Raw genomic sequence first — 115343 nt, 5'->3', positions numbered from 1 at the left:
GGATGATTTTGATTTGATGACTGAATTAGACCTTACGACCAAAGGCGGAGTATTGGACTTTAAAGTGGCAACTTCAAGTGATGTATATCATGTGGCATTTAAATTAAAGGATGAGACCACAAAGAAATTCATTTATGAATCAAAGATGGCAATTGAAGGTGGAAAAGGGGTACTTCATACAACAATCGAAAATATAAAACCTTGGACAGCTGAAACACCAAATGTCTATACTGCTTTTATCACAATGATCGATAAAGATGGTAATGAGGTAGAGCATACTTATCAGAAAGTAGGCTTTAGAACTGTAGATATTAAAGATGCTCAGTTAAGAGTAAATGGACAGCCTGTATATGTAAAAGGGGTGAATTTACATGAGCACCATCCAGTAACAGGTCATTTTGTAGATGAAGCTACAATGTTGAAGGATTTGAGGGTAATGAAAGAGCATAATATTAATGCCATTCGTTTTTCTCACTACCCTCAGCCAGAACGACTTTATGAGTTAGCTTTAGAAAATGGATTTTACATCTGCGATGAAGCAAACATTGAAGTACATGGTTTTGGAGCTGCATTACAAGGAAAGTTCAATAAAGAATACCATCCAGCTTATCAAGAATTATGGGCTCCTGCATTTTTAGACCGAATTAAGAGAATGTATAAAAGGGATCGCAATCAGTCGGCGGTTATTGTGTGGTCTATGGGTAACGAATGTGGTAATGGAGATGTATTTTATGAAGGATATAAGATGTTGAAAGGGTGGGATAAAAGCCGACCTATTGCTTTTGAACAAGCAGGAGAAAACCCGAACACTGATATTGTAGCTCCAATGTACCGTTCTCCAAAAGGGGTAGAAAAATATGCTCTTAAAAATCCTGAACGTCCAATGATTTTATGTGAGTACTCACACGCAATGGGCAATTCAAACGGAGACATTAAAGACTACTGGGAAATTTTTGAAAAATACCCTCAACTGCAAGGTGGTTATGTTTGGGATTGGGTAGACCAAGGTATTCAAACTACAGATAGCAACGGTACGGCATACATGGCTTACGGTGGTGATTTCGGTCCGGAAGATGTACCAAGTGATGGAGCATTTTGTATCAATGGATTGGTTTCAGCAGAACGTGAACCGCATCCGGCGTTATCGTCAGAGGTGAAAAAAGTGTATCAGAATGTTGGTATCGCTTGGGATAAAAATCAAAAATCAATTAAGGTAACGAATAAATATGCTTTTATTGATTTGTCTGATTTTGAATTATATTATGAATTAAAAGGAGCCGGAAAGCTTGTCTCAAAAGGAAAGGTTGAGTTGAGTGGAGTAAAACCTTACGAAACAAAGTCATTTGAACTCCCAATCATTAATACAAAATTAGAGAATACAGTAGACTATTACTTGAATTTCAAGGTTTTAAAGAAGTCTCCGTTCAAGCTCTTAAAGAAAGACCATATTTATGCTACAGAGCAGTTAGTCTATCAAAAGGCAAGTAAGCAATTGTATGTGAAGACAGATGGAAAACAATTGACAAATGAGGAGTCCGAAACAAACCTTATAGTGAACGGTGATGGTTTCTCAGTCAACTTTGACCTTGAAAAAGGAGAGATGATTTCTTGGAAACAAAAGGATATCGAGTTACTTGAAAAAGGTTTTAACCTCGATATGTACAGAGGTTGGACAGACAATGATTTCGGTATGAAATTCGACAAACGCTCAAAAGTTTGGAAGTTCAATCCTCAAGATATTTTCACCACTTCATTTGTGAAAATTACGCCTCAGTACACTGAAGTATCGATGAATTATGAGTTGAAAGAGGAGGATAAAGCTGTAGCGGAAATGAAAATAAAGTATACCGTTTTCCCTTCTGGTGACATCGCTGTATCTACAACTTTAAATCCATTGGATAAGGAGTTGCCAATGATTCCACGTTTTGGAGTACAAGCACAATTCCCTGTAGCATATAATCAGGTGAGTTACTTGGGTAGAGGTCCGGAAGAGAATTATATAGACCGTAATTATGGTACTCATATCGATTGGTATACTTCAAAGGCAAAAGATCTATACTATCCTTATGTCCGCCCACAAGAGAACGGTAACCATACAGATACAAAATATTTTACATTGACGAATAATACAGGGGACGGGATTTTGTTTGTATCGGAAAATGATGCTTTCAACTTTACGGCATTAAGAAATAGTCACGAAGATTTTACTTCAGAAGAACGTACTGATGGTCGCCAAATTGATGGTAGAAAAGTGATCAACAGACATACCAATGATGTGAAACTAAGAAACGAAATATACCTAAATATCGATCATGGATCAACGGGTGTTGGAGGTGTCAACTCTTGGGGAGCTTGGCCTCTAGAACAGTACCGTTTACAACCCGCTAAAATGTCTTATACTTTTAGAATGAAAGCAATAACGAAAAGTGATAATCTGCACGAACAAGGTAACAAGAAGTTACCACCATCGAAGTTACTGTTATAGACAAAGCAGTGTGTAATATTGGATCACCTAAGTCCTTTCAGGATTTAGGTGATTTATCAATCTATTGAAGCAGTTACACATAAAAACAATTCATGAAGACCAAAACAACTTTAATTTTCTAAAAAGTTTACGGAATAAGAATAATAAACCATTAAGTATGAAAAAAATAATATATACTTTATCCATCTTGTGTTGGGCGCTGTTCAACGTAAATGCACAAGATGCCCGACCTAATATTGTCTTGATTGTAGCAGATGATTTAGGTTTTGCAGACATCAGTCTTCACGGAAGTAAGCAAATAAATACTCCAAATATCGATCAATTAGCGCATGATGGCGTGTTGTGTACAGAAGGTTATACCTCAGCACCCGTATGTAGTCCTTCAAGGGCTGGATTTATTACCGGGAGACATCAAGTGAAATTTGGTTATGATAATAATTTAGGTGGAAATCAACCTGGCTTTGATCCTGAGTATTTAGGGTTGCCGTTATCTGAAAAGACAATAGCCACAAGATTAAAAGATTTAGGCTATAAAACGGCATTAATTGGTAAATGGCATTTGGGAAGTTTACCGAAGTATCATCCTACTAAAAGAGGATTTGAAGAGTTTTGGGGATATACAAGCGGAGGACACGATTACTTTATTGCGAAAGAAAATGGAAGAGGTTATAAAGCTCCCATCGAGTGTAATTATAAAACACCTCAAAAACTTTCTTACATCACAGATGATAAAGGAGATGAATGTGTAGATTTTATTCGAAGACATAAAAACGAACCTTTCTTTTTGTATGCATCCTTTAATGCACCCCATACCCCGCTTCAAGCCACAAAAGAAGATCTCCAGTTATTTTCTCATATAGAAGATACAAAAAGAAGAACTTACCTCGCCATGGTTCACCGTTTGGATATTAATATTGGAAGAATAACGAATACACTAAAAAAGGAGGGTTTATATGACAATACTATCATTATGTTTATCAGTGATAATGGCGGTCCTGTTAATCACAATGCATCGGTCAATGCTCCTTACAATGGCCAAAAAGGAATTTTATTTGAGGGTGGTATCCACGTGCCTTATATCGTTTCATGGCCAAAAGTATTGCCCAAAGGAGAAAAATATACGGAGACAGTTTCAGCTCTTGATTTCGCTCCTACAATGTTAGTGGCAGCAGGTGGTGAAATTACGGAAGAGTGTAAGTTTGATGGAATAGATTTGGTTCCATACTTTACAGGAGTCAATAAAAAATTACCACACGAAGAGTTGATGTGGAAGTTTACCATTAGTGCAGCCTATAGAAAAGGCAAGTGGAAATTAGTTCGTCTGCCAGACAGAATGCCTGAGCTTTATGATTTATCAAAAGATGTTTCTGAGCAGCATAATGTGTCTTTGAAATACCAGAAAAAAACAGAGGAGATGTTGAAGGAGTTAGGACAATGGGACGTTACATTACCACATCCGGTGTTTTTGGAAGGTGCTGTTTGGAAAAAAAGACAATTGGACTTGTATGATGCAGACTATCAATTAGAGCAACCTAAAAATCCCAAAGTAAAATAATAGTGTGTGATGATGAAAAAAGTATTAATACAAAGTTGGTTGATGTTATTCTTTTTTTCTTTTGCATTCGGTCAAGGAAAAGGAGAATTTAAAATTTACCCCAATGAGAAGAAACAAGAGGTTTGGGGTATTGGGTTTGAAATTCAAAGTGATGCCATCGGTTCGGGAAATACGGGATTACCAGAAGATAGTGTAGTCTCAGTGCCTTATGGGTTGACCGTGAAAGAGAGAGAACGATTTGCGGAGGAGATGTTAAAAGGCTTTCGTTTTTGTCGTATTGCCGGTGGATTATATTGGAGAGGAACGGATCAGGAACAAAAGCAATTACAACCCCGTTGGTCCACGCAATTGGAAGAAATAAAAGAGATGTTGGACTTAGCTGGAGTAGAAGGGGTATCAATGGAATACTGGTCTCCTACACCTTATTGGAAAGCCAATTCAAGTTATTTGGGAACAAGTAATAAAGATGATTACAATACGCTAAGATGTTTCGGGCCAGATTTCAAAAATGATCCAATTTATAAAGGAGATACCACACGTTTTTTACAAGAATTCGCAGAGGCTTGTGTCAATGATATTATTACTTTGCAACAAGCTGGAATTAGAACAGTACAATGGGGGTTGCAAAATGAACCTTGGGTATCGAATAAACAAAGATACTCTACTTGTAGATATGTAAAGGCTGAAGATTATGTAACAGCTTATACAGCGGTTGCGTCAAAAGTCAGAGCTTACGATCCCGATATTTTACTTTTAAGTGATACGGAAACAGCTTTCCCAAGAAAAATAGCTGTTGGAATGCACAGGCCTGAAGTAGCGAATCTGGTAGATGCTTATGCAGTGCATACCATAGGTTGGGATTCTGAATCAGTTCGTAAAGTAGGGAAAAAGATTGAAGACGAACTTCCTAAGAGACCATGGTTTCAAAATGAATACGAATACCTTAGTGGTGAAGCAACCCCAGAAAGGTGTCTGAACAATGTGCAACATATCATGAATTCATTTCAATTAGTGGGTAATCCCACATGGTATTGGATCCATGCACTGAAACCTTTTAAAAACTCTGAGGCAAGCGGTTATTCTTTAGGTTTCTGGAAAGCATTGAACTCAGAAAAGAAAGAAATGAATGATGCTTACCAACGTTGGCAGGGTGGTCCTCAAATTCAAGAAATGCCCGAAGAATTTAAGGCCATGGAATTTGTCAATGTGACAAGGAAAACAGATAAAAAACCAGGAAGGGATTTCAATTTTATCTTAGGACAAGAAACGAAAGTTTATTTAGTGGTAGATCAACATGGTGGTTATGTGCCTGAAGGTAATTGGGAAAGAACAACCAAAGTAATCAAAAGGGAAGAAGGAACGGACGTTGTTTATACTACAGTTTTGAAAAAAGGAAAACATCAGATTCCATCGCATACCGGTCAAGAAGGAGAGACTTACGGTGCTCCCCATGCTTTATTTTTAGATCGAAGTGATCATAAAGCTTTTGCTATTGAAGTAGGTGTTAATAGCCCTATGAAAATAAGATCAAGTGCCATGAAATTAGAAAAGGCGGCGGTTGAAATGAAACCTGGACATTGGATTTATAACGATTACAATTGGAATGCTGTAGGAAGTTTTATTCATCATATGCCTTGGAATTCAACAGTACTAAAGTTAGAAGAAGCTGAGTATAATAGGGATGCTCGTATTTTGGTATTTGAAAAACCAAATGGTAAAAGGACGGTGGTGATTTCAAATAGAACAGGAGGAGACTATAATTTTACGATTGACACACAGTGTTCTTCAAAATCAAAATGGGATGTCTATCGTTATACACCTTATGAGAGAGGAAAGGATTCAAAGGGTGTAAAAATGGGTGTATTTAAAGGAAAAGAAATCAATGCCACTCTACCTCATTTGAGTTGGGAATTCTGGGAAGAGAGGTAGTTGATTATTCGATAAAAATATCACTTATAGTTTAATGGACTGTAAACTAAGTTTTCGCCAACTTTCAAATTACATTTCTACAATCTTTTAAGATAGTACTTCCAATCTGCCTTCTTCTTCATTTTTTCCATTGCTGAAAAAACGAAGCAAAAAAAGCTAGGCTTAGAAGTCAAAAGCTAAATTTCATTCCATTCGCCTAAATGATTTTAAACTCGCTGCGCTCAAACAGCAAAATCATTTTTAACGGCTCATTCTATGAAATTCTTAACGCTTTTCCCTTCAAGGCCGGAGGAAATACTACTAAACTGAAAGAATAGAAATTCCACTGGCGCGAATGTTAAGCGATAGCGTCATTCGTGCCCAACAGATCATAAGAAATCTCCTGATTTCTAAACACCATATATAATCGAAAACTTTTGTTTACAATGCATTTAAACACCGAATCATCTATCTAAGATAATATAAAATGTATTTGTTACATTAATTTTTTTGATTTCAAAAACAAGTTGCTATATTAGCAATATAAATACTTTTTAATACAGATGAAGAGCAATCATTTTCTCTATATATTAGCCATCTTATTTTTTCAAATGACCAGTTGTCAAAAGCAATCAGGCATTGATTATTCATTGTATGAATTGAAGTTTGAGGATAACTTTGATGGCAACCAACTTGATCTTACAAAATGGGCTTATCGAACAGATAACAAACATAGGAGTGTTCAACTAAAAGAAAATGTTGAAATTGGTAACGGGTACTTGACACTTCACTTAAAGCAATTGAGTCAACCTTTAGACGGAAAATTGGCTACAGGTGCAGGTATTGTTTCAAGAGAACGTTTTAGATATGGTTATTATGAGGTAAGAGCAAAGTTGGGTAACGGTATAGACAGCGATCAGGATGGAGAAATAGATGAAGGTTGGCATCACTCTTTCTGGGCAATGGCTGCCGAAATTGATGGAGATGAAGTAGCAACAACCTACCCTGGAATTAGAAGAACGGAAATTGACTGTTTTGAAAATTCTAGTGAACACGGTGAAGATCCTGGCCAAAAAGGTTTAAATCGTTTCACACAGCATGTTATCATTTGGAACGAAAAAGGGAAAGAAGTAGGGCGTTTACCAAAGCCACCTGCGGATTTGACAAGGATCAAAGATTTTCAAGCTATTGATTGGCATACTTATGCTTTTGAATGGACAGACGAAACACTTCGCTTCTTCGTAGATGGTAAAGAAACACATAGTACATCGTATTCCGCTTCTGAATACGAGCATGATTATATCAATGTTTGGCTAACTGCAATTTCCGCAAATTGGAATAAAGAAGGAGCGGAAGATAGCCAAGCCATCTATGATTACTTTAGGTATTATAGTTTTAAAAAATAACACAATTCTTAATTTAAATGAATTTCTAATTATTAAACAATAAACTAAATATATACGTATATATAAATTAGTTATATACAATTCAGTTATATATTATTAGTACTTACAATAAACTAAGTTTTCGCTATTTATAGTAGTTAGAAATCAAGAGATTTCCGATAATCTGTAGGACACGAATGACGCTAACGCTTAACATTCGTGCCAGTGGACTTTCTACCTAATTTCGTATGGTAGTACTTCCCTTTGGCCTTGACTTTAAAGCTTCTAACTTTTTGTTTCAAGACAAAAATGAAGAAGAAGGAAGTTTGAAAGTAGATCCTATAATTACTTGTAGGAAGGTCGATTGAAATTTGACGATAATTTAGTTTACAATTAACACAACACAAACATAATTTTTTAATATAAAACTCTTCAAGTATGAAATTAGGAAATAAACTACTCTTTTTCTGCGTAGTGATGATCTTCCCTGTCTTGTCATGGGCACAAGCTGGAAAGGGAGGTACTCTAATCACAGAACGCGCAGGTATGAACCTCAATAATAATTATGGGGACGACAACACGAAAACGGATTGGCAAGGATTTCGAATTATCCAGGAAAAATCCATCACAGAAAGTTTAACACTTTTAGACGAGCAACTTCAACAACCGATTACCAATTATCGAGTAGGTTTCTCAAGACCTATGATTGACGGTACAGCTGATCCAAATGATATGACGGATTGGTTAGATGGAATTGGGGAAATTATCAATATGGAAGGTCCTCAAAAATATGTTTTAGTATGTTTTTGGGCAAGTCCAAAAGTAGGCTATGCAGATGATCCAGGTCCAGAATATGATACACGTTACTGGCAAGCTGCTATTGATTCTCTAAATAACAGAGGTTACTTGGATTATATAAGTGGATGGGAGATTCAAAATGAACCAGCAAATGGTAATACTTCTACTCAAAATACTGCATGGAGAGATTACGTGCGTAAGATTTGGAAAAATATTGGTGGGCACTCCAACACATCTTGGTCAACGATTGAAAAAGAGGCAGCAATTAGAGCAGAGATCAGCGAGAAATGGTATAATAAACCTATTTTGGTAAGTGGTACTGTTTATGGACAACGATTCCCTTCAGTTTTAGTAGATGGTTTAAAAGTAATCGATAATATTGTCTGGGTAGTGCACACGTACCCTCGTTATGTATCAAATGATTTTTCATCTTATCCTGAAAGAGAAGCATGGGGAGTAGAAGAATGGGAAGCAAAATTCAAAGAAGTTTGGGATAGTAACTTTGAAGCACTTGATCATAATTATGTTATTACTGAGATTGGAAATTCAAAATATGACTGTGATCTTGTAAATAATGGTGGAAAACCAGATGGCATAGAATCTGAAATGATCCGTTCAGCTGGATATCTGAAAGCAGCCAACGAGTATTTTGGAAAAGAAACTAACACAACTGTTTTCTGGTACACGGGCTTTCACTGGGGAGATATTGGTGTAGGTAGCCCTAATGGTTCTTTTAGAATACCAACACTAAATAGTGCAAAAGCAGTTCTTCATGCCGAATTCTGTGGTTTACCTGCTTTACCAACGGGCTTAACGAACGTAGCAAAGGGTAAATCAGTCTCAGTTGACTCAGAATTAAAAGCAAGCTATGGAGGAGTAAATGCTGTAGATGGAGATAAGATATCGAATTCAAGTAGATGGTTATCAGCTACAAATGATGAAGAACATTGGCTTGAAGTAGATTTAGAAGGAGAGTTTGATATCGAAGCTTTTGCATTCTGGACAGGCTATGCAGGTTATAAAAACCCAATTCAACAATTTTCTTTCCAGTATGAAAAAGAAGGTGCTTGGGTAGATATTGTAACAGAAGAAAACAATGATCATGCAGCATACAGAAATGTTTTTGAGGCTATCACCGCAAGTAAAGTGAGGTTATACGTTCCTGCATATGAAGGTAATGATGTAAAACTTTTTGAATTAGAAGTTTATGTGTCAGATGGAACACCTCAAGCTCCAGAAACTTTTTCTTACATAGTTGATGAAAATACACATGTAACACTTTCATGGAGTATCAATGATCCTAAGGCAGAAGGTGTTGTAATTGAACGATCATATGCAGGTGAAGATGCCTTTGAAGTATTATATGATGGAGATTTGACAGTGACATCTTATAAAGATGAAACTTCGGTATTAGGAAAAGAATACGACTATAGAATTCATTCAACAAATACAGTAGGTGTCTCTCCTTTTAAAACGCTCACAATAGATTTGACGCCACGTTTAGTAACTCCAATGGAGTTTAAAGCAGAGATGAAAAATAGCACAGAAGCGACTTTGACTTGGAGAAAAATTGAAGAAGAAAAGGAAAATGTAGGTCTTCGTTTAGAAAGAAGAATGCAAGGGGAAGCAGAATACACTTTAGTAGCTGAATTATCAAATACTGATTCGGTTTATATAGATACTGATTTAGTAGCTGAAAATATCTATGAATATATTATTTACGGTTATGCAGGAGAGTTCAGTTCTGAAGGTGCAGAAGCGTCTGTTTTAGTTACAAAATGGATCAATGTAGCTTTAAATAAAACAGCTGAAACTTCTACTCAGGATGGCTCAAAAGATGGTTCCCGTGCAGTTGATGGAGATATTATTGATAATGGAAGCCGTTGGGTTTCATCAAATAGTGGAGAAGAACAATGGTTGACAGTAGATTTAGGTGCAGAATATGATATTCAAGCCGTAGGTTTATGGACAGGTGGATCAGGCATTTATAACAAACCGAATACACAATTCAGTTTCCAGTATTATAAAGAGGATCAATGGATGGATATCATCACTGAGAAGGACAATGCAGCTGCTGTTTATTTTAAAGAGTTTGAAAAAGTTCAAGCAAGTAAAGTAAGGTATTATGTACCAGCATATACGGATAATAGAGTAAGACTTTATGAAATGAAGGTCTACGTTGAAGAACGCGTTCCTCACTCACCTACGGCATTAGATGCTTCAGTGAATGAGGCAATGAAAGTAGAACTATCATGGGATAATGTTGAAGATGTATTCGATTATGAATTTGTAATTAAAAGGTCCCTAAGAGGAGAAGACAACTTTGTACAAGTAGGGTCAGTTAAGGAAGCTTTATCGTTTATAGATCTTAGTGTTAGTACAAATACTTCATATGATTATCGTCTTTATACTAAGAACAAGGTGGGTGAGTCAGAAGCATTTGTAACAACATCAGTAGATATTGATCCAGTAGTTTCTCCTCCAACTGATGTAAGAGTGACTGTTCTTGGTCCAACTACTATCAATTTAAACTGGACTTTACCATTGTTAAGTGATCATAATGAAATTATTGTAAGTAGAAAGTTAGCAACTGAAGAAGTTTATACAGAGTTAGTTACACTAGGAAGCGAGGTGACGACTTATGAAGATACAAACTTAGCCGTAGGAACAGAGTATACATATGCAATTCATACAGTATTGAATGAACTCAAATCAGATGCCGTAGAGGTAACAGTAACTACTGAAGCTCGTGTTCCAAATGCCCCTACCACTTTAGAAGCTATAGTAAACGAAGCAAAACAAGTAGCATTATCTTGGGCTGATGTTGAGGATGTATTGGATTATGAATTTGTAATTGAGAGATCTTTACAAGGAGAGAATAACTTCGTTGAGGTTATAGTATTGGATAAAGGAACATTGACTTTCAATGATGTAAATGTAAAAACGAACACTTCTTATGATTATCGCCTGTATACCATGAACAATATAGGTAAATCAGAGACTTATGCATCATCAGCTGTAAAAGTTCCAGCATTGATTGAGGCCGTTTCTGATTTAGAAGTAGTAGAAAAAGGACAAACTACAGTCAGCTTATCATGGATGCTTTCTGAAGTTAGTGATCATGATCAAGTAATGATCAGTAGAAAACGTATGGGAGATGAAACATACACTGAGGTTGCTACTTTAGAAATGAATGTAACAACATTTACAGATACTTTTGTAGAAGCCGCTAAAACGTATACTTATGCAGTTTATACAGCATTGAATGGGATTTCATCTGATACAGTGAATATTGATGTTACTACAGATTTACGTGTTCCAAATTCACCAACAAATATATCAGCTATGGTAAATGCATCTATGCAAGTAGAATTGGCTTGGACGAATGTTGTAGATGAACTGGATTATGAATTTGTACTTGAAAGATCTTTGAAGGACGAAGATAATTTTGTTCAAATCCAATTACCTGATGGAGCACTAACATTTACGGATACTGATGTAAATACCAATACTTCTTACGATTATCGTTTGTATACGATGAATGAAGCCGGAAAGTCAAACGCTTTTGCATCAACGACTGTAGAAGTTCCAGCATTGATTGAGGCCGTTTCTGATGTAGAAGTAGTTGAAAAAGGGCAAACTACGGTGAGCTTATCATGGACTTTACCAACAGTAAGTGATCACAACAATGTGATAGTAAGCAGAAAGTTATCGACAGAAGATGATTTCACATTTATTACTTCTTTAGATAAAAATGCCACTTCTTATGAAGATAGCGAGTTGGCATTAGGAACTGAATACGTTTATGCAATCTATACAGCACTGAATGACCACTCATCAGATACCGTAGAGGTGACAGTCGTTACTGACTCACGTATTCCAAATTCCCCAACTACCCTAGAGGCAGTCGTAAATGAATCCTTGCAAGTGGAATTAACATGGGATAATGTAGTAGATGTGGTAGACTTTACGTTTGTTCTCGAAAGATCGATCAAAGATGAAGATGATTTTGTTCAAGTTGAATTATTGGAGGGTGCGTTGACATTGACAGATACGGATGTGGAAACAAATACATCTTACGATTACCGCCTTTATACAATGAACGACTTAGGAAAGTCAGAATCATTTGCTACCACATCAGTAGATATTCCGGCATTGATTGCATCAGTAACTGAATTAGAAGTGGTAGAAAAAGGTCAGACTGTGGTAAATTTATCTTGGATCTTACCAGAGGTGAGCGATCATGATCACATTGTAGTGAGCAGAAAAGTATCGACAGACGAGGAGTATACTGTAGTGGGTACGTTAGAACATGATGCAACTTCATTTGAAGATACCAACCTAGAAGCATCAACCGCATACATGTACCTTGTTCAAACAGGACTTGACGATCAGTATTCTGTTGCTGCTGAAGTCACTGTATCAACTGACGCTGTACTTTCAATCGGCGACTTTGAAAAAGCGAAGTTTGTAGTTTATCCAAATCCTTCAACAGGACATTTCTTCATAGAATATACAAAACAAATCAATGAAGAGATCACGATTACAGTACTTGATGTAATTGGAAAAACACAAATGAAAGTATTTAGTGGAAACTCAAATCAACTTTATCAACCATTAGAAGTACAACATCAATTGAGAAGTGGTATTTACTTTATCAGAGTTGATAATCATAAAGAATCTGAAATCTTCAGAATTTTAATCCAATAGAGTAAGACAAATAAGGACCGACCGCTTTGTTTGAGTTCTCTTAAACAAAATATACCCGAGATCTGTATGGACCTCGGGTATATTGTTTTATTACAATTTTTTCTCTAATGTAGAAAGCTCTATTATCAAGGAATTATCGTCAACTTTCAATAGACCTTTCTACAAGCATTTATAGGGTCTACTTTCAAGCTTCCTTCTTCTTCATTTTTGTCTTGAAACAAAAACGAAGCAAAAAATTCAAGGCTTAGAAGTCAAAAGCTAAATTTCATTCCTCTCGCCTCAATGATTTTAAACTCGCTTTGCTCAAACATTTTTAACGGCTCATTTCATGTTAAAGCCTAAAGAACAAGTAGATGATCATAAAAAAGTCATTCAACCTTCTGATAAGACTGAATGACTCTTCAATAATAACCTTTTTTGTACTCTTCTTACTTTACAAATTGATGGTATTCAACAATCTTAGTACCATGAGTAATATATAAGTATTTCAAGTTGTGGTGTCGATCAAAACCAGTTGAATACTTATAATCTTTATTGTAAGTAACCGTATACAACACTTCTGTTTTATTTTCAATTAGAATATCTCCGTTTTTGTATACACAATGTAAATGACGTTGGTGATTGTCTCTTAGCCGCTGATTAATCTTCTGAACGACTTCTTCAGGAGTATTATTTTCAATACTAATGATGTTCTCCATTTCTGTACCGGCTACAAGCGGCGACAGATGAAATCCCATGGCAAAGATTGAAAGCGTGATGAAGATGGTTAAAGGGGTAATGGTTTTCATGCACTGAGGGGTAACTGATGAAAGTAATTATAATTCAAGTATATTTCAATGTAAATCAAATAATTATAAATTCAAAAGGTATGTGAGAAGAAATTGGAAAAAAAACCTAATTGTAGGATTTATTCAATGTTTGTATATAAATAAAAGAATATTATTAAAGTGTTTTATATTTTTTCAAGTCTTTATTTTGTTTTTGGAATAGCAGATTTTTACCTAATTGTAAAACTATCGTGAAACCTTACATTTGTCTCATTTTCAATAAAATTGAAAAAGTTTCCCCTCACAAAAACGAAGAGAAACTTTTTTATTTACGGCTTACCAATATTTATACTAGAAGCTTATTTTCAGTCCAATAGAGTAAGTTCTACCTATACCTCTGTAATAACCTCTTAGCGTTGGGCGTCCCATTTCGTTTAGTCCCCCTTGCTGTCCTTGAACAGCGTATTGTGTATCAAAGACATTGTTTACCTTAAGATTTATCATTCCAGTAAAGTGACCTATTTTAAAAGCATAAGAAGCCCCTAGGTCAACAAGGTCGTAATCAGGAAGTCTGTACATACTTGTATTTTTATAAGCTGGGTTATTGAGTTTGGTCACATCATAATCAGCATATAAATTGCCATAAAAATTCCAATCACCCATTACTCTTAACCTCGGTAATACTTCGTAAGTCACGCCAATAGCGGCAGTAGTTTGGGCAGAATTTCCAACATGTTTGTTCTTCATAAATACATTTACTTCGTCGATCTCATTTTGTTGATCATCAAAAATCTTTACATTTTCAAGATTGTTTAGCCATTTCCAATCACCTACCGAGGCCATTGCTGTTACTGTTAGTTTTCGGGTGGGTTGCCATACCGCATCGAGCTCAATTCCTTTATGTAAAGCATCTACTCCTAATAAATTGGCAGTGTAGGATTGCCCGTTGGTATCGTATACGGTTTTGGTAAACGCTTTATCTTTCCATAAAGTGTAGTAGGCATTGACATTCACTCTGAAGCCTTTTGTTCGATAGCCATATCCTATCTCCCCCGAAAGTATTTTTTCATTGGTTGCTTTCTTGTTGATATCGTTTTTATAATTAAGGAATACAGCGTTCATAAAAGGTTGGCGAGAAATAAAACCAGCATTGATAAACACATTATGATGTTCATCGATATTATAATTTGCTCCAGTTTTGATTGACCCTCCAAAAAAGCTCTGCCAGTCTGTTTCTTTTGTACCTTCTTTGTATTTGAAATAGTCGATTCTTTTGTAGGCTTGGTGCGACGCTGCGGCAGACATAAACCAGGTTAACTGATCTTTGGAATATTCCACTTGCCCAAAAAGACCTTGCCATTGAACGATACCATCATTATTATAGCCCATTTTATCACCCACTCTCACTTTCCTTGGTCCCGTTGATTGATTGGAGCGATCTATATAATAGTCATTTCCCATTAAATCCTCTACGGTTTGATAGTGTTGACCTTTATAATTACGTAAATCAATACCGCCAGTAATGGTCCAATAATCATTTGCCTTATGTGTTAGGGTAGATACCGCACCAGCCCATAAATGATTGTTATGAGATTTTCTGAAAACACTAGAATATTGTCCGTTGGAATTTTTGAATTGCTCTTGATTGGCTCTTACGAAGGCATCAAAATCAATAATTCCATTTTCATTTCTAAAATCATTGACATTTAACTGCTGTCCATAAGGAGCGTTGGAAGTCAACCCGGTACCACCTCCTCGGCCTACCGAAACATAAGCCGTCGTAGCTAAATCCGTTTTATCATTGATGGTCCAATACCAGTTTAACGACATCTGTGGTTTGTGATAAGAGTTGACGTTGGTGTTGAACGCTTTGCCATCTTTGTATCCCCAATCTGCATTATATCTATTCCCATATTTGTTGTATTCCTCATCAGTGAGGTATGTTCTTCTTTGGCCATGACTTTGAGGAGCACCAAATGTGGTGAAGGATAAAGTATGTTTTTTATTGATTTGTTTGGCGACATTCAGAAAGTAGGAATAACCCTCAAAAGGAGTACCGTCAACGTAGCCATTCCCTAATGTTCTTGATAAGGAGGTGGTCACTGCAAAACCATTTTTCATTAAACCAGTGGACAAAGTAAGCCCCGTTTTAAAATACCCATCGTTGCCCACACCCATGTATACACTTCCTCCTTTTTGAGCATCGGTGGCCTTGGTGATGATATTGATCGTACCTCCAACAGATGGCACGGCCAGTTTTGAAGCTCCTAATCCTCTTTGTACCTGCATGGTCTTCGTGACATCATTTAAGCCCGCCCAATTGGACCAATACACTTTCCCATTTTCCATATCATTGACAGGAACCCCGTTGATCATTACAGCAACATTTTCAGAATCAAAACCCCGAAGTGAAATTCTCGAATCTCCAAAGCCACCTCCTGCCCCCGATACATAGACGCCTGGAGTGGATTTTAAGACTTGAGGGAACTCCTGATTTCCAACTTTGGTCTCAATATCTTCAGCCGAAATGGATGCCGCAGCAACGGGTGTTTTACGATCGACCGCAATAGAGGCCATGACTTCCACTTCTTCTAGCCCTATTGCATCGGCTTCCATTTTTAAAGTACCTAAATCCAAAAGGCCTCCCTTGAGTGAGACATTGCGATAGATAGGTTGCATTCCTACAAATGAAATTGAAAGCTTTTGTTCTCCTGTTTTCTTTGCTTCAAAGCTAAAATGACCATTATAGTCAGAGATAGCACCCGTAGTGGTTCCCACAATAGTCACATTTGCACCAATGATAGGTTCCCCGTTAGAAGTATCTACCAAACTACCCTTTAGGATAGTCTGTGAAAAAGCAATGCTAGAGAATAGCATGAATAAAGCTACAATTAAAGTTTTTCTTGTTTTGAACATTGTAATTGTAATTGCGTTTAGAATTTTTCTTGGATTATTAAATCCGTCGGCAAAACAATACTCACAATGTGAACTCTATGTTTACCTTTAAACTCATTGACTTTATTTAATCATAATTCACGCTCTTTTAAATAACAATTGATAGAACGTTTGAATAGTATTTAAAGTGATGAAAAATTAACTTCTATTCTTTAAATTCAATTGAATTGCACAGCATTGGTAAATGCACTTGATAATAAGGTAGGGGGAACAAATCAGTTTTTAGAGCTAAAAAACGAAGCTTCTGAAGTTAGTCTTAATGTTATTTTGCTACTGGAAATAATGGATGAAATTTGATCTAGTAACACCTTTAATAACACTAAAAACAACGATTTATACATTTTGTAATCAAATACATCGCAATAAAAGTGATGTATTATTTAAAGGTTGTTTGCTACGTTAAAAAAGAGTTTTAGTAAATATTATACGCTTATTCATATTTACATAACATTGGCATTAACACTCCATTTTTAATCAATCATTTGATTGTTTTTTTAAGCCTGAAAAAGTAAAATTATCAATTTTTATGATTTTGAACGCTGTTTTTCTAGCACAATTGGAAGTGGAAGGGAGTTTGAAAGTAGTCCATATAAATGCTTGTAGAAAGGCTAATTATAAGATGATGAAAATTTAGTGTACACTATGGTCGTAGACACTATAATAAGTTCTTCGATAATCTTTGTTTGTAAATAAAAGACAATGAATTGATAAATAATAATCAACACAATTCTGTTGCATATAATATGTTTGTGCAGAAATGAATAGGTATTAACAACTACTTTTGCTGGAAATACCCTAATAATTAATTATTGCCAAAAATGAAATTATTGAATAATATGATGAAAAATTTCATTACTTTTTTGATTTTATCTCTCTCATACACCAACTTATTTGCACAACTTCCACTACAGCTTTGGGATTTTGCATCCACCAATACACATATGTATTTTCCTGAAAAATTAGGAGATGCAACAGAATTTCATATTCACACTGATTTCCATTTCTTACGTTTCAATCCACATGATCTCAAATTTACACAGTTCAGAAGTGTGGCCCCTTTTGAGAAAAAATACGGCGTGAAACAGCTAGTAGAAGAGGTGGATTTAAACCTAATGACAATGTATTTGGAGTACAATGGCGAAAAGTTTAAAGTGATCAGAGGAGAAGGTACGGAAGACTATATGGGGGAGTGGGTTGAAGGAGGAAAGTTTTATCAAAGGAGATTTATTGATGGTTTACGCTTAGAAGATGGGCCGCTTTTCGAGTTCGGTTTAGAGATTGCTTCTTGGACGGATGCTTTTTCATTTAAATTGACTTATGAAGAAAGTTTCCTGCCAGAAGATGAAATGAAACTTCATATAGAATTTAATTTCCCCGAAGAGGTGTATCAAATCACTCGTTCTAACAGAGGTATTGTGATGGTACAAGGTAAACATGAAATGCTCTGGGAGTTATATTCAGACAATAGTGAAAACTTCGTTAGGAGTAATGCCAATAGTGTAAAGATAGAAGGGAAATTATCCAATAAATCGCTTTCAGCATTATTTAAAGTACGTCATACATTTCAAAAAAATGATGAGGTAACAGTAGTGGTGGCTTCAGATAAGAATAGACCTTTTGAACGATTACAAGCTTACAGAGATACACAACGACAAGCGACGATAGTAAAGTTAAATGGTAATATGGAGCCAAAGTTTGGAATGGAAAGAACGAAACTGATTCTCCATAATCCTTCAGATACTGAACAGTTGGAACGTTTTATTTTTGAAAAAACGGATAAAGTAAAAGCGATTACAGGCTGTTCAATGATTCTAAGAGATAAAGACGGACATCCCACCGGAATACCTATCCAAATTTCGAAAAATTGGCATACAGATTATTACAGTAGGTTTGTAGGACCTTGGGTCAGAGGCTACACAATGATGGTGATTCCCCCTCATCAAACGATAGAATTGGAATTGACAAGAGTTTCAGGTTTTTGGGGAAGTTTGCCCGCAGTATCACATAGTCAGTTATCATTATCATCTTGGGGTAAGAAAAACCCAACAAGTCATCAATTATGGGAAGAAACAGCGGTTGGGGCTTTTGGAGAAAGTATCTGCTATGAACCATACGGAGGTTCAACACAGTCAATGATTACAGACGTACGTCCACTGTTTGTACAAAGTACAAAGAAGATGATACCCGAACCAAGAAAGTACGATTGGACACCCAATGTGGGAGGTGGAGACTTTTTAAGGTTTTATGGACTAAGGGGAGAACTAAAGCAAATCAAGGAGATTCGTGTGGACTACAAACGTAATTGCCCGAACTTATCTGAGTTTGTTTACAGAGGTAAGACGGAAAAGGATGAAGCAGATTATAAGTTGACGACTTTCTTGATTCGCTCCAATGATTATTTAAGAGCTTACTATCATGTTGAATTAGAAGTCAACGAAACAATGGAATTTAATCGTTTAGCGATTGCTCAATTTGGTTCGGAGACGTATGCTTTTAGCCATGAGCATAATTTTGCTTATGGTAATGAAAATGGCGTATTATTGGATATAGAAAATGAAAGGGAAAGAGAAGGCTATTCGCATCAAAATATAGATGCACCAGGGGCTGCTCCTTGGGCAAGTATGCATAATGCAGAAAATCAACTCCCTGGTAAATACGGAACATGGGCCAACAGGGGCTTGGTATTGAGAGAATGGAAATCTATCGTTGATGGCAAATTAATTGAGCCAAAATTTTCAACCTATGTTCATTTCAGTAAAAAAATCAATAAATATGTGACGTTGATTGAATTGAATTTACCAGCTTCGGTACGATCATTACATAAAGGCGATAAGATTGATGCGGTGATCGAATTGTGTGTATTGCCCAATGAACCCGACAGTTATTATGGCGATAATGAAGTCTTTAAGGAATTTATAAAAAAAGAAGCCAATACATGGAAACCTATGTTTAGGGAAGCTCATCAAAATACATTGCAGGTCAATATTAAAAAAGGAAAATTGGTACGGAGAACGCCGCTAATGATTGCCGCAGAAAATGATGAAGTGGTGGTTGATCTTTCCAATGGTTTAGGATATGTTCCTTTTACAATTTCAAATATTTCTAACTATAAAAACTTTAAGGCCATCATTACTAGAAATGGTGATTTTATCAATTTGAAAGAACAAGAGAAATTTGGTAATGACTATTGGCAAACTGATTTTGATACAGAAACAAGAACATGGCAGGTTACTTATTCTATTCCAATGGATGATAAATTAGAGCCATAGGTCAATAGAGAAAATGGGGATAATAGGAGAGATTTGAGCAAAAAGTAATGAAAAGTGTTCATTTGAGCTGTTCTGAGGTGTTTTTTACATCTCAAATTATCACCATAAAGATCACTATCAACAATTGTAAGCTAAGAGCAAAGAATGATAGGAAAGAACAATTAAAATTGCAATGTGACAACTAAGTAAAATACAAGGCAATATAAAGGTGCCTTCGTATTTCAAATCATTTTTTAAAATTTTGAGTGAAATGAAAAAGATAAAGTTAGGACTAATTTTAGTGTTAAGTTTAGCACCAATATTTTCGTCATTCGCACAACAAGAAATTCAGAAGCTTTTCAGGTCTTCTACGTGTGTGTTTGATGTTGATGGTGGTAGCAGAAGAATTGGAATGGCACATACTCCTCAGGCGGGAACTACTGAGGTGACTATTGTAGATACTCCTTTTGGTAAGGCGGAGCAAACAAAGTCTTATTATGAGAAAGATAACTTTGGTTATGAGCTTCATGTTAGAAAATTACAAGATTTAGATGCTTATACTATTCAGGCTTTTTTCCACAATAAAAGTAATAAAGATACAAAATTAAGAGCCTTTGATTTATTCAGTATGGATGAAAGTTTTGGTGGTCAGGTAGATTTATCAAAACCTGAGGATTGGTTAGTGACTCCTTTGATGGAACACCATCATGCTGAAACTGTAGCCAAAATGGATAAGCGTTTCAAAGAGGTAGGTTTGTTCTATAATACGACTACTGATAAATCATTCTTATTAGGTCCTACAGGCCCTGGTGATGCACACTGTAATATACATGTGACACGCCAAAAGATTCGTGCTATCGTTCGCATGGACGAGGTATTAGTAGAGCCAGGCGAAGTAAGAAGAAGTGAGGAGATGATCTTCATCAAAGAAGATAAGGATAAAAACATTGATGTTTGGACAAAGTGGGTAGCAATTACACACAATGCTAAATTAGACAGAGATCCAGTATATGGATGGTGTAGCTGGTATGACAGAACGACTAAGATTGACGAAGAACACGTAATGAATGTGTTGAAAACAATCGAAGAGAACCCTAATACTTTTGGTAAAGGTATCGTACAAATCGACGATGGTTACCAAAAAATGGATGGTGATTGGTCTGCTAATGAAAAATTCCCATCGGGTATGGCTGAAGTAGCGAAAAAAGTGAGAGCAGCTGGCGGAACTCCAGGTGTTTGGTTTGCACCATTAATGATCAATCCTGAGCACCCATGGGCAAAAGCGAACCCAGATGCACTTCAGAAAAATGCGAAAGGTATCGAGTCATTTATGAACCCTAATCCTTTCCACCCAGCTGGAGCAAAGTGGTTAAACCCTACCAACGAAAAAGCAAAAGACTTCTTATTCAACATTATCAAAGATGCTAGAGATAGAGGATACGGTTATATCAAGATTGACTTTAATGGTATTGGTGCTGTATATGACAACCCTAAGTTGACAAGATTACAAACTTTCAGAGAGTTATATACACTTTACAGAAAGGCAGCAGGTGATGATATGTACATTCTTTCTTGTTTAGGGCAGCCAACAAGAGGTGTAATTGGTTTCATCGATGCGGCAAGAGTAGGTCCTGACTCTCACCCTGCACACTTTAGTCACTGTTTAGAGTCTGTATTGAGATTCCAGATTTTCCACAAAGTATGGTGGAACAATGACGCGGATGTATCTTACTTAGATTACAAATTACCATCTCGTAAAGTAGGTCATACTCCACAACAAGGAATGTGGCACACATGGCACAACACTGTAGCATTGACAGGTGGTACAGCGATGATTTCTGAGCCTATTGACAAAGATGATGTAAAAGCAGTTTGGAGAAACTACGAAATCATGCGTCCAGGTGTGATCGAAGAGACAAAATTAGTGACATTAGGTGAATCAGCTGACAACACAGTATTTGGTTTCAATGCCCAAAGAGAATTTGGAAACTTTGGGGTGTACAACCTTTATAATGTAGACAAAGAAAAATCAAATGATGTAACGATTGACTTTGCGAAAGCAGGTCTTCCTACAGATACAAAATGTGCTGTATATGACTTCTGGAAAAACGAAGTAGTGGGTTATGCAACCAATACATACACAGCAAAAGATTTATATTCAAACTCATCGCAGTTTGTAAGATTTACGCCTATCACTGATGACAAGCCAAAAGTATTAGGTTCAAACCTTCACTTGTCAATGGGTGCTAACGAAATCAAAAACTTAGTAGTAAAAGGCAACAACATCAAAGTTGAAATGACTGATGCTGGTGCTCAAGAAGGTGATATTATCTTCTACTCTAAGAAAGGAATTCAAGCAGGGAATGCCAAAAATTGTGCAATTAAGAATGTAGAAAGTCTTGGTGACAATTTATGGAAGGTAACCCTTTCTGAAAGAAAGTGGGATACTAAACAATCATTCTCGCTGAAATTAGTAGTAATGTAATTATCATTTCAGTAACACAGGAAAGCATAGGTTCAATTGAGTCTATGCTTTTTTTATTTCTGATGACTTAGTATCATCTACTCTAAAGGTATTCCTTAAGCAATGCAATTATCAAAATTTAGCGTTGCAGTTGTTGGATTATAAAAAAGCAAACAATTGTAAAATATAGACTACTCGCAAATTTTGTTTTCCTTCGAAATGAACAATAAGATACCTTACTTTACGATGTATTAAGAAATGAATTATTAAAAGCGGAAAAGGGTTATCCCTTACTTGATTTTACGATTGCCCATTGAACCATAGTATGATTAAAATGAATTTGTAATGAAAATCTTATATCTATTATTACTAAGTACCAAGACAAAATTATATACTACTAATTCTATTTATTGTTTTGCGATTACTTCCTTCAAAAAACTTTCAATAGAACCACTATTAATGCGTTTTTTAGCGTTGTACTCACAAAAAATAAATTAGAATTAACTATGATTTATTTTTGGCTTAGTACTTATCAATTATTCCATTTGCTATACTTTCTATAGAACAACAAGAAGCATGTATTATGAATTTTGTTTTAGAAAAGATTGAAGGTCGTAGCATCGGTAATGGTAATAACACTCCTTCAACACGCTCTCTTGTTAATCATAAGTTGACAAATAGTAGCATTTTCCATTATTTATTTTTTATCAGAAAAGCGAAGGGTTCTTTTTCCTTTCTAACTTCTTAAAACAGAATAGGTATGCATATCACATCATACACAATACTGTTTAATGGGAGTTTTGTCTTCAAAATTGTTACTAATATCAAATTTTTTGTAAAGGCATTTTGAGTTAACGGGTTGAACCGAAATAAGACAGCTGATAAGTTCTTTTTCCAATCTGATAATTACATTTTTTTACTTTTTAAAAGAGTAAATCAATAATACAATTTACTCTTTTGACGTATCCTATAATCATTTTTAGAAATCTGATGAATCATTTTTACTACTTAAGAACCACTTCTATTTTAATAATAATATTTACCCTATTCATTAATATAAAAACAGTAAAAGGGCAGGATATTTCTTCTCAAACACCACCAGAAAACTTGGAAGAAGTGACACAAGAGGTGGTCTTTTCTACAGGACGATTTACCCTAGTTTTGGGTACTGATGGTACGTTTAACTCATTTACGTTAGAGAGTGGGAAAGAACTAATACGGGAGGTATCCAATTTCAATCATTTTACATTGACACTACCCGGTCAAGAAGCCATTTCAATGGACAACTTTTATACATCGGGAGATGATTACGTCTTTGCTACAAGTGATAATAGTTATTATGCTTCTTTTAAGATAACTCCTCACCCTACCTATTTGTCATTTGATTTAGTTGATTTTTATGGTGACTTGCCTGAAGGAAGCTATATGGAATTGTATTTGGGTGTCACTGATACTAAAGTGAAAACATTGGCTTACAATTATATGGTCTATGAATTTGGGGTGGATCAAACCAAGAGAATTCGATTCGAGCATCTTTGGGAAAGATATAAAGGTAATAAGAAGGGAGGTTTTGCTCTATATACTTATACGAATGAGGCAGAGGAAGACGAAAGCATTTTACAAGCATGGGGAAATGAGTCTATGCCTCATCCAAAAGTTGATGGAGAGTGGAACTATGACAGAGCTGTACAATGGTTGGAAGAATGGAAAGTAATGTTTGAGGATCAAAGTGTAATGTATATAGCACCTCAAAATGTTGAGGAATTACCTCTTTTTGAAGAGTATCTTGATAAAGCTGATGTGACTACGGTCAACTTTTTTACCGATATGTGGCACGGAGGTTTTTGGCCAAGTGATAAACCCAACTGGGAAGTAGATGGGATTTTTGGAAGCCAGGATGCTTTGAAAGAATATTCTCATTCACAAAGAGAGAATAACAGAAGCATTAATATTCATTATGTTAGTGGTGGAATTGGAAGAAATGACCCATTGTATTCAGGTGAAAACCTATCGGATGATTTAGCATCATGGGTAGATGGAACATTGGTACAAGCCGTTTCAGATACGGATAGTGAGATTTTATTTCAGCCCAAAGAAGAATGGTATACTATTCCAGATGCACTTGATGACGCTGCAAATAGTTTTGGGAAGTTGTCCTCACCTCTACCTACTTTCTTTCAATACAATTATTTACAGATAGGAAAAGAATTGGCGACCATTAAGGATATTGAGGATATGGGAAATGGAACTTGGAAGTTTACGCTTAATCATCGAGGTTTTTTATCTACAATGAGCACTGCTCACCAAGGAGGTACAAACGTTAAGGGAATGCTTTTAGCCTACAATCAGGTTTTTGTTCCTGAAAATAATTCCGAATTATTTGAAACACTTACTACAAACTATGCTCACCTTTTAAATGATTGCCAGATATCGAATGCATTATTTGATGGTGCAGAGATCCACACTTTTGATGGAAGCTGGGGGTTCAGAAAGTTTGCAGAGCAAGTGTATGAAAAGATAGATCATCCTGTTGTAGTAAGAACTTCAAACGGGGGAGAGCCAGATACCGGCTATTTAGAATATCAAATTAACGCAACAAAAGCATATTTAACTTCACCTGTAGGCGATCATAACAAGGGAAGACCTTCTCTAAAACTAGAAAGAAATAGTACCACGAATAAAGGAGTTCAAACCCCTGCTTCAAGCCTTCTAGCAGCAAATTATATGTTGGGAATACAAGCCGCTCATAACGGGAGAAACTTTTCAATTCTACGCCCTGACCCAATGTTTGGTATTACATTAGAAGAGTTTGAAACGTATGGAAAAACGGATGAACTTTTATCGTTATTACCGAAGTGGAAAGCGGCGAGTAAATTGTTGACAGAGGAGCAAAGACAAACCATGATGGATACCTACTTTTTCTATGTAGGGAGGCTGTTTGCATCTTATACCACATTTGAATTGAGAGAAACGGAAGATGATTTCTTTTTAGTACCGATTCAAATGATGTCTCAAGATGCAGAGGTTACTTCTGATTTGTCTTCAGAAGACGAGCATCACCAATATTTCCATATGAGACAGGAAGATGGAATGTATGCTCCTTATGAGAAAGTGGCTTTTGGGCAAACTTTAGAATTGGATAATAAATACCATCAACAATCTCCTCAATTTATTGTAAGAGTTCTATCTGGAGAGCAAAATATTGTACAACCCCGTTTTAGAATTGGAGAGTCTTTCTTGAGTGTCAATACAATGATTAGAGCAACGGCTGATCATTCTCAATACATTGAATATAGAGGAGGAGAGAAAGCCAAAATATATGATCAGAACTGGAATTTAAAAGAAGAAGTTGATGTCATCATTTCCGGCAAATTTGAAGTAGAAGCTGGTATCAACACCATCACGTTAGAAAGTAATGATAATTCAACAGCTGAAGTGGAATTAATGATGTTTACTGAAGGAAATGCGATGATAGTGCACAAGCAAAATAAAGATGCTCAGCTATCAGATCTTACAGTAAACAATGTGACCATACCAAATTTTGAAAATGAGGCCTACTCCTACAACTATGAACTTTCAGACGACGCCACTGAAATTCCAGTCATCAATGCTACCGCTCGTCATGCTAAAGCAAATGTAGAAGTAATAGCAGCATCTGCAATTCCTGGGGTGACAACCATTATTGTTACAGCGGAAGACACACTTTTCAAGCAAGAATACAAAGTATATTTTGTTACTGAAGGCGGAGCATCAAGTAATGCCAACTTAGCTGAAGTTTACCTAGACGGAGTACTTTATAAAGATTTTAATCCCGCCATTTTATTCCATGAAATTGAGGTACAAGATGGTAATTTTCCAACGGTTTCTGCTTTCACTGAAGATAAAGAGGCTACTTATGTCATTGAAGGAGATGGAACATTTGGAAACACATTTACCATCACGGTTACCTCACCAACGGGGGTAACGAAAACATATTCTTTTGTCATTCTAAAAGAAGGGGCATTGAGTGTTCATTCTATCGGTCCTTCGATCAAAGTGTTTAAGGCTTCCAGCCAAGAATTAAATATTCAGTCGGAAAATCAGTTGGATGGTAAAATGATGACTATTTATAGCATCAGCGGTCAAAAGGTTTTTGAGAGGGCGTTGACAGGAAATCAGCAAAAAGTAAATCTTAATTTAAGAGGATTGTACATTGTACATATCTATGATCAAAACAGTAGAAGTGTACATAAAGTAATTTTCTAAATCTATGTATTTAATTAGGTGTTCTAAAACAACAAAGACTTTCCTAGTGAAAGTCTTTGTTGTTTTAAGAGAAGATAATGAAGTACTATTTTAGGGCATTTTTATTCTTCCCAAAGTAGGCTTCAGCACTTGTATATTCCTTACCCGTGATGTTTTTATAATCTGCTGAATAACCGGCAGTCCATCCTTGTTTAATGATATAATTTAATTCCATCATAGCCTCTACAAGCCAATCGGGCATTTGGTTGTCAAGCATACTTTCTTTTGCTTTATCCTCAGGGACATCAATATAAGAAACCTTTCTTCCAACGACATCACTGATGATTTCTGCTATCTTTTCATTGGAATATTTAAGGCCGCTCAATTCATACGTTTTACCAAAATGCTCTTCATTAGTAAGTGCAATTGCTGCCACTTCACCAAGGTCAGTGACATCCAATAATGATAATTCAGCATCACCATTTGGAATGTAAAAACCATTGTATTCTTTGATGGTTTGTCCGTAGTAATTGATATAGTTCTGTACAAAATTGAAAGGTTGAAGAATAGTGTAGTTCAAGCCAGATGCTTTGATAAGGTCTTCACTATTACCAGCCCAACGTGCCATTTGTATCTGACCATTACTATCCGCACCGGAAGCGGTACTTCTTACGATATGTTTTAAGTTATTTTTTTGAGCCGCTTGAATCACTTTTCTTGTCACTTCCTCTGGATGTTGCATCAATGGAGTCACAAGAAAAACCCTTTGTTTACCCGCAAGAGCATGATCTAAACTTTCTTGATCTGTAAAGTCAACTATTACGGGAGTCGCTCCTTTTACTTTGTCAAAATCTTTTTCAGCTCTCACACCTGCATAAACTTCTACTTCTCTGTTTTGTAAGTGTTCCAAAACAGCTTGGCCAATATTTCCTGTTGCTCCTAATACGATTATTTTTTCCATTGTCTTTTTTTATTTTGTTTATACAAATGTCGGTGAAAAAGGAGGGCGACTGATAACCAAAAACAATGGGATAATGACCAAAATTACATTAGGTTTTTTCGATATTCATTAGGGGTGATCTGAGTTTGATTTTTGAAAAAACGAATAAAATGTGTGGGTTCTTCATACCCTAGAGCATAACTAATTTCGGAAATGTCATCAGTTGAATATTTCAAATAACGTTTGGCTTCTTGAATGATTTGGTTGGAAATTATCTCCTTCGCTGTTTTTCCTGTCACTGATTTTACCGTTTGATTCAGATAATTAGAGGAAACATTTAGTAGGTCCGCATAGTCACTTACCTTTTTATTTTTGATAAAACTATTCGTCACTAAGTTCCTAAAACGGTTAATGGTCTCTTCTTTCTTGGAGAGGTTTTTATTTGTACTTCCTTTTTCTTCATCAATACTTTTACATTTGAATAAGAGGGACAACAAAGAAGATTGTAAAATCTGATGGCGATAAGAATTAGGCGTATTATATTCTTTATATAGTTTTTCAAAATCGATCAATATATTTTGAAGTTCTTTTGAATCAAGTTTGATGAAATTTTTATTAGAAAGATCAAATAATGAAAATTCACTTTTAAAATTCCCACTAAAGAAATCAAGAAATTCTGCTTTAAAAAAGACATTGAACCCGGTCATTTTAGTATTTCTTTGCCAAGAGAAAATGTGATCAGGAGATAGAAAATAAAGCGTGTTTCCAAGTTTATCAGTTGATTGAACATCAATAGAAGCACTTGCATTCTCTCCATTAATCATCAACGCTACTTGGTAGAAGTCTTTTTGATAAGGAGGCATCTTCAAGGCAGTATTAGTATTTAATTCTTCAAACCGAAAAACAAAAAATGCTGGAATGTCGGTTCTTTTTTCAAATCCAGTAGTTTCAAAAAATGTATTGATCTCTTTAAATCGTTTTATTTCCATTTTCTAAATTGATGCTCTTTAGGTTTAGATAAGATAATATGTAAATATAATTTCAATATACTGTAAACTAAATTATAGCCACATCGATCAATATACTTGAGAACATAGTTTACAATCTACTATTTTAAATACTTCCTTTTTAAAAAACGCTTCTTATGATAGATAATACAAAGATGATCCCTATTTTAGTAGAAAAAGAACGCAATGAAACAACCAATTGTCATAGGCATAGGAGAAATTCTATGGGATATTTTAAAGGAAGGAAAACAGTTAGGAGGTGCACCGGCAAACTTCGTCTATCATTGTGCACAACAGGGTGCAGAGGCGTACGTTATTAGTGCTATTGGTAAGGATAAATTAGGAAAGCAGATAGAAGATGTATTACAGCAGAAAAAGGTATCATCTTTTTTGAATCACCTTAAATTACCAACTGGAACAGTGACGGTCTCACTTTCTAAGGATGGTGAACCTTCCTATACTATTCATGAGAACGTAGCTTGGGATGCTGTTCAACTTACTAATGAAGCAAAGGCTAAATTAAAAGAAGCAGATGCGATTTGTTTTGGATCTTTAGCTCAAAGAACAGATCAAAGTAAGTCAGCAATAGAAGAGACCCTATCTCTTGTTCCCGAAAACTGTTTAAAGATTTTTGATATCAATCTCCGACAACATTACTTCTCAAAAGCATTGATAGAGAAGTGTTTATTAGAAGCCGATATTTTAAAGATCAATGAAGATGAAATTACCGTATTGATCGATATGTTTCAGATTGAAGGACGGACAGTGGTGAGATTAAAAGCTTTAATCGCTTTTTTTAATCTTAAAATGATAGTTCTAACGATGGGAAAAGAAGGATCTTATTTAGTCACAGCTGATGAAGACTCTTATTTTAAAACACCTAAAGTGGATGTAGCTGATACAATAGGAGCTGGTGATGCTTTTACGGCAACCATGGTAATGGGACTTCTCAACGGAAAACCACTGAAAGAATTACACCAAGAAGCTGTTGAGATAGCTGCTTTTGTATGTACTCATAAGGGGGCAATGCCTGATTATAAAAGTATTTAATACATTGTAAACTAAATTTTCATCAACTTTCAATCAGCGTTTCTGCCAGCATTTATAGGATCAACTTTCAAACTTCCTTCTTCTTCATTTTTGTCTTGAAACAAAAACGAAGCAAAAAATTCAAGGCTTAGAAGTCAAAAGCTAAATTTCATTCCTCTCGCCTATTGAAAGGATAACTCGATCAAAACTTCATCGTTTTGAGATGCTCAAACAACAAAATCATTTTTAACGGCTCAATACATGGAATTCTGAACGCTTTTCCCTTCAAGGCCGAGGGGAGTACTACAAAACTAAAATGGTAGAAAGCTCAATGGCGCGAATGTTAAGCGTTAGTGTCATTCGTGCCTTTCAGATCATCAAAAATCTCCTGATTTCTAAAAAACACAAATATTCAAAAACTGAGTTTACAGCGTATTAATTCTGAAATAATAAACAGTCATTTCGATCTAAATTTTAGTTTTTCCATTAAAATTAATCTTGAAATTTTGCAATGAATAATTATTCACTTATAATTGTATCGTGAACGATATAAATATAAACGATATAAATTATGCAACAGGTAAAAACATCTACAGTTCAAAACGTTTTTAGAGTATTATTAGGTCTGGCAATGCTTTATGCAGGTATAGGTCATATGACTTTTCGTCGAATTGCATTTCAAGCACAAGTTCCAACTTGGTTGACAACAGATGAAAGTTTTATCGATTTTGTTGTATTAGCCTCAGGTGTGGTGGAAATAGCTTTTGCTTTATTGATAATTTATGGACGAAATTTTAAAGTACAAACAGGTATTGCATTAGGAATTTTCTTTATTTTGATTTTCCCTGGTAATATCAATCAATATGTCAATCATATCGATTCATTTGGTTTGAATACTGACACAAAACGTTTTGTTCGTTTATTATTTCAGCCATTGTTAGTCGTTTGGGCATTATGGTCTTCTGGTGGATGGAAATATTTAAAAGAGAGAAAAAGTACACAATAAAATGGAGCAATTAAAACTTAGTAATCAATTCTGTTTCCCGTTATATGCGGCATCTAGGTTTATTACTCAACAATACCGTCCCTTACTAGAAAAATTGGAGGTGACTTACCCTCAATACCTTGTACTTTTGGTACTTTGGGAGGAGGATGGAATCCCCATCAAAGAGATCACCGAAAAGTTACTTTTGGAAACAAACACATTGACTCCTTTATTAAAGAGGATGCAAACCAATGGTTTAATTGAAAGGACACGATCAAAAGAGGATGAGCGTATTGTAACGATTTCTCTCACTGAAAAAGGGAAAAAACTTCAGCAAAAAGCGGAAGAAATTCCTAATGATTTACTACAGACTTTAGAATGTTTAAATATTGGGAAAGAAGATATGCTAAAAGTCAAAGAGGTTTTAGAAAAAATGCTTTCTAATGTATAAACTATAAAGAGGCGAGTATTCAAATACAAAAAATCCTGATCAGAAACATGGAATTTAAACACCAACTTCTGATCAGGATTTTGAGTTTATGGTATTTCAAATACTATTTTACTTCATCAAGTAATACAAGTCCATTCAGTAACGTTTCACTAACCGGCTTATATTTTTGAAGAAGGTTTTGAGAAGTATAAGTGATGAATTGTACAGTGCCATTTTCATTTGAATAGTAGTATCCAAAGTAAGAGAATTTAATACCTTGCATAGTACCATTCATTTGGAGATGAAGAACCTTCAAACCGTTGACATCTCTGTATTCTTCTTTTACAATTCTTAAATCAGGAGCAATCGACTTCGCATTGTCAAATGCAATACCTTTCATTGTGGCAAGTGGAATTTCAACTTGCTCAGAAATGATCATACCATAGAGGTCACCATTTTTTAATTTGAACTCGTACTCAGCTTCTGGATTTTCTTTACCTTTACTGAAAGACCAAACTTTTGGATTGATCCAATAACCCACATTGACAGATTGGCTTTTTATGAGGAAAGTAGACTTTTTATCTTTCTTATATTTCTTAGGATTGGTCGCTATTTCAGTTTCCTTTAAAACATTTTCATCTTGGTACTTCCATGTTCCGTCATCATATAGAAAAACTTCTTCGCCAGTTTCAGTAACAGCCTTTTGCTGAGCATGAAGAAGAGTTACACAAAAGAAGGACACCAATAACATTATTACTTTTTTCATCTTATAGTTTGTTTAAATTATGTAGCACTTCTACTAATAAAAAATCAAAATAACACACTTTTTAGCGTAGATATATTGTATCACAAAAATACGAACTTATTCTTAAAAAGACCTTGAGAAGGGATTAAGTATTTTAGCTTTAATGCCTCTTAAAAGGATTGAAAAAAATTATAAACGAAATACATAGCGGAGTAAATTATAGTTTTACACAACCCAGACCTATGCTTTACAGTTAATGTATTTCATTTGCTGTAGGGAGTTACAATTTAACATCCCTACAGCAAACTGTACATTAGAAGGTTATGACAAAACATTTTATTCTGGTCCGTAATCAGTGAATCATATAGTAATACGACCCCCCGGCTTTGAAGGTAGCCCCTATAAAAGCTGCTAGAAAGATTGATTGGGAGTGAAAGACAATGTATTCAATCCCTAGTTCTTCCACTAATGACCATTGATATATCCTGACATTTGATATAGAAAAAGGCCAATACCAGCAATGACCAAATACCAATTGACGGCTTTATAAAAAGCGGGGAATTGTTTGTTTTGTCTTGAAAAGGTGATGATCAACACAATCGGTATTAAGGCAACAATCTGCCCTATTTCTACACCTAAATTAAAGCATAGAATCTTTGCTAATAAATCCTCGGTTCCATTTTCAAAAGATTGTAATCGGGTTGAGAGTCCAAAGCCGTGTATTAATCCAAAGATGACAACCATTAATAGGAGGTGAGGCGATTTAACATTAAGTTTTTCAAACCCACCTAAATTTTCAAAACCTTTATAGAGTACACTCAAAGCAATTACAGCGTCAACCAAATGTTCGTTTGCAGTGATACCCAAATAGGTAGCACCAATGAGAGTAATACAGTGACCAATCGTAAATGCTGTAATAAACTTGACAATATCCTTGAAACCTTTCAGATAAAAGACTACACCTGCTAAAAAAAGTAGATGGTCATAACCTGTCAGCATATGAGTGGCTCCCACTTGGATATAAGCCCATAGTCCACCATTACGTAAAATCTCTTGATCAGCACTTGTAACATCATGAGCAAAACCAAAAACTGGAATCAATACAAATACCAGTAAGAGTATTCTTTTAAAATTTGATCTCATGATTAATCCTTTTTTGAGAAGAATACAAATAAGACTCCAATCACCAAAATACTACCCAATACAAAAATCCAAGTTGGTATTTCTCCCTCATCATCATGATGGTGGTGATCATGAGAGTGCGCCTCATGTTGATGTGTCACCTCAAAAGTCAAAGTTGTCCATTTTGATTCATGGGTGAATGCATCGTTTCCTTCCACTTTTTCCATGTGTATCGCACGGAGATAGTAGATACCATCTTCAGGTAAATCGACAGTGATTATACCTTCTTCATTGGTACGTAACTTTTGTCCATTTGTATGAGTGTGATCATGATCATGGCTATGATGTGCATGTTCATGATTATCATGATGATGGTCTTTGTGACTATGACTATGCCCATGGGCACTTGGGGTATGGTCAGAATATACCAACTGATTGGCTAAAGGTTTACCTTCCAAAATTAATCGGACGTCTAATGTTTGCCCACTATATTTTTCATAGGGGTTTGAAACCGGAATAAATTCAATAGGATAACCAAAAACAGTATTCCAGTCCTCCGTTTTCACATCACCAACTTGATAAATAGCCTTTACATGCTTTTGATAACTTTCAGTTACGTCTTGATCTAACAGATTGTTTTCAGTTCGTTCTTGAAGCATATCCAAAACACCGTCATGTTTAAGATAATTATTGAAATCATCGGCAGATTGTTTTAGGCTTCTTGCTATAGTAGAAACACCTACTACATAAGTGCCAGCTTCACCTGTATTGAATACTACTTGAGTGATGGTACTGTCTTGATCTTTCCATTGCTCAGCGTTGATTGCTACTCTTTTTTCATGAGAAACAAAAGAAGCGTCTTGAATGCGGTCGCGTGCAATTGTATTTTCACTTTCCTCGAAAGTACCGTTATACAAGCTAAAAATGGCCTCTTGATTTGGTTGCAAGAAATAGGTTTCCATCTTTATGTATAAATCATGACTACACAATAATACGACTGCTGATAACAGATAAAGTGGTCTAACAATCTTGTTTTTAGAAGTCATAGAAATGACTTTTGGAATGAATTTCATATTTCGATATTGAAGTTTGTTCTATTTGTGAAAAGTTACTTTTAGCTATTGCCGCAAAACTAAAAACTTTTATTTATTAAAGAGAATAACATTGTAACTTCTTTAGTTGTATTCTAAGCCTGATGTTGTTTTTTAAAAGACTTGAAGTGTTTTTACAAAGCAGAATGACACAAAATGTACATGGATTGGAACAAATCGTTCATAAGGTTATTTTAGCAAAAAACTGAACATTTCGTCTTTAGCGTTAACATCTTGTACAAATAACTTTGTTGATAGATCATTCAATGTCTTTACTAAATATTGGATGGATGAACTGTATTATCTGACTACAAACCATTAAAAATGAAATACCAATCAATTCTATTTGCAGTGCTACTTATCTTTATCTTGAAAGCAGAATCTTTTACCCAAAAGACTGTATTAGAAATTAATTCTAAAGACTATGCATTGGCAGAAAATAAAGCTTCAGCTAGTACTATTTTTTTACAAATGATAAAAGATGCCAGGGCAAAAGGTGCTACAAAAATAACGATTGAAAAAGGAGTTTATCATTTGTACCCTAGCAAAGCAAAAGGTATGATGTGTGCGATCACAAACCACGATAATGGCATTCGCTATACCACTTTTCCTATTCTAAATTTTGAAAACCTAGAGATCGATGCCAATGGTGCTGAGTTTATTTTTCATGGGCATATGCTTCCATTTGTGATTCAGAACAGTAAAAATATTAATATCAAAAACGTGAAAGTCGATTGGGAATTGCCTTATGTTTCAGAGATGGAAATTATTAATGTCAATCAAGATGAAAAATATATTGATGTGAAAATTGGAGAAAATACTCCTTATACCATCAAAGACAATGCTTTACGTTTTATCAAAGAAAATGGCTACTCTCATAATTTGGATGAGGCAATCATTTGGGATAAAAAACACCATAGAATTGCATACAATGCATCTAAAGTGACACCATTGCATAGCAAGAAAAAGAACCGTCTTCAATATATGGATACTTTTGAACATTTCAAAACGCCATTTAACAGGATGGATTATCAAGTGAAGTTACTTCAAAAATCAGATAGAATCATTGCAGAAGAATTGAAAGAGGGAATTGTAAGAATTAAAAATTTGAAAAGAAAATTACCTTCTGTCGGACAAATTTTGGTGGCTAAAGGGGAAATGGGAAGTAACCGAATTGCTCCAGCATTTTGGATCAATCAATCTGAATCCACTCGAATCGACAATGTGACTATTCACTCTTGTATTGGCATGGGAGTTTTGGGAGAGGCAAGCAAAGACATCACTATGAACAATGTGAACATTCATACTCGAAAAGGAAGTCAACGTATGGTTTCTACTTTGGCAGATGCGACACATTTTGCAGGTTGTAAAGGACAGATTGTATTAGAGAATTGTAAATTCCAACACATGCTAGACGATGCCACCAATATACACGGAGTATATATGAAAGTGGTTGATCGCATCAATACTTATCAATTAGGAGTTAGCATTGGGCATCCTCAGCAATTAGGGTTTCACTTTGCAGAGGAAGGAGATGAGGTTGGTTTGGTAGAGCCATCTGCTTTTCATCCTTATTTCAAAGGGCATATTTTGGAAATGGAGAAAGTAAATGAGGGGTATTATGTACTTACTTTTAAAGAGGAACTTCCAGCGTCAATTTCTGATAAAATAATGGTAGAAAACCTTTCTGCTCAACCTACATTTATTGCGAGAAACTGCACACTGACGGATAATAGAGCAAGAGGTTTCTTACTTTCAACAAGCAAAGGAGCAATCGTTGAAAATTGTACTTTTAGTAATATGATGACCTCAATACTTATGGTCAATAAGTTTGACTTTTGGTACGAATCGGGATTTGCTGAAAATGTAAAAATTGAAAATAATACTTTTTTAGATGCCTGTTATGGTGGGGGGAAAGTGCCTGTCATTTGGTGCTTGACAAGTAAAAAAAGAAGAGTAGATTTAATTACGGATCCCAAAATTAGAACTACCAAAAACGTTTCGATCATCAATAATCACTTCAAGACTTTTGATGCTTGGATTTTAGGAGCAAATGCCTCTTCGGATATAAATTTTAGTCATAATATTGTTGAAAAGTCAGAAGAATATATCCCTTTATATCCCAACCATCCCACATTAAAATTCATCAATACAGAAAATATTAATATTGAACACAATGATTTTAGACTAGAAAAAGCAACTATCTCTGTTGATGGAATTACGGAGAAAACTTTATCCTTAAAAGAGAATCGTAATCTTTTTGTGACCAATACTGACATGGAAGAAAAAGAAATTCAAACCAAGTTGTAACGTGTTGTATTTATTGTTATGAGGTTTTAGAGAAACGCACAACCATTTTTTTCTTGAAAAGACATGTGGGTTTTAGTATTTAGTCTTGAAAAATTGTTTAACTTTCGTCGTGCAATTTTTTTAGACTGAAATATGAAGTCACATTTTTCTAAATATTCTATTCATCTACTCGTATTTTTTATCTTTATCCAAAATGCATTTGCCAACCTTATTCCCGTAAAAGGTTCGGATGTTTTTATGCACTCTGATGTGTTGTCAGTGGTACAAGATCAAGAGGGTTACATGTGGTTTGCTTCTTTTGATGGTCTTTACCGTTACGATGGAAATGAGATGAAAGTCTTCAAGCATGTCGAAGGGGATAGTCTTTCATTGGCCAGCAACCGTTTGATTTCTTTAGCTATTGACAAAAAAGATAGAGTTATCATTGGTACTGAAGCAAATGGTTTATGCATATACGATAAGAAAAAAAATCAATTTAAAAACATACCGATCAATGGTGATCAACAGGTCACAATACATCAGGTTTTTTGTGATAAATCGGGTAATATTTGGGTAGGTTCTGATTATGGATTAAGCAAAATAAGAGAGGATGAGGAGGGCAATTGTCACATCCTTAGTATTATAGATTCAAACATCAGGGTTAGAAAGATCATTGAAGGAAAGAATGAATTACTTTGGGCATTAACCAGTAAAGGTTTATATACGATTCACCCCAATACCCTTCAAATTGTGCATCATATTCTCCGTATCAACAAAGAACACATTACAACTATTTATGTAGATAAAAAGGGAACTGCATGGGCGGGTACTTTTGGAGGATTATATCAAATTAATCGACAATTTAAGCCGAAGAAAAAGTATATCAACGCTTCCATTTTATCTATTTATATGGATAAAGAAAATACACTTTGGGTGGGAACAAAGAATAAAGGTTTGATGTATTCTTCTGATCAAGGAAACAAATTCATTCCCTATCAACCTTATACTTCCATTCATCCTTTACATAATAACAAAGCGATCACTACTTTTTGTGAGAGTAGAGAGGGTATTTTATGGTTGGGGTCACTGTCTAATGGAGCATTTACCAATGAAAAAAGCTTTAGGTATTTGGAGCAATTTAAAAACCCTTATGAAAATAATCCTAATACACTTTTTTCCAGTTATACTTTTTATCAAGATCAAGATTCGATTTTGTGGGTAGGAACGTTGGGGCAGGGACTCGGTATTTTTAACCGTAAGACAGGAGAAGTGGTAGATTACAAAACCCAAAATCCTGTATTTAAAAACTTGAAAATATCGAAGATTTTACCCCTTCCTGATGCATCGATTTATTTGTTTTCGAATCAGAATACCTATCATCTCACAAAACAGGATCAAAACGATCTTATCAATGGTCAAAATATTAAGCTAAGGCAGGTCAACCCGATAGCACCTTACCCTAAAGCTAGTATTACTTATGCAAGTATCGATGAAGATCAACATATGTGGTTGAGCACCAATGCAGGGTTGTACGAATACATTCCTTCAAAAAATGATTATTACAAAGGTAAGGTAAATCGATATCGAACTCACGGCCAATTAGGCTTGACGCATAAAACGGTGAAATATGTTGTGACTCATCGAGAGGACCATATAAAATATATCTGGATTGGAACTAAAATAGGGTTGAACCTTCTGAAAGTCGATGAAAAAAAGAAAGAAAAAACCATTGCGAAATTCTATAAAGGAAACGGAGTAAATGATCTACCTTCCAATTTTATAGCCTCATTGATTAAAGGGAAAGATAACACCCTTTGGATTGGTTGTTTAGGTGGAGGGTTAGTAAAATGTCCGATTAACCCGGCGGATATCAATGCTCCTGAATTTACAAAGTACACGGAGAAAGAAGGTATTATTACCAATCAATTAGAACAGTTACAGTTAGATCAAAAAGGGCAAATATGGATGAGCGGTTATGGGTTGTCAAAGTTTAACCCTTCCACATTAGCAGTAGAAAACTATGAATTTAATTCTGCAATACGCCAAAATTTTTATAAAATAAGAAGAAGTTATTATTCACCCAGCAATGAGCTGTTTTTTGGTAGTGATAATGGTTTTATTCTATTTAAGCCATCAAAATATCATGCTTCAACAGAAAACTACACACCTAGTTTTACCACGTTAAAAGTAAATGATCAAGAGATAAAAGTAGGAAAAAGTTATAACGGAAATGAGGTGTTGTCTCATCCTTTGGGAGATGGCTCAATCATTACTTTAGCACCTCAACAAGACAATATTGAAATAGGTTTTACAGGCTTTTGTTTTCATTCTCAAAAGGATGTAACCTACAAATACAGAATGTCTGATGTGGACAAAGATTGGGTGGAATCTTCTGATGGATATGCGATGTACAGGAACTTACCTTATGGAGAACATACCTTCGAACTTCTGACCCACAATGGCAAATGGATGGAAGAACCCGTTAAGCTTTATATTCATCTCAAAGCTCCTTTTTACCTTACAACATCAGCGTATATTGTCTATTTTTTACTTTTGATAGGAAGCATTTTTACTTATTACCATTGGAAGAGGACAGAATTGGAGCGTACACATGAGCAGGAGATTGTTGAATTGAAGGAGCAGGAAACGGAAAATATTCAAAAAGCAAAATTGGACCTTTTCACTTTCATTTGCCATGATATGAAAACTCCTTTGACATTAATTTTAGATCCAATTCAAGACTTGATCTACAAAAAGGAATTGAAGCCTGAAGTACATCATGATCTACAAGTGGTCAGAAAGAATGCAGTGAAGCTTCAGAAGTTGGTGTTGGAATTGATGGATTTCCAGAAGTTCGAAAATAAAGAAATGAGAATATCTCCTCAAGAGGTGGAACTGAATGCATTTGTACGTCAGACAATTCATCATTTTCAGATCTTAAGTGAGAAAAGAAACATAAAACTATCATTAGACTCAGATCAAGAAGAAATCATCGCTTTTGTTGATAGTGTTCAGTTTGAAAAAGTGATATTTAACTTGGTGAGTAATGCTCTGCAATATACTCCTCAAAATGGAGAGATCACTTTAGGGCTTAAAGAACATAAAGATACTATTGAGATAGCGGTTAAAGATACAGGTGTCGGAATTGATAAGGAGGTGATAAACAATGTTTTTGATCCTTATTTCCAGCAGAAAACATCAGGTAGAGGAAGCGGAATAGGACTAGCGGTTACGAAGTCAATAGTGGAGCAGCATAGTGGAAAAATAGCAGTGCAGAGTGAGAAAAATCAAGGAAGTACTTTCACCATTCAGCTTTTAAAAGGGAATAGTCATTTCGATAAAATTTATACAGATCAAGAGCAACTTTATATTGATGAAAACTCCCCAATTGTAGAGGAGGCAAATGCAGAAGTTGACACCTTAGAGGTAGATGAAGAATTGAAAGGGGCTCACATCCTAATCGTTGATGACAACGAAGATATTACTCAGTACTTGAATATTAAATTTTCTGCTTTATACAATGTTTCCATCGCGAATGATGGTACAGAAGCACTCAAAATTGTCAATAAAAAGCCAGTTGATTTAATCATTTCTGATATTACCATGGATGAAATGAATGGTCTGGAGTTTTGTAAAAGCATCAAAGAACAATCTCATACATCGCATATCCCAGTTATTTTCTTATCAGCAAAAGATGACGTACAAACGCAATTGACAACCTACAATATGGGGGCTGATGCGTTTATATCAAAACCTTTTAGTTTTGATATATTATCAGCAAGAGTTAAAAACCTCCTTTCTTCAAATGGTGCTCCATCTTCTTTTGAGGTATCACCTTCTGCCATCGAAATCAGTTCAAAAGATGAACAGTTATTAGAAGAGGCGATGATGTATATAGAGCAAAATTTAGAAAATTCAGATTTGAATGTTGAACATCTCTGCAAAGAACTAGGAGTGAGTAGGTCACAACTGTATAGAAAAGTGAAGACGATGACGAACATGTCAATTAGTGAGTTTATCAGAACCATACGATTGAAGCGGGCTGCACAAATTCTACAGGTAGATGGTTCTTCTATTTTGGATGTCATGGATAAGGTTGGTTTTAATAACCCTTCTTACTTTACAAGAACTTTCAAAAAACAGTTTGGCGTTAGTCCTAAAGAATACTCAAAGCAGTTTTCAAGTAAAGGCTAATTACATTGTAAACTAAGTTTTCGTTATTTATAGTGTTTAGAAATCAGGAGATTTCTGCTGATCTGTAGGACACGAATGACGCTGACGCTTAACATTCGCGCCAGTGAGCTTTCTACCATTTTAGTTTGGTAGTACTTCCCCTTGGTCTTGAAGGGAAAAGCATCAAGAATTCCATTTCTCTCGCCTATTGAAAGGATAACTCGATCAAAACTTCATCGTTTTGAGATGCTCAAACAGCAAAATCATTTCATATTTGCAACATGCAGAAGGAACTGCTTAATTTGCCGTATGAATCAAAATTTTGAAAACGAATATTTTGGAATTGGTATCCAAAATGGGAAAACACCTGAAAATCTCGGTGTCTTGTGGCGTTCAGCCCAAAACTTTGGAGCCAGTTTTATCTTTACCATTGGAAATAGATACGCTAAGCAAGCTTGCGATACGCACAATGCGGTAAAATCCATTCCGTATTATCACTATGATACTTTTGATGATTTCCTTAAAAATATGCCAGTAGGGACACGTATTGTTGGAGTGGAGCTTTCAGAAGAGGCGGTAGAGTTAGAGACTTTTCATCACCCCAGAAGGTGTGTTTATTTGTTAGGAGCGGAAGACCACGGACTCTCGAAACAAGCCATGGAGAAAAGCCATTTTTTGGTGAAATTTGACACACCTAAAAGTTTGAATGTTTCAGTAGCAGGGAGTATTGTGATGTACGATAGACAGAGAAATAAAGATAGATGTTAGCGTGATAGGGCTGATTCTCAAAGAGAAATAAAGTTTGTGTAAAAAAATGATGAGAAGGTAATCTTACCTTCCCATCAAAAATTGTAATTAAGAACTTAATAAATATTTTAATCATTGAGTGGAATGAAATGAATGCTCAATGAAGCTATTATTGTAAGTCCCGACCGTGTGAATTTTAGCAGATATGAAACTATTCAATTTGAAATGAGTCTCATTAGCTACAGTATTAATTAACTAAAGTGTTATTAATTAAAATAAACTATTTTCCGTCCAATGATAAGTGATCAGTAGTCACTTCAGTAAGTTCAAATGCATCAATATGTACCTCTTTCTTTTGCCATTTATTCGTAAAATAAATGTACGTTTGATTGGCAAAATCACCTGTTGTAAAACAAATGCTTTGACGGTACCATGAGTTTTTAAAGAATTTGATAATTGGTTGTTGCCCTTTCTTCCCGAAAGCTTTTACTCCCAACCAACCATTTTGCCAGATCGTATCCATATTCGTCATAGGTGCTCTAGCAGTGGCTGATAAAATATAGGTAGTGTTAGGCTTAAGTTTTACCGTTTTAGAAATTGTAGCTTCTTTTCCAGCACTTAGCTTCACATAATTCTTTCCTGCTTCGTTTTTTCCTTTTCCATCTACTGCTTTTACCTTTCCTTCAACATCCCATCCTTCTAATCCATTATTAAAATCATTGTTTTCAAGGATGTTTTCTGGCATTTCGCAAGTGATATCACTCGAAGGTTTTCTTTGCCAAACTCTTACATAGTCGACTAAAAACTCTACTCCTTTCTCTGTAATATCTTCTTTCTTAGGGTTCACTTTCCAAGGGAAAACCTCATTGTCTACCCATACTTTTTGTTCATTGTGCATTACCCATTTATCACCAAGTTCTTCCTTAGTCACGCAGCGGATCAGCTTACCATCAATGTAAAGTTTCAAGAAATCTTCACCCCATTCACAACCATACACATGATAATCGCTAGCCAATCTAAATGGAAGCTGTGTTTTGTTGTCCCAGCTTGTTTTACCCCATAATGGGTCCTTTCTGTCTTTTCCCCAATCATGGAAAGAAGTGTGATAAAGTTTTTCAACATGCTTATCCTTCGGATATTTGCCAAAGATTTCAAACAAGTCCAATTCACCACCTTTCCCTGTAAACCAAAAAGCACTAGAAAGAGGAGCATCAGCGGGCTTACATTTGATTTCCATGTAACCCGTCTTAAATTTCTTTTTTGTAATGATGGCGCCTGTTGTGATGTTTTCAAACTTGTAGCCTTTGTGTTTACCACTGATAAAGTTAAAATCCGGCTCCCACCTAGTCGTTATCACTAATTGACCATCTCTTACAGAGACCGCATGCGGAGCAAATTGAGAAGGTGCTCTTCCTTTAAAATTATTCTCATAGTGATCATTTTCACCCTGAACAATCCACTTATCTTTATTGATTTGATTCCCTTCAAATTCGTCACTTACATCTTCATTAAGTGTCCAACCTAATTTGTTATCTGGATCAGAAGCTGGATTTTGAGCCATTACGGCATTGCTGCTTAATGTTGCTACTAAGAGAGCTCCTAGTGCCATTATTTTATTTTTTCTTTTCATTTCAATGCTTGTTGAGTCACAAAAAAATTCGCTGATTAAATGTTGTGAGTGCAATTTGTAGGTTTATTTTTTTGTTGATGTTTTTATAGGTAAATAAAGTATTTCTCTCCGTAAAGGGAAGATTTTTAAGGTTTTAATCGCTATTGATGATTCTTATTTCAAATTTAAAATAAAGTATTCATTGGCTTTTTTATTTAAATAATAATGCATCATTAGGTGGAATAGGAAGCAAGAAATTAAACAGAGATTATAAATACAAATAATCTTTGTTTTTGATGAATTTAAACGAGTTTATTGACCATTTTATACGTTGATTACTATCTGTATTATACCCATTTTTTCATTTTTCAAAAAATTTGTTCTAACGCTTAGTTACATCTTATTCACTCAAAATCACGCCTCAAAAAGACAATCAAAATAAATTTGAAACTGTTAAATGTTGTTTTTACATCTATTTGAAATGTATTAATCAGACAACTATGAAATGAATTTAATGAAGTCTACTGACAGATAGTACTCTTTTTTTGATCTTATAAAAATACAGTCCTGCATATTCCTATTACAATAGAGACACCAAAGACCGACAGGGGTAAGGACTAAAATTATAACACTCAGAAGCGAAATATCTGCCAATTATTCTCACATCAAATCTTAATTAATAACGAATGGGTATGAACTTCTATACCCATAAACAAACGTATAGTATGAAAAGAAGCGAACTTTTTTTAGGCGTCTTGTTAGTCTTTATGACTAATCTACTCTTTGCACAAGACAAGCCTAATATCTTAATTATTCACACTGACGAACATAGTTTTAAGACTGTCAGTAAATACAGAGAATTGGATATGCATAGTGGCAATTTGACCAAAGAGGAATATTATAATCCTTGGAATGCCACTGATCAGGTTGCAACACCCAATATGGACCGTTTAGGAACAGAGGGTGCGGTGAGTACAAAACACTATGCTTCTTCTCCAACGTGTACACCTTCAAGAGCCTCTTTCATTACGTCACTTTATCCTGGTTCTACAGGTGCAGCTCGTAATGATAGACCAATGCACGATGAAATGAAAACTTGGGCTCACGTATTACAAGACAACGGCTACAGCACTTCTTATGTCGGTAAGTGGCACTTGGAAGGTAAAGATGATCCTGCTACACAAGTTTGGGGAGCAGGCAGAAACTTTGGTTTTGACAATATCGAATGGCGTATTGAAAAAGAACACTGGACATGGTTCAATGAAGATGGTGTTCCTCCTTATGATTGGGGTGAGCAAGGGAAACCAAGCGGTGATTGGATTTATGCTACAGAGTTTTTTACAGACAAGGCCATTGAAATTATGGAAGATGATATTGACGCTGAGAATCCATTCTGTTTGATGATCTCTATTCCAGATCCACATACACCTAATCACTCAGCACCAGAGTATCATGATTGGTGTAGAAATGTGAATTTTACGGCTCCATATACTTACGATTTAACGTACGATATAGAAGGTTCAAGACCTAACTGGGCTGACAAACAAAACAATAATGACGTTCACCCAGAGTCAGATAGATATAGCTCTTTTGATGAGTTTTATATGCAAGAATACTGGGGTATGGTGAAAGCAGTTGACGATAACATTGGTAAAATGTTACAACTTTTGGAAGATAAAGGACAATTGGACAACACGATCATTATTTATACTGTGGACCACGGTGATATGCTTTTCGAATACAGCCGTATCAACAAAGGGGTTCCATATGAAAGCTCTGCAAAAGTGCCGTTTATGATTCGTTACCCTAGAAAAATTCCTAGTGGAAAAATTGTAACAACACCTCATGTCAATGTGGATGTAGGGCCAACAATTTTAGGTTTAGCAGGTCTGCCGGCAATGACAGATGTACACGGTAAAGATCAATCTCATTTATATACAAGTGATGAATTAATGGTCACTGAAGACGATACTGTTTTCATTACTGAAGATGCAGGATGGTGGGTTTCCGCAGCAACAACACGTTACAAGTTAGTATTAAGCAACAAGGATGATGCGTATTTAATTGACCTTGAGGTAGACCCATTAGAAACGACCAATCAATTGGCTGATACTGATGGAGAAAACTATGCAATGTACATGGAGAAAGCTTTAGAATTAGAAGCTAGTTTGAAACAAAAAATGCTTGAGACAAATGAATTGTATGGTGCAGGAACTAAGTTTTTACAATGGATGACCTCTGGTCCTGAAATTCCTGCTCCTCCAGCAGTAGAAGTAGCAGAGTTACCATTAAATCCTGAATTATTTGGCTTTGAAGGTACAGCCGTAGTGGATGGTACTGCAAAAAGATGGTCAATGGGGGCAAGCAACGATTTCTCAATCTCTGACGAAATGCCTGCAAATGGAAACTTAAGTTTAAAGTTCCATCATACAGCAGCATTGACTGGTAATGGAGGAGCAGCTCACGCACCTGCAGGTATGGTAAAATTATCAGCTGGTAAATACAAGTTCAAAGCGAAAGTTTATGTAGAAGCAGGAAGTGCAGCTACTCGTTTTAGAATTTTCATGAAGAACCCAAGTGCAAACTTAGATCCTTTTTACTTACCAACAACAACCGGAGAATGGGTGGATGTAAGCTATGATTTTACAATGGCAAGCGGTACATCAAATGAAGGTACATTTTCATTAGTAATTCAGCCAGGTGATGCAGCGGCCAATGGAGGTACAACTTCCACTGTTTATTTTGATGATATTGAAATAGAAGAAGTTGTTCCTATAGAATTTAAAGGATTGGACCCTGTTTTATTTGGTTTTGAAGGGAGTCAATGGATTGATGATGAAGAGAAAAATTGGTTCTTTGGAACAAATGCAGGCTATTCTCAAGATGAAAAAGCTTCAGGAAGCAGAAGTTTGAACATGTCTGATGTTTCATTGGTATCAGGAAATGTGGCATTAGCCGCTCACTCACCTATCAAGTCATTGTATATGAATGAGGGTGACTATGAGTTGTCATTAAAAGTAAAAGGTAAGGCCAATAATAAGATCAAATCATTTGATCTCATTTTGAAAGATAATAAAGCACAGAGTTTATTTATTGTCAACACTTTTGATATTTCAGCCCTAACAGGGGAAGAAGGTTGGGTGACTTTAAAGAAAAGTATCAGCTTTGGTAAAGACAGTGACCCCGAAAATGGTCAGGTGACAATCAGAGTAAGAGAAGTAGACTTAAATCCTGATGGTGAGGGCTTCTTATTTATCGATGATATTAAGTTAGAAAAGAAGACAAGTGATGTAGTAGACGGTGGTACAGACCCAGCAGATGAAACACCGAAAGACGTTCCGAATGACCCTTCAGATATGAACTATTTGAACTCTCATTTATTTGGTTTTGAAGGTCCAACACTCATTGATCTTGGAAGCGGAAAAGTAAGAGTTAGATGGACAGGGGATAGCGAGTTTGGTATTGTAGATTTAAACGGAAATCCTCACGGAAAAAGAGTGATGCGTTTTTCGAATGATGGTGTTTTAAATAAAACGAAATCAGTTTATGTAGATAAAAACTCAGCCCCTCTTCCAACCGATCGTAACCTTCAATTTTCTATGAAAGTATTTATTGAAGAAGGAAGTACGATCAACAAAGTAAGAGTTGCAGACTTGACTTCTCCAGTTACTCAATTTGACCTAACAGGTATTCCTCAAGGCGAATGGGTTGTATTGAAAAAAGAGATCGCACCAGATGAGTTAAATGATTTCAAGAGAATCAAATTACAGATTCAAGTGGCAGATGCGGGTGAAAAAACTTCCATCTACTTTGACGATGTTAGAGTGACTGACGTTCAAGAGGAAGTAGTTGCTGATGGTTGTATGAACAATCCAAACTCATTGATCAATTCGTGTGCTTTTGGTTTTGAGGAAAATACAACGAGTGCTGATTGGGCGACCAATGCTATTTATTCAATTACTGATGAAATGGCTTGGGGTGGATCATCTTCATTAAAAGTTCAAATCGATACTGAAATTGCAAGTGGAAATTACAATCAAACTCCTAAGAGTGGTTTACAGTCCAATGTCACAATTGAGGAAGAGCACATGATGGTTTCTTTTAAATTATACATTGATGCTGCAGCAACACTAAGTCAAATCAGTTTACTTTCGAAGTTCAATAATACAGCACCACAAGTATTGGCTGTTGACATTTCTCAAATGGAAAAAGGAAAATGGTTAACAGTAGAGCAGGAGGTAGCCGTGAAAAACTTCTCTGAGTCCGCGTTACTGAACTGGGTCGGATTCCGTTTCAATAATAACACTGATGGAACAGGAGTACTTTATATTGACGATGTAAAAGCAGTGGTGAAGAGTGTATTTGTAGGAGATCAAGAGCGTACAGTTCTTTTTACTGTGATGGATGAAAACGATGCTCCAATTGAGGGTGCAGTAGTAAAAGTATCAGGTTTTGATGATCAGACCACAGACGCAAATGGCAATGTATCTTTGATGTCTTCTAATATTGAAGGTAAAGCTTATACTATTGAGAAAGATGGTTTTAATTTAAAAGAAGGACAATTCTCAGTATACAATGCCGATGTTACAGTTGATGTAATGATGAAAACTTTCGTTCCTGAAACGTATAGCTTTACGATTTTACTAAAAGACGAAAGCGGAAAACCAATGCCAGGTGTGGTGGTAACCAATACTGATAATGCAGAAACATTTACTACTGACGTTAGAGGTGCTGTAGTATTTATGGGATTGAGCGAATCAGACATTATAAACTACACTGTAGATTTAGAGGGTTTTGATCCGATAACCAACTCCAAAACAATTGGAACAGAAAACAGTAGCGTGACGGAAACTTTAGTAAGAAAACTATTTGCTCCTGATGCCATGTTTACGGTCAATAGAGTAACAGGTGACAAGCCTTTAACAGTAAGCTTTAAAGATGAATCAGCACATTTACCAACGGCTTGGTTATGGAACTTTGGTGATGGAGGAACTTCAGTTGATCAAAACCCATTCTACACCTATCAAACTGCAGGTGTATATACGGTATCATTAAAAGTAACGAATGATACTGGAGAAGATGAGTTAATCAAAGAAGATTACATTACTGTAGGTGTCTTACCAACGGCGGAATTTTCAGCGAATACTACGCAAGTAGATGAAGGAACAGCAGTACAGTTTACAGATGAGTCTACAACGACAATCACATCATGGGCATGGGACTTTGGAGACGGTACAACTTCCAATGAGCAACATCCATCTCACACTTATGCTTCAGTGGGACAATTTACAGTCAAACTGAAAGTAACCAATGAAGATGGAGAAGATGAGCTGGTAAAAGAAAACTACATTAATGTAGTAGCAGTGCCTGAGTTGGAAGCTACTTTTGCTTATAATGTATTAAGCTTTGATGATCCGAAGACCATTAAATTCATGGATACATCAGCAGGTGAAGTCACTTCATGGTCATGGGATTTTGGAGACGGTGCTACATCAAACGAACAAAATCCTGAACATACTTATGCTGATGGAGGAACCTATCAAGTTTCATTGAAAATCGCTAATGATAAAAAAGAAGCAACAGCGACTCAATCGATAGAAGTTTCAGCTGTAACTTATGATGTGGTATACACGAATAACTTCTCTGAATATGATGTAAACGCTGCTTTATTAGAAGAGGAAAGAACGGATGCACGTAAGTTCCATTATGTAGCTTTCCAACAACCTGATCTACCAAGAACGTTGACTGTATTGGAAGAAGAAGGCAATCAATATATGCAATACGGAGATGGTGGTGCTTCAGCATCGGCAAATGGTCAGATTAGAACAAATACAGTGATTGAGTTCAAAGCGGGTAAAAAGTATATTTTATCTGTAAGAACAAGAGGTGTAGCCATCCACTTCCCATTAATCATGGATGTTGAATCCAATGCACCAAGAGCCAAGGGTGATCAATACAAAGACGGAACAACTTCGGATTGGTACACACATACGCTTACTTTTGAAGCCGCTGAGGACTTTAATGCAACGATAGCCATGGCCAGAAACTGGTACGGTACATTGGATATTGATGATATCGTATTATTGACAGAGCATGTTGATGAACCAGAAGTACAAGTGAATTTCACAGCATCATCGATGGAAGTGACATTGGGTACAGAAATTCAGTTTACTGATACCTCTGAAGGTGCTCCTACTGCTTGGGCTTGGGATTTCGGTGATCAAACTACTTCTGATGTACAAAATCCAGCACATACATATACAGCAGCAGGAACTTATACCGTAACACTTACAGCATCTAATGCTTCTTCGTCAGCTGAGAAAGAAATGACAATCACTGTCAACCCTCAACCAGTGCTTCCTGTCGCTGCATTCTCAGCGGATAAAACGACAGTAGAAGAAAACGAAACAGTAACGTTTACGGATGCATCTACCGATGCGACTTCATGGTCATGGGATTTTGGTGATCAAACTACTTCTGATGAACAGAATCCAACACATGCTTATACTACAGCAGGTACTTACACGGTGACTTTAACTGTAACAAATGCAGATGGACAGGATGAGGAAGTAAAAACTGATTATATCACTGTTACTGAAGAAGTGGTTTCTGTATTACCAGTAGCTGATTTCACTGCATCGAAAACGGAAATCATATTAGGAGAAGCCATTGTATTTACAGATGCTTCCACTGATGCGACTTCATGGTCATGGGATTTTGGAGATGCGACTACGTCAACAGATCAAAACCCATCGCATACTTACGCTTCTGAAGGTACATTTACAGTGACCTTGACAGTAATGAATGGTGACTTATCAGATTCAAAAACATTAGATATTGTGGTGAATCCAGATAATGTTATCAACATGCCGGTAGCCTCATTTAATGCAAGTGTGACTGAGGCAAAAGTAAATGAAGAAATCACATTTACAGATGCATCTACTGATGCTACTTCATGGTCATGGGACTTTGGTGACGGTACTACTTCTGATGTTCAAAATCCAACGCATACCTACGCAGCTGTAGGCATCTACACTGTTGCCTTGACCGTAAGTAATGAAAATGGTTCTGACACTTCATCGCAACAAGATTTGATCACAATTACAGAAGCAGATCCAACAAGTATCACGATCGACGGTGTTGAAATCAAGGTATATCCAAACCCAGCTTCTTCTGAAGTCAACGTAGTTTCAGCAGATGTTGTAAACGTAACGATCTTTACAGCAACAGGTCAATTGATCCAATCTATTGACAAAACTACAGCTTCAATCAAAATCCCAGTAGAAGGATGGAGCAGTGGATTATATCTATTCAAAATGACAACCAAAAACGGAAGTCAATACACGACAAAAGTACAAGTGAAATAATAGTAGAATAGAGTAAATAATAGGACGGGTGGGGAGACCAAGTGGTTTTGCTACCCGTTTTTTATTTATATTTTATTCGAAACGAAAGAAAAATTGTATTTTTAAATACCATTTCATAGATTATAAAGTGGTGGTCCTTGAGCCACAAGGCATTGTGGCTATACATGACGATATCTCTTTCAATTTAGTAATTCTACCATTGAAAGATTAACCCCGTAGAGACGCAATGCTTTGCGTCTTACGAACCACAATTCAAACCATTTAAACTAATTCTATTTAAAATGAAAAAATCATTTATCTTATTTTCCATTGCACTTTCAATTCTTTTACTTGAAAGCTGTCAACCTAAAGAAATGAATGCTAAGTCAGAAGAAGAAAAAGATTCCTTCATATATTCGGGAATACTCCCAAAATTTTACCATGAAAATGACATATCTTTATCTGAGTTCGTAAAAAGAGAATTGAAATATCCAAAAGCGAAAGGATGTATTGAAGTTAAAGTTTATGTGAGATTTCTGGTCGATAAATATGGTCAGACAAGTGAGTTTGAAGTAGTGAGAGGGATATCAGAAGAAGCGGATAAAAATGCTATAGAAGTAGTGAGGAAAATGACTTTTAAGGCGGGAATTGAGAATGGTAAGGCTGTAGATAGTCGGATTGTTGTACCAATTGCATTTGAATTATAACGTGTAGATTTCAAACAAAAAAGCCACTCCCGCAAAGCAGAAGTGGCTTCAAAAATCTATATATTAACTATTACTTCGTTGCTTTCAGAAAATCAAATTCAGGATTGATACATCGTTCTCCATAACGTTCAAAAACAGCCTTTAACTGCTCTTGAGATTCAGGGTATTGCCCTTTGTCATCTGTCTCTTCAATCCAAAGTTCCAATGTCTTTCTATGCTGAATTAATTCCGCTTGATAATCAGGGTTTGAAGCTAAGTTATGAAGCTCATAAGGATCTTTTTCAAGATCATACAACTCTTCAGCTGGGCGAATGTCAGAAAGCCAATCACTGCTAAACTCTACACCATTTTTATAAGCTTCCATCACCGCAATCGTTCTTTTTTTATGTGATCTGTATTGCAATTGCATCAATGGGCGATCAGTCATAAAGTTCTTGATGTACTTGAATTTTTTAGTTCTCACTGAACGAATACGATCAATCGTGAAATCACAACGGTCTCTCGCTCCGATTACAAAATCTCTATGATAATTTTTATCAAATACATTTTGACTTTCCATGTATTCGGGCACTTCAATATCCGCTAAATGTAAAGTAGTAGCCGTTAAATCAAGTAAGCTCATCAAATCCTCTCTTACCCCACTTTGTTTTAATAGGTCAGGGTTTCCTGGAGATGAAATAATCATAGGCATATGAAGTCCGGCATCATATAAAAATTGCTTGTCGCGTAGGAGGTTATAACCGTTGTCAGAGAAGAAAATAATGATGGTGTTTTCATATAAGCTATCCTTTTTTAATTGCTTTATCAATTCCCCAATTTCATTATCCGTCACTTTAATCTGATTGTAATGATCTGCAATTTGTTTTCTGATAGACGGAATGTCTGGGTAGTAAGGCATCACCTTTACATCCTTAGGATCAACCAAATGCTTCGGCTTATTTTTGTTCTTACCACCATAAAGCTCAATTACACCAAAGAAAGGTTGCCCTTCTTCTCTATCATTCCAGCTTCCCGTACCCGTTTTTCCAAAATGCTTTTTCTCCGTGTAACTTCCAGACCAGTAGTCATTCCAGTCATACGACCAGTTGAAGTCATCTTTTCCTTCACTAAAAGTATGATAACCTTTTGCCTTGAAAAGCTCAGGAAGCACTTTTACATGGTCCGGAAGAGGTTTGTTGACCATTCGTCCTGCACGGTGATTATGAGTACCAATAGTCGTTGGCATCGCTCCTGTAAAAATCCCCGAACGGGCAGGGGAGCATACGGGTGACATCGAAAAACAATTGGTGAAAGTCACACCATTTTGAGCTAGGAAATCGATATTTGGTGTTTGGATAGTTGAGTCACCGTACACGGGCATCCAAGGGTCAATATCTTCCCCAAAAAGCCATAGAATATTCACTTGTTTTTTCTCTTGTTGTGCTGTATTCATTGCACATTGTGAAAACAAAAAGAAAAACAAGATGAAAGTATAATTAATGTATTTCATTTTTATTGATGATTTAATTTCTCGGTTCTTGCACCGTAGTAAAAATTATAAGTAGTCGTTTTTAATTCATTAAGTGCTTCTGTTTTTTTAGAAATCAGGAGATTTCTGGTGATCCGTGGGCACGAATGACGCTCACGCTTAACATTCGCGCCAATGCACCACTTCTCCCTAGCGCAAGAGTTAAGCGCTAGCGTCTCTTGTGCTTAAAAGATCTTTAGAAGTCTCTGACTTCTATCAAAAACACTTGTATTTGTTCGGGTTTTAGTTGATAGGAGGATCCACCTTCTCCCAAGTAGAATACACTTCATTTTCCCAATCCAATAAAGCATCTTCCAACTCCTTTGCCACTTTGGTTTCTACCGTATACAGATCATTTTTCTCCGATTGATCCAAAGCGATATTGAATAAAGTTTTCTTCCCGCTATGGTATTTGACCAACTTCCAATCGTTTTGAATAACAGAAGCATATTGATCCTCATAGCTTCTCATAAAGTAGAGATTTCTATCCTTGATTTTCTTTTTCCCGTTGATAGTAGACCACAAACTGACCCCTTGAATGCCAGTATTTTTATATTTCTTTTGAGATGCGATTTCCATTAAAGTAGGGAAGATATCAATCGTAGAAACTGGAGTGTCGATTTCTTTTTTGTGGTTAGAAGGATCAGGCGTATGGATCAACATTGGTACTCTAGCACCACCTTCACCCAGCGTATTACCGCCAATTTTACCACCACTTAATGGAGCCTGAGAGAAAAATCCACCCTGATCAGAAGTCAGAATAATGATCGTATTTTCATCCAAACCTTTCAATTTCAAAGCCTCTCTAATTTGCCCGACCGATTCATCAACCGCAGTGACCATTGCCCCATATTGTTGTTCCCTTTTAGGTAAACCTTTGTATAAATCAAGGTGCTCTTTTTTACCTACATGTGGACCGTGCACACCATAGTACCAAAGCGAGATCATAAAAGGTTGTTCCTTATCGTAATCTTTAATAAAAGAAGTGGTTTGATTAGTCAAATTATCCGTTAAGAATTCCCCCTCTTTCATTTCACCAAATCCTGACTTAAAATAAGGTGGGTAATAGCTTTTAGGATGCCCCCAGTTGGTCGTGCCGTTTTGCTCATCAAACCCTTGATGAATGGGATGATAAGGCGTATGACCAAGGTGCCATTTTCCAAAGAAAGCATTATAATAACCGTATTCTTTTAAGGCTTCCGCGTAAGTCACTTCTTCCAAAGGAAGGTAATTAATGGACGGACGTTGTACAGGGTCTTTCTTCCAAAAACTAAATTTATCATCATTCGATCCATCCGGATTAGAATGTACAATATGTCTCACCATCTGCATGCGAACGGCTTCTTTTCCTGTCAAAATCGACGCTCTACTAGGACTACAAGTGGGAGTAGAAACATACGTTCTCGTAAACTCCATGCTCTCTTCCTTCAGTTGATTTATATTAGGTGTGACATATTTATTATTGCGATAGCCAACATCCATCCATCCCCAATCATCTACAAAAAGTAAAATGATATTGGGCGGTTCTTTGGCATAGGTGCTAGTATTTAATAGAAAAAATAGGAGGAAATGTCCTATATAAAAAAGTTGCTTGATCATATTCATTGCATTTCAATCGTAAAATTAGATTTTGTATTATTTCCTTTCATTTCGAAGTTGGGAGACAATAATCAGTTGCAAGTGACACTTTCGTTTAACACTTGAAACATGGTTTTTAATACTATTGACAAGGTCTTTTTTTTCTCTAAAATAGGGGTGGTTTTGCGTTTTTAATATGTATGTTTTAGTCAATTCAGCTTTTTATCTCATAATGGGGTATTGGTCAAAAACTATATAAAAACCTTATTTTTAATACTGTCAGATAGGTTATTTTGTATCTGATAGAAAAGTCGTACGTAAAAGGACTGATCATGTACGGAGAACAACATCAAATTTTTATTATTCATTGATATTTGGGTAGTGACATCGAATATTTTTGAATGAAATGAGATAAAAATGTTGAAGCTGATAGGATTAAATATTGTACTACTTATACTGTCATTTCAAGCCCTTGGAAGTGATAGAGTGAACTTTAATAGTTCTTGGAAATTTGTAAGAGAAGAAGCCCCTCTTAACGTAGATAAACTTCATAAATTAGATTTTGATGATAGTCAGTGGGAGGAAGTAACTTTACCGCACACTACACGATTAGAGCCTTTGGTAGTGAATGATCAATGGCAGGGAATTTCATGGTATAGAAAGAAATTTAAAGTGCAGTCGAACCCTGCAAAGAAGAGAATTTTTGTAGAGTTTGAAGGAGCGATGAACATTGCTGAAGTGTGGGTCAACGGGCAATATGTCAAGAAACATTTTGGAGGTTATTTACCATTTGTCATTGATATGACGGATTACGTTTCTTCTCAAAAGGAAAATGTGATTGTGGTGAAGTTGGATAATACAGATAGTGAGATTACAGGGCCGAAACCCTTAAAAATATTAGACTTCAATACCTATGGCGGTCTTTATAGAAATGTATGGTTGATTGAGAAAAATCCAGTGCATATTACTTTTCCATTGTTGGAAGAGAAAGTAGCTGGAGGTGGTATTTTTGTCAATTACCCTGAAGTAAACGCAAATAAGGCATCATTAAAAATTAAGACAGAAGTAAAGAATACGACTTCCAAAATACAGGAAGTAAAAGTGACGCAAACGCTTTACTTTAAAAATAAAAAAGTGATGAAATTCCAAGGTTCAACTTTTGAACTTTCATCTAATAATACAAAAACAGTCACACAAGATTTAAGTGTAAAGAAACCAAAACTTTGGGATACACACTCACCGCATTTATACCAATTGATGACGGAAGTGACCGTAGATGGTAAAGTGGTGGATCAACAGCGAACGACAATTGGTATCAAGAAAGTGGAGTTTGTAGGGACTGAATTGTATATCAATGGACAGAAAAGATATTTGAGAGGAACAAACAGGCATCAAGAGTATCCTTATGTGGGTTATGCATTGTCTGAACAAGCAGAAATTCGTGATGCAAAATTAATCAAGGAAGCCGGTTTTGATGTCATTCGTTTGTCGCATTACCCGCATTCTACAGCATTTATGAATGCTTGTGATTCATTGGGCTTATTGACAATTGATGCCATTTTAGGATGGCAATATTACAAACCAACGGACGGTTTTAGAAATCAGATTTTCCAGACGGCAAGAGATTTAATTAGAAGAGATAGAAACCATGCGAATGTATTGCTTTGGGAGGTTTCTTTGAATGAGACAAAAATGCCGTTGGAGTTTAGAAAGAAATTAAGTGCGATTGTAAAGGAAGAATATCCAATTGGAGCATCATACTCTGCAGGTTGGATGAACGAGGGGTATGATGTGTTCTTCCAAGCACGCCAACACCGTATTTTACATCCTGACGATCAGGAGCATTGGAAGGGACCTTACTTTGTTTCTGAGTATGGTGATTGGGAATATTACTCAAAAAATGCAGGTCTAAATCAACATCAATTAGACAAGCAAACACGATATGAAACATCAAGCCGACAAGCAAGAGCCTACGGTGAAAAACGATTATTACAACAGGCTTACAATGTACAAGAAGCATTAAACGACAACTTACAAACGACTGCTTTTGGAGACGGGTATTGGGTGATGTTTGATTACAATAGAGGCTACCATAAGGACATTGAATTTTCTGGGATTGCGGATATTTTTAGGATTGAGAAATTCGCTTATTATTTTTATCAATCTCAAAAAGACGCTTCTAAAAAAGAAGATGCCATGGTGAAAATTGCTTCTTATTGGGATGAAAACTCCCCTCTATCCCTGAAAGTGTATTCTAATTGTGAGGAAGTAAAGCTGTATCTTAATGATCAATTGATTGGTGAGCAAAAGCCAGATCAAGACCAAAAATCAACAAACCTTTCACATCCTCCATTTACATTTGCCTTGAAAGAATTTAAGAAAGGAACGCTAAGAGCGGAAGGGTATATCAAGGGAAAAAAAGTAAGAGAAGATTGGGTGAAAACACCTGAAAAAGCACATCATTTATCGATTGTTTTGGCAGACAGAGCAGTGCCTTTAGCTTCTCAAGATGTGGTCTTTGCCTACATCAAAGTGGTGGATGAAAACGGTACTTTGGTACACGATCACCAAGAAGAAATTAATGTATCACTAGAAGGGGATATCCAATTAATGAATACGGAAACGCTCACAACAGATGCCGGTATCGCAACAGCTTTGATCAAAATCAATAGCTTGAAAAAAGACATCAGCATCAAAGCAGTTTCTAAATCGGAACAATTAAAAGGAAGCCTTCAACGTAAACTAAACTAACAAACGACATGAAACTATTCATAATTCAATTTCTAATTTTGGTATTCGTGGTACCATCTTATGCGGAGAAAATTATTCCTATTCCTCGTCAAGGGGAGAGGGATATGACTTCCGTGGTGCGTGAAGCGATAGAAAATGCAAATGACAAGGAAATTAAATTGATTTTTGAGGAAGGAAAATATTATTTCCAACCTGATTTCGCCTACGAGAAATACTGTCCTATCACCAACCATAAAAACGGAATCAAACGTATTGCTTTCCCTTTTGAAAACTTTGAAAAAGTAACCATTGAAGGTAAGAATACAGAGCTGATTTTTAATGGTCAGATGTTTCCTTTCTTGATTGAAAACTGTCAGAATGTAAGCATCAAAAACATCAAAATTGACTGGAAAGTACCTTTTACAATTCAAGGAACGGTAGTAGCAGTCAATGAAAAAGAAGAGTGGATGGATGTAGTAATGGATACAGAAGGCTATTCATTTCAACTTAGAAGAGGACAATTACAATTCCCTAATATCAAGCATTTCACTTATTCCAGTTTAGGAAATACCTTGACTTTTGATCCGAAAACAAAAGCAGTGGCACACGGAGCATTAGATTTAAATGGTCGACCTGAAAAAGTAGAACGATTAGAGGGGAATAAGTACCGTTTCCATGGTCCAATGAGAAAATTTCCTACATTAAATAATAAGATCAATTTTAAAGGACCGCATGGCGATAACCGTTATGCACCTGCTTTTCAAATGATTTCTTCTAAAGATATTTCTTTTGATAATGTGATTGTACACCATGCTCTAGGAATGGGCTTTTTGGCGGAGAGAAGCGAAAATGTAACATTAAAAAATAGTGGTGTTTACACAAGAAAAGACAGTGACCGATTGATTTCTTCTACTGCTGATGCAACGCACTTTTGTAATGTAAAAGGAAAAGTTTTAGTGGAGAACTGCCGTTTTGAAAATATGTTGGATGATGCAACCAACGTGCATGGAACGTATGTTTCTATTGATAAAGTAGTAGATAAAAGAAGCGTAATTGTGAAGTTGGAGCACTACCAACAATATGGTTTTCAGTTTGCTGGAAAAGGAGATGAAATTTGGTGGATTCATCAACCAAGTCCAGACCGTCAAGCGAAAGTTTTAAAGGTTGCTTCTTATAAAGAACTCAATGAGGAATATACGCAGTTGACGTTTGAAAATGATCTTCCATCGGCATTAAAGAGGGGTGATTTGATGGAAAATAAAACATGGAATCCTGAGTTTACCATGAGAGGATGTACCATGCAAAATCATAGAGCAAGAAATATTGTACTGAAAACTCCTGAGAAAATTGTGATTGAGGAGAACTACTTCTCATCGAGTATGTCGGCCGTTTTCTTCAGAGGAGAATCATTCCATTGGTTTGAATCAGGACAAGTAGAAGATGTATTGATTCAAAACAACACTTTTTATAATTGTGCGACAAGTGGTATGGAACATGCTGTATTGTATATCACTCCAAGATTAGGAAAAGCAACGGATAAGAAAGCTATTTATGATAGAAATATCCGCTTTATCAACAACAAAATCAACACTTTTGATAGCCGAATTGTATGGGCGTATAATGTGGATGGTTTGTTGATTAAAGGAAACGAAATCATCAAAAATAATGAATTAGAAGCGATCCATCCTGATCGTCCAATTTTTGAATTCAACCACTGTAAAAACGTGGAAATTGGTAAAAACAAAATCAAAGGTTTTGAGGAAGTGATCATTAAAGAAGATGGTCAGCTGAGAGATATGTGATTTTTTAGGTAAGAAGGAAGAGGGATGAGGTAAGGTGGTTCGTGAGTCGCAAAGCATTGCGTCTCTACAGGAGTTGTATTTTCAATGTAATGAATAGCTATATTGAAAAGGTGTCGTCTTGTAGAGCCACAATGCCTTGTGGCTCACGAACCATCATTAAAACCACTTTACGAACCATTATATTTAACGTTAACCCCATGTAATCTACCATCATTTCGATGTACCTAAAAGTAAATTCATTTTCATTTCAATAGAAACATCATTCTAACGGAAAACAACGTTCATCTTTTTATTTCATTCTACATTGGAGCTAGAAATCAATTCAAGCAGTTTGCAAACTAAGTTTAATTGAAATCAACAGCTAGCTATTAAAATGAATGAAAATTAGGGTATTAAATGAGATACTCTGTAAATGAAATGAACAATGAATTATTCTTACAATCACATTAAGAGTAACTGGATTGGTAAGTTACTTTTGATAGGCATGACTTCGTTGTGTCTGCACTTTTCTACCTATGCTCAACGAACAGTGGGTACAACACGAGCAACCGTTGGGACTAAAAACCTGACCTTCTTTTTGGATAAAGTAACGGTCAATGAAACTGTTGTTTATAGAGATGGTATTGCAACAGCTTCACAAATCAATAGCGAGATTGACCGACTTTCTGGCCTTGGTGGAGGAGTCATCAAGTTTAATCCGGGGACTTATACTTTGGGGCAAATCAACCTTAAATCTAATATCAGAATTGAGGTTGGCAACAATGTGAAATTTATCATTGATAGAAGTGGCGGAAATAATACCTTATTTAATTTAGGTAGAAATTCTAGTTCTAATCAAGCCGTGATTTCCAATGTAGAAATTATTGGTGCTTCAGAAAGTGCATCGACTTGGTTTGAGATTGATTTAAGCAATTTTGCACCACTCGAAACAGCTACACCATTTAAGGTAGCCTATGTTAAGAATTTTGCGATCTCGAGGTTTGTCATCACTGATAATTACACTTTAAACCCCTCAGTGTTTTTGGTGGCCGATAGTAAATTCTTAGGAAGAGATTCCAGTGGTCGGTTGAATTATGATTTATCGACTTTCAATAGAATTCCAATGCAAGGCGTGGTGAAAAACGCAAAAGCAACAGGCATTGGAACGGGATATGCCTTGGTACAGCCTTTCAGTGGAAAACGTATTTACATGGAAAACTTGGAAGGGGAGCAAGGAATCACTGTAAGACTAGAGCCAGGAAGTGGAAAAGCCAATGACGATTTGAACCTTACTTCGAATCAAAAAATGGGTTCAATAGATGATATTTACATCAAAAACGTGTCTAATAAATTAGGTTTCTGCGCTTTATTCATTAAACCGCACTCTAAGATTTGTAATAACATTTACGCTACGGATCTGTATGCTGAAAACAGTTTATCGACCCTTTACATTGCGTCAGCGAGTTTATTACCACAATCAAGAAGAGGGAAATTTACTAATGCCACATTTGAGAATATCACTTTTAAACAGACGATAACTAATACGGTTTCTAATGGCACAAACAATCTTGTCGCTTCCAATTATCCGGCGGACACGGGAATTGAAGGATTGAGATTTATGTCAGAATTGGCCCGTCAGAAATTGGTGACCGTGAGAAACAGCAGATCGCCAAAACCGGGAGTGTATTCATTGATTATCAAAGATGCCGGCGGACAACGTTATAAAACGCATCCTATCGCACCGATTATGTTTACTGCAAAATTCTCCCAAAATACAATCGGAAATATCACGGGCCGATACAATGTAAATATTCCGAACGAATCAGCGATAACAGTGCAAGGAGGAGCTTTTTCGGGAGATAAAGTAGTGTATAGAAATGAAGCTAGAGTAATCACAACCGGCGCTTCAGATGACGACTATATCTATGAATAATCTCTTATTTAACCTTTTAAACAAAGAAAACATGAAAAAGCTATTTTTGATTTCGCTTTTGTTGAATACAACATTTTTATTCGCTCAAAATAAAACAACCGCCTTCGATACCGATATTTTATCATCCTCTGATTATGTGGTGGGTGTTCCTTATCTCTTAGAAAATGATGGGACAATCAATGGCATTCAATTAGAGAATAACGCGACCGAAGTACAAGCCCAATTTGGGATTTATGCTGATGATAACGATGGTCCGGGGGCGTTAATATACACCTCAGATATCGTACAACTTTCCGAGAAAAATCTCCAAGTATCCTTTCAAGATATTGAATTGGAAAAAGGGAAATATTGGATCATGACCAATTATAAGACGGAAGGAAAACACCTTAAGGCAGATATTTCAAACCCTTTAGCGAAGGTGTATTACAAGTCGTCTAAATTCGGTCAAGCCTTTCCTTCTTTGGGGTATGATTTTGAAATGTACGAAGGGCATCAATTTCCCATTAAATTATTGATGCAACCTAAAGAAGTGAAACCTCTATTTGAAGTTTTCCCTAATCCAACCGTAGGACAATTGCATATCAATGGCACTCAAAAAGAATATAATATTACGGTTTTCGATAGTAATGCGAAAAAAGTACTTTCTTTGAGAAGCCACGATTATAATACTGTTTTGGAAATGGAATCACTTCAAAAAGGAACCTATTATGTAACGATTGAGGGGGAAGAGACTTTTAGAGTTTTGAAGAAATAAACAGGTGGTTCGTGTACCATAGTTAAAACTATGGGCAGGTGATAGAGTAACCTAATCAAGACTGTAGTCTTGAAGGTTAAAAACGGAAACATCACTTTAGTGTTGTTGGAATCAGTATCACTTGCCCATGACTTTAGTCGTGGTGCGCGAGCCACTAATAATACTTACGAATATGAAACGACAAACAAACTATCCATTTTTTATCCTTCTATTATTGTGTGTCACATTTACTGTACAAGCACAAGATTTAAAAGAAGCGATTTCCACCAAACAAAAAGCCCTTCAGACATTGATTAAAAAAGCGGAGAAGAAAGGGATTGATGTGACGAAAGAAAAAAGTACAATCAGGACGGCTGAAATTTGCGGTCAATTTGCTGATTGGGACGAGAAGAATATTGACAGAAATGAAGCCTTATTTAAAAAAGTAAAAAGGTATAAGGAAGAGGCACGCAAAACAGCAGAGGAATTACCTACTTTCGAAAGAAATGAAATCTTACTGATGTTGGAAGAAGGGGAAGAAAGATTATCGTTAGCATTAAAAGGCAAGATCAGTAAACAAGAAGTGCCTATTATAGATTGGAGTAAAACGGAGATTGTCGGCGATGATGTGATGTATAACGGTCAGCCTGTTTTCTTAGCGGATTATTCTTGGAAACCGAAAACAGATTATCTTACAGAGTACCACGGTAACTTAGATGGTATTTTTATATCTACTCGTTTTTTAGAAGATGAAGAAGGGACATTAAAGAAACGTTTCAAACAAGAATTGATCAATCAGCCCTCAGGTAGAATTGGTACAGCATTTATCAATCACTTGAGTCCACCAGAGTGGTTTACAGAAAAATATCCAGAAGCATCAATAGGGAAAAGAAGGTATTTTGATTACGATATTGATCATCCTGCCTCAAGAGAATTAGTAAGTCTGCTTTTTAAAGAAGTGGTGCCTCATATCAAAGGCAAGAAGTATAGTAGTTTGGGTTATATGCTTGCGAATGAACCGCATTGGCATACCAAAGCGAAGTCATGGGATACAGGAACAGTTTCAGATTATACTTTAGCAAAATTTAGAAATTACCTAAAAGAAAAGCACCAGACGATTTCAGCATTAAATCAAGTTTGGGAAACGAATTATGCTGACTTTAAGAGTGTGAAGGTGACGATCCCCATGGCAGGTGAATTACAAGGAACTGCTATTTGGTACGATTGGATGCGTTTTAATCAATTAAGGGGAGTAGAATGGTTTCAGTTTTTGTCCGATGAGATTCATAAATATGATCCCGAAGGAAATACACATATCAAGATTATGCCCCATCTCTTTTCAGAAAACACAAGAGATCACGGTATTGACTTAGAGGCTTTGACGGCTTTATCGACAGTGATTGGTAATGATGCCGGAGCAGTGTATTCTGATATGTGGCAGAAAAAAGAGCCGGAATGGGCTTCGAAATATTACTTTGATTGGAGACAGATGTGTATGGGCTATGATTTTATGAAATCAGTGAGTCCAGAAAAGTTAGTCTTTAATTCAGAAGGTCACTTTATCTCAACGATTCGTTTTAGAGAGTTGAAAATGAAGCCGGAGTACGCAAGAGCTACTTATTGGTTGGCGACAATGTTAGGTTTAGATGTGATTCAAACGTGGTTTTGGCCAAGAGGAGAAGATGGTTCTTTACGAAAAAATTCAAAAGGCTATGCCGCTTCTTTAACACAAATGCCACGTGTATTGAATGAAATCACATTGACGTATATGGATATGAATGCCAATGCTTCGTTGCTGACCAAGATTCAGAAATTAAGAAAACCGATCCGTGTATTTCACTCCGAAACATCAGCCATCAACATCGACAATCACATGGACAAAGAGTATCATGCCTATGAACGCTTCTTGTTTGAAGGAAGAGCTGTCGGTTTTGTAACAGAAGGAATATTAAATACACAACCTCATCAAGATTGGGATGTAGTGGTGATTGAAGAAACGCCATTTATGACGGTTGGTGAAAGGGATGCTTTGCAATCTTATTTAGATAAAGGTGGTAAAGTAGTGATGGATAAAAAGAGTGTTTTGAAAGATGAATACGGTCAGCCTTTAACTGCTTTAAATGCCGGAAAAGGGACATTAATTATTGCTCAAAATTCGGATGAAATTCAAGGTAAAGTATTAGGCCTCATAGCTCCAACTTCACTACAGATTTCAGAAGAAAATGCAACGAGTCATAAAGGTTGTATTTGGCGCTACTTTGAAGATGAGGAAAAAGACAAGTGGGTATCTATAGTCAATGTAGGTAAGACGGAAGCTACACTTAAAATTGCCTTGACAGAAGGACAAAAAGACATTCAAATAACGGATGTGATTACTTCAGAAACACTTCAACAAACCTTCAAAATGCAACCGCTTCAAGTTTATTTTTTGAATGTAGGCACTGATCAAAAGAAAGGCTTATAATCATTTGATTGGAGATGTATACTATGCGTCAATAAAAGGTGACTTTGAGTGCACATTCATTTGTGAATCTTGATTTTTAATGCCGTTTTCCATGATATTGTGGATGGAACATGTACTCAAAGTCACAATTTTTTTAATTATCTATTGAAATGAAATACCTTTCTCTACTCCAATTATTACTGCTAATTTGCACCGTTTCAAGTACTACTTTTGCTCAAGACCCAGTACAAGAAACAGCTGAAGTGTTTTTTCCTGAAAAAGTAGTTTTAGCACTCAATCATCCTTACTATAATTTCAGTATCAATGATGCTTATTTGAAAGGGATGAAATATGAATCTACTCTGGGTGAAGCCGAAGTGAAAAAGCATTATAGAACAACTGTTCCGCAAGTTTCTATGATGGGTAATCCCATGGAAAATAGTGATTCATATGAATACGAAATGAGGTCTGCAAAATTGATGGGTATTGATGGATTTAAATTTGAATTCAGACCACTGGGAACAGATTATTATATCAATCAATTTAAGAAGATTTTTTCTGCTTACATGAAAGTAGCAGAGGATAAAAATATTGATTTCAAATTCTCTATCGCTATCGAGATGGACCGTACTCAAAATATTCCGGTTTCATATCTTTTAATGAAAGTAGAGAATACATTGAATGAGTTGTTCAAGTCAACCAACTATTCTAAGAAATGGTTGAGAACAGGAAATAATAAAGTTATTGTCTTTACGAAATTCACACAAAAAGTAATTGATGAAGGCTTAGAAAAAAAGTACACGAAGCAATTTCTTGCAGACCCTAGTTTGATGAAGAAAGTAGCGGATGTGTATACTTCTCTTAAAAAAGGACTAAATGATGATGTCGCTTTTGTATATCAAGGTGATTTTATTGGTAACAACCGTTTTATGCATCAGGTTTTGGATCACTTCCCAGCTATTTATACCCTAAGAGGTATTCAGAGTTATGAGGTAGGTATGGACCGTTTGGCAGAAGTGTGTAAGAAAAGAAATCGTCCTTTTATACAAAGCGTTTATTCAGATCTTCAAGGCGCCAATCGTCATAGTGTGAAGACTAACCGAATCATACAAAATACAAACACCACCGATAAAGAGACCTTTGTAAAAGCACATAATTATAAGATGACTTCAGACTTACGTAAGTTGCTAGAGAAAGGCTTAAAGAGAGATGCAGATATGATGTTTGTGTCTTCATGGAACTATTATGATAATGGTTCACACTTTGCACCAGAGTTACATCATGGTTATGGATTAGGATTGATTTTAAAATACTATAAAAACAAATGGTTGGATGGTAATTTTGAATCTCATGAAGACATGGTTTTTACTTCTTTTAAAAATTATTTGCCCGGAGAGTTGAATCAAAATAATGGGGTTCAAATCAGATTTAGAAATAAAGAAAAGTATCAGTTGCAAGATTTGGACAGTGTAGAAGTAGTTACGGTTTTGAAAGAAGGAGGAGATGTCTATTTTAATGAAAAATACTTGGGCTTTGCACCAAAAGGGATTCATGCTTTTTATGTAGAAAAGGAGAAAGGTAAAATGCAGGTGAAGGTCAAAAGAGATAAAAATACGGTTGTGGATTATACGGTACCTAAACAAATAATAGGCAAAGAAGACAAAACCGATTTTATCACATATACTTTCAGCAATTTAGACAGATCATATGCTCAGTTGAATCAGAATATTATTTTGGACAATGAAATGCATAGAATGAGAAATAGATTTTTGATTTCTAAAGATGATGAAATTAAATGGAGATTATCAGCGTCAAAACGTTTCTTAGATAATCTTCAAGCGATGTATGACTACGGATCATTTTCGTCAAAATGTCTTGATATGCAAGAGAAGAACTACAAGAAGTACAAGCAGCAAATCAAGGAAATTTTGCCGGAATTTAATTATGGTATCTGGCTGGAATTGGAAGAAAGTGCAATGAACAATGAAGGGATTCCAATAGTGGAAGATAATTTAAATGAAGCGCTGAAAGGCTATAATATTTTGCCGGAATATACGAAACAGAAATAATTAGTAAGAGGTTTAAAAGTGTAAATGTGTGTTTCGTGCACCATAGTCAAAACTATAGAAAGGTGCTCTAATAATCGGTCTATGACTTTACTTATGGTGCACGATATTTTTTCTCTAGTTACGACTAAAATAGGGTAAACCTGAATAGGAATGACCGTTGGTAATGAGAAAAATTTAAAGCTATTTTCGTTAGATAAGAACTCAAATTGAAGCTATCTTTCAATAAAAAGTAGCTGTCCGTACACATTAATGGGAGCAGGTTGATTCATATTACCATCAATCAAGATATTGTGATCTAAGTTTTCTGAACTACTGTTTACTTATGTCACACTATTACAACGATTGAAATGAAATACAACTTTATACTCCAATTCTTCATCTTGCTGAACGTAGTCTATTTTCCAATTTTTGCACAAAATTCTGTACAAGAAACCGCAGAAGTTTTTTTCCCAGAGAAAGTGGTCATGGCACTCAATCATCCTTATTACAATTACAGTATTAACGATGCCTATTTGAAAGGGATGAAATATGATGCAACATTTGGAGATCCGAATTCAAAAGAATATTACAGAACTACTGTACCGTTGGTTTCTATAATGACCAACCCCATGGAAAACAGTGATGCTTTTGAATTTGAAATGAAGTCTGCAAAGTTGATGGGAATTGATGGCTTTCAATTTGAATTGAGACCATCAGCAGGAGATTATTATTTGAATCGTTTTAAAAAAATATTTACTGATTATGTAAAGGTCGCAGAAGACAATAACATTGACTTTAAGTTTTCTATAGTAGTAGACATGAAAAGGAGTAAAAAAATGCCTGTTTCATTACTGCTGATGAAGGTAGGGAATACATTAAACGAATTGTTTAAAGCGACCAATTATTCCAAGAAGTGGTTAAGAACAGGAAATAACAAAGTTGTTGTTTTCCTTAAATATCCTCAAAAGGTGATGGATGAAGGTTTTGGTAAAAAATACGTCGAACCGTTTATAGCAAACCCTAATCTCATCAAAAATGTAGCGGAAGTATATGAATCATTAAGAAAGGGATTGGTGGATGATGTAGCATTTGTCTATCAGGCAGATCATGTGGCAGATCCTCAACTTGTCAATCAAATCTTGGATTATTTTCCTGCGATTTATACTTCAAGTAGCACTCAAAATTATGCATTAGGCATAGAGCGTTTAGCAGAAGTCTGTAAAGAAAGAAATCGTCCTTTTATCCAATGTGTTTTTTCGGAGTTGAAAGGTACAAAGCGTTATGATGTTCATACGGATAAAAAATTGTCGACCATGAAAGGAAAAACATCAAAGATGGCAGATAAAGAAACTTACGTTAGGGCACATAACTATAAGATGACCTCTATGCTCCGTGATTTATTAGAAAAAGGCATTGAAAGAGACGCGGATATGTTGACGGTTTACTCATGGAACTTTTTCAATAGAGGAACCCACTTTGCACCAGAACTACATCATGGATATGGGTTGGGAATAATCTTGAATTATTATAAAAATAGATGGTTGAACAGCGACAAAGAATTGGAAAATGAGGTCGTATTAATATCGTTTAAAAACTTTCTTCCCGGTGAGCTTAATCAAACTAAAGGAGTGAAAGTTAAATTTAGGGAGAAGGAGCAGTTGTATTTAAATGATTTAGATAGTGTAGAGGTAGTAACACAATTAAAAGAGGGGGGAGAGGTGTATTTCAATAACCAATATATGGGCTTTGCTCCAAAAGGAATTCATGCCTTTTATGCGTTAAAGGAGAAAGGAAAAATGGAGGTCAAAGTGAAAAGAGAGAAGCTGACGGTACTAGAATATACCACACCAAAGGAGGTAATAGGAAAACAAAGTTATACTGATTTCTTGACCTATTCATTTTCCAACTTAGATGATTTTTATGCAACGGCAAACCAAAATATCATCTTGGAAAATGAGATGAATAGCATGAGAAATAGATTTCTGATTTCTAAAGTGGATGAAGTAAAATGGAGAAATGCGGCTACCAAACGTTTCTCTGATAATCTTACAGCAATGTACCAATACGGATTATCTTCAAATAAATACTTAGAAATTCAAGAGAAAAATTATAAGAAATATAAACAGCAAATCAAGGAGATTCTTACGGAGTTTAATTATAGTATCTGGCTGGAATTAGAGGAAAGTGCGAAGAAGCAGGAAGGAATTCCAATGTTTGAGGATAATCAGAATGAAGCCTTGAAAGGATACAATATACTTCCAGAATATACAAAACAGAAATAGAGGATAAACAGATAACAGGTGTGATGAATAGAGTGTATAAAATGTTGATTGTCAATTTAGGAATCAACAAATGTGATCCGCCTAGAATAATTATAATGTATGATTAGCGGATCACAATAGATGCTAACAAACAAATTTTTTAAAGGATATGACAATGTTGTATCCTTTTTTGTAATAGACACTTTCAGCAACTTATTCTTTTCAGAAAAAAACACCTGATTTGCTTACAATGGCGAACTTCAACTTAAAATTAAGTTTTAAATAAAGTATGAGATGAGCGTATTAAAAGTAAACCTACTATTAGCATTATTACTCTTTCAGAGTGTACAATTGTATGCACAAAACAAGATCAATTTTAATGCAGATTGGTCATTCCAATTGGAAGACTCGGTTCAATTTACATTGAGCAACTATTCTACGGATCATTGGCGAAAGCTGAACTTACCTCATGATTGGACCATTGAGAAGGACTTTTCCAACAAGTTTGAAGGGTGTACTGCTTTTTCTCCTGGGGGAATTGGTTGGTACAGTAAGACTTTTGAAACTCCCATTCAAAAAGAACAGAAGTGTTTTGTCGTTTTTGATGGCGTATACAACAACGCAGAATTTTGGGTGAATGGAATGAAAATAGGGGCACATCCTTATGGTTATGCACCCATTTATTTTGACATGACAAATTATCTTCACAAGGACGGAACACCCAACCGAATTATGGTACGCGTAGACCATAGTCGTTATGCAGACTCACGTTGGTATACAGGTTCTGGTATCTATAGAAATGTACATTTAGTTGTAACAGAAGATGTGTTGATTCCTGTTTGGGGGACTTTTGTAACGACACCTAAGGTCACCAATACAAATGCAACGGTAGATGTGAAAGTAGATCTTTTGAATACAACAAGAGAAGGAGTTAATTCCAAAATTCAATTATCTATTGTAGATCAGCAAGGAGCAGAAGTGTATCAGAAAGAAGAAGCAATTCAACTGCATGCCGATGGACAGGAAACGTATCAACATTCTTTTGAGATTCAAAACCCTCAACTTTGGGGAATAGATCAGCCTCATTTATATCAAGCAAGAATTAAACTCTATAATAACGGAGTATTAGCACAGACTGAAAATGTTACTTTTGGAATACGAAAACTGTTTTTTGATAAAGATAAAGGTTTTTTCTTGAATGATGAGCCTGTAAAAATCAAAGGAGTATGTTTGCATCATGATGCCGGATTGGTGGGGACTGCCGTACCCAAAGATGTATGGAGACAAAAGCTGACTTTATTGAAAGAAGGTGGTTGTAATGCGATAAGAACGTCACACAATCCTGCATCCGATGAGTTTTTAGACCTTTGTGACGAGCTAGGCTTTTTGGTGCAAAATGAGTTTTATGATGAATGGGATTTACCAAAAGACAAGCGTTATAATATGCATGACAAAGAGGTAGATTATATCACAAGAGGGCACTCAGAACATTTTCAGAAATGGGCAAAAACAGATCTAGAAAATACGATGTTATCCAGTAGAAATCACCCCAGTATTTTTCAATGGAGCATCGGTAATGAAATAGAGTGGACATACCCTGGAAACAGAGGAGCAACTGGAATTTTTAAAGAAACCAATAAAGATGATAAAATAGATTGGACACTTTGGAGAACAGAAATCCCACCGCATACTCCAGAAGAGGTAAAAGCATTTTGGAGAGCTTTTCCGGAGCAGACTTATAACATTGGCGCAACAGCCAAAAAGTTAGCCGATTGGACAAGAGCATTGGACACCACGAGGTACGTCACTGCTAATTGTATTTTACCTACTTCTAGTTTCGAAACAGGATATACAGATGTGTTAGATGTCGTTGGGTTTAGTTACAAACCGCATAAGTATGATTACTTTAAAGAGACATATCCTCACAAAGTTATGATGGGAACAGAAAACGTTCCGAGGTGGTATGAATGGAAAGCGGCTGTAGAAAGAGATTATATAGCCGGTATTTTTCTTTGGACAGGCATCGATTACTTGGGGGAGAGAAGAAATCGTGAATGGCCTCTAAAAGCTACGCCACATGGCTTGTTAGATACAGCAGGTTTTCCAAGGGCTTCTTTTTATATGTTTAAGGCTTTATGGAGGGAGGATATTCCAGTAATTAACATGTATACACAATTAGCCCAGAAGTCCATCTACAAAGTAAATGAAGAAGGTGTTGTAGTTGAAAAGAAAAAAGGATACTGGGAATTAGCTCCAAGGGAATGGCAGGAAGTCAATGCACATTGGAATTATGAGAAGGGAGAAAAGACCATTGTGGAAGTGTATGCCAATTGTGATGAAGTGGAATTATTCCAAAATGGAAAATCACTTGGTGTTCAGTATTTAAAGGATCAGGAAGATTACACCTACAAATGGGCAGTGGATTTCAAAAAAGGGAAGTTAGAAGCCAAAGGAAAAAGAAACGGAGAAAAGGCTTCAGTATCACTTCAAACTGTAGACGAACCATTTGCTATTCAAATCATTGCTGACAAGACAGATTTGCTTTCGAATGATACCGATGTTGTTAAATTAGTAGCACAATTGGTGGATAAAAAAGGAAAAGCCGTGAAATATTTAGAAGAAGAAGTTACATTTGAAATAGAAGGTCTTCATCGATTTTTAGGGACAGATGCTGGTGATACTAGAACGATTATCAATTATAAACACCATTCTCGTGAAACCGTCAATGGACAATGTCTGATGATGTTACAAGCCACTGAGAATCCTAGTACCGTAAAAGTGACTGCCTATGCTAAAAATAAACAATTAGGATCGAATGAAGTGATTATAAATATCAATCAAAATTCAACTGTAGAACAATAAATAGATCACTTATGGGAGAATTTTTAGTCCCAAAAGTGTGGTTTTATGATCAAATAAAAGGAATGAACGCAAACCATCATTCCTTTTACCTAAAGTGACATCTCAAGAGAAAAACAACGCTAAATTGTCCTATCAATATTTTTTTAATGAATAAATGCTAGGATAAAAGCACACAAGAAACATTACCTTGTGGTGATCTATAATGGTTTGTGTGATGCTTTGGTTGAGCAAAAAGAACTACATTAAGGTTTGAGGCTATTTTTAATCTATTGTGTAGTGGCTTTAAAATGTTCGACTATCACCTTATAGATCAACGTGATTTTGTGTTAGTATTCAACCTATTCATAGTCAAATTTAGTAGTGCGAAGAAATGAAACAAATTATTAGAAGTATAGCAGTAGCAGTATTGACGTTAGTATTAGTCAATACCTATGCAGACGACAAAAAGAAATCACCTAGACCTAATATTATCTTAATTCTAATGGATGATTTAGGTTATGCAGATGTGGGTTTTATGCCGCAAGCTGCTAAAGATATTTATACTCCCAACATTGATAAATTAGCAAATCAAGGAACAGTATTTACTTCAGCATACGTTACCCATCCGTTTTGTGGGCCAAGTAGAACTGGAATTATGACGGGCCGAATGCCACATGTTTTTGGTGCACAGTTTAACTTGGCGGCTTTTTCAGGTTATGGAGTAGCAAAAGGGGAGACATTTATTTCTGATGTCCTTCAAAATGCAGGTTATCATACAGGCGCCATTGGAAAATGGCATTTAGGAGAGGATGGAGATTACCACCCATTGGAAAGAGGTTTTGACTATTTCTATGGATTTTTAGGTGGAGGTCATGAGTACCATTCAAAAACTTGGATGCAGGCAGCTACCTACACTCCAGAAAAGTACTCGGTAGGTGCTTACGGAAAGGATTACAACCGTCCAATGATGAAAAATAAGACATACATTGAAACGGAAAAAGGAAAGTACGTAACAGATGTGTTGACGGACGCTACATTAGAGTTCATTGATGAGTCGAAAGAAAAAGAACAGCCTTTCTTCTTGTACTTAGCATACAACGCACCTCATACTCCAATTCAAGCCAAAACAGAGGACATTAAAGCCATGCAAAAAACACTTGGTGCAGATGCGGCAGAAGCAGGTAGTAAACGTTTAACATATACGGCAATGATGTACAATGTAGATTATAACATCAAACGTATTGTAGAGAAATTGGAAAAGAACGGAGAATTGGACAACACCATGATCGTCTTTATGAGTGATAATGGAGGTAAGCCAGTGGCAGGTGCAAACAACTTTCCTCTAAAAGGAAGAAAAGGAGATGCTTATGAGGGTGGTTTCAGAGTACCGATGTTTGTCTACTATCCCAACAGTAAGATGAAGAAGGGAGATGTGAATGCTTATAATTTCTCTGCTTTGGATTTCTTCCCAACTTTTGCAAAACTGGCAGGGGCTCAAATTCCTAAAGATAAAATTTTGGATGGTAAAGAAGTTTCTCAAAATATCATCAAAAATACCAACCCAAGAGAGGATGAAAGTATCTATGTACTACGTCATTATTTTGGGAAATCTCAAAAAGATCCAAAGGATTTGAACAGAGTGGGTGTAGTGAGAAATAATTATAAATTATACACAGACGGAAACGGCAAGTGGAATCTCTTTGATTTGTCGACTGATATTTCAGAGAAAAAGGACATTGCACCTCAGCATCCATCTATCGTAAAAGAGATGAAAAATACAGTGAACGAGTGGACTTATACTTGGGAAGACAAAAGACCTGAGTTTTTCGATGGCCCTCGATACGATTTTGAATCAAAATGGAACGCTACCAACATGCCTAACTTCAATAAGACATTTGGTAAGATGCACCAAAACAACAAAAGCAAATAATGATACAAAAGAAGGGAAGTGAAATGGTGTATGGTAGGCTATTTTGCTTTCCTTCTGTAGTACTCAACATGTTGTAAACGAAGCTTTTGTTACTTATCTTTTATGAAGAATAAATGGTAATGTATTGTGGTTCGTGAGGACGTTGCAATGCAACGTCCCTACAGAATTGCACTTTAAAAAAATATTGCAAAATATTTTTCTCTTGATATATAATCAGGCAATCATCTAGTAGTAACACCCCCCGATCTTGAAGGGAGCTTAGTTGAATCTAATGAGTACTTTCTTAAAAACACCAACAACTAACACTCATCTTCAACACACAAATAAATCAAAAAGAAATGAAAAGAATTATTTTACTAAGTCTTCTCTTCACCTTACACCTCAATATTTTTGCACAAGTTAATCCACTTTCAGATCCCGATAATGGAGGAGGTTGGATTTTAAATAAATGGGCAAGCGATGAATTCAATGGAGAAGAATTAAATAAAGGAAAATGGTGGGTATTAGGTGAAAACAATGATTACAGAGCCAAATGGAAAGGGAGAGCACCTGGACAATTTGCAGGACACAATGTTCGTGTCGAAAATGGTGAATTGATACTGACATCTCAATGGGAACCAGATTTTGATTACGCTTTAGAAACCAACAATGATTGCTACTACGGCGGAACTACTCAAGGGCCAGATGGTAGTAAACCGATCACCCAAGCAAGTGTGATGAGTGAAACTTTTTTCAGATACGGTTACATGGAAATCAGATGTAAAGCAGCCGATGGACCTGTAACTTCTGCATTTTGGACGACGGGGTATCATGGCGAAATAGACATGATAGAGAATTATGGTCGACGTCCAATCGGTAATCCTGAAAACCAGCCTGATGATTTAGAAAGACGTTACAGAACCAACTTAATCAGTTGGGACCCTGATAAAGATCCTAATCATAAAAACTGGAAAGTAGAAGACGATATGCAACTCCGTATGGCGGAAGATTATCATGTTTTTGGTTTTGAATGGGACAAAGAGTATATGAAAACGTACTTTAACGGCAAATTGCTTCGATCAGTGACTAAAGAAGAGTTATTAGCAAAAGACCAATGGAAATACGATTATCCACATGAGATTTGGCTGTCTTCAGAAGTATTTTATTGGTATGGGCTTCCAAGTGAGATCGATTTTAAAGAACCTGTTGAATTTAAAGTCGACTATATCAGAGTTTGGCAAAAAGAGGAAACACAATCATTTTTTAATGCTAAAGGTTTTGAAGGACCTTTTCATTTTCAAGGTAGAAGTGTTCAGTGGTGGAATGCACCAAGCCATCCTTGGAGAATTAGAAATGAAAAAGCAGCAGAAGGTGAGTTTAGTTTGAAGTTTGAAAAAGAGGGTGGTTTCGATGGTAATTATTCTATCTTTTCACCTTTCGGATCATTGGACCTTCCATCAGGTGAAAATGAAGTCAGCTTCCAAATTTGGATGGATGAAGATACTGAAATTGATTATCTGTACCTTACTTTATTTAATCCACGAAAATCTATACGCGTTAGCACACAAAATATTCCGAAAGGAGAATGGGTGACGGTATCTCAAACTTTTGATAGAGCTGAAGTGTCTCACCCAAGTTTGACTGAGGGAGACCGAATTCAATTGATGCTTCGTTCAAGAGATGTAAAAAGTGCAAAGGCATTATTTTACGTAGATGATATTCAGTTTAAAAATGATAATGATGAAGGCCCAAGAGAGTACCCTTTTCCAGATGATGTTTACAAGCCCGTAGACGGAGGAAATGAGGAACCTACAGGTCTAATCCCATCCGATCAACAACGTTTTAATCTCTACCCTAATCCTGCTCAAGATCAATTGTTGATTGAAGGGGTGGGAAACGGAAAGGTGGAGGTATTTTCATCACAAGGTACTTTAATGCATCAATCTGAAAAAACATCATCGCATCATATTATACCGCTAGAAAACTATGTTAATGGCATGTATTTCGTTTTGGTGAGAATGGAAGATTTGATGTACAGGTATAAGGTAATCAAACAATAAGAAGACACGATGATGAATTTATCAAAATACATATACAGCAGCATAATACTTCTTTTTGTGCCAATGCTGTTGTTTTCTCAAATACCCGAAATTGAAAAGAGGTCAGATGTTGGTTACCAAGGTCCATCTTCAACCGAAATTGATACGTTGCCGGTTGTCGCCATTATTCAACCTTCAGGAAATGCTGAAAGTGATATTCATAATTTTCAAAAAGCGATTGATAAAGCTTCTAAAATCAAAGGAGGAAGAATTATTGTGGAGCAAGGGAATTACCAACTGAAAGATGTGCAATTAAAATCCAATGTTCATATTCGTTGTAAAGAAGGCGTAGTATTGATGCCACGTTTGGATATTGAGTCTAAAAGCCAATTGATCTTTTCGGTAGGGCGTTTTGCCAATGAAGATATCAAAAATGTAACTTTTATTGGAGAAGGAGACCTTTCAAATCGCCCCCAATTTTATTATGACCGTTCTATCGCAGTGAAATGTAGGTCATTTACAATTGGGAAAGTAACCAACCTTTACTTAGAGAATTTCTCCGTTTTTGATGATCAAACGATCTTTTCAACCATTTCTTTGAATATGAGAAAAAAGGGAACCTCAAAAAATGATCGTCCTAAAAACATAACCGTAAAAGATGTTTCTATCTATAATGCATCTTATGGTTACGGACTTGTACAAGGCAATACGGGGGAAAATGTTTGGTTGAAAAACTTACAATCAGTAGGGGGTGTAACAGCAAGAATCGAAACACATACCGGTAGAGAACACAATGTTGGGGTAGATAACGTGGTGATTGAAGATGTGGTCTGCACGCAAGGGAAAGCAGCAGTGACCTTACAACCACACGTGGTAGACAATGGCATTGTGACGGTCAATGGTGCTAAAGCAATTCGATGTGAATGGGGAGTGATGATCAAGGATGGTTTTATTTCTAAAAAACTTGACCCCAATAAAGAATGGCACAATGGCTCCTTTGCAAAAGGTTCATCCATTAAGAATGTTACCATGATCCATGGAGATGCAACCACAATTTCAAGGCAGTCTAAAGTGTATATTCCCGACAGCTTGTTACCTTTTTATAAGGAAGAGAGCAGCCCCGATAAAGAAGCGAACATAGGTTGTAAGGAAGGACCTTCAATTGCAGCCGTCTTAAATTTAGCCAGTGAGGAAATGAAAATTGAGGAAGAAACCATTTCTCATACAGGAAAAATGGCCGAAAAGAGGCAGTTAATTGTCACTGAAAAAGTGAAAAGGAAGCACTCAAAATAATTCAATTAGAATAAATTGTGATACGAGCCTCTTGGTGTTTTTTATAAACCCAAGAGGCTTTTTTATCTATTTTACAATATCTTTATCTTCCAATATTTTTAATGCCACACTACTCACATGACCACCATTGTCAGGGCAAGTAATGCTGATTTTATTATCTTCTTTTAAAACCTCTACAGGTAGGTCAATATTGATTAAAGTGAAAAATTGTTTTCTAAGATGTTGAGAGGCCCCTTGTATTTCTTTAGTATAGTCTACACTTTCACCATTGATGACAACAGAAGGAAAAGCAGAAGTATCGTGCGGTCGACCCACCCCAATTCGTAGCTGAGCAGTGGCAATATTACCAGGTACTAAGCCATTAAAATGATATTCTATTGGCTTATTTGGAGTAATTTCATTTAAGACTTGATTAGAATAATACTTTTTCTCGACAACCTCCTTTTTTAGTTTTACGTCCTTTTTGAGATCAATTTTTACAATAATAGTCGCTTCACTTTCAATCTTAATTTCATCTTGAAGCTGTATAGTAGTATTGTCTAATTTAGGTTGATGCTCATGAAGGTATAACTGTTTTATGCTGACTGACTTGATATTTTTATCCTTTATACCTAGTGCATTTAATTGTACCGTTTGAGGGTTCCTTTCGAGATTACTTACGATGATATAAGCCGTCTTTTGGTCAATATAAGCGTCTGTTAGAAGGTTTTGATTAGTATTAGAAGTAGCAACTCTTTCTCCCTTTACCTCAGACCAAAGCTCATAAAACTTAATCTGCTCCGTAAATACCCATTGTTTACTATCTCCTTCCAATTCAAATTCTTGACGTAATAATCTCCATGGGTAAGGATTCTTTTTACGACCCCATTCTGCTTTTGGAATCATAAAAGGAATGGCTTTCAGGATATGATTAGGGCGTTGCATGAATTGTATCATCATCGGGCTCATCGACTTCATAAAATCCCAATCCCTTTCAGCAAACCACGGTTTCCATTCTGTTGAGTGGTCACGCCCTCCATATTCAGAGATTAATATTGGAATGACCTTATCGTATTGCTTCAAACTGTACGCTTCCATAAGATCCAAAGTCGCCTCAATTCTTCCACCAGAATAATTAATGGGACCATCAAAAGTAGAAGGGTTATTATCTCCTAAATGGTGTTTATTAAAGTCATAAAGATGAATAGAAACAAAATCCATATGTTCCCCTGACATATCATAAAAGAGTTTCATGCGTTCATTCCATTGTCCAAAATTCCGATCATCAAAAAAAGGAAATGCAGTTGTGTAACCACCAATCATTACATCTTGATTATGCTTTTTAAATGCAATGGAAGCATCGTTGTGGAACTGGAAAACTTCTTTGACTGTCTTTCTTTCACTAGTCTCTTTTACTCCGTCAATCAATTCCCATAAAGGTTCATTGATGACCTCAACATATTTTGGTCTTAATGGTCCTTTTGTAACAGGTTCATTTTCATTTCTATAAAACTCATTGATGAATTGTCCCATAAAATCACCAATAGCATCCCCCCCTTGGATCGTCCATCCTTTCTCAGGGTGCTTGCGGTTGGAAGAATGTCCGGTCCAAAAATAATGCACCTGACCTCCTACCATTTCATCAACACGAGGTTCATATTGGTGTGTAGCTTTTCCTTTTTTACCATAAGTTTTTAAGCGATAATCTTTCCCCGCCTTTTGCATATAATCTGGGTTGACATATCCTTTTTTATTGGGATTTTCAGACGAACGCTGCATTACTCCCCCCATAATTCCATTATTTCTCCCTAGATAAACATCAAGATCATTGATGATATAATCTTTGAGAGGCTCAAGTCCTCTAAAATCATTTTCAAGTTGCGTAGAGTGCAAGACAATGTATTTTTTTCGATCAAAATCAGAATAACCATCCACCGAATACTTGTGATCCAGTAGAACTTCTACCGTTGTAGTTTGCCCAAAAATATAAGGGGATAATAAGTACAGAAAGAGGGTTAAAATTAGAGAAGTTTTCATTTCATCTAGTTAATTATATTTTTTGATAAAGTGTGAGCGCGAAAGTGTAGTTTTCCCACTCTTTCAAAATAGCGAAATGTGTTTGATGGATTGGTAAGAGCTAGACAATGTTGAGTTATTGTCTAGTCATTTTGAATAAAATACCTACATCTATGGACCTCTTTGTTTTTTCAGCAATGGAAAAAATGTAGAGGGAGGTAGTTCGAAAGCTGACTAAAAATCATTTTATCCTTTAGCTTCTAAGCTCACCGTCAAAAAAACAGTAAATTTTGATATTTGTAGCATTTTAGTACAACTTTGAAAGACCAAAACTGAAGTTTTGCTTCTATCTAAAAAACTATAAAACTGTCTTTAATTTTGGATTAAGAAGGTTTAGAATAGAAATAAACTAACAATTAATTTCCTTTTAAAAAGATAGTAGATCTCATTATCTGTATAAAGCAATTCTTGAAATATCACCAAGCCCAACCAATAATTATCAAAGAAAGGGAAGAACCTTACATTTAAAGTAATACGATTATCAATAAGGTTTTTGCAAGACCTGTTTTTATCACTAACTTAAATATGATTTTATGACTTCAGTTACTACAATTTTTAGTATAGATAGCTTAGCAGAATAACTTAATTAAAATGAAGCAACCAGTTATACCACACAACGAAAAAGAAAGATTAGAAGACCTCAAGTCTTATGCTATTTTAGATAGCCTGAACGAAGACGATTACGATAACCTAACGAAAATCGCTAGCGAAATTTGTGGCACTCCTATTTCGTTAGTTAGCCTTGTAGATGATAAAAGGCAATGGTTCAAGTCTAGTCATGGGATAGATGCCACGGAGACACCAAAAGAAATTGCTTTTTGTGCGCATGCCATCAATGAACCTGATGAATTATTTATAGTTCCAGATTCAAGAGAGGATGAACGTTTTTATGACAACCCATTAGTAGTGGATGCTCCTAATGTGATTTTTTATGCTGGTGTTCCTCTTGTGACCAAAAAAGGAAATGCATTGGGTACCCTTTGTGTGATTGACCATAAGCCAAAAGTTTTGACGGAGAAACAAAAAGAGACATTGTCAATTTTAGGCAATCAGGTAATGCAATTGATGGAACTTCGCAAAAGTAACCTTAAGTTGAAAAGTACTTTGGAGGAAATGTCGACAAAGAATAAAGAATTGGAACGATTTGCTTATGTTGCAGCGCACGATTTAAAATCTCCTTTATGTACTATTTCTGGAATGACCAATCTTTTGAAAGATCACTACAGTAGTGATTTGGATGAGAATGCAAAAACGATCGTAGAACACATTCATAATTCTTCAGATAAGCTCAAAGGTTTAATAGATGGAATACTCAGTTATAGTAAATCAAGTAGTTTATTGAATAAGGAAAAAACAACGTTTAGTTTGGAAGAACTTAAGGCGGACATTGATAAGATGTTTAATTTCGACTTTGAGATCGACTTCACTTTTAAAAGCGACATTGAAACGTTTTCTATCAATCGAACAGCTATAGATCAGATCTTAATCAACTTAATTTCGAATGCGATTAAATACAACGATAAAGCGATTCCAAAAATAGAAATTATGATCTCAGAAGATACATTTTTTTATCATTTTATCGTAAAAGATAATGGACCTGGAATTCCTATTTCAGAGCAGGATAAAATATTCGAAATTTTTAATACAGCCACTGTTCAAGATCGTTTTGGAGAAGCTGGTAATGGTATTGGACTAGCAACGGTAAAGAATATCATCAACTCATTGAATGGAAAAATTAAAGTAAATTCAGATGGTCTAAATGGTACCCAATTTGTTTTCTGTTTTAAAAAATAAGACATCCTTTTCTGTAAAATTAAGACAAATGTAAGTTTCATAACACTGTAGTGTAGTGGAGTGGTAGTTGGGATATTTTTATTGGAATTTGCCGAAAAACATGGTTTTTGAGCTGTTTTGGTCTATATTGTAAGATAAGAGCAAAAGAAAGATATAAGCAAAGTACCTTCAGTGGCTAAAATAATGCAACTTGCTTTCATCAAACAAAGGTTTGCGTAATGCACCTATTTTTTACTAGAAATGAATGGAAAGAAATGAACAGAATTATATTACTTTTTTTATTCCTTTGCTGTTATATATCATCCCACTCTCAGATCAAGAATACTCGTTTTGATAGAATATATGATATACATGGTTTAAATCAGAATACAGTAGGTTGTTTACACCAAGATAAATCAGGTTTTCTATGGATAGGCACACCGAATGGGTTGTTCCGTTATAACGGTAATGAGTTCAAATCTTTCATCCATCAACCAGGAGACGACAATACATTACTTAATAGTAGCATTGACCAAATTTACGAAGACTTCAACGAGTATTTGTGGTTGGTGTCTAATACTGGGGTTTCATTATATGACTTAAATAAAGAAAAATTTAGTACTCCTAAAAGGTTCAACAATCAATTGAATACTGATGAGAGAATATTGAAAATTGAAGCCATTAATAAGGAAGAATTATATCTGTTAACGACAAAAAAAATATACTTGATAAAAGTAGATAAGGACTATAATCTGAACTACAGCATTATTAAATCAGTATCAAATCCTCATCTCATTTATCGTACTTTTTCTTTCTATAAAGGGAAATTCTATTTATTGGATTATTCCAAATTAGATGTTTTCAATATTGGAGCAGATCAAAAACTCGATCACTTGTATTCCATTTCTTATCAAGATTTAAAGACGGATACTTTTTCTTCTTTTGTGATTAGTAAGGAAGAGGATAAATTATTCTTATCGACTAGGTATAACTTGATCTATGAATATGAGTTGAACTGGGAAAAAATTAAGTTAGTAGATACCATTGATGTCAACAACTTTATGGATGATACTCAAAAGGTACGTCAAATAAACATCATTAAAATAGAGTTGGACCGTAATGGCATACTCTGGATGAAACTGATGGCAAATGGTATTCTTGCTTTTGACATCAACTCAAGAAAATCTCATCATTATTATCATACAGATGAGAAAACCTCTATTTCTAGTAATATTGTCAATGATGTTTTATTGGATGCCTCTGGTCTCTACTGGTTCGGAACGGGGCACGGTTCTATTAGCATTCTCAATCCATTCAAAAAGCCTTTCCATAATATTTCTAATAATTACTATAGAAAACAAAGTCTGTCTTCTAACCTTGTGAATGCCCTTTATATTGATAAAAATGAAAAGTTATGGGTAGGCCTTTTAACAAGGGGTTGGACATCAGTCAATCCGATTATAAGTTGGAAAAATCCGAAGAAGTAAGTTTTTTCAATTATTTCTACAACGATCATGTGAGTTCAATCAAAGAAGTAGGAGATGATATCTATGTGAGTACTTCCACTGGATTGTACAAAACAGATATTAATCATGAAGAATTTGAATTGATTTATCCAAAAGAGAATGAGCGTTTTAAGAAGGTCTACAACATCGATATGATGGAAAAAGTGGGTGATAATATTTTGATTTATGCCTATGGGAAGGTTACGCTGATAGATGTTGAAACCAATGAAGCTTTAGAAATAGATAAAGAGATAAAAAATAAACATTTGCTCAACCGTAATATGGTGATTCAGCTTCATTATGATGGAGAAAAAGGAGTGTATGTAGGAACAAACCAAGGACTATTTTACTTAGACCTTACCCCCGGAAATTATATCTTAACGAAAGCATTTGATATTGAGGGAGAGGACTTTAGTAAGAGTAGAATATTTGTGATGTACCAAACAAAAGATCAAAAAGACATACTTTGGGTAGGTACTTTTGGAGATGGTTTGTACAAGTGTAAGGTCGAAGATGGTAAGATATTGGATTATGAGCTTTTTTCTCAGAAAGATGGTTTGCCTGATAATGTAGTCTACAGTATTGTAGAAGGCACAGACAAATCGCTTTGGATTTCTACAGACGGAGGTATTGCCAAATTGAATCCTGATACTAGAGATGTAAAAATTTACAATACCAATGATGGATTATTAGCGAATAATTTTAGAAGAAATGCCTTCTATAAAATGGACGATGGTACAATCCTAATGGGTAATTTAAGAGGAATTACAGCTTTTAACCCATTGGATATTAAGGATGATAAAACCATCCCTAGACCTCAGATTCTAAAACTAAAAATCCGTAATGAAGAAATAAAACCTTTAAAGGAATATGAAGGGTATGCGCTGTTAGAAAAACCAATTTATAAGACCGAATCAATTACAATACCTTATGACTTGAACCAAATCACGTTGGAGTTTGGAGCAATGCAATACAACGGGAAAAAAGATATACGATATGCTTATAGAATGTTGGGGGCAGATAATGATTGGATAGATGCAGGAAAAAATATGCATGTGGCCAATTATGTGAAACTACCTAGTGGTGATTATACTTTTGAATTGAAAGCTTTCAATAATGATGGAGTAGAGAGTGAGGAAATCAAAAGATTGGATATTAGAGTCTTAAAACCTTGGTATAAGACCAATACAGCTTATATCATTTATACATTAATTTTGCTTGGAATCATCTATGGTGTAGCGGTTTATTTAAAGTACCTCTTCCAATTAAAACAATCTATTTTGTCTGAGAAAAAGGATAAAGAACATATTCGAGAAATTAATGAGGCAAAACTTAAGTTCTTCACGAATATTAGTCACGAATTAAGAACGCCATTGACATTGATTCTAAGTCCTTTGGAAAAGCTGACTTACGATAAGAAACTTCCTCCAGAATTGAAGCAATTTGTAGAGAACATTAATACAAATGGTCAACGACTATTGAACCTTACCAATTCATTGATTGATTTTAGAAAAATTGGAGAAGGGGAAATGAAAATATTCCCAGTGTTTCATGATGTAGTTCCGTTTATCACAAAAACAGCGGAGGCATTTAATGATTACGCAAAAGATAAGAATATCAGTTATCAAATAGATATCAGACATGTACCAATTAATGGATGGATCGACAAAGGGACCATGGAAAGAATATTGTTTAATTTACTTTCTAATGCATTTAAGTATACTCCAAAGGGTGGAAAAGTAGTCTTTTCAGCGGAGAAAATTGGAGATGAACTTCAAATTCAAGTAGCGGACAATGGTGTCGGTATGGACAAAGAAGAAACGGAAAGAATTTTTGACAGGTTCTACAGAGGGGAAAATGAAGAAACTATTTTTGGAAGTAGTGGCATAGGTTTAAACCTAGTACAACAATTATTGAAGCTACACCATGGTGAAATACATGTAGATACTGCAAAAGGAAGGGGAAGTACGTTTACCGTAAAAATACCTTTATTGCACCCTGAGTTTGACAAATCGAAAGAGCAAAAGGAATTAGCGAAAGAAGAGGTAATAGTGCAGGAAGCTAAAAATGAGCAATCGTCTAATAAACATACAATTCTTATCGTTGATGACAATACAGAAATCTTGAAACTGATCAAGGACCTGTTCCATGAGGAATACAATGTTTTTACGGCAGAAAACGGTATTGAAGGTTTAGAAGTAGCACTGAAAACAACTCCAGATGTGATTTTATTGGATGTCAACATGCCAAAAATGAATGGCTATGAATTGGCAGAACGATTAAAAGAAAATGTACAGACCAGCCATGTGCCTATCATTTTCTTGACCGCAATGAGTGATTTGGAAAGTAGAAGAAATGCCTTAGAAAAAGGAGGACAACTTCACATCGGTAAACCATTCTCACCTTATTTATTAGAACTTCAAGTCAACAATATTATTAATCAAAAGAACAAGGAAAAAGAGCTATTGAAGAAAAATATCATCATGAGTGCCGATAAGGAAATTGTACTCACAAAAGATGAAAAGTTCCTTCAAGATATAAAATCGATCCTTGAGAAAAATTATGATAATGATGAGTTTACAGTTGAGGAACTATCGATAAAAGTCAACATGTCTTACATACAGTTCTACAGAAAATTCAAAGCAGTTACAGGAATTACTGCAAATGAATATTTAAGAATCTATCGTCTTGAAAAAGCTTCTCACTTGTTGAGTAATGATGAAAATATTACTGTTCGTGAAGTGATGTATAATGTAGGATTCAACAGTCAATCTTACTTTACCAAAGCATTTAAGAAAGAGTATGGTATGACACCTGCAGAGTTTAAGAAAACAAGGAATAAGGAAGCGAATGCTTAACTTAAAAAGAAAATATTAGAGGTTGTAAGCTTAGAAATCAGGAGATTTCAGATGATCATTTAAGCACAATTGATGCTATCGTTTCACATTTGCACCAGTGGTCTTTCTACTCTTTTAGTTTGGTAGTACTTCCTTCGGCCTTGAAGGGAAAAGCGTTAAGAATTTCATGGAATGAACCGTTAAAAATGATTTTGCTGTTTGAGCGCAGCGAGTTTAAAATCATTTAGGTGAGAGGAGTGAAATTTAGCTTTTGCATTCTAAGCCTTGACTTTTTTGCTTCGTTTTTGTGTTAAGACAAAAATGAAGAAGAAGGAATCTTGAAAGTAGAGGCTATAGCATCTCATTGAAAGATTGATTAGAAGTTGACGAAAACTTTTTAGACTTTTAAAAATAAAAAAGGTGAATGAAGGGTTAGCATTACTGCTTTCCATTCATTCACCTTTTAATTATTTACAGGTTCTAATTCCTTAGAAGCTCATTTTCAAACCTACTGAGTAAGTTCTTCCGAGACCCATGTAGTAACCACTCATTGTCATGTTTCCAAGTTCGTCAACGCCGCCTTGGAGACCTTGAACAGCGTAGTCAGTATCGAAGACGTTATTCACTCTGAAGTTGAATACACCATCAAATCCACCCATTTTGAAACCGTAGTTGAAACCAAGGTCGACTAAGTTATAAGAAGGCATTTCGTAAGCACTTTGACCACTGAACTCCTCAGAATCTCTTCTTGTAGGATCATAGTCAGCGAATAAGTTACCAAAGTAGTTCCAATCAGCTGTTAATTTTAACTTAGGGAATACTTCATATTCAACACCTAAAGCTGCAGTTGTTTGAGCAGAGTTACCTACTTCTGCACCAGCGATGTAAACGTTTACAGTATCGATCGCATTTTGTTGGTCATCGAAGATTTGAACGTCCTCTAAGTCATTCATCCATCTCCAGTCACCCAATGAAGCCATTGCTGTAAGTGTTAATTTGTGGTTCACACGGTACGTCATGTCGATTTCAATACCTTTGTGCAATGCGTTCACACCTAACAAGTTGGCTGTGTAAGGAACATCATCTTCCCAAACTGTTTTCACGAATGACTTATCTTGCCATAGTGTGTAGTAACCGTTTACGTTAGCTTTGAAACCTTTGTTACGGTAACCGTATCCAATCTCACCTGAAAGAATTTTTTCGTTTACAGCATTAGGGTTTACATCATTTTGGTAGTTCAAGAATACAGCGTTAAAGAATGGCTGTCTTGAGATATAACCACCATTGATGAATACGTTGTGGTGATCATCGATGTTGTAGTTAGCACCTGCTTTAACAGAACCACCTAAGAAGCTTTGCCAGTCTGTAGTTTCAGTACCTGACTCATAGCTAAAGTAGTCAATTCTTTGGTAAGCTTGGTGAGAAACCGCACCTGAGAAGAATGCTGATAATTTATCTTTAGAGTATTCAACTTGACCGAATAAACCTTGCCATTGTACTCTACCGTCGTTATGGTAGCCTACTTTGTCACCTACTTGCGTATGACGACCTGGCTGAGATGCCATTTGGTTGTCTACATAGTAGTCACCACCTAAAAGATCTTCTACTTGTTGGTAGTGCTCACCTAAGTAGTAACGAAGGTCTAAACCACCAGTGATTGTCCAGTTATCGTTCAATTGGTGAGTTAAAGTAGATAAAGCACCAGTCCATAAGTGGTTGTTATAACCAGCTCTGTAAGCACCTTTTGAAGAACCGTCTTCGTTTCTGTTGTTTGCTACATAAGCATCCCAGTCGATGATACCACCAGTAGAGTTGTCTCTGTAAGCACTTTCGAAGTGTCTGTCTTCTGATACAATACCAGTACCGCCACCACGACCAACAGATACGTAAGCCGAAGTTGTGATATCAGTTTTATCATTGATTGTCCAGTAGTGGTTCAATGACATTTGAGGTTTGTGGTAGAAGTTCTCGTTTGTATTGAACTCTTGACCATTTTTATAACCCCAGTCTTTATTGTAACGCTTTCCGTAACGGTCATACTCTTCTTCAGTAACATACGATCTTCTTTGACCGTGCGTTTGAGGAGCACCAAATGTTGTGAAAGCTAATGTATGCTTGTCGTTGATTTTCTTTGAAACGTTCAAGAAGTAAGAATAACCTTCAAATGAAGTTCCATCTACATAACCGTTACCAGTTGTTTTAGATAAAGCAGTAGTTACAGCCCAACCGTTGTCCATAAGACCAGTTGATAAAGTAACACCTGTTTTTAAGTAACCGTCATTACCCATACCCATAAATACGTTACCGCCTTTTTGAGCATCAGTAGTTTTTGTAAGGATGTTGATTGTACCACCGACTGAAGGAACAGCTAATTTAGAAGCACCTAGACCTCTTTGTACCTGCATTGTTTTTGTTACATCACCTAAACCAGCCCAGTTAGACCAGTATACTTTACCGTTCTCCATGTCGTTAACAGGGATACCGTTGATCATAACAGCAACGTTTTCAGAATCGAAACCACGAAGTGAAATACGAGAGTCACCGTATCCACCACCAGCGTCAGATACATAAACACCTGGAGATGATTTTAATACTTGAGGGAATTCAGCATTACCCAATTTCATGTCAATTTGCTCAGCAGAAACAGTAGCAACAGCAACAGGAGTTTTACGATCTACTGCAATTGAAGCCATTACTTCAACTTCTTCAAGACCAATGGCGTCAGATTCCATTTTAATAGTTCCTAGCTCAAGAGTTCCACCGTTCAAAGTTACACTTTTCTCGATAGCGCTCATTCCTACGAAAGAGATGGCAACTTTTTGCTCTCCTTCTTTATTAGACTTGAATGAGAATTCTCCATCAAAGTCCGAAATAGCTCCAGTAGTTGTACCAACAATAGATACGTTAGCGCCAATTACAGGCTCTCCACTAGAGGCGTCAATTAAATTACCTTTAATGATTGTTTGTGCAAATGATGCACTTGTTAATAGCATAACGAATGCTACTAAGAAAGGTAGTTTTTTAGTCAACATTTTTAATTTTGATTAGATAAAATTTAATTAGGTTTAGATCGTAATACAAGTGCAAAACAACGCATCTTATGTTAACTAAATGTTTCTATTTAATTTCATTGAAGTTCTTTATTATATTTTAGCGTCGAGTTGTGAAACATAATGGATAACGCTGTTTCTTAAGGTAAAATTGAATAAAATTTACATTCATAAATTAAAATAATAGGTATTAGAATTACACTTTTTAATAAATCGTAATGCATTCAGCATAGAAATATGTCCATCCTTAAATAATTCTATTTTCACTAACAAAGTGACTTTGATGTATAGTGAGTATTTGTTTGGAGATTTAAAGTTGACGCAAAATAATCTACTATTTTTCTTTTGTATCAAAAGAGTATTGTTTGGGGGTGATGAGATAGATGTCTGCATTAAAACTCATTGTAATAATGGTATATTTTTACATATTTGGCTGACTGTCATCGATTTCTAAAAATCAAGCATTTTGGGTAGGAATATTTTGAACTTTGAAAAGCAGCTAACCATTAAATAATATTTTTATCTATGTAATGTTAACTAAACATCAACGAATTAGAAATCGTGAATAATTTGCCTTCTTTTCATGAATATAATGGGCTTTAAACATTGGATTACTTTTGCATCAAAAGTTGAAGTGTAGTATTTATTTAAAACAAAAAAGGTCAGATCAACGATCCAACCTCTTTCTAATAAATTAAGAACTATGATACCGTTACACTTATTACATTGTAAACTAAATTATCGTCAACTTTTAATCGACATTTCAGTAAGCTTTTTATGTTCTACTTCCAAGCTTCTCTCTTCAAGGCTATGGCCATGGGGAAGCACTACCAAACGAATTGAGAAAAAAGCTCACTGGCGCGAATATTAAGCACAAGCGGTATTCGTGCCCCACTGATCAGCAGAAACCTCCTGATTTTTAAAAATCAAAAATCTCTAAAATCGATTTGACAGCCTTCGATTATTTAGTGGGGTAATAAGTGTTTGTACTTGCCGTAAATGAAGGTACCAAACAGTGCAAAGAACAAAATGATTGCCATACTATATTCCCCATATCCAATAAGTATAAACATTGGAGCAGTACAACCGCCCACTAATGCCCATCCCATTCCAAACGATGTTCCTCCAAGTAGGTATCTCCAAACGCCTTTTTGTTTATCTGCAATAACTATTGGATTCCCCTCGATGTCTTTTACTTTGAAACGTTTGATAACTTGGATGCATAAAACACCCGTCGCTACGGCAGAACCAATCAAACCATACATATGGAAGGATTCAAAACGGAACATTTCCTGAATTCTGAACCATGAAATTGCTTCTGATTTTGAGAGTATTATCCCAAATAATATTCCTAAGAATAGATATACTAATGCTTTTCCTACTTTCATTTTTATAGCTGTATGATAAATGGAAGAATTAAGAAGGTCATAATTAAACCACCGATAAAGTAGCCGATCACTGCAATTAATGATGGCAATTGTAAATTGGATAAACCACTAATGGCATGCCCAGACGTACACCCACCAGCGTATCTTGCACCAAATCCAATGAGGAATCCTCCAAAGGACAGCATCAGTATACCTTTTAAACTAAAAATCGCCTCTTTACTGAAAAGTTCAGGAGGTAATACATGGTGTGGATCACTCGTAATCCCCAATTGTTTTAAATGATCGACAGTTTGTTCAGAAACACCTGCCAGTACATCGCCTCCTAAATAATTATTGGAAATAAAACCTCCAATAATGCACCCTAAGGCAAAAATTAAATTCCAGGACTCTTTTTTCCATTGAAAATTGAAAAACTCCGTATTCTTGCCAATTCCACAAGCCGTACAAATCGTTCTAAAGTTAGAGGATAACCCCAAACTTTTTCCTAATAATAAAAGTAGCCCCATAGTAGCTCCAATCATTGGCCCGCCAATATACCAGGGCCAAGGAGCGAGTAAAGTCTCCATGAAAGAATTTTGTTATAGTAAGTAAAGTGTGTAAATGTGGGGTGTTTTTCCCCTAAATTAAATGCATTGTAAACTAAATTACCGCAAACTTCCATTCGATTATTCTGTAGGCTTTTATGTCCTAATTTCAAGCTACCTTCTTCTTCATTTTTCCAATGATGAAAAAAGAAGCAAAAAATTTAAGGCTTAGAAGTCAAAAGCTAAATTCCCTTCAATGCCGATTTAGATACTACTAAAAGACTGTCTGATTACAAATCAAAAGACATAGGTTTTAGAATGATCTTCTAAAATGCAGTTTTGTAGGGACGTTGCATTGCAACGTCCTCGCGAACCACAATACGCTACCATTTATCCTTCATAAAAGGAATTAGATTAATTAACGAAAATTGTAGTTTACAATGTATTAAATAGCCTTGTAGAAGGAAGTAGGACCGAAAAGGGATGTAATTAAGCTTATTTACTTTTCCCTTTTCACCCTATCTTCTTTCTTTATTGTTATGCCATAGCTGGCGATAATGTATTAATCTTTTTGAATGCAGTGAATCCACCTGCAATATTATGAAGGTTTGTAAAACCGTTGTGTGCTAGAATCAATGAGGCCAAGTACCCTCTAAGACCTTTTGCACAAGTGATATAAATAGGCTTATCTTGAGGTACTTCGTTCAAACGCTCTCTTAATGAATCCAATGGAATGTTGAGTGCATTTTCATGAATAATTCCTGCATTTTCTAATTCCTGAGGGTTTCGTACATCAAGTATTGTAATTTCTTCATTACTGTCGAATGCCTCTTGTGCCACTTTAGCATTCACTTCTTTGAATAAACCTTTTTGAGCATTTTGAGCCACAAAACCTGCAACAATCACCGGATCCTTTGCAGGGGAGAACGGTGGTGCGTATGCTAAATCAAGATTTGGTAAATCCTCAATGGTTAATTTTGCATAGATAGCTGTTGCCAATACATCTGTTCTTTTATCCACACCTTTTTCACCAAACAGCTCCGCACCTAATAATGTATGTGTATCTGGCGTGTAGTAAATCTCAATAAACATGTCTTTACCGCCAGGGTAAAATCCAGGATGAGAATTTGCAATGATAAATGTAGACTCATAAGCAATACCTTCACGTTCTAAGATTTTTGGTCCAGCGCCCGTTCTTGCGATAGTATGCGAGAACATTTCCATAATTGCAGTACCATATCCACCAGGGAAAGCTTCATTTGCACCCACTGCATTGGCCCCTGCTACTCTTCCTCCTTTGTTAGAATGTGTACCCATTGGGAACCACCCATCAGAATTGGTCACTACGTTAGGAATAGATGCACAGTCACCTGCTGCATAAATATCAGGCAATGAAGTTTCCATTTTGTTGTTGACGATCAAAGCACCATTTGGTAATGCTTTAGCACCTTTAGAAGTCAACATTTCAGTGATTGGTTTCACACCGATAGACATGATCATAAAGTCAGATGGAAGTATTGTCCCATCATTTAAGGTGACGGACTGCTCATCCATTTTATCCACCTTTTTTCCTAACTCTAATAGAATACCATTTTCTTCTAACACCTTTTCACCCATTTGGGCAAACTTATCGTCCCAAGGCCCAAGAATATGTTGTCCTAATTCAATGACGGTCACTTTTTTTCCGATTTGAACCAAATTCTCAGCAGTCTCCAAGCCGATTAATCCTGCTCCAACAATAGTGATGTTTTCTGCATCATCCAATGCATTCGATTTTACAATTCTGTCAAAATCCTCAATCGTTTTCGCATTAGCCCAATTAGGGTTGTTTTCAATACCCTCGATTGGAGGAACAATCGCTGTACCACCTGTGGCATATACCAATTTATCATATTGATACTCACCTTTTGGTGTATAGACCATGTGTTGATCAGGGTCAATGCTCGTAACAGGTTCCTCTAAATGAACATCTATATTAAATCTTTTACGTAGCAAATCAGGTTTTACTACTAAAAGCTTATCTCTATCTTTAATTCTCCCCGAAAAGGCATAAGGGATACCACATGTAGCATAACTAATGTTGGCTGTTTTTTCAAAAAGTATAATTTCTGCATTCTCATCTGTTCTTCTTGCTTTTGCAGCTGCAGATGGCCCTGCTGATAATCCACCAATAATGATAATACGTTTCTTATTTTCCATTTTCGTTGTTTTTTTCTTTTGATAGTACAAAAGTATCTAAACCCTAAAAGCATAATTGTAACAATTATCACATAAACAGAATTGGTAGCATTGGCGATTAGATTTAATATTTTAATTCAAACCACTAAGACATAAGAATAGACTACTGAAAGGGTTTGTTTGAAATAATATTTTGAAATAGGTGTCATTTTTAAATGAATATTTCGTTTGTTAACAAATGTAACTTTTAATGGAAAATAAAATAGTATCAGTAAGTAATCACAATGTAAACTAAATTATCATCAACTTTAAATCAACTTTTCTACAAGCATTAATAAGATCTACTTTCAAATTTCCTTCTTTTTCATTTTTCCATTGATGAAAAACGAAGCAAAAAATCTAGGCTTAGAAGTCAAAAGCTAAATTTCATTTCACTCGCCTAAATGATTTTAAACTCGCTAAAGCTCAAACAAAAAAATCATTTTTAACGGCTCACTTCATGAAATTCTTAACGCTTTTCCCTTCAATGCCGGGGGGGGGAGTACTACCAAACTAAAATGGTAGAAAGCTCAATGGCGCGAATGTTAAGTGATAGCGTCATTCGTGTCCTTCAGATCATTAGAAATCTCCTGATTTCTAAATGCCATAAATTATCATCTAAAATGCAGTGTGTAGGGTCGTTGTATTGCAACGTCCTCGCGAACCACATTACACTACCCTTTATCCTTCATATAAAGAATTATCGTAATTATCGATATATAAAAAATGACCCCACTCTTGAAGGAAGAGTAGGGTCGGAAAGTAGCTAGAAATTCAATTTCGAATCATCTATTTCACAATGAATTGTTTTGTTAATCTTTGTCCACCACCAGATGTGATCATAGCGAAATAAGTACCTTTAGAAAGTTCCGATATTCCAATGCGTAGTGATGTCTCAAAAGTCTTTTGGATTCTTCTTTGCCCAATGACATCATAAACTTCCAAAGTATTAACACCAGTATTGTTTTCTACCTTAAAAGTAATAAAGTCTGAAGCAGGGTTAGGATAAATCATTACTTCCTCAGTAGGTAAATCTAAAGCAGTAATGTTTTGTTTTCTAGCAGAAGAATCGGCATTTTCAATTAGCATCGCATTATCAAGATAAGCGTATCCTGTACCTCCTGACGGTCGCCAGAAGTAAACAATGATTGAAGTTTGGCTAGCACTCGTTGTAAAATTAACCTCATAATATGTATAGTTTTGACCAGTAATATCTTGATGTTTCATATTTACTTTATTCTCATCATTCACACCGAAAACTACCCTTGCACTAGTAGGATTATCTACTTTTACATATCCCGATAAAGTATAATTTGTATTTGGTTTCACCACTACTGTTTGTGTACATGAGGCTACACCATCCAAACGCAATGCACTACCTTCATAGGCTTCTTCTGTAGTAGTGGTCATGCTTTGCCATGCACTCCAGAAATTAAGACCATCTTCAAAATCACCATTTTTAAACTCAGGAATACTTGATGCACTAACAGTTACTTTTGTAGAAGCAGTGAAGTTACCATCAGCTGTGGTCACTGTTATGGTGGCAGTACCCACACCTTGGGCAGTGACTACACCATCGTAAACTGTTGCAATAGCACTATTGCTACTTTGCCATGTCACTGTTTTGTTTGTGGCTTCATTAGGAAGAACATCTTCAACAAGTGTAATTTGTTCTCCAACATAAAATGTTTCTGATTGTGGAGCCAAGTTTACGCCACCTACTGGAATGATTGCGAATGATTTATCTATTAACTTAATATTGTCAATAGTTGCAGTAGCCCCATCACTTGCTGGTAACCATGTGTATACTTTTACCGCAGTGTTATTTCCTGATTCAAATTCTACTTCATGGTAAGTATAAACTCCTGAATAAATATCTTTAGAAGTCATGGCATTGTTATCTTGGTCGTTCACACCAAGTACAATACGCTTTGAAGTATTGTCGATTTTGATGTATCCAGATAAAATATAAGTAGTATTTGCTTTCACATCTACCCATTGGTTTGCTGAACCTTTATCCGTGATTGTGATCGCTTGTGTTCCTTCATACGCATCAGCTGTTACTTGAGGATTGTTCCAAGTTGTCCATTCAGCACTTAAACCGTTTTCAAAATCACCATTTACTACTAAATTTATTGCTGTATTGACAGTAATAGAACTAGTAGCTGCAAAGTGACCGTCATCGGTTTTTACAGTAATTACAGCTTGTCCATCACTTATTGCAGTTACTAAACCTGTATTACTTACAGTGGCAATTTCAGGATGGCTACTCGACCAAGTCACTGACTGAAGAGCGGCATTACTTGGAACTATTGTAGCTGTAAGTTGAGCCGTTTCATCCACAGAAAGTACATTTCCGATAGTTGAAATATTAACTCCTGTAACTCTGATGTCCTCTTTTAGAAGTTGATCATTGAAGTTATTGTCAGCACCTACATTAGGGATAAGGTTTTGAACATCTACTGCGTTTCCATAAATATCTGTAGCGGTATTTAGACTAAAGTTTTCAAAAATACCTTGTCCAGCCATTGGGAATGAAGGTTCAGGGAATGCTTTACCACTATTGATAGCGGGGCTTCCTTCTTGTAATTGAAAACCGTTAATATCATTATCAGATTCATTGATAAAAAGAGGATCTTTGTCAGTGATTTTGTTCGCATCCAAATCTGAGAATGCAGTTGCTACATCCCCAAAGAAAAGGTTATTGTCTACAATTAATTCACTGCCATTCTCAATATCAATTTTCACTTCCTCTGCTCCCATTTGAGCACCATCTACCGCTTTAAAAATGTTGTTGTAGATATACGTGTTTTTGGCATAGATAGAAACATCAGGCTTATATCCATCTTTATTTAAAAGTACAGTGTTATTATAGATGTAATTGTTGTTAGAACGTACAGGGTCATTACCTGCTCCAACATATCCTGATACCCAAATAGAATAGCCATGATGATCTCTAAAACCGTCATTTTTACTGACATTGTAGCGGTAGGTTGTATTTTCACATTCACCTAATATTTCCACAAAGCCACCTTCAGTGTCCTCGCTGTAGTTGTATTGGAAGATAGAGTTGTTACAATAAAAATCGACGTGCCCGGAAGCGTATGTGTCACCAAATCCTCTTGCTCTATATTGTTTGTTGAATTGCACTACAACATTTCTTGTGTTCCAAATCCAACATCCTTCACCTCTACCAAATAATAAGTCATTTTGATCGTATCGATCGCCAAGGCCCAAGTCAATAAACGTATTTTTCTCTACGATGGCATTACAAACAGAAGAAAGTACAATACCATCAGCGCCAAGTTTCTCAAAGTGGTTGTTACGAACAATGTAGTTCAAGTTTCTTTCCTCTTCTTCAATCGGATTATTGACCACATGCGATAAGTGACGAGTACTGAATGCAGTGGAACCTAAATTATAGAAATAACACCCTTCTACTAATACGTCATCAATACCAACTTTTGTTCTTGGAGTTACTGAGATATCATCCTTATCTGCATCAAGGAAAATACCTCTGGCGTTATAAAAGTCTAAAGTGAAATTTCCTTCATAATCCAACATATCAATAGCATAGACATCAGTGACTTTAAGGTCTCTAAAAGTAAGTCCTTTTGAAACACCACCCCATTTGTTGGCTACTACTTTAATACCATAAGCTGTATTTGTTCCCCAAGTGATATTTCCTTTGTTTTTACGATGGTTTTTAATCCAAAGTGCTTCCAAAGTGATATAACTTGTATTATTCATCTTGATTGTTTCGATGTAGTCGCCCGTTGGAATATTTCCAGAACCGGAGAGGATCGGCAACTCACCTGTACCATAGCTACTGATTACAATTGGCTTTTCTTTAGTTCCAGAACAGAGTATCGTGAACTGTCCTTCAAAAGTGTCTCCCTTTCTAAATAAAAGTTGATCCCCAGGTTCCAAAACACCTCCATCAGAAGTTTTCTTTGCTGCCAAAGTGGCTTTCGCTAAAGTTTTCCAAGGAGCATTGATACTACCATCATTATTATCATCACCATCAGCACTTACATAGTAGATACTGCTTTTTTCACTAACCACAATTTTGTCAATCAATACATCACTCTCAGTAGCTCCGATTGTAATCGTATTATTTCCTTCTTGAAGTACAATATCAATTGTTGTTGATTTTGCATTCCCTTGATACGCCCAGTTGGAGGGGTCGAAAGTGATCGTCGCAGTAGCTTCCTCATTGACCTGTAAACTTGCATTTACGGAAGTACCATTATTAAAAGTGAACACCTCCATTTTATAATTACCAGAAGAGGTAACATTGGAAAAGACAAATTGTAAACTGCCACTGGGTGCAGCTTTTTTTAATTTTACAAAAGATCCTCCTGAAGCGTTTGTATTTGCTGAAATTTCCGTTGACCCTAATAGTGTCAAGCTTTCTCCCTCGAGTACATCACCGATTCCCTGAGAAAAGAGTGGATGTAAAGAGATCAAAGAAAGTAAGAAAAACAAGTATGTTTTCTTCATAGCTTAAGAATGTATATGTAGATAAAAAAAATAGATAGTTTACTTTTGGCATTCATTTCATATATCGTGTTTTAGCCTGGAAAGTAACTACCGTAATGTTGTATCATCCTCAAAAAATGTTGATGATACGATTTATTGATAGCCACAATTAAGCAACTTCTTGCGGAAGAAAGGTGCATAAAATCAACATGTAAATAGCATTTTTTAATATTCAAGTGAAATGTTCATTATTTACCTACTTACTTGTAATTTCTGTGTTATAAAATGGTGAAAATTGTGGCATAGTGCTAATTGTTATGAGTTCATTTCCAAATAAAAATGGTAGAAAGTCCACTGACGCTTAACATTCGCGTCATTTAGCTTTCTACCATTTCAGTTTGGTAGTACTCCCTCTGGCATTGAAGGGAAAAGCGTTAAGAATTTCATGGAATGAGCCGTTAAGAATGATTTTGCTGTTTGAGCGCAGCGAGTTTAAAATCATTTAGGTGAGAGAAATGGAATTTAGATTTTGCGTTCAAAGCCTTGAATTTTTTGCTTCGTTTTTGTTTCAAGACAAAAATGAAGAAGAAGGAAGTTTGAAAGTTGATCCTATAAATGCTGGCAGAAAGGCTTATTGAAAGTTGACGATAATTTAGTTTACAGCGTATTTAGTTTACAATGTACTTATATAAAAATACCCTACTTAAAGATTAAGTAGGGTATAACTAAAGTCACTTTTATTAATTGAAATTACTCCGTCTATAATACGTTGTAATGACTTTAGGTTCTATTACCAAAATATTACTTTATACTATTTATTATAAATATATTTATTGCACTTGCCTCAAACTTAGATCTTTGTTGGTGAATAGAATGATATATATTCATATTATAGTAGCATAGATTTTAAAGTGAGTGGGAGTGGTAATTTTATGTCAATAGGAGTACCTGTTATAAGGAAGTGAATTAAAAGTTTGATAAATAGCGTTATAGAGATATTGTTAAGGTTGTTGATTAGTTGATTTTAATTTATTTCATCAAAAAATTAACACATATTTTCAATTAAAAAGATTTGATAGAGTAAGTATTCTATTTCTTGCGGAAAGTCACTTCTTATTTTACAATCAGTAAAAATGAATAAAAAAGATAGATTTGGGATAATTAAATAACGATGACAAATATCCAGCTATATGTCCCGTAAGAAAAAACAAGAATTTGAAATTCAATTCAAAACAAATTAAGTATATTTAATTGGTTAGGTGGTGAAAAGTAATTTATAAGGTGTGAATTGAAAGCTGAACGCTACTTTCTTTAAAAACGAACTAGAACCAACTCAATTCGTTTTTTAAATGCTAATTTTATTTTTAAAAAACCTACTATACTACTGTTAGTGATTTTCTGTTCAATCAGATTACCCAACTTCCTTAACATTGTAAATATAAAAAGTTGAATGTAGTTTTAGCTCTGTCAAATGGTATAAAATACGTTGTAAACTAAGTTTTGGCTATTTATGGTTTTTTAAAAGTCAGGAGATTTCTGATGATCTATTGGCTACGAATGTCACTAATGCTAAACGTTTACGGCGGTGGAGTATGAAAGTGGAAAATGAAAAACTTCCAAAGCTATTAGCTGATGGTTAACAAACTTTATTTAAACTATAACATGGAATACATTATGACAGGATTTAATCAGAGTAGGTCTTTGATAAAATTACATTTTGAAAATGAAAATCTTTTTTGGACTCAATTTTTAACACAAATCCAACGTGTAATGTGCAGTAAATCGACCGGTCGAAAAAATGCACTTTATTTATCGAATTGTGCCTTAAAACATTTTTAGCACATATTATTATTGGAATGTAATTCAAGTTGATATGGTAAATATATACCTCGAATTACTATTACAAAATAATCATTGCACAACGAATTATTGTTAATAAGCAGACAATTTTAACACGAACTCTATCTAACTCAATCACTACAGAGTAAGCAAAATATTGACTGTAATAACATAATAATGATTGCTATTTTAATTGCAACTATGACTTAATAAATAATGAATAAACTTAAAATTACTTTCTGGACAATTTTTCTGACATCTATTCTTTTGATGATAGGATGTGAAAGAACTTCATTTATGGAGAGCTCCGGTTTACCCCAAAACATCACTGTACGCAACTTGAGCTACCCAAGTATTATCAATGCACGAGCTTATAGTAAAATTACGACAGCAGTTCCAACGATGGATTCTGATGGCGTTCCTTGTGCATTTTCTATCCAAAGTGTGAGGAGTGAGGAAGATGGTGAACTTCCTTCAGATTATCTTGATCAAGTAAGCATTGCGAGTGCTTATATGGATTCGATCCGAGTAATTCTGACTATTGATGAATACGAAGAACAAAAAAAGGATGAAAGTGGAGCTTTAGTGTTTGATGGAGAGGGGGAGCCTGTAATGCTGACAAAATATGATACCACTTTTCATTACACACCTTTGATGAACCCTAACAAAGCGGGGCAAATTACAATTGAAGATGGAAATAAATTCGGTGAAGGAGATTACTATTTTACAATGGCATTGACTCCCATTACCGATACAGAAGAGAATACTCAGATTTTTGAAGATGCTTTTCATTTAAATGTAATGCCATTACTACCTATTGGAATAAGGTTTGAATCTTTACAACAAAACCTAGTAATAGGACAAGAGCTGAAGACCTTAGCTCCAACCTTGAAATTTGCAAAAGAGGTTCCAAGTTATGATGTTCGATTTGAATTATTGAGTGATACTTTAAAACTTCAAATCAATAGTGTAACGGGTGAAATTTCATTAAACCCATCTTATAACATCACTAAAAATGAAGCGGTAACTCCTTCTGTAAGAGTGATAAGTAATATTACAGGAGAGGTTGTAGATTTTGAAGGGAGTATTGAGATTTTACAGATTATCATCTCAGATGAACCATTGGTATTGAATGCAGGGCCACTTTTACCACCGGCTATGATGTATATTCCTTATGCTCAGAATTTAGTAGAAGGAGCGGGCACTATCACAACAGCACCGGATGTATCGTCAGGTAATCCAAGTTTAACTTTTACTTTGGAATCGGAGACAGACAAGTTGATGATTGATGAAAGAACGGGACAGATTTCATTAAATCCTGCTTATGTTCTGTCACAAGACCAAGTGGAGGTCACTCCAACCGTAAAAGTCACAAGTTTAATTAGCTATGAAGAAAAAACCTTTGAAGCTAAAGTGAAGGTTGTGATTTCAAAAACAGTAGTTTTCTTACCAAAGTCCACGTTTAATTTCTTCTATCCATCACTTATCGGAATGGATGGTTTTAAAGTCCAAGGTGTAAACAGAGGAGGAGTGGGTGATGCTCTTTTCTGGAAAAACAATCAATATCAAATTCCTAGTCAAGCAGATGCAGAAAGGCCGGCAGGTATCACTAAACCGCATGGTATTATTATACATAACTTATTGTATGGTCCTACCCGAAGTCCTTTGCATGATTCATGGATGATTATGGATGCTCAAAACCTTGTACAATACAATGCTGATGGGTACGATGTAAAGGCTGTATTTTGGATGAAAAACGACCTTGTTTTGTATTTACCTGATGGCAGTGCTCCAGCTGACTTAGAGGTTTACATTACAGATAATTATACAGGAAATGTCTCTACCACAACATGGACACAAGTCAACAGCCGTCTAAAATACAAGATTGAAGGAGTTGGAGTGGACTATACGGGTACACCTTATCCGGGTGATAATACGGGAGATAATCCCGATGGAGGTAAAAATAATGACAGTGCATTGGCTTATAAAAAATGGTTGAGATTTGAATTAGATTTGGCGGATTATAAGGCCTATTCCAAGTTTACTCTGGCTTTTAGATACAAGACGAATTATGAGGAGACTTTTATAGAAAATGTCAAATGGGGAGCTTGTAGCGGAAGATTTGTTATTTCCAATGTAAACTATAAAGCAGACGAAATATAAATATAGAGTGGATTTTTATCAAAGGATGGAAACCCATAAACGAAATAGAGGTTTGAAGCGGGAGCACAAATGAGAGAGGATATTATGTCTTCTTTTTGATGCGGGGACTTCACCATAATTAAAAAATAGAGTAAGACAAATTTAGAATTGGATGAAGGCAGACTCATGGAGTGTGCTGGTAGGAAATCATAACTTTTTATTCTTGAATACTAACAAAAAATGAAAAATTATATCTTCAGTCTTATCGTCATTACACTACTGCCTTTTGTCAGTAATGCACAAGAGACGATAAAAGGGACAGTAATTGGTGCTGATGGGGATCCACTTCCAGGAGCAACCATTAGAGTATTAGACAGTCGTAAGGGAGCAATTGCAGATATGGAAGGCAAGTATGTGCTGATGAATGTCATGATGGATGATGTATTGGAGTTTGCCTACATTGGTTATGAAAGTCAGATGATCACTGTGGGGCGAAAAACCGAGATCAATGTATACATGATGCGAGAACTAAATCAGCTGGATGAGGTGATTGTGATTGGTTATGGTACTTCCAAGAAAAAAGACATCACTGGTGCAGTCGGATCTGTTGATGCTAATGAACTTGCTGTAGTTGCTACGGCCAATTATGATGAAGCTTTGATGGGTAGAGTAGCAGGTGTATTAGTCACAGCCAAAGAAGGAACACCGGGGGAAGCTTTAAACATTACAATCCGTGGTGGTAACTCTATCACAAGTAGCAACCAACCACTTTATGTAGTAGATGGTATTCCATTGACTTATTTTGATCCAGCCACACTGAATACCAATGATATTAAGGAGTTTACCATTTTGAAAGATGCTTCCGCAACTGCTATTTATGGATCTAGAGGGGCGAATGGTGTAATTGTAATTACAACAAAAAATGGTGATAGTGAAGGCGAAACAAAAGTAACATTGAATGCCTCTTATGGTATGCAAGAACCTTTGGGTTATTTGACTGTTTTGAATCCCTATGAATATGTGAGATACAGAGAAAAACAACTGTGGTCAAGCTTGGGATGGGAAAGAACATCCGCTAATGAAAATCAGTATAAAAATTTTTATAATGCTTGGGGTGATCCGGCATTTTATCACAATGGCAATGGGCACGATTGGCAAGATTCCATTTACCGTCAAGCACCTATTCAGAGGTACAACTTGTCAGTAAACGGAGGAAATGAGAAAACCAACTTTTACTATTCTGGCAATTATACAGATCAGAAAGGTACCTTGATCACAACGGGCTTTAAGAAGATCAATAATAACTTAAGAGTTGAACATAAGACATCTAAAAAAGGGAAGTTTATTATCGGTTTGCTTCACTCATATAATGAAAGAATTGGCCCTTCTTTGAGAGGGAATCAAAGATCAAGTATTGTAAGAGATGCTGTTCGTTTTAGACCTGCTGATCCTTTATTAGATGATTCAGCTCTACCGGGTGGGTATGATCCTACTGATCCTGATCAAGTAACGATGTATCCTCCAAAGCCTAACTTAGAAAATACAGAGGTAAAAAACATCCAAAATGTTTTTAGAGGAAACACTGCTTTCGTTTATGATTTCAATGATAAATTAAAATTGAGATTAAGTGCCAATTATCAAGGAAGTCTACAGAAAGAAACACTTTTTTATGGAGAGCAAACACTAGCAGGCCAAAACTCATCTATGGGCATACAAAGTAAGGCGATCAACGTGTCAAGTAATAATCTAGCGTCTTCTAACACTCTGACTTACAAAAATACCATTGGCAGACATTCTTATTCGATGATGGGTGGTGTTGAAGGTTCATATTATGGCAGAACGGAAAACTCATTTTCAAATGGAGGATTTCCAGTGGACGACTTTGGGGTCAATAATATGGGAATTGCCACGATTGCAACCATTGCGACATCGGATTGGACAGGAAACACAATGATGTCTTATTTCGGCAGGGCTACTTATTCATTTGGAGATAAATATCTTTTGACCGCCAATTTCCGTGCGGATGGTTCTTCGAAATTTAGAAAAGGAAATCAATGGGGTTTCTTCCCCTCACTGGCTGCCGCTTGGCGATTGGGTGATGAGCCTTTTATCAAGCGAATGTATTTTTTCTCTCATTTGAAACTAAGAGGAGGATGGGGTATTACAGGTAACAATAGAATTGCGGATTTTGCAGCCTTTAATACTATTGCAGTATCAAAATGGACAAGTTATAATTGGGGATCATCGATAAATTATGTTCCAGGAGCTATACAGTCAAATATGGCGGTGCCAGACTTAAGGTGGGAAACGACACATCAATCCAACTTTGGTGTAGACATGGGTTTTATGGATGATAAATTGGAGGTAATGATCGATTTTTACCAGAAAAACACGACAGACCTTTTGTTAAATGCCTCAATGGCCACAAGTACAGGTTTCCAAAGGGTGACACAAAATGTGGGAGAGGTTCAAAACCGTGGTTTGGAGTTTTCATTGACAACAGCCAATATTCATAAAGGTCTTTTTAAATGGTCCACCAACTTCAATATCTCATTCAATAGAAATGAAGTAATTCGTTTGAATCAAGGAGAAAAGGAATTGTACGCAAGAGGCATTTTCTCAGAAGATAACTATATCACAAGAGTAGGTGAGACAGTAGGGATGATGTACGGACTGCAGTTTGATGGTTTATATCAAAATTCAGATTTTAATTGGGATAATACCTCACAATCTTATGTCTTGAAAGAAGGAGTAGTTTCAAATGGCAATACCAAAATTGCCCCCGGAGGGATTAAGTTTGTAGACCAAAACGGTGATGGAATTATAAATGAAGAAGACCGTGTGATAATTGGTAATCCCAACCCCAAACATTTTGGAGGTTTTACCAATAGGCTTTCTTACAAAGGATTTGATTTGAATGTAATGTTCCAATGGTCGGTGGGTTTTGATGTAATGAACGGTAATGCAGTGGAGATGAATAAGGCATGGGGTGTACAAGCATTTAATACATCAACGGGTGTTGCTGATATGTGGACGCCGTATAATTCTGATACTGAATATCACACTTCTTCTTATGAAGGTGTGACAGGAGGAGCTAGAGTGGGAAATGAAATCCATAGTCAAATTATTGAAGATGGTTCTTATTTGAGGTTAAAAACAGTAACGCTCAGTTATACATTACCTCAATCAATGTTGGAAAGAATGCACATCAAAGGAATGACATTCTCAATTACAGGGCAGAATTTGTACACTTGGACCAATTACTCTGGTGTAGATCCGGAAGTAGGCGTAGCAGGAAACGGTTTAACTCCCAACTTGGATTACTCGGCGTACCCTCCATCGAGAACTTATATGGGTAGTATCAATCTTACATTCTAGTATTTAGAGCATGAAAAAAAATAGAATAAAATGGAGTGCTGTTCTTCTTTTAGGAATGTTGACAGCATGTGATGATTTTTTGAATGTAGAGCCAAAGTCGAAATGGACTACAGATCATTTTTACAATACAGAGAAAACAGCTGATGTAGCAATTGCAGGTATGATGTCTCAATTGATGAGTGCAAATGCATTTGGAGATAACCTTTCTATGGCAATGGTATACGGTACTGATGAGGGGTATTATTCAAGGGGTTGGGATGACAATTGGCCCGTCTCCACGAATACACATGTTTCGAACTCTGAGGCGGTGGAAGAGACGTGGCGTACTCTTTATACGACAGTCAATAATGCAAATTTATTGATTCATCAAATGAATCCTGAAGATTTTTCAGTGGAGAAATATAATTTCTATATCGCTGAAGCAAAGTTTCTTAGGGCATTTGCTTACCAAAATCTTGCACTATGGTGGAATGAAGTACCTTTGAGGGTAAAGCCCACCATGGTTCAGTCAGACAATTTGATGGCAGCTGCTTCCCAGAAAGCGGTTTACGGTCAAATTGTAGAGGACTATCAATTTGCGATGGAACACCTTCCTCATGCTCAGGATGAGGATTATATTCCTGGGCGCCCCAATAAAATGGCAGCAGAGGGACTGTTGGCAAGAGCCTATATGAAAATGGCAGGGCACCCGATGAAAATGACCAATTATTATGATAGTGCTTTGGTACATTTGGACAACATCATTTATAAAGATGCGTGGCATGCTCTAAGAACATCAGACAGTGACACGTTGGGGTACAGACTTTTATTCTTGGACTACATTGGAGGGATTTATGATTTGAAGGAGTCGATGTTTGAGATCTCTTATCAGAATAATTTAGCAATTGGTATGCCCGGCATGTCTTATATAGGGAATAGAAATGGTTTAACTTTTGACTATCAGGCAGTGGGGCATCCAGGTACTTCTCATAGATCTGTACAGGTTTCTCCTGTTTTAGACCTTAAATATGAAGGGGTAGATAAAAGAAGACAATGGAACATTCCGGGTATTCAATACAATAAATTTCAAAAAGTAGTACGTGTCACTAACATTTTCGCGGCTCAATATACACCTGGGAAATTCAGAAGATGGGAACCCGTCAATTGGGCAGATGTGGACGAGAATAATGAAGTGGAAGAATATGTTTTACTAACGGGTGAGACAATTGTAGAAAGAAATCTTTCTCCCATCAATTTTCCTATTCTCCGTTTCTCGGATGTATTATTAATGTACGCAGAAGCTTCGAATGAGAAGTTTGGTACACCAACTCCAGAAGCCGTAGAATGTTTGAACCGAATAAGACGTAGAGCCGGTTTGGAAGAAATAGAACGTTCTAATCCTGAAAAAATAGCCTCGAAGGAAGCTTTTTTTGAGGAACTTGTAGATGAAAGATTAAGAGAATTTGCTTTTGAAGGTATCCGAAAACACGACTTGATCAGGTGGGGTAAGTTAGAAGAAAAATTACAGGAACTGGATGAAGTAATGAAATCACATCCAGATTACGACCCTGCCTACTGGACCATACCGGGGATTTCGAGGTGTATTAATAATTTTAATCCTTCAAAACATTTGGAACTTCCTTACCCTCTACAAGAAATCAATGTCAATACGGCATTGAAACAGAAACCAAATTGGTAGGGATTTAAACCTTTTGGTTTTTCACTGATAAGTACCAAGACAAAATTATTTAATACTAATTCTATTTATTGTTTTGCGATTACTTCCTTCAAAAAACTTTCAATAGAACCACTATTAATACGTTTTTTAGCGTTGTACTCACAAAAAATAAATTAGAATTAACTATGATTTATTTTTGGCTTAGTACTTACAACGAATAAGAGTGCTATTGAGAAGTTATAATTACCTTTTCAATAGCACTCTTATTGCATTGTAAACTAAATTATCGTCTACTTTCAATTGACCTTTCTGCAAGCATCTATAGGATCAACTTTCAAGCTTCCTTCTTCTTCTTTTTTGTCTTGAAACAAAAAGAAGCAAAAAATTCAAGGCTTAGAAGTCAAAAGCTAAATTCCATTTCATTCGCCTAAATGATTTTAAACTCGTTAAAGCTCAAACAAGAAAATTATTTTTAACGGCTCATTCCATGAAATTCTTAACGCTTTTCCCTTCAAAGCCGATTTAGATACTACTAAATGATTGTCTGATTCCGTGTCAAAAGACAAAGGTTTTATAATATTTTTCTAAGATGCAGTTCTGTAGGGATGTTGCATTGCAACGTCATTGCGAACCACAATACAATAATATTTTCACAAAATACTTGTCGTTTGATTTACAATTAGATACTTATAAATACTTCATATTGTAGTAACAAACTTAGTCTTTACTTATTACTTCTACTCACTAATGTACATGTCCATGGGCGTGATGGTGATGATGACGATGCGGTAATTCCACTGCATAATCAAACAACATATCACTCATTTGGTGATGGTCGGCCATAGCATAATGTTCATAAAGGGTGCGAACACCTCCTTGATTAATAGCCTTAGCAAAAACACCATAATCACCACCATTAGTGGTAGAAGGGTTACTGGGAATCCTCGTAATGGTGTGTACGTGATTGTAATCAGCGCCATTACCACCTAAAGCATTTTCAGCATTATATTCAATCCATACATACGGATTATAAATTCTATAATAAAAGGGAGAAGTTGTAGAAGGTTGGTCTACTTCATCAATCCAGACAAAATAAGTATCGTCAATATTATTCATAATGTCCGTCCACCAAGCATCTGCAAATGTAGTCTCTAAGTTATAAACATACTCTTGCATCACTAAAATTAAATTGGCTTGTGATTCAGCAGACATATCAGAATATTTCACTCCTGTTCCTGCAAATCCAGAATAATCATAATCTCCTCTGTAAGGATCTACATCTCCCGGAGTGCTTGCCGGACCAACTTCCATCGCATGACTACCAGATGAAACGGCGGAAGTAATTTCAGAAGAGGTTAAACCATTAAATAAGTTGAGTGCTAAATCTCTTTCATCTTTGAAGATATCGAAGTCAGTTCCATTAAATGAGGAAACGGCAGGTTCACCACCTAAAAATGCAGGGACCATGCTTACATTATCACCATGTACCAAAAAGTTGATTGCAAGGTGATGACCATCCAATTGAAAACCCCAAGAACCACTGTTTTCGGGATCACCAAAAAGATCAATAGAATAAAAATCTGGACTCCAAGTTGTTGGTTTTTCAGTTTCCAAAAGCCCCTCAGCCAGCATCGTGATTTCATCTACCTTTTGGTAACCACCTTCACTTAAAAATAATTGTAATACATTTTTAAAAAGTGTAAGTTGATCTTCTGTAAGATCACCATAAATGATACCATCTCTTTGTGTTCCATTGGAATTTGGCGTGTTGTGCCAAATGTAGAAACGCTCATCGTCTAAACAAGTTGAAGCTTCAGAAAGTAAAGAAGCCGAAAGAGAATTTCTAAACGCTAACATGGCTTGACGCATGTTTTCGATCTCTGTATTCGTAGATTGAGCCACTTCAGCAGGAGTATCACAATCAGAACTACTACTTCCGCCTGTATCATCCGTATCAGTGCTGTTACTTACATATCCTTCGGGTTGTTCGCAAGCTGATTGTGTTACATCAGGATTACCGAGCCCGTCATTGTCATTATCTTGATACCAAATTGTAGCAGTACAATTATTCTCACTAGCGTTGTCGCACGCCCCGAAAAAAAGTGTTCCATAAATGAAGAGTAATATAAAATTTGAAAGTCTCATTGAAAAAAAGTCTAAGAGAATAAGAAATAATTTTTAATAAGTAGTAAGTCAAAAAAGATTATAGTTAATTCTTATTTTATTTTTTGGGAGTACAACGCTAAAAAACGTATGAATAGTGGTTCTATTTAGCGTTTTTTGAAGGAAGTAATCGCAAAACAATAAAAAGAATTAGCATTAAATAATTTTGTCTTGGTACTTATTATCCATATAAGAGTCGTCTTCTCAAGTTGTACTTAATTGTCTTTGCTTTTTTTTTAAGCAGTTTATAATTCGACACTTGTAGACGCTTTCCTTTATTCTCAAAAGTAGTATTGAGGAAATAGAAACAAAAATTGAATCGTAATGGGAAAGGTTTTGTCACTCTTTATCTTTCCTAATTGTTAATACCCAAAGGAATAGGAAGCTTTTGTAACAATATCTAATACCTGGAATTGAAAGGGATGTTGGAATAAGTACCAAGAAACAGTAAAAGGGAGAAGGAATAAATATTGTTTTATAGGGTGATTCGTGTTGTGGTTCGTGAGCCACAAGGCATTGTGTCTCTACAAAAAAATATCCTTTCAATTTAGCCACCTCAGTGAATTGAAAGGATATCGCTTATGTTGAGACGAAATGCTTTACGTTTCACGAACCACCACATTGATCATTTTCAAAGTAAATGTGAACCCATTTAATTAGCAGTCTGAGGCTGTTATTACCTTAAAATCACAAATTACGCTGCCTTTTAATTTGAGAATCAGAACTACTGTATCGGATATTAAATGATAGCCTTAAGATCCATTATTTCTACTGACTTGTGCAATCGGCGATTCGACTTCCAATCCCTCATTAGAGACTGATTCTACTTTTGTAGGTTCTACATTCTCATTGTTTTGAGGATCGCAGCTGAAAGTAGATGCGGCGATGCATAGGATTGTTGCAATAGTTAGGAATTTTTTCATGATGCTTAGTTTTTTAAAAGTGATTAATTAATTTTGGTTTCTACTAATTTGTGCAACCGGTGATTCGACTTCCAATCCATCATTAGAGATAGATTCTACTTTTGTAGGTTCTACATTTTCATTGTTTTGCGGATCGCAGCTGAACGTAGTAGCGGCGATGCAGATGATTGTTGCAATAGTTAGCAATTTTTTCATGATACTTAGTTTTTAAAAGCGATTAATTATTCTCGGTTTCTACTTATCTTTCCAATTGGCGATTCGATTTCCAACCCATCATTAGAGATAGATTCTACTTTTGTAGGTTCTACATTTTCATTGCTTTGTGGATCGCAGCTGAACGTAGTAGCGGCGATGCATAGGATTGTTGCAATAGTTAGCAATTTTTTCATGATACTTAGTTTTTAAAATAGATTAATTATTCTTGGTTTCTACTAATACCCATAATAGGCGATTCGACTTCTAACCCATCATTAGAAATCGATTCTACTTTTGTAGGTTCTACATTTTCATTGTTTTGAGGATCGCAGCTGAACGTAGTAGCTGAGATGCATAGGATTGTTGCAATAGTATATAGCTTTTTCATAATATTTAGTTTTTAAAAAGTGATTAATAATAAAATTTGTTGTTATCGAATCTTGAAGTCAGGATTGTAGGTCCTGTTGCAACTAAGCCTGCTACGTTTTGTCTGAGATAGCAAGCCCATTTCGGTATGCCTTATCTGAAACTTTTATGTAACCTATATTTCCATCTTTTGCGTAGTAGGCTACGCTTCTACATGGGTAATCTAAACTTCTATTTTTCAAGAAAAACGATTCGATAGTTTTGTCTGTAGAAAAAGCGGATCAACCTCCTTTATTTCTACTGACTTGCCCGACCGGCGATACGACTTCCAATCCATCATTTGATATAGACTCTACTTTTGTAGGTTCTACATTTTCAGTGTTTTGAGGATCGCAGCTGAAAGTAGATGCAGCGATGCATAGGATTGTTGCAATAGTTAGCAATTTTTTCATGATACTTAGTTATTAATTAACGAGTTCTTGTAACATTACCAATCGGCGATTCGACTTCCAACCCATCATTAGAGATTGACTCTACTTTTGTAGGTTCTACGTTTTCGTTGTTTTGTGGATCGCAGCTGAAAGTAGTAGCGGCGATGCAGATGATAGCTGCAATAGCATATAGCCTTTTCATTTTTAGTTAGCTTTAAAATGTTTGTAATAATTTTTACCCTTGGTCTCTACTAATACTTCCAACCGGCGATTCGACTTCCAATCCATCATTAGAAATAGATTCTACTTTTGTAGGTTCTACATTTTCATTGGCTTGTGGGTCGCAGCTGAACGTAGTAGCTGCGATGCAGGTGATGGCTGCAATAGTTAGCAATTTTTTCATGATACTTATTTTTTTTTAAAAATGATTAATTATTCTCGGTCTCTACTAACACTTGCAATCGGCGATTCGACTTCCAATCCATCATTAGAGATTGATTCTACTTTTGTAGGTTCTACATTTTCATTGTTTTGTGGATCGCAGCTGAACGTAGTAGCGGCGATGCAGATTATAGCTGCAATAGTGTATAGCTTTTTCATTTTTAGTTAGCTCTAAAAGTTTAAAATAGTTTATTGTCCTCCATCTCTACTAATTTGTCCAACCGGCGATTCGACTTCCAATCCATCATTAGAAATAGATTCTACTTTTGTAGGTTCTACGTTTTCGTTGGTTTGTGGATCGCAGCTGAAAGTAGTAGCGGCGATGCAGATGATAGCTGCAATAGTTAGCAATTTTTTCATGATGCTTAGTTTTTTAAAAGTGATTAATTATTCTCGGTTTCTACTTATCTTTCCAATTGGCGATTCAATCTCGACTCCTTCTTTAGAAATTGATTCCTTTGTTGGTTCCACGTTTTCGTTGTTTTGAGGATCACAGCTGAAAGTAGAAGCGGCGATGCAGATGATAGCTGCAATAGTTTGCAATTTTTTCATGATACTTAGTTTTTAAAAAGTGATTAATTATTCTTGGTCTCTACTAATAGCCATAATCGGCGATTCGACTTCCAATCCATCATTCGATATAGATTCTACTTTTGTAGGTTCTATGTTTTCATTGTTTTACGGATCGCAGCTGAACGTAGTAGCGGCGATGCAGATGATGGCTGCAACAGCATATATCTTTTTCATTTTTAGTTAGTTTTAAAAGTGTTCTAAATAATTTTATATTCGGTCTCTACCTATTTTCCCAATTGGCGATTCAACTTCCAACCCATCATTAGAGATTGATTCTACTTTTGTAGGTTCTACATTTTCATTGTTTTGAGGATCGCAGCTGAACGTAGTAGCGGCGATGCAGATGAAGACTGCAATAGTTAGCAATTTTTTCATGATACTTAGTTTTTAAAAAGTGATTAATCATCTCCATCTCTACTAATTTGCCCAATTGGCGATTCGACTTCCAATCCATCATTAGAAATAGATTCTACTTTTGTAGGTTCTACATTTTCATTGGTTTGTGGATCGCAGCTGAATGTAGTAGCGGCGATGCATAGGATTGTTGCAATAGTATATAGCTTTTTCATAATATTTAGTTTTTAAAAAGTGATTAATAATAAAATTTGTTGTTATCGAATCTTGAAGTCAGGATTGTAGGTCCTGTTGCAACTAAGCCTGCTACGTTTTGTCTGAGATAGCAAGCCCATTTCGGTATGCCTTATCTGAAACTTTTATGTAACCTATATTTCCATCTTTTGCGTAGTAGGCTACACTTCTACAGCGATAACCTAAACTTTTATTTTTAAAGAAATTATTCGATAGTTTTGTTTGTAGAGAAATTGGATCAACCTCCTTTATTTCTACTTACGTGCCCAATCGGCGATTCGACTTCCAATCCATCATTAGAAATAGATTCTACTTTTGTAGGTTCTACATTTTCATTGTTTTGTGGATCGCAGCTGAAAGTAGTAGCGGCGATGCAGATGATTGCTGTAATAGCATAAATCTTTTTCATTTTTAGTTAGCTTTAAAATGTTCGAAATAGTTTACGGCTGGGAAGTTATGATAAAACCGTTAAATAAGAAAGTAATTATCAGACCTATTTATTAAAAAATCAATAGAAGAGCACTAGTCATAATGTTTGCTACATCCTACTACATTTATGCCCTATTGTCCATAAGAGTGAAAATAGTCCAAACTATAGGTTAATCCGTCTATATATACTACAAACGGTTGATTTGTAGTGTTTGTGTTTAGTTATTTATACAAAAACCATGTGATAATGAAAAGAACAACACGGTCTAATTTCTCTATTTGAATTTGGAAAATAAGCCAAATTGGAACAAGAATCAGATACAAGTGGAGATGGAAAATGAAATAAAGTTAATAGCTATTGCATGGCAAATTGAATTTTAAAACAAATGAATAGAGGTTAATACCTAAAAGTAAAAATTGTAATATATACTGATTTATGATGGAATCTTTTTCAAAACCTAAACCACTGAAAATAGATTTGGGTGACTACTTTTTTCTTTTTCTCAAGTTATAACGGAAACAGATGAGAAAACATCTTGAAAAGGAGGAAAGTGTAATACTTAAGGAGAAATTATTTTCTCTTTTGAAAGTTCATATGAATAACACTTTCCCTAAACCAATTAGAATATGAGAGGAGAACGATTGAAGCGATTGGTTTTTTACCGAGTGAAGTGATTTACTGGCGAGAAACTGACTATAAATAAAGATTTTGTAATACTAAATTAACTGATTTTGAAGAGGAGAGATTTTTTACAAAGTTCGGCTTTATTAGGAGTTGGACTAAGTTTACCATTTAGTACTGTATTAAGTTCATGTGCTGGCGGACATGGGCAAAGCAAAGAATTGAATTTTAAAGATTTTTCTTTTAATCTATTAAAAAAATGGTGTGATGGTATGATCAACGTACAGGTCGACAAACCTGAAGATCCTACCGTTCATGGTTTAATGGAATGCCCCGGAGATGGAATTATTCATGCCCGTTTGCAGGATGCCGTTTATCCTATGTTTTATATGGCAAAAGCAACAGGGGATAAGAAGTATTTGAAGGCAGGAATTAATGCTTTTGAATGGGCTGAAGCCAATGTAAGCAGACCTGATGGAAGTTGGACCAATGCTTTAAATCCAAAATCATGGAATGGTACTACAGTGTTTGGAGCCATTGCTTTAGCAGAAACATTGAAGCATCATTCTGATTTATTGGATAAAAAAACAAAGAAACGTTGGAGCAATCGACTGAGGGAAGCAACAGGTTTTATCTATAAAAAATTCCCCAAAATCGATACAACCAATGTCAATTATGGCGGAACTAATATTTATGCTTTATACCTGATCGGGGACCTTTTAGGAGAACCAAGATATACTGAAAAAAGTAAGGTGTTAGCGAATGAAATTAAAGGTTATTTTACAACACCCAACCGTCTTTTATTGGGAGAAATCAAACCTTCCGCACATAAATTGAGTGTCAAAGGATTGCCAGGTGTTGATTTGGGGTACAACGTGGAGGAAACTTTGAATAGCCTCGTGCTTTATGCTCACGAAACAAAAGACGAAGAGCTATTAGATTTACTGCACAAATCACTAAACAGTCATTTGGAATTTATGATGCCTGACGGTGGCTGGGACAATAGCTGGGGTACACGAATGTTTAAATGGACCTACTGGGGAAGCCGTACTTGCGATGGTTGTCAACCTGCTTTTAGTGTGATGGCTGACCGTAATCCAGCTTTTGGAACGGCCGTGATTAGAAATACAGAACTGTTGGACCGATGTACAGACGACGGTTTACTTCATGGTGGTATGCACTATGTTTCTCATGGCATCAAACCGTGTTTACATCATACATTTACTCATGCAAAATCACTGGCGTATTTATTGGATAACTGGAAGCATTTACCTGATTTGGATACAGAGACGCCATTGCCAAGAGTAGCTGCTGAAGGGGTGAATTATTTTGAGGAGTTAGATACGGTACTGGTTTCTAGAGGAAATTGGAGAGCAACCATAACCGCTTATGATGCAGAGTACTATCATAAGAAAGACTTAAGACAGGCAACGGGTGCTTCATTATCAGCCTTGTACCACAATCAAATAGGATTGGTTTGTGCTGCAAGTCTTGCGGTTTACAGAAAGATGGAACCTTTAAACCAACAAGATGCTCCTGGAAAAGATATTGCATTGACTCCTCGCATTGAAACAAACGTAGACGGTAATTGGTATACGAATTTATTTGATTTAGAGGCTTCTTTTAATACAAAAAAAGATGATTACCTTGTAGCTGTTGAGGGGACTGCCCAACTAAAAAATGAGGCAAGAGAAAAGGTAAAAGGTACAGCAGGTAATTTCAATATCAACTATCAGTTCGAGACCGATTATTTGAAGATCATAGCTCATACAGATCAAAAAATTAAGGAAAAAACAGCGTTTGTTTTACCAATTGTTTCACCTAACAATGAAGAGGTAAAGCAATTGGATGCAAACACAATTACGATCCATAAAACTGACGGAATATTAAAATTAACTTCCAATGTTTCAATGAAAATCCGTACAACGGAAAAGAAGAGAACTTTTAATATGGTGCCAGGTGTAGAAGCTGTTCCAATTGATATCTTTTTTGAGAAGAATCAAAAATCAGTGGAAGTAAAGTTAGAAGTAGTGTAGGCATGTTCGCATTTTGATAGAATAATATCTGCTCATATCAAACGATAAATAATTGTTCTGTAGGAGTGTTGTATTGCAATGCTCCTATAGAACCACAATACAGCTTACTATATGGTATTTAGACATCAGGAGATTTCTGATGATCTATAGGACACGAATGTCGCTAATGCTTAACATTCGCGCCCATGGTCTTTCTACTCAATTCGTTAGGTAGTGCTTCCTTCGGCCTTGAAGGGAAAAACGTTAAGAATTTCATGAATTGAGCCGTTAAAAATGATTTTCTTGTTTGAGCAAAGCGAGTTTAAAATCATTTAGGCGAGAGGAATGGAATTTAGCTTTTGACTTCAGAGCCTAGATTTTTTGCTTCGTTTTTCATCAATGGAAAAATGAAGAAGAAGGAATCTTGAAAGTAGGACATAAAAAGCTTGTAGAAAAGTCGATTGAAAGTTGACGATAATTTAGTTTACAATGTATTTGTACTGTTTAAATGTTTACTGGTATAGGTTTTCAACAAAAAGGCTTACTACAACCAAAGAGTTGTAGCAAGCCGTTGCCATTTTCAGTGAGAAAAGTTGTTTTTGGAAACTGTAAAAGAACTTACTTTTTCATGATTTTCTTTGTAAAGTATTGACCATCAATCAATATCTGAAGTAAGTAGATATTGGACGGCAGTGTATTAATATCTAACGTAATCGATTTTTGCCCCACCTTATTCCATTCTTTGACGGTTTGTCCAGAAGTATTCTTTAAAGAAAAGAGCACAAATTGACCTCTAGGATTGTCATCAAATGTGATGATGATATATTGCGAAGCAGGGACAGGTGCCACCTTAATACTACTGTTGAAGTGATCATCAATAGAGGAAACAACATCAATTGTAGCGAGTGATGCTGTAGTAGAATAGTCACTTTCCACATGTTCATTCTTTGCTTTCACTCTTACAAAGTAAGTAGTGCTACTGACTAGGTTTTCAAGAATCACTTCAGTAGTATTTACTGAATTTTTAATGATAATTTGACTCTCCGTAAAATGTTCATCAGTGCTTACCTCGTAATCGTAGCTTGTTGCATTTTCTACTTTATCCCAAGAGGCTGTCAATTGAGTTGTCGATGCATTTGAAATGACTAAGTTTAGAGGTGCATCCAAAGTAGGAATAGCTTCCGTGATGCCTTCTATAATATCAGAAAATGCACTGCTTGTATTGCTATTTATTGCTTTTACTCTAAAGAAATAGGAAGAGGCAGGCGATAAGTTATTGAATTGAACTGTGGTGGCATTCATCACCATTCCTTTATTGCTAATATTATTTTCAAAGTCATCACGATCCGTACTTAACTCATACTCATAACTCGTTGCGTCTTGAACTTTCTCCCAATTAAAAGTCAATTGTGTAGTGGTTGGATTCGAAACCACTACGTTAGCAGGTATATCCAATGTTGGAATAGCCGTTGTTGTGCCTTCAACGATATCCGAAAACGCACTTTCAGTAGTAGCGTTTTTAGCTTTTACTCTGAAGAAATAAGTAGAGGCAGGGGTTAAGTTTTCCAATTCAATTGAGACTCCATTATCGACAGTTCCTTGAGTAAGAATGTTGTTATCGAAGTCATCACGATCTGTACTTAAGGCATACTCATAACTAGTTGCGTCTTGTACTTTCTCCCAAGTAAAAGTCAATTGTGTAGTGGTTGGATTCGAAACGACTAAGTTGGCAGGTATATCCAATGTCGGAATAGCCGTTGTAGTCCCTTCAACGATATCTGAAAATGCACTTTCGGTAGTGGCGTTTTTTGCTTTTACTCTGAAGAAATAAGTAGAGGCAGGGCTTAAGTTTTCCAAATCAATTGAGACTCCATTATCGACAGTTCCTTGAGTAAGAATGTTGTTATCGAAGTCATCACGATCTGTACTTAAGGC

65 protein-coding genes (1 of these 65 running past the window's edge) are annotated in these 115343 nt (G+C 35.8%); 34 read left to right on the top strand and 31 right to left on the bottom strand.

Features of this window, described 5'->3' with window-relative positions; genetic code table 11:
• From IC221_RS11405 to IC221_RS11385, 5 genes are all read left to right on the top strand, one after another.
• A protein-coding gene (locus IC221_RS11405) for a glycoside hydrolase family 2 TIM barrel-domain containing protein (protein WP_188169096.1) crosses the window boundary here: on the top strand, positions 1 to 2485 show its 3' portion. The gene continues 755 nt to the left of window position 1, outside the view; only the last 2485 of its 3240 coding nucleotides appear in the window; the start codon falls outside the window, past its left edge; it ends in the stop codon at positions 2483 to 2485.
• A 157-nt stretch (positions 2486 to 2642) separates the two neighbouring features.
• Entirely contained in the window at positions 2643 to 4040 is a 1398-nt protein-coding gene (locus IC221_RS11400; protein ID WP_188169095.1) for a sulfatase-like hydrolase/transferase, read from the top strand.
• 12 nt (positions 4041 to 4052) lie between these two features.
• Positions 4053 to 5969 (top strand): hypothetical protein, encoded by a 1917-nt coding sequence (locus IC221_RS11395; RefSeq protein ID WP_188169094.1) that lies wholly within the window; start codon positions 4053 to 4055, stop codon positions 5967 to 5969.
• Between the two features lie 542 nt (positions 5970 to 6511).
• The gene (locus IC221_RS11390) at positions 6512 to 7354 is read left to right on the top strand and encodes a family 16 glycosylhydrolase (protein ID WP_188169093.1); all 843 of its coding nucleotides are present in this window, start codon (positions 6512 to 6514) and stop codon (positions 7352 to 7354) included.
• A gap of 417 nt (positions 7355 to 7771) precedes the next feature.
• Positions 7772 to 12841 (top strand): discoidin domain-containing protein, encoded by a 5070-nt coding sequence (locus IC221_RS11385; RefSeq protein ID WP_188169092.1) that lies wholly within the window; start codon positions 7772 to 7774, stop codon positions 12839 to 12841.
• Between the two features lie 428 nt (positions 12842 to 13269).
• Here the strand turns inward: IC221_RS11385 and IC221_RS11380 are convergent, their stop codons facing one another.
• Both IC221_RS11380 and IC221_RS11375 read right to left on the bottom strand, forming a co-directional pair.
• Entirely contained in the window at positions 13270 to 13629 is a 360-nt protein-coding gene (locus IC221_RS11380; RefSeq protein ID WP_188169091.1) for a hypothetical protein, read from the bottom strand.
• Between the two features lie 330 nt (positions 13630 to 13959).
• On the bottom strand, positions 13960 to 16524 hold the full coding sequence (locus IC221_RS11375) for a TonB-dependent receptor (protein WP_188169090.1): 2565 nt from the start codon (positions 16522 to 16524) through the stop codon (positions 13960 to 13962).
• An 857-nt stretch (positions 16525 to 17381) separates the two neighbouring features.
• Between IC221_RS11375 and IC221_RS11370 the strand changes: the two genes are divergently transcribed.
• From IC221_RS11370 to IC221_RS11360, 3 genes are all read left to right on the top strand, one after another.
• Positions 17382 to 19832 carry a hypothetical protein gene (locus IC221_RS11370; RefSeq protein ID WP_188169089.1) on the top strand — a complete coding sequence of 817 codons (2451 nt, stop codon included), beginning with the start codon at positions 17382 to 17384 and terminating at the stop codon, positions 19830 to 19832.
• Positions 19833 to 20082: 250 nt separating this feature from the next.
• A complete protein-coding gene (locus IC221_RS11365) occupies positions 20083 to 22296 on the top strand; it encodes a glycoside hydrolase family 36 protein (protein WP_188169088.1) in 2214 nt (737 codons plus the stop codon).
• 969 nt (positions 22297 to 23265) lie between these two features.
• Positions 23266 to 26520 (top strand): T9SS type A sorting domain-containing protein, encoded by a 3255-nt coding sequence (locus IC221_RS11360; protein WP_188169087.1) that lies wholly within the window; start codon positions 23266 to 23268, stop codon positions 26518 to 26520.
• Between the two features lie 85 nt (positions 26521 to 26605).
• On the opposite strand, the gene IC221_RS11355 is transcribed toward IC221_RS11360, so the two are convergent.
• Both IC221_RS11355 and IC221_RS11350 read right to left on the bottom strand, forming a co-directional pair.
• Entirely contained in the window at positions 26606 to 27460 is an 855-nt protein-coding gene (locus IC221_RS11355) for an SDR family oxidoreductase (protein ID WP_188169086.1), read from the bottom strand.
• 83 nt (positions 27461 to 27543) lie between these two features.
• Entirely contained in the window at positions 27544 to 28428 is an 885-nt protein-coding gene (locus IC221_RS11350; RefSeq protein ID WP_188169085.1) for an AraC family transcriptional regulator, read from the bottom strand.
• A gap of 204 nt (positions 28429 to 28632) precedes the next feature.
• On the opposite strand from IC221_RS11350, the gene IC221_RS11345 reads away from it, so the two are divergent.
• From IC221_RS11345 to IC221_RS11335, 3 genes are all read left to right on the top strand, one after another.
• Positions 28633 to 29496, top strand: coding sequence for a carbohydrate kinase (locus IC221_RS11345; RefSeq protein WP_188169084.1), 864 nt, complete (start codon positions 28633 to 28635; stop codon positions 29494 to 29496).
• 550 nt (positions 29497 to 30046) lie between these two features.
• Positions 30047 to 30481 carry a hypothetical protein gene (locus IC221_RS11340; protein WP_188169083.1) on the top strand — a complete coding sequence of 145 codons (435 nt, stop codon included), beginning with the start codon at positions 30047 to 30049 and terminating at the stop codon, positions 30479 to 30481.
• A 1-nt stretch (position 30482) separates the two neighbouring features.
• Entirely contained in the window at positions 30483 to 30911 is a 429-nt protein-coding gene (locus IC221_RS11335) for a MarR family winged helix-turn-helix transcriptional regulator (protein WP_188169082.1), read from the top strand.
• Positions 30912 to 31014: 103 nt separating this feature from the next.
• Here the strand turns inward: IC221_RS11335 and IC221_RS11330 are convergent, their stop codons facing one another.
• The 3 genes from IC221_RS11330 to IC221_RS11320 form a co-directional block, all read right to left on the bottom strand.
• On the bottom strand, positions 31015 to 31656 hold the full coding sequence (locus IC221_RS11330) for a hypothetical protein (RefSeq protein WP_188169081.1): 642 nt from the start codon (positions 31654 to 31656) through the stop codon (positions 31015 to 31017).
• A gap of 444 nt (positions 31657 to 32100) precedes the next feature.
• Positions 32101 to 32778 carry a HupE/UreJ family protein gene (locus tag IC221_RS11325; RefSeq protein WP_188169080.1) on the bottom strand — a complete coding sequence of 226 codons (678 nt, stop codon included), beginning with the start codon at positions 32776 to 32778 and terminating at the stop codon, positions 32101 to 32103.
• A gap of 2 nt (positions 32779 to 32780) precedes the next feature.
• The gene (locus IC221_RS11320; RefSeq protein WP_301332354.1) at positions 32781 to 33830 is read right to left on the bottom strand and encodes a DUF4198 domain-containing protein; all 1050 of its coding nucleotides are present in this window, start codon (positions 33828 to 33830) and stop codon (positions 32781 to 32783) included.
• A gap of 342 nt (positions 33831 to 34172) precedes the next feature.
• Between IC221_RS11320 and IC221_RS11315 the strand changes: the two genes are divergently transcribed.
• From IC221_RS11315 to IC221_RS11305, 3 genes are all read left to right on the top strand, one after another.
• The gene (locus tag IC221_RS11315; protein ID WP_188169079.1) at positions 34173 to 36158 is read left to right on the top strand and encodes a right-handed parallel beta-helix repeat-containing protein; all 1986 of its coding nucleotides are present in this window, start codon (positions 34173 to 34175) and stop codon (positions 36156 to 36158) included.
• A 132-nt stretch (positions 36159 to 36290) separates the two neighbouring features.
• Positions 36291 to 40331, top strand: a complete 4041-nt coding sequence (locus tag IC221_RS11310; protein WP_188169078.1) for a two-component regulator propeller domain-containing protein — start codon at positions 36291 to 36293, stop codon at positions 40329 to 40331.
• Positions 40332 to 40619: 288 nt separating this feature from the next.
• Complete coding sequence (locus IC221_RS11305) at positions 40620 to 41078, top strand: RNA methyltransferase (RefSeq protein ID WP_188169077.1); 459 nt, start codon at positions 40620 to 40622, stop codon at positions 41076 to 41078.
• 259 nt (positions 41079 to 41337) lie between these two features.
• Here the strand turns inward: IC221_RS11305 and IC221_RS11300 are convergent, their stop codons facing one another.
• Positions 41338 to 42687 (bottom strand): family 16 glycosylhydrolase, encoded by a 1350-nt coding sequence (locus IC221_RS11300; RefSeq protein WP_188169076.1) that lies wholly within the window; start codon positions 42685 to 42687, stop codon positions 41338 to 41340.
• Positions 42688 to 43391: 704 nt separating this feature from the next.
• On the opposite strand from IC221_RS11300, the gene IC221_RS11295 reads away from it, so the two are divergent.
• Both IC221_RS11295 and IC221_RS11290 read left to right on the top strand, forming a co-directional pair.
• Positions 43392 to 50033 (top strand): PKD domain-containing protein, encoded by a 6642-nt coding sequence (locus tag IC221_RS11295; RefSeq protein WP_188169075.1) that lies wholly within the window; start codon positions 43392 to 43394, stop codon positions 50031 to 50033.
• Positions 50034 to 50314: 281 nt separating this feature from the next.
• The gene (locus tag IC221_RS11290) at positions 50315 to 50719 is read left to right on the top strand and encodes an energy transducer TonB (protein ID WP_188169074.1); all 405 of its coding nucleotides are present in this window, start codon (positions 50315 to 50317) and stop codon (positions 50717 to 50719) included.
• A gap of 70 nt (positions 50720 to 50789) precedes the next feature.
• Here the strand turns inward: IC221_RS11290 and IC221_RS11285 are convergent, their stop codons facing one another.
• Complete coding sequence (locus IC221_RS11285; RefSeq protein WP_188169073.1) at positions 50790 to 52208, bottom strand: sulfatase; 1419 nt, start codon at positions 52206 to 52208, stop codon at positions 50790 to 50792.
• A 261-nt stretch (positions 52209 to 52469) separates the two neighbouring features.
• Positions 52470 to 53825 (bottom strand): sulfatase, encoded by a 1356-nt coding sequence (locus IC221_RS11280; RefSeq protein ID WP_188169072.1) that lies wholly within the window; start codon positions 53823 to 53825, stop codon positions 52470 to 52472.
• Positions 53826 to 54221: 396 nt separating this feature from the next.
• Between IC221_RS11280 and IC221_RS11275 the strand changes: the two genes are divergently transcribed.
• The 11 genes from IC221_RS11275 (at position 54222) to IC221_RS11225 (ending at position 75815) form a co-directional block, all read left to right on the top strand.
• Positions 54222 to 56555, top strand: coding sequence for a sugar-binding domain-containing protein (locus IC221_RS11275; RefSeq protein WP_188169071.1), 2334 nt, complete (start codon positions 54222 to 54224; stop codon positions 56553 to 56555).
• Between the two features lie 8 nt (positions 56556 to 56563).
• The gene (locus IC221_RS11270; RefSeq protein WP_188169070.1) at positions 56564 to 58336 is read left to right on the top strand and encodes a right-handed parallel beta-helix repeat-containing protein; all 1773 of its coding nucleotides are present in this window, start codon (positions 56564 to 56566) and stop codon (positions 58334 to 58336) included.
• A 424-nt stretch (positions 58337 to 58760) separates the two neighbouring features.
• Positions 58761 to 60248 (top strand): hypothetical protein, encoded by a 1488-nt coding sequence (locus tag IC221_RS11265; RefSeq protein ID WP_188169069.1) that lies wholly within the window; start codon positions 58761 to 58763, stop codon positions 60246 to 60248.
• 31 nt (positions 60249 to 60279) lie between these two features.
• The gene (locus IC221_RS11260) at positions 60280 to 61002 is read left to right on the top strand and encodes a T9SS type A sorting domain-containing protein (protein ID WP_188169068.1); all 723 of its coding nucleotides are present in this window, start codon (positions 60280 to 60282) and stop codon (positions 61000 to 61002) included.
• Positions 61003 to 61174: 172 nt separating this feature from the next.
• Positions 61175 to 63445 (top strand): beta-galactosidase, encoded by a 2271-nt coding sequence (locus IC221_RS11255; RefSeq protein WP_188169067.1) that lies wholly within the window; start codon positions 61175 to 61177, stop codon positions 63443 to 63445.
• 149 nt (positions 63446 to 63594) lie between these two features.
• The gene (locus IC221_RS11250) at positions 63595 to 65493 is read left to right on the top strand and encodes a hypothetical protein (protein WP_188169066.1); all 1899 of its coding nucleotides are present in this window, start codon (positions 63595 to 63597) and stop codon (positions 65491 to 65493) included.
• A 347-nt stretch (positions 65494 to 65840) separates the two neighbouring features.
• Positions 65841 to 67754: a hypothetical protein gene (locus IC221_RS11245; RefSeq protein WP_188169065.1), complete on the top strand. Its 1914-nt coding sequence runs from the start codon at positions 65841 to 65843 to the stop codon at positions 67752 to 67754.
• A 273-nt stretch (positions 67755 to 68027) separates the two neighbouring features.
• Positions 68028 to 70595 (top strand): glycoside hydrolase family 2 TIM barrel-domain containing protein, encoded by a 2568-nt coding sequence (locus tag IC221_RS11240; protein WP_188169064.1) that lies wholly within the window; start codon positions 68028 to 68030, stop codon positions 70593 to 70595.
• 370 nt (positions 70596 to 70965) lie between these two features.
• Positions 70966 to 72504: a sulfatase-like hydrolase/transferase gene (locus tag IC221_RS11235; RefSeq protein WP_188169063.1), complete on the top strand. Its 1539-nt coding sequence runs from the start codon at positions 70966 to 70968 to the stop codon at positions 72502 to 72504.
• Positions 72505 to 72842: 338 nt separating this feature from the next.
• The gene (locus tag IC221_RS11230) at positions 72843 to 74543 is read left to right on the top strand and encodes a family 16 glycosylhydrolase (RefSeq protein ID WP_188169062.1); all 1701 of its coding nucleotides are present in this window, start codon (positions 72843 to 72845) and stop codon (positions 74541 to 74543) included.
• A 9-nt stretch (positions 74544 to 74552) separates the two neighbouring features.
• Positions 74553 to 75815, top strand: coding sequence for a hypothetical protein (locus tag IC221_RS11225; RefSeq protein WP_188169061.1), 1263 nt, complete (start codon positions 74553 to 74555; stop codon positions 75813 to 75815).
• Positions 75816 to 75881: 66 nt separating this feature from the next.
• Here IC221_RS11225 and IC221_RS11220 read toward each other — a convergent pair whose 3' ends face one another.
• Positions 75882 to 77831: a beta-agarase gene (locus tag IC221_RS11220; protein ID WP_188169060.1), complete on the bottom strand. Its 1950-nt coding sequence runs from the start codon at positions 77829 to 77831 to the stop codon at positions 75882 to 75884.
• Positions 77832 to 78461: 630 nt separating this feature from the next.
• Here IC221_RS11220 and IC221_RS11215 point away from each other — a divergent pair.
• The 3 genes from IC221_RS11215 to IC221_RS11205 all read left to right on the top strand — a co-directional run bounded on the left by IC221_RS11215 (position 78462) and on the right by IC221_RS11205 (position 84006).
• The gene (locus IC221_RS11215) at positions 78462 to 79664 is read left to right on the top strand and encodes an ATP-binding protein (RefSeq protein ID WP_188169059.1); all 1203 of its coding nucleotides are present in this window, start codon (positions 78462 to 78464) and stop codon (positions 79662 to 79664) included.
• A 254-nt stretch (positions 79665 to 79918) separates the two neighbouring features.
• Positions 79919 to 81130, top strand: a complete 1212-nt coding sequence (locus IC221_RS11210) for a two-component regulator propeller domain-containing protein (RefSeq protein WP_188169058.1) — start codon at positions 79919 to 79921, stop codon at positions 81128 to 81130.
• Positions 81058 to 84006, top strand: a complete 2949-nt coding sequence (locus IC221_RS11205) for a hybrid sensor histidine kinase/response regulator transcription factor (protein ID WP_188169057.1) — start codon at positions 81058 to 81060, stop codon at positions 84004 to 84006. Before IC221_RS11210 ends, IC221_RS11205 begins: the two co-directional genes overlap by 73 nt.
• 467 nt (positions 84007 to 84473) lie before the next feature.
• On the opposite strand, the gene IC221_RS11200 is transcribed toward IC221_RS11205, so the two are convergent.
• The 5 genes from IC221_RS11200 to IC221_RS11180 form a co-directional block, all read right to left on the bottom strand.
• Positions 84474 to 87017, bottom strand: a complete 2544-nt coding sequence (locus tag IC221_RS11200; protein ID WP_188169056.1) for a TonB-dependent receptor — start codon at positions 87015 to 87017, stop codon at positions 84474 to 84476.
• A gap of 983 nt (positions 87018 to 88000) precedes the next feature.
• A complete protein-coding gene (locus tag IC221_RS11195) occupies positions 88001 to 88423 on the bottom strand; it encodes a YeeE/YedE thiosulfate transporter family protein (RefSeq protein ID WP_188169055.1) in 423 nt (140 codons plus the stop codon).
• Between the two features lie 2 nt (positions 88424 to 88425).
• Positions 88426 to 88989, bottom strand: a complete 564-nt coding sequence (locus IC221_RS11190) for a YeeE/YedE family protein (RefSeq protein ID WP_044209162.1) — start codon at positions 88987 to 88989, stop codon at positions 88426 to 88428.
• 495 nt (positions 88990 to 89484) lie between these two features.
• Positions 89485 to 91146: an FAD-dependent oxidoreductase gene (locus tag IC221_RS11185; protein ID WP_188169054.1), complete on the bottom strand. Its 1662-nt coding sequence runs from the start codon at positions 91144 to 91146 to the stop codon at positions 89485 to 89487.
• Positions 91147 to 91953: 807 nt separating this feature from the next.
• Positions 91954 to 95667: an Ig-like domain-containing protein gene (locus tag IC221_RS11180; RefSeq protein WP_188169053.1), complete on the bottom strand. Its 3714-nt coding sequence runs from the start codon at positions 95665 to 95667 to the stop codon at positions 91954 to 91956.
• Positions 95668 to 97701: 2034 nt separating this feature from the next.
• On the opposite strand from IC221_RS11180, the gene IC221_RS11175 reads away from it, so the two are divergent.
• The 3 genes from IC221_RS11175 to IC221_RS11165 all read left to right on the top strand — a co-directional run bounded on the left by IC221_RS11175 (position 97702) and on the right by IC221_RS11165 (position 104683).
• Positions 97702 to 99648 (top strand): hypothetical protein, encoded by a 1947-nt coding sequence (locus tag IC221_RS11175; RefSeq protein WP_188169052.1) that lies wholly within the window; start codon positions 97702 to 97704, stop codon positions 99646 to 99648.
• A gap of 219 nt (positions 99649 to 99867) precedes the next feature.
• Entirely contained in the window at positions 99868 to 103005 is a 3138-nt protein-coding gene (locus IC221_RS11170) for a TonB-dependent receptor (RefSeq protein ID WP_188169051.1), read from the top strand.
• Between the two features lie 10 nt (positions 103006 to 103015).
• Positions 103016 to 104683, top strand: coding sequence for a RagB/SusD family nutrient uptake outer membrane protein (locus IC221_RS11165; RefSeq protein ID WP_188169050.1), 1668 nt, complete (start codon positions 103016 to 103018; stop codon positions 104681 to 104683).
• Between the two features lie 723 nt (positions 104684 to 105406).
• On the opposite strand, the gene IC221_RS11160 is transcribed toward IC221_RS11165, so the two are convergent.
• The 14 genes from IC221_RS11160 to IC221_RS11095 form a co-directional block, all read right to left on the bottom strand.
• Positions 105407 to 106807 (bottom strand): DUF3500 domain-containing protein, encoded by a 1401-nt coding sequence (locus IC221_RS11160; RefSeq protein WP_188169049.1) that lies wholly within the window; start codon positions 106805 to 106807, stop codon positions 105407 to 105409.
• A gap of 770 nt (positions 106808 to 107577) precedes the next feature.
• Positions 107578 to 107748, bottom strand: coding sequence for a hypothetical protein (locus IC221_RS11155; RefSeq protein WP_188169048.1), 171 nt, complete (start codon positions 107746 to 107748; stop codon positions 107578 to 107580).
• Between the two features lie 27 nt (positions 107749 to 107775).
• Entirely contained in the window at positions 107776 to 107943 is a 168-nt protein-coding gene (locus IC221_RS11150) for a hypothetical protein (protein ID WP_188169047.1), read from the bottom strand.
• A 26-nt stretch (positions 107944 to 107969) separates the two neighbouring features.
• On the bottom strand, positions 107970 to 108137 hold the full coding sequence (locus tag IC221_RS11145) for a hypothetical protein (RefSeq protein ID WP_188169046.1): 168 nt from the start codon (positions 108135 to 108137) through the stop codon (positions 107970 to 107972).
• Positions 108138 to 108163: 26 nt separating this feature from the next.
• Positions 108164 to 108331 (bottom strand): hypothetical protein, encoded by a 168-nt coding sequence (locus tag IC221_RS11140; protein ID WP_188169045.1) that lies wholly within the window; start codon positions 108329 to 108331, stop codon positions 108164 to 108166.
• A 259-nt stretch (positions 108332 to 108590) separates the two neighbouring features.
• Positions 108591 to 108761, bottom strand: a complete 171-nt coding sequence (locus IC221_RS11135) for a hypothetical protein (protein WP_188169044.1) — start codon at positions 108759 to 108761, stop codon at positions 108591 to 108593.
• A 16-nt stretch (positions 108762 to 108777) separates the two neighbouring features.
• Positions 108778 to 108942, bottom strand: coding sequence for a hypothetical protein (locus IC221_RS11130; RefSeq protein ID WP_188169043.1), 165 nt, complete (start codon positions 108940 to 108942; stop codon positions 108778 to 108780).
• A gap of 33 nt (positions 108943 to 108975) precedes the next feature.
• Positions 108976 to 109143, bottom strand: coding sequence for a hypothetical protein (locus IC221_RS11125; protein WP_188169042.1), 168 nt, complete (start codon positions 109141 to 109143; stop codon positions 108976 to 108978).
• A gap of 29 nt (positions 109144 to 109172) precedes the next feature.
• Positions 109173 to 109340 carry a hypothetical protein gene (locus IC221_RS11120; protein ID WP_188169041.1) on the bottom strand — a complete coding sequence of 56 codons (168 nt, stop codon included), beginning with the start codon at positions 109338 to 109340 and terminating at the stop codon, positions 109173 to 109175.
• A gap of 30 nt (positions 109341 to 109370) precedes the next feature.
• Positions 109371 to 109541 carry a hypothetical protein gene (locus tag IC221_RS11115; protein ID WP_188169040.1) on the bottom strand — a complete coding sequence of 57 codons (171 nt, stop codon included), beginning with the start codon at positions 109539 to 109541 and terminating at the stop codon, positions 109371 to 109373.
• A gap of 27 nt (positions 109542 to 109568) precedes the next feature.
• A complete protein-coding gene (locus IC221_RS11110; RefSeq protein WP_188169039.1) occupies positions 109569 to 109733 on the bottom strand; it encodes a hypothetical protein in 165 nt (54 codons plus the stop codon).
• Between the two features lie 228 nt (positions 109734 to 109961).
• Positions 109962 to 110129 carry a hypothetical protein gene (locus tag IC221_RS11105; protein WP_188169038.1) on the bottom strand — a complete coding sequence of 56 codons (168 nt, stop codon included), beginning with the start codon at positions 110127 to 110129 and terminating at the stop codon, positions 109962 to 109964.
• A 23-nt stretch (positions 110130 to 110152) separates the two neighbouring features.
• On the bottom strand, positions 110153 to 110323 hold the full coding sequence (locus IC221_RS11100; protein WP_188169037.1) for a hypothetical protein: 171 nt from the start codon (positions 110321 to 110323) through the stop codon (positions 110153 to 110155).
• 257 nt (positions 110324 to 110580) lie between these two features.
• A complete protein-coding gene (locus IC221_RS11095) occupies positions 110581 to 110751 on the bottom strand; it encodes a hypothetical protein (RefSeq protein WP_188169036.1) in 171 nt (56 codons plus the stop codon).
• A gap of 752 nt (positions 110752 to 111503) precedes the next feature.
• Between IC221_RS11095 and IC221_RS11090 the strand changes: the two genes are divergently transcribed.
• A complete protein-coding gene (locus IC221_RS11090) occupies positions 111504 to 113429 on the top strand; it encodes a hypothetical protein (RefSeq protein ID WP_188169035.1) in 1926 nt (641 codons plus the stop codon).
• Between the two features lie 597 nt (positions 113430 to 114026).
• Here the strand turns inward: IC221_RS11090 and IC221_RS11085 are convergent.
• A partial coding sequence (locus tag IC221_RS11085) for a fibronectin type III domain-containing protein (RefSeq protein ID WP_188169034.1) occupies positions 114027 to 115343 on the bottom strand: 1317 nt, incomplete at its 5' end.

This window comes from Flammeovirga sp. EKP202 (assembly GCF_014534745.1).
Taxonomy (GTDB): Bacteria; Bacteroidota; Bacteroidia; order Cytophagales; family Flammeovirgaceae; genus Flammeovirga.
The sequence above is the reverse complement of the archived record's forward strand: the minus strand, read 5'-3'. Positions and strand labels throughout refer to the sequence as shown.

Excerpts from the sequence above, each read along its gene's own strand:
- IC221_RS11400 (WP_188169095.1), top strand. The coding sequence starts at position 2,643 with ATGAAAAAAATAATATATACTTTATCCATCTTGTGTTGGGCGCTGTTC.
- IC221_RS11395 (WP_188169094.1), top strand. The coding sequence starts at position 4,053 with ATGAAAAAAGTATTAATACAAAGTTGGTTGATGTTATTCTTTTTTTCT.
- IC221_RS11390 (WP_188169093.1), top strand. The coding sequence starts at position 6,512 with ATGAAGAGCAATCATTTTCTCTATATATTAGCCATCTTATTTTTTCAA.
- IC221_RS11385 (WP_188169092.1), top strand. The coding sequence starts at position 7,772 with ATGAAATTAGGAAATAAACTACTCTTTTTCTGCGTAGTGATGATCTTC.
- IC221_RS11380 (WP_188169091.1), bottom strand. The coding sequence starts at position 13,629 with ATGAAAACCATTACCCCTTTAACCATCTTCATCACGCTTTCAATCTTT.
- IC221_RS11375 (WP_188169090.1), bottom strand. The coding sequence starts at position 16,524 with ATGTTCAAAACAAGAAAAACTTTAATTGTAGCTTTATTCATGCTATTC.
- IC221_RS11370 (WP_188169089.1), top strand. The coding sequence starts at position 17,382 with ATGAAATTATTGAATAATATGATGAAAAATTTCATTACTTTTTTGATT.
- IC221_RS11365 (WP_188169088.1), top strand. The coding sequence starts at position 20,083 with ATGAAAAAGATAAAGTTAGGACTAATTTTAGTGTTAAGTTTAGCACCA.
- IC221_RS11360 (WP_188169087.1), top strand. The coding sequence starts at position 23,266 with ATGAATCATTTTTACTACTTAAGAACCACTTCTATTTTAATAATAATA.
- IC221_RS11355 (WP_188169086.1), bottom strand. The coding sequence starts at position 27,460 with ATGGAAAAAATAATCGTATTAGGAGCAACAGGAAATATTGGCCAAGCT.
- IC221_RS11350 (WP_188169085.1), bottom strand. The coding sequence starts at position 28,428 with ATGGAAATAAAACGATTTAAAGAGATCAATACATTTTTTGAAACTACT.
- IC221_RS11345 (WP_188169084.1), top strand. The coding sequence starts at position 28,633 with ATGAAACAACCAATTGTCATAGGCATAGGAGAAATTCTATGGGATATT.
- IC221_RS11340 (WP_188169083.1), top strand. The coding sequence starts at position 30,047 with ATGCAACAGGTAAAAACATCTACAGTTCAAAACGTTTTTAGAGTATTA.
- IC221_RS11335 (WP_188169082.1), top strand. The coding sequence starts at position 30,483 with ATGGAGCAATTAAAACTTAGTAATCAATTCTGTTTCCCGTTATATGCG.
- IC221_RS11330 (WP_188169081.1), bottom strand. The coding sequence starts at position 31,656 with ATGAAAAAAGTAATAATGTTATTGGTGTCCTTCTTTTGTGTAACTCTT.
- IC221_RS11325 (WP_188169080.1), bottom strand. The coding sequence starts at position 32,778 with ATGAGATCAAATTTTAAAAGAATACTCTTACTGGTATTTGTATTGATT.
- IC221_RS11320 (WP_301332354.1), bottom strand. The coding sequence starts at position 33,830 with ATGAAATTCATTCCAAAAGTCATTTCTATGACTTCTAAAAACAAGATT.
- IC221_RS11315 (WP_188169079.1), top strand. The coding sequence starts at position 34,173 with ATGAAATACCAATCAATTCTATTTGCAGTGCTACTTATCTTTATCTTG.
- IC221_RS11310 (WP_188169078.1), top strand. The coding sequence starts at position 36,291 with ATGAAGTCACATTTTTCTAAATATTCTATTCATCTACTCGTATTTTTT.
- IC221_RS11305 (WP_188169077.1), top strand. The coding sequence starts at position 40,620 with ATGAATCAAAATTTTGAAAACGAATATTTTGGAATTGGTATCCAAAAT.
- IC221_RS11300 (WP_188169076.1), bottom strand. The coding sequence starts at position 42,687 with ATGAAAAGAAAAAATAAAATAATGGCACTAGGAGCTCTCTTAGTAGCA.
- IC221_RS11295 (WP_188169075.1), top strand. The coding sequence starts at position 43,392 with ATGAAAAGAAGCGAACTTTTTTTAGGCGTCTTGTTAGTCTTTATGACT.
- IC221_RS11290 (WP_188169074.1), top strand. The coding sequence starts at position 50,315 with ATGAAAAAATCATTTATCTTATTTTCCATTGCACTTTCAATTCTTTTA.
- IC221_RS11285 (WP_188169073.1), bottom strand. The coding sequence starts at position 52,208 with ATGAAATACATTAATTATACTTTCATCTTGTTTTTCTTTTTGTTTTCA.
- IC221_RS11280 (WP_188169072.1), bottom strand. The coding sequence starts at position 53,825 with ATGATCAAGCAACTTTTTTATATAGGACATTTCCTCCTATTTTTTCTA.
- IC221_RS11275 (WP_188169071.1), top strand. The coding sequence starts at position 54,222 with ATGTTGAAGCTGATAGGATTAAATATTGTACTACTTATACTGTCATTT.
- IC221_RS11270 (WP_188169070.1), top strand. The coding sequence starts at position 56,564 with ATGAAACTATTCATAATTCAATTTCTAATTTTGGTATTCGTGGTACCA.
- IC221_RS11265 (WP_188169069.1), top strand. The coding sequence starts at position 58,761 with ATGAATTATTCTTACAATCACATTAAGAGTAACTGGATTGGTAAGTTA.
- IC221_RS11260 (WP_188169068.1), top strand. The coding sequence starts at position 60,280 with ATGAAAAAGCTATTTTTGATTTCGCTTTTGTTGAATACAACATTTTTA.
- IC221_RS11255 (WP_188169067.1), top strand. The coding sequence starts at position 61,175 with ATGAAACGACAAACAAACTATCCATTTTTTATCCTTCTATTATTGTGT.
- IC221_RS11250 (WP_188169066.1), top strand. The coding sequence starts at position 63,595 with ATGAAATACCTTTCTCTACTCCAATTATTACTGCTAATTTGCACCGTT.
- IC221_RS11245 (WP_188169065.1), top strand. The coding sequence starts at position 65,841 with ATGAAATACAACTTTATACTCCAATTCTTCATCTTGCTGAACGTAGTC.
- IC221_RS11240 (WP_188169064.1), top strand. The coding sequence starts at position 68,028 with ATGAGCGTATTAAAAGTAAACCTACTATTAGCATTATTACTCTTTCAG.
- IC221_RS11235 (WP_188169063.1), top strand. The coding sequence starts at position 70,966 with ATGAAACAAATTATTAGAAGTATAGCAGTAGCAGTATTGACGTTAGTA.
- IC221_RS11230 (WP_188169062.1), top strand. The coding sequence starts at position 72,843 with ATGAAAAGAATTATTTTACTAAGTCTTCTCTTCACCTTACACCTCAAT.
- IC221_RS11225 (WP_188169061.1), top strand. The coding sequence starts at position 74,553 with ATGATGAATTTATCAAAATACATATACAGCAGCATAATACTTCTTTTT.
- IC221_RS11220 (WP_188169060.1), bottom strand. The coding sequence starts at position 77,831 with ATGAAAACTTCTCTAATTTTAACCCTCTTTCTGTACTTATTATCCCCT.
- IC221_RS11215 (WP_188169059.1), top strand. The coding sequence starts at position 78,462 with ATGAAGCAACCAGTTATACCACACAACGAAAAAGAAAGATTAGAAGAC.
- IC221_RS11210 (WP_188169058.1), top strand. The coding sequence starts at position 79,919 with ATGAACAGAATTATATTACTTTTTTTATTCCTTTGCTGTTATATATCA.
- IC221_RS11205 (WP_188169057.1), top strand. The coding sequence starts at position 81,058 with ATGGGTAGGCCTTTTAACAAGGGGTTGGACATCAGTCAATCCGATTAT.
- IC221_RS11200 (WP_188169056.1), bottom strand. The coding sequence starts at position 87,017 with ATGTTGACTAAAAAACTACCTTTCTTAGTAGCATTCGTTATGCTATTA.
- IC221_RS11195 (WP_188169055.1), bottom strand. The coding sequence starts at position 88,423 with ATGAAAGTAGGAAAAGCATTAGTATATCTATTCTTAGGAATATTATTT.
- IC221_RS11190 (WP_044209162.1), bottom strand. The coding sequence starts at position 88,989 with ATGGAGACTTTACTCGCTCCTTGGCCCTGGTATATTGGCGGGCCAATG.
- IC221_RS11185 (WP_188169054.1), bottom strand. The coding sequence starts at position 91,146 with ATGGAAAATAAGAAACGTATTATCATTATTGGTGGATTATCAGCAGGG.
- IC221_RS11180 (WP_188169053.1), bottom strand. The coding sequence starts at position 95,667 with ATGAAGAAAACATACTTGTTTTTCTTACTTTCTTTGATCTCTTTACAT.
- IC221_RS11175 (WP_188169052.1), top strand. The coding sequence starts at position 97,702 with ATGAATAAACTTAAAATTACTTTCTGGACAATTTTTCTGACATCTATT.
- IC221_RS11170 (WP_188169051.1), top strand. The coding sequence starts at position 99,868 with ATGAAAAATTATATCTTCAGTCTTATCGTCATTACACTACTGCCTTTT.
- IC221_RS11165 (WP_188169050.1), top strand. The coding sequence starts at position 103,016 with ATGAAAAAAAATAGAATAAAATGGAGTGCTGTTCTTCTTTTAGGAATG.
- IC221_RS11160 (WP_188169049.1), bottom strand. The coding sequence starts at position 106,807 with ATGAGACTTTCAAATTTTATATTACTCTTCATTTATGGAACACTTTTT.
- IC221_RS11155 (WP_188169048.1), bottom strand. The coding sequence starts at position 107,748 with ATGAAAAAATTCCTAACTATTGCAACAATCCTATGCATCGCCGCATCT.
- IC221_RS11150 (WP_188169047.1), bottom strand. The coding sequence starts at position 107,943 with ATGAAAAAATTGCTAACTATTGCAACAATCATCTGCATCGCCGCTACT.
- IC221_RS11145 (WP_188169046.1), bottom strand. The coding sequence starts at position 108,137 with ATGAAAAAATTGCTAACTATTGCAACAATCCTATGCATCGCCGCTACT.
- IC221_RS11140 (WP_188169045.1), bottom strand. The coding sequence starts at position 108,331 with ATGAAAAAGCTATATACTATTGCAACAATCCTATGCATCTCAGCTACT.
- IC221_RS11135 (WP_188169044.1), bottom strand. The coding sequence starts at position 108,761 with ATGAAAAAATTGCTAACTATTGCAACAATCCTATGCATCGCTGCATCT.
- IC221_RS11130 (WP_188169043.1), bottom strand. The coding sequence starts at position 108,942 with ATGAAAAGGCTATATGCTATTGCAGCTATCATCTGCATCGCCGCTACT.
- IC221_RS11125 (WP_188169042.1), bottom strand. The coding sequence starts at position 109,143 with ATGAAAAAATTGCTAACTATTGCAGCCATCACCTGCATCGCAGCTACT.
- IC221_RS11120 (WP_188169041.1), bottom strand. The coding sequence starts at position 109,340 with ATGAAAAAGCTATACACTATTGCAGCTATAATCTGCATCGCCGCTACT.
- IC221_RS11115 (WP_188169040.1), bottom strand. The coding sequence starts at position 109,541 with ATGAAAAAATTGCTAACTATTGCAGCTATCATCTGCATCGCCGCTACT.
- IC221_RS11110 (WP_188169039.1), bottom strand. The coding sequence starts at position 109,733 with ATGAAAAAATTGCAAACTATTGCAGCTATCATCTGCATCGCCGCTTCT.
- IC221_RS11105 (WP_188169038.1), bottom strand. The coding sequence starts at position 110,129 with ATGAAAAAATTGCTAACTATTGCAGTCTTCATCTGCATCGCCGCTACT.
- IC221_RS11100 (WP_188169037.1), bottom strand. The coding sequence starts at position 110,323 with ATGAAAAAGCTATATACTATTGCAACAATCCTATGCATCGCCGCTACT.
- IC221_RS11095 (WP_188169036.1), bottom strand. The coding sequence starts at position 110,751 with ATGAAAAAGATTTATGCTATTACAGCAATCATCTGCATCGCCGCTACT.